This window comes from Caulobacter sp. 05T431, from assembly GCF_056665975.1.
This window is the reverse complement of the sequence record NZ_JBFTKU010000014.1, coordinates 1-115,343: the sequence shown is the minus strand read 5'-3', so window position 1 is coordinate 115,343 and position 115,343 is coordinate 1. Positions and strand designations below refer to the sequence as shown.

General features: G+C 69.7%; 103 protein-coding genes, 1 tRNA gene and 1 riboswitch (1 of these 105 running past the window's edge). Of the genes, 55 read left to right on the top strand and 49 right to left on the bottom strand.

Features of this window, described 5'->3' with window-relative positions; all coding sequences use genetic code 11:
• From AC1U89_RS14430 to AC1U89_RS14420, 3 genes are all read left to right on the top strand, one after another.
• Nucleotides 1–441, top strand: the 3' portion of a protein-coding gene (locus AC1U89_RS14430; RefSeq protein ID WP_479900382.1) for a DUF1579 domain-containing protein. The gene continues 51 nt to the left of window position 1, outside the view; 441 of the gene's 492 nt are visible here — the last part of the coding sequence; the start codon falls outside the window, past its left edge; its stop codon occupies nt 439–441.
• On the top strand, nt 438–1,151 hold the full coding sequence (locus AC1U89_RS14425) for an NIPSNAP family protein (protein WP_479900381.1): 714 nt from the start codon (nt 438–440) through the stop codon (nt 1,149–1,151). Before AC1U89_RS14430 ends, AC1U89_RS14425 begins: the two co-directional genes overlap by 4 nt.
• An 85-nt stretch (nt 1,152–1,236) precedes the next feature.
• Nucleotides 1,237–1,638 carry an SRPBCC family protein gene (locus AC1U89_RS14420; protein WP_479900380.1) on the top strand — a complete coding sequence of 134 codons (402 nt, stop codon included), beginning with the start codon at nt 1,237–1,239 and terminating at the stop codon, nt 1,636–1,638.
• Here AC1U89_RS14420 and AC1U89_RS14415 read toward each other — a convergent pair.
• The 3 genes from AC1U89_RS14415 to AC1U89_RS14405 all read right to left on the bottom strand — a co-directional run bounded on the left by AC1U89_RS14415 (nt 1,635) and on the right by AC1U89_RS14405 (nt 4,274).
• Entirely contained in the window at nt 1,635–2,150 is a 516-nt protein-coding gene (locus AC1U89_RS14415; RefSeq protein WP_479900379.1) for a CcdC protein domain-containing protein, read from the bottom strand. The genes AC1U89_RS14420 and AC1U89_RS14415 overlap by 4 nt on opposite strands.
• A 57-nt stretch (nt 2,151–2,207) precedes the next feature.
• Nucleotides 2,208–2,852, bottom strand: a complete 645-nt coding sequence (locus tag AC1U89_RS14410; protein WP_479900378.1) for a DsbA family oxidoreductase — start codon at nt 2,850–2,852, stop codon at nt 2,208–2,210.
• A 96-nt stretch (nt 2,853–2,948) separates the two neighbouring features.
• Nucleotides 2,949–4,274 (bottom strand): diguanylate cyclase domain-containing protein, encoded by a 1,326-nt coding sequence (locus AC1U89_RS14405; protein WP_029917257.1) that lies wholly within the window; start codon nt 4,272–4,274, stop codon nt 2,949–2,951.
• A gap of 209 nt (nt 4,275–4,483) precedes the next feature.
• Here AC1U89_RS14405 and AC1U89_RS14400 point away from each other — a divergent pair, with 209 nt between their 5' ends.
• Both AC1U89_RS14400 and AC1U89_RS14395 read left to right on the top strand, forming a co-directional pair.
• A complete protein-coding gene (locus tag AC1U89_RS14400; RefSeq protein WP_479900377.1) occupies nt 4,484–5,620 on the top strand; it encodes a CaiB/BaiF CoA transferase family protein in 1,137 nt (378 codons plus the stop codon).
• Nucleotides 5,621–5,846: 226 nt separating this feature from the next.
• Entirely contained in the window at nt 5,847–6,797 is a 951-nt protein-coding gene (locus AC1U89_RS14395) for a YihY/virulence factor BrkB family protein (protein WP_479900376.1), read from the top strand.
• Here AC1U89_RS14395 and AC1U89_RS14390 read toward each other — a convergent pair.
• The 4 genes from AC1U89_RS14390 to AC1U89_RS14375 form a co-directional block, all read right to left on the bottom strand.
• Nucleotides 6,769–7,014, bottom strand: coding sequence for a sulfurtransferase TusA family protein (locus AC1U89_RS14390; RefSeq protein ID WP_479900375.1), 246 nt, complete (start codon nt 7,012–7,014; stop codon nt 6,769–6,771). The two genes, AC1U89_RS14395 and AC1U89_RS14390, sit on opposite strands and share 29 nt — an antisense overlap.
• Nucleotides 7,007–7,744: a pseudouridine synthase gene (locus tag AC1U89_RS14385; RefSeq protein ID WP_479900374.1), complete on the bottom strand. Its 738-nt coding sequence runs from the start codon at nt 7,742–7,744 to the stop codon at nt 7,007–7,009. Before AC1U89_RS14385 ends, AC1U89_RS14390 begins: the two co-directional genes overlap by 8 nt.
• Nucleotides 7,741–8,658 (bottom strand): class I SAM-dependent methyltransferase, encoded by a 918-nt coding sequence (locus AC1U89_RS14380; RefSeq protein WP_479900373.1) that lies wholly within the window; start codon nt 8,656–8,658, stop codon nt 7,741–7,743. The genes AC1U89_RS14385 and AC1U89_RS14380 overlap by 4 nt, the downstream gene beginning before the upstream one ends.
• 34 nt (nt 8,659–8,692) lie before the next feature.
• A tRNA-Ser gene (locus AC1U89_RS14375) sits at nt 8,693–8,782 on the bottom strand.
• Nucleotides 8,783–8,924: 142 nt separating this feature from the next.
• Between AC1U89_RS14375 and AC1U89_RS14370 the strand changes: the two genes are divergently transcribed.
• Genes AC1U89_RS14370 through AC1U89_RS14340 form a run of 7 tightly spaced genes read left to right on the top strand, consistent with a single transcriptional unit; the run spans nt 8,925 to nt 16,648 of the window.
• A complete protein-coding gene (locus tag AC1U89_RS14370; protein WP_479900372.1) occupies nt 8,925–9,929 on the top strand; it encodes a septal ring lytic transglycosylase RlpA family protein in 1,005 nt (334 codons plus the stop codon).
• A 54-nt stretch (nt 9,930–9,983) separates the two neighbouring features.
• On the top strand, nt 9,984–10,610 hold the full coding sequence (gene tmk / locus AC1U89_RS14365) for a dTMP kinase (RefSeq protein ID WP_479900371.1): 627 nt from the start codon (nt 9,984–9,986) through the stop codon (nt 10,608–10,610).
• A 3-nt stretch (nt 10,611–10,613) separates the two neighbouring features.
• Complete coding sequence (locus AC1U89_RS14360) at nt 10,614–11,618, top strand: DNA polymerase III subunit delta' (RefSeq protein ID WP_479900370.1); 1,005 nt, start codon at nt 10,614–10,616, stop codon at nt 11,616–11,618.
• Nucleotides 11,619–11,622: 4 nt separating this feature from the next.
• Nucleotides 11,623–12,402 (top strand): TatD family hydrolase, encoded by a 780-nt coding sequence (locus tag AC1U89_RS14355; protein WP_479900369.1) that lies wholly within the window; start codon nt 11,623–11,625, stop codon nt 12,400–12,402.
• Nucleotides 12,399–13,214: an MBL fold metallo-hydrolase gene (locus AC1U89_RS14350; protein ID WP_479900368.1), complete on the top strand. Its 816-nt coding sequence runs from the start codon at nt 12,399–12,401 to the stop codon at nt 13,212–13,214. The genes AC1U89_RS14355 and AC1U89_RS14350 overlap by 4 nt, the downstream gene beginning before the upstream one ends.
• Before the next feature lie 34 nt (nt 13,215–13,248).
• Nucleotides 13,249–15,933: a DUF4118 domain-containing protein gene (locus AC1U89_RS14345; RefSeq protein ID WP_479900367.1), complete on the top strand. Its 2,685-nt coding sequence runs from the start codon at nt 13,249–13,251 to the stop codon at nt 15,931–15,933.
• A 7-nt stretch (nt 15,934–15,940) separates the two neighbouring features.
• Entirely contained in the window at nt 15,941–16,648 is a 708-nt protein-coding gene (locus AC1U89_RS14340) for a response regulator (protein ID WP_479900366.1), read from the top strand.
• Nucleotides 16,649–16,701: 53 nt separating this feature from the next.
• Here AC1U89_RS14340 and AC1U89_RS14335 read toward each other — a convergent pair whose 3' ends face one another.
• From AC1U89_RS14335 to AC1U89_RS14305, 7 genes are all read right to left on the bottom strand, one after another.
• Nucleotides 16,702–16,872, bottom strand: coding sequence for a hypothetical protein (locus tag AC1U89_RS14335; RefSeq protein ID WP_479900365.1), 171 nt, complete (start codon nt 16,870–16,872; stop codon nt 16,702–16,704).
• A 23-nt stretch (nt 16,873–16,895) separates the two neighbouring features.
• Nucleotides 16,896–17,078, bottom strand: a complete 183-nt coding sequence (locus AC1U89_RS14330; RefSeq protein WP_479900364.1) for a coiled-coil domain-containing protein — start codon at nt 17,076–17,078, stop codon at nt 16,896–16,898.
• Entirely contained in the window at nt 17,075–17,326 is a 252-nt protein-coding gene (locus tag AC1U89_RS14325) for a hypothetical protein (RefSeq protein ID WP_479900363.1), read from the bottom strand. The genes AC1U89_RS14330 and AC1U89_RS14325 overlap by 4 nt, the downstream gene beginning before the upstream one ends.
• 114 nt (nt 17,327–17,440) lie before the next feature.
• Nucleotides 17,441–18,724: an alginate lyase family protein gene (locus AC1U89_RS14320; RefSeq protein ID WP_479900362.1), complete on the bottom strand. Its 1,284-nt coding sequence runs from the start codon at nt 18,722–18,724 to the stop codon at nt 17,441–17,443.
• Between the two features lie 117 nt (nt 18,725–18,841).
• A complete protein-coding gene (locus AC1U89_RS14315) occupies nt 18,842–20,317 on the bottom strand; it encodes an efflux transporter outer membrane subunit (RefSeq protein ID WP_479900361.1) in 1,476 nt (491 codons plus the stop codon).
• Nucleotides 20,301–21,839, bottom strand: coding sequence for a DHA2 family efflux MFS transporter permease subunit (locus AC1U89_RS14310; RefSeq protein ID WP_479900360.1), 1,539 nt, complete (start codon nt 21,837–21,839; stop codon nt 20,301–20,303). Before AC1U89_RS14310 ends, AC1U89_RS14315 begins: the two co-directional genes overlap by 17 nt.
• On the bottom strand, nt 21,836–22,933 hold the full coding sequence (locus AC1U89_RS14305; protein ID WP_479900359.1) for an HlyD family secretion protein: 1,098 nt from the start codon (nt 22,931–22,933) through the stop codon (nt 21,836–21,838). The genes AC1U89_RS14310 and AC1U89_RS14305 overlap by 4 nt, the downstream gene beginning before the upstream one ends.
• A 145-nt stretch (nt 22,934–23,078) precedes the next feature.
• Between AC1U89_RS14305 and AC1U89_RS14300 the strand changes: the two genes are divergently transcribed.
• On the top strand, nt 23,079–24,047 hold the full coding sequence (locus AC1U89_RS14300; protein WP_479900358.1) for a LysR family transcriptional regulator: 969 nt from the start codon (nt 23,079–23,081) through the stop codon (nt 24,045–24,047).
• 495 nt (nt 24,048–24,542) lie between these two features.
• Complete coding sequence (locus tag AC1U89_RS14295; RefSeq protein ID WP_156035885.1) at nt 24,543–24,785, top strand: hypothetical protein; 243 nt, start codon at nt 24,543–24,545, stop codon at nt 24,783–24,785.
• Between the two features lie 238 nt (nt 24,786–25,023).
• Here AC1U89_RS14295 and AC1U89_RS14290 read toward each other — a convergent pair whose 3' ends face one another.
• Nucleotides 25,024–26,082, bottom strand: coding sequence for a PAS domain-containing sensor histidine kinase (locus tag AC1U89_RS14290; RefSeq protein ID WP_479900357.1), 1,059 nt, complete (start codon nt 26,080–26,082; stop codon nt 25,024–25,026).
• A gap of 24 nt (nt 26,083–26,106) precedes the next feature.
• Nucleotides 26,107–26,775, bottom strand: a complete 669-nt coding sequence (locus AC1U89_RS14285; protein ID WP_165187097.1) for a response regulator — start codon at nt 26,773–26,775, stop codon at nt 26,107–26,109.
• 512 nt (nt 26,776–27,287) lie between these two features.
• Between AC1U89_RS14285 and AC1U89_RS14280 the strand changes: the two genes are divergently transcribed.
• On the top strand, nt 27,288–28,397 hold the full coding sequence (locus AC1U89_RS14280; RefSeq protein ID WP_479900356.1) for a BamA/TamA family outer membrane protein: 1,110 nt from the start codon (nt 27,288–27,290) through the stop codon (nt 28,395–28,397).
• 91 nt (nt 28,398–28,488) lie between these two features.
• On the top strand, nt 28,489–28,914 hold the full coding sequence (locus tag AC1U89_RS14275; RefSeq protein ID WP_479900355.1) for an EF-hand domain-containing protein: 426 nt from the start codon (nt 28,489–28,491) through the stop codon (nt 28,912–28,914).
• Between the two features lie 66 nt (nt 28,915–28,980).
• On the opposite strand, the gene AC1U89_RS14270 is transcribed toward AC1U89_RS14275, so the two are convergent.
• Both AC1U89_RS14270 and AC1U89_RS14265 read right to left on the bottom strand, forming a co-directional pair.
• Nucleotides 28,981–29,910, bottom strand: a complete 930-nt coding sequence (locus AC1U89_RS14270) for an HAD family hydrolase (RefSeq protein ID WP_479900354.1) — start codon at nt 29,908–29,910, stop codon at nt 28,981–28,983.
• A 17-nt stretch (nt 29,911–29,927) separates the two neighbouring features.
• Nucleotides 29,928–30,902, bottom strand: coding sequence for a formylglycine-generating enzyme family protein (locus tag AC1U89_RS14265; RefSeq protein WP_479900353.1), 975 nt, complete (start codon nt 30,900–30,902; stop codon nt 29,928–29,930).
• Between the two features lie 271 nt (nt 30,903–31,173).
• On the opposite strand from AC1U89_RS14265, the gene AC1U89_RS14260 reads away from it, so the two are divergent.
• The 7 genes from AC1U89_RS14260 (at nt 31,174) to AC1U89_RS14230 (ending at nt 36,977) form a co-directional block, all read left to right on the top strand.
• Complete coding sequence (locus AC1U89_RS14260; protein ID WP_479900352.1) at nt 31,174–31,320, top strand: hypothetical protein; 147 nt, start codon at nt 31,174–31,176, stop codon at nt 31,318–31,320.
• Entirely contained in the window at nt 31,317–31,958 is a 642-nt protein-coding gene (locus tag AC1U89_RS14255; protein ID WP_479900351.1) for a hypothetical protein, read from the top strand. The genes AC1U89_RS14260 and AC1U89_RS14255 overlap by 4 nt, the downstream gene beginning before the upstream one ends.
• A gap of 26 nt (nt 31,959–31,984) precedes the next feature.
• The gene (locus AC1U89_RS14250) at nt 31,985–32,986 is read left to right on the top strand and encodes an HAD family hydrolase (protein WP_479900350.1); all 1,002 of its coding nucleotides are present in this window, start codon (nt 31,985–31,987) and stop codon (nt 32,984–32,986) included.
• A gap of 137 nt (nt 32,987–33,123) precedes the next feature.
• Nucleotides 33,124–34,662 (top strand): arylsulfatase, encoded by a 1,539-nt coding sequence (locus AC1U89_RS14245; RefSeq protein WP_479900349.1) that lies wholly within the window; start codon nt 33,124–33,126, stop codon nt 34,660–34,662.
• Nucleotides 34,663–34,886: 224 nt separating this feature from the next.
• Entirely contained in the window at nt 34,887–35,477 is a 591-nt protein-coding gene (locus tag AC1U89_RS14240; RefSeq protein WP_479900348.1) for a DUF4136 domain-containing protein, read from the top strand.
• Between the two features lie 95 nt (nt 35,478–35,572).
• A complete protein-coding gene (locus AC1U89_RS14235; protein WP_479900347.1) occupies nt 35,573–36,277 on the top strand; it encodes a sigma-70 family RNA polymerase sigma factor in 705 nt (234 codons plus the stop codon).
• 82 nt (nt 36,278–36,359) lie between these two features.
• Nucleotides 36,360–36,977, top strand: a complete 618-nt coding sequence (locus tag AC1U89_RS14230; protein ID WP_479900346.1) for a flavin reductase family protein — start codon at nt 36,360–36,362, stop codon at nt 36,975–36,977.
• Nucleotides 36,978–36,985: 8 nt separating this feature from the next.
• Here AC1U89_RS14230 and AC1U89_RS14225 read toward each other — a convergent pair whose 3' ends face one another.
• From AC1U89_RS14225 to AC1U89_RS14195, 7 genes are all read right to left on the bottom strand, one after another.
• The gene (locus AC1U89_RS14225; protein ID WP_479900345.1) at nt 36,986–37,558 is read right to left on the bottom strand and encodes a hypothetical protein; all 573 of its coding nucleotides are present in this window, start codon (nt 37,556–37,558) and stop codon (nt 36,986–36,988) included.
• An 11-nt stretch (nt 37,559–37,569) separates the two neighbouring features.
• Nucleotides 37,570–38,349 (bottom strand): DUF2092 domain-containing protein, encoded by a 780-nt coding sequence (locus AC1U89_RS14220; RefSeq protein ID WP_479900344.1) that lies wholly within the window; start codon nt 38,347–38,349, stop codon nt 37,570–37,572.
• 133 nt (nt 38,350–38,482) lie between these two features.
• Nucleotides 38,483–39,634, bottom strand: a complete 1,152-nt coding sequence (locus AC1U89_RS14215) for a DSD1 family PLP-dependent enzyme (RefSeq protein ID WP_479900343.1) — start codon at nt 39,632–39,634, stop codon at nt 38,483–38,485.
• Nucleotides 39,635–39,647: 13 nt separating this feature from the next.
• On the bottom strand, nt 39,648–40,922 hold the full coding sequence (locus AC1U89_RS14210; RefSeq protein ID WP_479900342.1) for a D-arabinono-1,4-lactone oxidase: 1,275 nt from the start codon (nt 40,920–40,922) through the stop codon (nt 39,648–39,650).
• 55 nt (nt 40,923–40,977) lie between these two features.
• A complete protein-coding gene (locus AC1U89_RS14205) occupies nt 40,978–41,679 on the bottom strand; it encodes a TetR/AcrR family transcriptional regulator (protein WP_479900341.1) in 702 nt (233 codons plus the stop codon).
• Between the two features lie 69 nt (nt 41,680–41,748).
• A complete protein-coding gene (locus AC1U89_RS14200; RefSeq protein WP_479900340.1) occupies nt 41,749–42,936 on the bottom strand; it encodes an MFS transporter in 1,188 nt (395 codons plus the stop codon).
• Nucleotides 42,933–45,209 carry a TonB-dependent receptor gene (locus AC1U89_RS14195; RefSeq protein ID WP_479900339.1) on the bottom strand — a complete coding sequence of 759 codons (2,277 nt, stop codon included), beginning with the start codon at nt 45,207–45,209 and terminating at the stop codon, nt 42,933–42,935. Before AC1U89_RS14195 ends, AC1U89_RS14200 begins: the two co-directional genes overlap by 4 nt.
• 219 nt (nt 45,210–45,428) lie before the next feature.
• Between AC1U89_RS14195 and AC1U89_RS14190 the strand changes: the two genes are divergently transcribed.
• From AC1U89_RS14190 to AC1U89_RS14165, 6 genes are all read left to right on the top strand, one after another.
• Entirely contained in the window at nt 45,429–45,569 is a 141-nt protein-coding gene (locus AC1U89_RS14190) for a hypothetical protein (protein WP_479900338.1), read from the top strand.
• A 927-nt stretch (nt 45,570–46,496) separates the two neighbouring features.
• Nucleotides 46,497–49,199, top strand: a complete 2,703-nt coding sequence (locus tag AC1U89_RS14185; RefSeq protein WP_479900337.1) for a TonB-dependent receptor — start codon at nt 46,497–46,499, stop codon at nt 49,197–49,199.
• An 81-nt stretch (nt 49,200–49,280) separates the two neighbouring features.
• Nucleotides 49,281–50,174 (top strand): metallophosphoesterase, encoded by an 894-nt coding sequence (locus AC1U89_RS14180; protein ID WP_479900336.1) that lies wholly within the window; start codon nt 49,281–49,283, stop codon nt 50,172–50,174.
• A gap of 77 nt (nt 50,175–50,251) precedes the next feature.
• Nucleotides 50,252–53,230 (top strand): TonB-dependent receptor, encoded by a 2,979-nt coding sequence (locus AC1U89_RS14175; RefSeq protein ID WP_479900335.1) that lies wholly within the window; start codon nt 50,252–50,254, stop codon nt 53,228–53,230.
• A gap of 75 nt (nt 53,231–53,305) precedes the next feature.
• Nucleotides 53,306–53,827, top strand: coding sequence for a sigma-70 family RNA polymerase sigma factor (locus AC1U89_RS14170; RefSeq protein WP_479900334.1), 522 nt, complete (start codon nt 53,306–53,308; stop codon nt 53,825–53,827).
• The gene (locus AC1U89_RS14165) at nt 53,817–54,821 is read left to right on the top strand and encodes a FecR family protein (RefSeq protein ID WP_479900333.1); all 1,005 of its coding nucleotides are present in this window, start codon (nt 53,817–53,819) and stop codon (nt 54,819–54,821) included. The genes AC1U89_RS14170 and AC1U89_RS14165 overlap by 11 nt, the downstream gene beginning before the upstream one ends.
• A gap of 53 nt (nt 54,822–54,874) precedes the next feature.
• On the opposite strand, the gene AC1U89_RS14160 is transcribed toward AC1U89_RS14165, so the two are convergent.
• The 6 genes from AC1U89_RS14160 to AC1U89_RS14135 form a co-directional block, all read right to left on the bottom strand.
• Nucleotides 54,875–55,546, bottom strand: a complete 672-nt coding sequence (locus tag AC1U89_RS14160) for a peroxiredoxin-like family protein (protein WP_479900332.1) — start codon at nt 55,544–55,546, stop codon at nt 54,875–54,877.
• Nucleotides 55,543–55,947 carry a 4Fe-4S dicluster domain-containing protein gene (locus tag AC1U89_RS14155; protein WP_479900331.1) on the bottom strand — a complete coding sequence of 135 codons (405 nt, stop codon included), beginning with the start codon at nt 55,945–55,947 and terminating at the stop codon, nt 55,543–55,545. Before AC1U89_RS14155 ends, AC1U89_RS14160 begins: the two co-directional genes overlap by 4 nt.
• Entirely contained in the window at nt 55,947–57,515 is a 1,569-nt protein-coding gene (locus AC1U89_RS14150) for an FAD-dependent oxidoreductase (protein WP_479900330.1), read from the bottom strand. The genes AC1U89_RS14155 and AC1U89_RS14150 overlap by 1 nt, the downstream gene beginning before the upstream one ends.
• Nucleotides 57,512–58,462 carry an ABC transporter substrate-binding protein gene (locus AC1U89_RS14145; RefSeq protein WP_479900329.1) on the bottom strand — a complete coding sequence of 317 codons (951 nt, stop codon included), beginning with the start codon at nt 58,460–58,462 and terminating at the stop codon, nt 57,512–57,514. Before AC1U89_RS14145 ends, AC1U89_RS14150 begins: the two co-directional genes overlap by 4 nt.
• An 11-nt stretch (nt 58,463–58,473) precedes the next feature.
• Nucleotides 58,474–61,149 carry a TonB-dependent receptor plug domain-containing protein gene (locus AC1U89_RS14140; RefSeq protein WP_479900328.1) on the bottom strand — a complete coding sequence of 892 codons (2,676 nt, stop codon included), beginning with the start codon at nt 61,147–61,149 and terminating at the stop codon, nt 58,474–58,476.
• A gap of 99 nt (nt 61,150–61,248) precedes the next feature.
• Nucleotides 61,249–62,094, bottom strand: a complete 846-nt coding sequence (locus AC1U89_RS14135) for a TauD/TfdA dioxygenase family protein (RefSeq protein ID WP_479900327.1) — start codon at nt 62,092–62,094, stop codon at nt 61,249–61,251.
• Between the two features lie 262 nt (nt 62,095–62,356).
• Here AC1U89_RS14135 and AC1U89_RS14130 point away from each other — a divergent pair, with 262 nt between their 5' ends.
• Entirely contained in the window at nt 62,357–63,694 is a 1,338-nt protein-coding gene (locus tag AC1U89_RS14130; RefSeq protein ID WP_479900326.1) for an LLM class flavin-dependent oxidoreductase, read from the top strand.
• A gap of 14 nt (nt 63,695–63,708) precedes the next feature.
• Here AC1U89_RS14130 and AC1U89_RS14125 read toward each other — a convergent pair whose 3' ends face one another.
• The gene (locus AC1U89_RS14125) at nt 63,709–64,542 is read right to left on the bottom strand and encodes a LysR substrate-binding domain-containing protein (protein ID WP_479900325.1); all 834 of its coding nucleotides are present in this window, start codon (nt 64,540–64,542) and stop codon (nt 63,709–63,711) included.
• Nucleotides 64,543–64,670: 128 nt separating this feature from the next.
• Here AC1U89_RS14125 and AC1U89_RS14120 point away from each other — a divergent pair, with 128 nt between their 5' ends.
• The 7 genes from AC1U89_RS14120 (at nt 64,671) to AC1U89_RS14090 (ending at nt 70,926) form a co-directional block, all read left to right on the top strand.
• Nucleotides 64,671–65,480: an ABC transporter permease gene (locus tag AC1U89_RS14120; RefSeq protein ID WP_479900324.1), complete on the top strand. Its 810-nt coding sequence runs from the start codon at nt 64,671–64,673 to the stop codon at nt 65,478–65,480.
• Complete coding sequence (locus AC1U89_RS14115) at nt 65,477–66,280, top strand: ABC transporter ATP-binding protein (RefSeq protein WP_479900323.1); 804 nt, start codon at nt 65,477–65,479, stop codon at nt 66,278–66,280. Before AC1U89_RS14120 ends, AC1U89_RS14115 begins: the two co-directional genes overlap by 4 nt.
• Nucleotides 66,281–66,284: 4 nt before the next feature.
• On the top strand, nt 66,285–66,908 hold the full coding sequence (locus AC1U89_RS14110; RefSeq protein WP_479900322.1) for a cysteine dioxygenase family protein: 624 nt from the start codon (nt 66,285–66,287) through the stop codon (nt 66,906–66,908).
• On the top strand, nt 66,905–68,482 hold the full coding sequence (locus AC1U89_RS14105; RefSeq protein WP_479900321.1) for a rhodanese-like domain-containing protein: 1,578 nt from the start codon (nt 66,905–66,907) through the stop codon (nt 68,480–68,482). Before AC1U89_RS14110 ends, AC1U89_RS14105 begins: the two co-directional genes overlap by 4 nt.
• A 10-nt stretch (nt 68,483–68,492) precedes the next feature.
• The gene (locus AC1U89_RS14100) at nt 68,493–69,134 is read left to right on the top strand and encodes a glutathione S-transferase family protein (RefSeq protein ID WP_479900320.1); all 642 of its coding nucleotides are present in this window, start codon (nt 68,493–68,495) and stop codon (nt 69,132–69,134) included.
• Nucleotides 69,135–69,227: 93 nt separating this feature from the next.
• Complete coding sequence (locus tag AC1U89_RS14095; protein WP_479900319.1) at nt 69,228–70,322, top strand: LLM class flavin-dependent oxidoreductase; 1,095 nt, start codon at nt 69,228–69,230, stop codon at nt 70,320–70,322.
• A 4-nt stretch (nt 70,323–70,326) separates the two neighbouring features.
• Entirely contained in the window at nt 70,327–70,926 is a 600-nt protein-coding gene (locus tag AC1U89_RS14090) for a flavin reductase family protein (RefSeq protein WP_479900318.1), read from the top strand.
• A gap of 9 nt (nt 70,927–70,935) precedes the next feature.
• Here AC1U89_RS14090 and AC1U89_RS14085 read toward each other — a convergent pair whose 3' ends face one another.
• The 8 genes from AC1U89_RS14085 to AC1U89_RS14050 all read right to left on the bottom strand — a co-directional run bounded on the left by AC1U89_RS14085 (nt 70,936) and on the right by AC1U89_RS14050 (nt 81,896).
• Nucleotides 70,936–71,631, bottom strand: a complete 696-nt coding sequence (locus AC1U89_RS14085; protein ID WP_479900317.1) for a TetR/AcrR family transcriptional regulator — start codon at nt 71,629–71,631, stop codon at nt 70,936–70,938.
• A 137-nt stretch (nt 71,632–71,768) separates the two neighbouring features.
• Nucleotides 71,769–73,403, bottom strand: coding sequence for a carboxylesterase/lipase family protein (locus AC1U89_RS14080; RefSeq protein ID WP_479900316.1), 1,635 nt, complete (start codon nt 73,401–73,403; stop codon nt 71,769–71,771).
• Between the two features lie 76 nt (nt 73,404–73,479).
• Nucleotides 73,480–75,756, bottom strand: coding sequence for a TonB-dependent receptor (locus tag AC1U89_RS14075; protein WP_479900315.1), 2,277 nt, complete (start codon nt 75,754–75,756; stop codon nt 73,480–73,482).
• 225 nt (nt 75,757–75,981) lie between these two features.
• Nucleotides 75,982–76,767, bottom strand: coding sequence for a polysaccharide deacetylase family protein (locus AC1U89_RS14070; RefSeq protein ID WP_479900314.1), 786 nt, complete (start codon nt 76,765–76,767; stop codon nt 75,982–75,984).
• A gap of 9 nt (nt 76,768–76,776) precedes the next feature.
• Nucleotides 76,777–77,613 (bottom strand): glycosyltransferase family 2 protein, encoded by an 837-nt coding sequence (locus AC1U89_RS14065; protein ID WP_479900313.1) that lies wholly within the window; start codon nt 77,611–77,613, stop codon nt 76,777–76,779.
• 134 nt (nt 77,614–77,747) lie between these two features.
• Nucleotides 77,748–80,132 (bottom strand): TonB-dependent receptor, encoded by a 2,385-nt coding sequence (locus AC1U89_RS14060; RefSeq protein ID WP_479900312.1) that lies wholly within the window; start codon nt 80,130–80,132, stop codon nt 77,748–77,750.
• A 173-nt stretch (nt 80,133–80,305) separates the two neighbouring features.
• On the bottom strand, nt 80,306–81,301 hold the full coding sequence (locus AC1U89_RS14055) for a FecR family protein (RefSeq protein ID WP_479900311.1): 996 nt from the start codon (nt 81,299–81,301) through the stop codon (nt 80,306–80,308).
• 97 nt (nt 81,302–81,398) lie between these two features.
• Nucleotides 81,399–81,896, bottom strand: a complete 498-nt coding sequence (locus AC1U89_RS14050) for an RNA polymerase sigma factor (protein ID WP_479900310.1) — start codon at nt 81,894–81,896, stop codon at nt 81,399–81,401.
• A 202-nt stretch (nt 81,897–82,098) separates the two neighbouring features.
• Between AC1U89_RS14050 and AC1U89_RS14045 the strand changes: the two genes are divergently transcribed.
• Nucleotides 82,099–82,566, top strand: a complete 468-nt coding sequence (locus AC1U89_RS14045) for a hypothetical protein (RefSeq protein ID WP_479900309.1) — start codon at nt 82,099–82,101, stop codon at nt 82,564–82,566.
• Here the strand turns inward: AC1U89_RS14045 and AC1U89_RS14040 are convergent.
• Both AC1U89_RS14040 and AC1U89_RS14035 read right to left on the bottom strand, forming a co-directional pair.
• Entirely contained in the window at nt 82,560–83,048 is a 489-nt protein-coding gene (locus AC1U89_RS14040; RefSeq protein ID WP_479900308.1) for a molybdopterin-binding protein, read from the bottom strand. The genes AC1U89_RS14045 and AC1U89_RS14040 overlap by 7 nt on opposite strands.
• A gap of 9 nt (nt 83,049–83,057) precedes the next feature.
• Nucleotides 83,058–83,843 (bottom strand): TOBE domain-containing protein, encoded by a 786-nt coding sequence (locus AC1U89_RS14035; protein WP_479900307.1) that lies wholly within the window; start codon nt 83,841–83,843, stop codon nt 83,058–83,060.
• A gap of 141 nt (nt 83,844–83,984) precedes the next feature.
• On the opposite strand from AC1U89_RS14035, the gene modB reads away from it, so the two are divergent.
• Nucleotides 83,985–84,656 (top strand): molybdate ABC transporter permease subunit, encoded by a 672-nt coding sequence (modB, locus tag AC1U89_RS14030; RefSeq protein ID WP_479900306.1) that lies wholly within the window; start codon nt 83,985–83,987, stop codon nt 84,654–84,656.
• A 65-nt stretch (nt 84,657–84,721) separates the two neighbouring features.
• On the opposite strand, the gene AC1U89_RS14025 is transcribed toward modB, so the two are convergent.
• On the bottom strand, nt 84,722–85,609 hold the full coding sequence (locus AC1U89_RS14025; protein ID WP_337684764.1) for a TauD/TfdA dioxygenase family protein: 888 nt from the start codon (nt 85,607–85,609) through the stop codon (nt 84,722–84,724).
• Between the two features lie 90 nt (nt 85,610–85,699).
• Entirely contained in the window at nt 85,700–86,215 is a 516-nt protein-coding gene (gene cobU, locus AC1U89_RS14020) for a bifunctional adenosylcobinamide kinase/adenosylcobinamide-phosphate guanylyltransferase (protein WP_479900305.1), read from the bottom strand.
• Nucleotides 86,216–86,264: 49 nt separating this feature from the next.
• Nucleotides 86,265–86,464: riboswitch (cobalamin riboswitch) on the top strand.
• A gap of 108 nt (nt 86,465–86,572) precedes the next feature.
• Between cobU and AC1U89_RS14015 the strand changes: the two genes are divergently transcribed.
• Genes AC1U89_RS14015 through AC1U89_RS13970 form a run of 10 tightly spaced genes read left to right on the top strand, consistent with a single transcriptional unit; the run spans nt 86,573 to nt 96,050 of the window.
• Complete coding sequence (locus tag AC1U89_RS14015; protein ID WP_479900304.1) at nt 86,573–88,501, top strand: TonB-dependent receptor plug domain-containing protein; 1,929 nt, start codon at nt 86,573–86,575, stop codon at nt 88,499–88,501.
• A gap of 2 nt (nt 88,502–88,503) precedes the next feature.
• Complete coding sequence (gene cobD / locus AC1U89_RS14010) at nt 88,504–89,487, top strand: threonine-phosphate decarboxylase CobD (protein WP_479900303.1); 984 nt, start codon at nt 88,504–88,506, stop codon at nt 89,485–89,487.
• Entirely contained in the window at nt 89,487–90,107 is a 621-nt protein-coding gene (cobO, locus tag AC1U89_RS14005) for a cob(I)yrinic acid a,c-diamide adenosyltransferase (RefSeq protein WP_479900302.1), read from the top strand. The genes cobD and cobO overlap by 1 nt, the downstream gene beginning before the upstream one ends.
• Nucleotides 90,104–90,958, top strand: coding sequence for an ABC transporter substrate-binding protein (locus AC1U89_RS14000; protein WP_479900301.1), 855 nt, complete (start codon nt 90,104–90,106; stop codon nt 90,956–90,958). The genes cobO and AC1U89_RS14000 overlap by 4 nt, the downstream gene beginning before the upstream one ends.
• The gene (locus AC1U89_RS13995; RefSeq protein ID WP_479900300.1) at nt 90,955–91,935 is read left to right on the top strand and encodes a FecCD family ABC transporter permease; all 981 of its coding nucleotides are present in this window, start codon (nt 90,955–90,957) and stop codon (nt 91,933–91,935) included. Before AC1U89_RS14000 ends, AC1U89_RS13995 begins: the two co-directional genes overlap by 4 nt.
• Entirely contained in the window at nt 91,932–92,741 is an 810-nt protein-coding gene (locus AC1U89_RS13990; RefSeq protein WP_479900299.1) for an ABC transporter ATP-binding protein, read from the top strand. Before AC1U89_RS13995 ends, AC1U89_RS13990 begins: the two co-directional genes overlap by 4 nt.
• Nucleotides 92,734–93,678: an adenosylcobinamide-phosphate synthase CbiB gene (gene cbiB, locus AC1U89_RS13985; protein WP_479900298.1), complete on the top strand. Its 945-nt coding sequence runs from the start codon at nt 92,734–92,736 to the stop codon at nt 93,676–93,678. Before AC1U89_RS13990 ends, cbiB begins: the two co-directional genes overlap by 8 nt.
• A gap of 28 nt (nt 93,679–93,706) precedes the next feature.
• The gene (gene cobT, locus AC1U89_RS13980) at nt 93,707–94,768 is read left to right on the top strand and encodes a nicotinate-nucleotide--dimethylbenzimidazole phosphoribosyltransferase (protein WP_479900297.1); all 1,062 of its coding nucleotides are present in this window, start codon (nt 93,707–93,709) and stop codon (nt 94,766–94,768) included.
• A gap of 17 nt (nt 94,769–94,785) precedes the next feature.
• The gene (gene cobS / locus AC1U89_RS13975) at nt 94,786–95,544 is read left to right on the top strand and encodes an adenosylcobinamide-GDP ribazoletransferase (RefSeq protein ID WP_479900296.1); all 759 of its coding nucleotides are present in this window, start codon (nt 94,786–94,788) and stop codon (nt 95,542–95,544) included.
• The gene (locus AC1U89_RS13970) at nt 95,541–96,050 is read left to right on the top strand and encodes a tyrosine phosphatase family protein (protein ID WP_479900295.1); all 510 of its coding nucleotides are present in this window, start codon (nt 95,541–95,543) and stop codon (nt 96,048–96,050) included. Before cobS ends, AC1U89_RS13970 begins: the two co-directional genes overlap by 4 nt.
• A gap of 63 nt (nt 96,051–96,113) precedes the next feature.
• Here AC1U89_RS13970 and AC1U89_RS13965 read toward each other — a convergent pair whose 3' ends face one another.
• Nucleotides 96,114–98,474, bottom strand: coding sequence for a glucan 1,4-alpha-glucosidase (locus AC1U89_RS13965; RefSeq protein WP_479900294.1), 2,361 nt, complete (start codon nt 98,472–98,474; stop codon nt 96,114–96,116).
• Between the two features lie 40 nt (nt 98,475–98,514).
• On the bottom strand, nt 98,515–100,068 hold the full coding sequence (locus AC1U89_RS13960) for an MFS transporter (RefSeq protein ID WP_479900293.1): 1,554 nt from the start codon (nt 100,066–100,068) through the stop codon (nt 98,515–98,517).
• 299 nt (nt 100,069–100,367) lie between these two features.
• Here AC1U89_RS13960 and AC1U89_RS13955 point away from each other — a divergent pair, with 299 nt between their 5' ends.
• Both AC1U89_RS13955 and AC1U89_RS13950 read left to right on the top strand, forming a co-directional pair.
• A complete protein-coding gene (locus AC1U89_RS13955) occupies nt 100,368–101,426 on the top strand; it encodes a LacI family DNA-binding transcriptional regulator (protein WP_479900422.1) in 1,059 nt (352 codons plus the stop codon).
• Between the two features lie 141 nt (nt 101,427–101,567).
• Nucleotides 101,568–104,096, top strand: a complete 2,529-nt coding sequence (locus AC1U89_RS13950; protein WP_479900292.1) for a hypothetical protein — start codon at nt 101,568–101,570, stop codon at nt 104,094–104,096.
• Between the two features lie 3 nt (nt 104,097–104,099).
• On the opposite strand, the gene AC1U89_RS13945 is transcribed toward AC1U89_RS13950, so the two are convergent.
• Both AC1U89_RS13945 and AC1U89_RS13940 read right to left on the bottom strand, forming a co-directional pair.
• Nucleotides 104,100–105,725 (bottom strand): alpha-glucosidase, encoded by a 1,626-nt coding sequence (locus tag AC1U89_RS13945; RefSeq protein WP_479900291.1) that lies wholly within the window; start codon nt 105,723–105,725, stop codon nt 104,100–104,102.
• Nucleotides 105,722–105,895 (bottom strand): hypothetical protein, encoded by a 174-nt coding sequence (locus tag AC1U89_RS13940; RefSeq protein WP_479900290.1) that lies wholly within the window; start codon nt 105,893–105,895, stop codon nt 105,722–105,724. The genes AC1U89_RS13945 and AC1U89_RS13940 overlap by 4 nt, the downstream gene beginning before the upstream one ends.
• A gap of 301 nt (nt 105,896–106,196) precedes the next feature.
• Between AC1U89_RS13940 and AC1U89_RS13935 the strand changes: the two genes are divergently transcribed.
• The 4 genes from AC1U89_RS13935 to AC1U89_RS13920 all read left to right on the top strand — a co-directional run bounded on the left by AC1U89_RS13935 (nt 106,197) and on the right by AC1U89_RS13920 (nt 113,827).
• On the top strand, nt 106,197–108,959 hold the full coding sequence (locus tag AC1U89_RS13935) for a TonB-dependent receptor (protein WP_479900289.1): 2,763 nt from the start codon (nt 106,197–106,199) through the stop codon (nt 108,957–108,959).
• Nucleotides 108,960–109,074: 115 nt separating this feature from the next.
• Entirely contained in the window at nt 109,075–110,574 is a 1,500-nt protein-coding gene (locus tag AC1U89_RS13930) for a tryptophan halogenase family protein (protein WP_479900288.1), read from the top strand.
• A gap of 37 nt (nt 110,575–110,611) precedes the next feature.
• Nucleotides 110,612–111,817: a winged helix-turn-helix domain-containing protein gene (locus tag AC1U89_RS13925; RefSeq protein WP_479900287.1), complete on the top strand. Its 1,206-nt coding sequence runs from the start codon at nt 110,612–110,614 to the stop codon at nt 111,815–111,817.
• A gap of 108 nt (nt 111,818–111,925) precedes the next feature.
• Nucleotides 111,926–113,827: a DEAD/DEAH box helicase gene (locus AC1U89_RS13920; protein WP_479900286.1), complete on the top strand. Its 1,902-nt coding sequence runs from the start codon at nt 111,926–111,928 to the stop codon at nt 113,825–113,827.
• Between the two features lie 64 nt (nt 113,828–113,891).
• On the opposite strand, the gene AC1U89_RS13915 is transcribed toward AC1U89_RS13920, so the two are convergent.
• Entirely contained in the window at nt 113,892–115,046 is a 1,155-nt protein-coding gene (locus tag AC1U89_RS13915; protein WP_479900285.1) for a glycosyltransferase family 61 protein, read from the bottom strand.
• Nucleotides 115,047–115,343 lie beyond the last annotated feature (297 nt).

Here is a 115,343-nt window from a genome sequence, read left to right as displayed (position 1 = left end):
CACGGCCGCTGGCGCGTGGCCCACCGCAAGCTGAAACAGCGGCATGTCGGGTCCCAGGACTGGGACCGGTTCGGCGCCACGGCGACCTGCGAACCGCGCCTGGGCGGGCTGGTCAATGTCGAGGAGATCGCCATGCCCGAGCGCGGCGTCTCGGGCGTCTCCCTGCGCAGCTTCGACCTGGCGACCGGCCTGTGGTCGATCTGGTGGATCAGCAGCCTGGAGGGACGCCTGCGGCCGCCGGTGACCGGAGGCTTCCAGGACGGCGTCGGCGTGTTCGAGGGCGAGGACGACGATGACGGCCGCCTGGTCCGCGCCCGCTACGTCTGGTCCGACATCACCCCGCGTTCGGCCCGCTGGACCCGGAGCTTCTCGCTGGACGACGGCGCGACTTGGGAAGCCAACTGGGTGATGGACTTCACGCGGGCGGAGGACGCGGCGTGAGCGTGCTCCAGACCGTGGTCGAACTACGCCAATACCGGATGAAGCCCGGGCGGCGCGACGACCTGATCGACCTGTTCGAGCGCGCGTTCATCGAGAGCCAGGAGGCTTGCGGCATGAGCCTGCTGGGCCAGTTCCGCGACCTGGACGCGCCCGGCCATTTCGTCTGGATGCGCGGGTTCGAGGGCATGACGGCCCGCAAGGCGGCGCTGGAGGGCTTCTACGGCGGTCCGGTCTGGCAAGCTCATCGCGAGGCCGCCAACGCCACCCTGGCCGACAATGACGACGTCCTGCTGCTGACGCCGCCCGTGGCGGCCGCGCGTCTGGCCCTGCCGCCGCGCCGGCCGGCCGGGACCGATCTGAGACCAGCGTCCCTGGTCGCCGTGACGATCCAGGCCCTCGATGGCCCGCCCGGGCCCGACTTCGCCGCGCGGTTCGAGGGCGAGGTCCGGCCGGCCCTGGAGGCCGCCGGCGCGTCGGTCGCGGGCTGGATGGTCACCGAGGCCGCCGAGAACAGCTTCCCGCGCCTGCCGGTGCGCGAGGGCGAGACCGTGCTGGTCTGGATCGGGCGCTTCGCGGACCCCGCCGCCTACGCCCAGCACCTGGTCCGGGCCGAGCGCGCCGGGCTGGGCGACGGTTTCGGCGCGGTGTCGCGGCGCGGCGTGATCCAGCGCCTTCGCCTGGCGCCGACCGGTCGCTCGCGGCTCAGATAGGCGAGGAGACGACCGGGTCCGGATCCCGCCAGCCACGCGGGCGCGGATTTGCCAGGGTCGGGGAAACCCTACGAGGAGATTTCCCATGGCCACCGTCACCAAGTCCGTCGATGTCGCGCTGAAGCCCGCCCAGGTCTGGGACGCCGTGCGCGACTGGGGCCACGTCCACCAGCGGCTGTGTCCCGGGGTGCTGACCGGCTGCCAGGTGGAGGAGGGGGCCCGGACCGTCACCTTCGCCGGCGGCCTGGTGGCCCGCGAGCTGATCGTCTCGGTCGACGATGAGACCCGCCGCCTGGTCTGGTCGGTGGTCGGTAGCCAGCTGCTGAGCCACCACAACGGCGCCATGCAGGTGCTGGACGAGGGGGCCGGCAGCCGCATCGTCTGGACCGCCGACCTGTTGCCGCACGACGCGGCCGAGCGGGTGGCGGGCTTCATGGACCTGGGCTGCGCGGCGATGAAGACGACGCTGGAGGGGTCAGGCCGCTAGGCGGCCGCCTTGGCCGCCCGCGCCTCGCGCAACAGGCCCCAGGCCCGCAGGCCCATTTCCACCCGCGACACGGCCAGCAGGCCCACGCCCAGCACGATGAAGCCGTCGGTGATCAGGGCGGCGCTGACGTGCCAGGTCGAGGCCTCGCTCTCGATCAGGGCCCGCAGGGCGAAGCGGACGACGAACAGGCCCAGCAGGAACAGGATCGCCGCCGGCGATGGCTTGATGTTCAGCACATGGGTCTCGGGGTCGATGGCGATGGGCATCAGCTTGCCGCGCCACCAGCCGACCGCCGAACCGATCGCGAAGATCGCCGCCAGCCAGGCCCAGTCCAGGCCGTGGGGCGGGAACTGCAGCAGGACGGCGACCATGGCCGCGAGCAGCAGGGCGGGCATGATCCAGATCAGTTCCAGCTTGAACGGCCGCTCGCKGGTCATGCCGCGGAACCGCAAGGCGAAGACCACGGCGATAACGGCGACGGTGATCGCCATCTGGATGCTGGACTGGTTCATAGGACGCCCCCGAAAAAGACCGCTGACAACACGGTTCCCGCCGGGGAGATTGTCGAGCTAGGCCGTTTGTTCAAGGGCCTTGTCGATCGCCTCGGCGATATTCTCGGGGCTCTCGGCGCCGACCACCGCCAGCTTGCCGCCGAAGATCACGAACGGCACGCCGGTGATCCCGCCCTGGACGGCCATGGCGTGCTCGCGGGCGATCACGTCCTTGTCGGCGCCTTCGGACAGCAGCTTCAGGATCACCACCGGGTCCATGCCCGCGGCCTCGCCGATCTCGGCCAGCACCACGGGGTCGCCGATGTCGCGGCCTTGGGTGAAATAGGCGGCGAACAGGGCCTCGACCACCGCGTCCTGCCTGCCCGCGCCGTGCGCCCAGCGGATCAGCCGGTGGGCGGCGCTGGTGTTGGGCGACAGGGCGATGGCGTCGAAGTCGAAGACGATGCCTTCCTCGGCCCCGGCCTCGACCAGGGCGGTGTGCACGGCCTTCAGCTTCAGGGCGTCCTTGAACTTGCCGGCCATATAGGCTTTGCGGTCAACGCCTTCCTCGGGAAGGCTCGGGTCCAGCTGATAGGGCCGCCAGACGACCAGCGGCTCGACGTCCGGACGCAGGGCCAGGGCCGACTTCACGCGACGCCAGCCCAGATAGCACCAGGGGCAGACGACGTCGGCGACGAGGTCGATCAGCAGCGGCTGGCCCATGGCGGTCTCCTGGCCAAAGCGTTTTCGAGCGAAGTGGACACCGGTTCGCGTGAAGAAAACGCGGAAAAACAAAAAGACCTAGAGTGCGAACGCGCTCTAGGCGGAGTGGCGCTGCAACGCCTGGGCGGCGGCGCGTTCCAGGGCGTGGACCGCGCTCTCGCCGGCCTCGATCTGGGCCACGCCGATGTCGAATTCGCAGACGAAGGGCGGGCGGTCGTCGCCGGCGTCGAAGGCCGTGCAGCCGATCACCGCGGCGATCCGCTCGGCGGCGGCGCGGCCGGCGGCGGCGTTGGTGGCCGGCAGGGCCAGGGCGAAGACCTCGGGCGCCAGACGGGCGGCGGTGTCCTCGACGCGGACCAGACGACCGACCATCGAGCCGATCTGCGGGATGGCGCGGTCCAGCCAGCCGTTCTTGCGGGCCCAGACGGTGTCGGGCTTGTCGGCCACCCGCAGCACGCAGATCGACAGCGGCCGGGCCCGCTCGCGGGCGGCGGTCGCCAGGCGCACCAGGTGGGCGGCGAACAGGTCGCGGGTGAACAGGCCCGTGGCGGCGTCCATCAGGCCCGAGCTGCGGGCCTTCTCCAGCGCGCCGCGGATGGCTTCGCCGCGACGATAGTTGCGGGCCAGCTCGATCACCCGCTTGGCGGTCTCGATCTCGGCCGTCTCCGGCGAGGCGACGTCGGACACCCCGCGATGGAAGGCGTCCGACATGGTCACATAGCTCTCGGCCTTCAGATACAGCAGGGCCGGGATGTGGAAGAGGCGGGTGTTGCGCCGCATGCCCGCCGCGATCGACAGGGCTTCCTGCTGATTGTCGCCGGCCCACAGCACCACCGCGTCGAAGGCGCGCTCGTGCAGATAGTCGAAGGCCGTATAGGCCGTGAAGGCGCCGACCACGTCGGCCCCGCTGCGGGTCAGGGCGTTGGACAGGGCCAGGAACTGCGGGGCGGGCTCGCCGATCGCCAGGATGCGGAAGGGCTCGGCCTGGGGCTCGGGCAGGTCCAGCCGCCGGCCGCGATCGCCGAAGGTGGCCAGGCGGAGCTCGAACTCCTCCTCGGCGATGGCGGTGCGGACCAGGCTCTCCAGACGCAGCACGGCCTGGCTGGGATGCAGGGGCGGCGACAGGGTCAGGTCGAAGGCTTGGTGGTTGGCCTCGGTCCCCGGCTCGCCGATGGCGATGACCGGCAGGCGGCGCGGCGCCACCGCCGCCTTCAGGCGGCGCGACAGGGAGTGGGCGTCGGGACCGGCGCTCTCCAGGTCGACGATCACGGCCTCGATGTTCAGGTCGCCCAGGGCGGCGAGGGCGGCGTAGGGACCACGCGCGGTGATGGTCCGCCAGCCGAGCTTGTCGAGCCCTTCGGACAGCGGCCCCGCGCGAGCATCGTCGCGCGCCACGATCAGGATTCGGGCGTTCACCGCCAACTCAAGCCTCCGCCCCGGATACCGGTATCGCTCGACGACGCGGCGTCCTCGAGATTCGACGCTGCAACATAGCAGAGGCCGCACGGCCTCATAGGTCCGCAACGCCGCAGGCCTGTGAACGGATAAACGCTCTTGCCTGACCGAAGGGCAGGGTCGTTCTAGTGACCGAAGAGACGAAGCGCCGCGAGAGTCGGCCGGGAGGATGAGTCATGGCCCAGGGCCCCCAAGGACCTTTGTCTGGCCTCAAGGTGCTGGAATTCGCCGGGATCGGTCCCGGGCCGTTCTGCGGCATGCTGCTGTCGGACCTGGGGGCCGACGTCGTGCGCATCGACCGCAAGGGCTCGGGCCGCAGCTCGCCCGCCGACGTCACGGCCCGGGGCCGCCGCTCGGTGGCGCTGGACCTGAAGTCGCCGGCCGCGGTCGAGACCTGCCTGAAGCTGATGGAAGGCGCCGACGGGATCATCGAGGGCTTCCGGCCGGGCGTGATGGAACGCCTGGGCCTGGGTCCGGACATCGCCCTGGCCCGCAATCCGAAGCTGGTCTACGGCCGCATGACCGGCTGGGGTCAGACGGGCCCCTACGCCAAGGCGGCCGGCCACGACATGAACTACATCGCCATCACGGGCGCCCTGGCGGCGATCGGCACGCAGGACAAGCCGGTCCCGCCGCTGAACCTGGTGGGCGACTTCGGGGGCGGGGCGCTCTACCTGGCGTTCGGCCTGCTGGCCGGGGTGATCCACGCCCGCTCGACGGGGCAGGGCCAGGTGATCGACTGCGCGATGAGCGACGGCGCGGCCTCGCTGATGGCCATGTTCTACGGCTTCAAGGCCGGCGGGATGTGGGGGGATGGAAGGCGGACCAATCTGTTGGACGGCGGGGCGCACTTCTACGACACCTACCAGTGCAGCTGCGGCCGCTGGATCTCGATCGGCTCGATCGAACCGCAGTTCTACCTGCTGCTGCTTGAAAAGACGGGGATCACCGACCCGCAGTTCCAGCACCAGATGAGCCGCGAGGAGTGGCCGCAACTCCGCGAGAAGCTGGCGGCGGTGATCGCCACCAAGACCCGCGACGACTGGTGCGCCCTGATGGACGCCACCGACGTCTGCTTCGCCCCGGTCCTGACCATGGACGAGGCCCCGGCCCATCCCCACAACGCCGCCCGCCAGACCTTCGTCGAGGTGGCCGGGGTCACCCAGCCGGCGCCGGCCCCGCGCTTCTCGGCCACGCCGGGCGCGATCCAGGGTCCGCCGCCGAAGATCGGCGCCGACAACGACGCGGCCCTCGGCGACTGGGGCTTCTCGGCCGAGGCCATCGCCGCCTTGAAAGAGCAGGGCGCGCTTTAGGAGACCTTCCCTGACGACGCCATTCAGGTGCGGTTCAGCCGGAGGGGTCTAGACCTGATCCTGCAACCGGCCGTCGCGCCACCCGTCCCTCGATGCGGCGTTCGGTTCAGGTTCGTCCTGCGGAGGCCCGCCGCTTTCCCTGAAGCGGCGGGTCTTTGTCGTTGGATCCCATGTTTTTTCGGCGGCGAGCTTGCGTCAAAGCGGCGCCGAGGCCAGTTTCCGCCGCATGAAATCCCCCCAGGACCGCCTTCGCTTTCGGGACCTCGACCTAGATCCGATCCATTGGGTGACCGAAACCCTCCGCGTCCTGGGCCTGGCCCTGCAGCGCCTGTGGGGCCGCGACGTCATGCTGTACGTCGGCGGCGTCTCGTTCTTCATCCTGCTGGCGGTCTTCCCCGGCCTGGCGATCCTGATCGGCCTGTTCAGCCTGCTGCTGACCCCGGAGCAGGCCGCCTACCAGGCCGACAAGCTGTCGTTGCTGATGCCGTCGGGCGCCCGGCCCATTTTCCAGAGCGAGCTGGCCCGCCTGGCCCACGCGCCGGAGAAAGCCATCTCCGCCCAGAGCGCCGTGGTGCTGATCATCGGCCTCTACGCCGCCCATCGCGGGTTCAAGGCCCTGCTGGCCGGCCTGTCCTTCATCCATGACGAAGAGGACCAGCGCGGCTTCTTCGGCTTCAACTTCATGGCCCTGGTGGTGCTGGTCGCCGCCTTCGGCCTGCTGTTCGTGATGTCGGGCGTGTTCCTGACCTTCCGCCTGCTGGCCAGCACCCTGAACCTGCGCCCCCTGGCCGGCGCCTCGTGGATCCAGAGCGAGTGGACCTGGGCGAGCCTGGGCCTGCTGGTCGGCATGACCCTGATCTACCGCTACGCCATGTCGCGCGAGCCGGTCGGCTGGCGCGCTTCGTCCACCGGCGGCTTCGCCGCGGCGGTGATGTGCGTGTTCATGTCATGGGCTAGCGCCTTCTATGTCGAGCAGGTGGCCCATCTGGGCGCGACCTACGGCTCGATCTCGGCGGTGATCATCTTCCTGATCTGGTTGTCCTGGAGCGTCAACGCCGTGTTCTTCGGCGGCGCCCTGGCCACCGAGATGGAGATCGCGCTGGACGAGCGGCCCCGGGCCCTGCTCGAAGGCCCCAAGCCCATCCAGCTCAAGGCGCCTTCGCCACCAGAAAACTGATCGCGCCGTCCGGGGCGTCGACGACTTCCAGCACCGTGGCCCCGGCGCTCGCCGCGAAGTGCGGCACGTCGATGCGAGCCAGAGGATCGTCGGCCAGCAGGCGGACCAGACCGCCGGGCGGCGCTTCCTCCAGCGCCCGGCGCAGGCGCAGGGTCGGCACGGGGCAGCGGTGGCCGCGGGCGTCCATCAGGCGCTCTTCAGGCTTGGCTTCAGGCATCGAAGACCTCCTCGGCCTGGGCCGCCGTCAGGATCCGGTGCTGGCCCGGCTCCAGGTCGTCGGGCAGAGCGATGCCGCCGATCCGCTCGCGATGCAGACCGACCACGTGGTTGCCCACCGCGGCGAACATCCGCCGCACCTGGTGATAGCGGCCCTCGGTGATGGTCAGCCGCGCCTCGCGCTCGCCCAGCACCTCCAAAGTCGCGGGCAGCAACGGCTTCTCCTCGCCCTCCAGCATCAGGGTCCCGTCGGCGAAGATCGCGCCCTCGGTTCCGGTCAGCGGCCGGTCCAGCATGGCGTGATAAACCTTGGGCACGTGGCGCTTGGGCGAGATCACCCGGTGCAGGAAGTCGCCGTCGTCGGTGATCAGGATCAGGCCCGACGTGTCCTTGTCCAGCCGCCCGACGCTTGACAGGGCCGGGTCGCGGATCTGCCAGCGCTTGGGCAGCAGGTCGTAGATGCGCTCGCCGTCCTCACGGTGCGAGCAGACCACGCCCAGCGGCTTGTGCATGATCAGCACCAGAGGCGCCGGCGGATCAACGGGCGCGCCGCGAATCTTCAGATGGTTCGGCAGGTCGGCGGTGACGGCGATCTTCTGGCCGGCGTCCTTTATGGCCACCCCGTCCAGCACGACCTTGCCGGCCGACACCAGGGCCTGGACGTCGCRCCGGCTGCCGTAGCCGAGATTGGCCAGCAGGCGGTCCAGACGCGCCATCAGCGCTTTTGTCACTTGCGGGCCTCGTAGACCTTGAAGCCGCCGGCGTCGGCTGCAGGACGGACGCTCTTGAAGTGCTCGTTCAGCACCGCCTCGTAGGGCAGGTGGCGATTGGCGACGATCCACAGCACGCCGCCCTTGCGCAGCATGCCCGCCGCCGAGGCGATGAAGGCCTGGCCCAGGCTCTTGTCTTCATTGCCGGTCTCGTGGAACGGCGGATTGGTGACCACGAAGTCCAGACCCGTGGCCAACTCGCCGCCGCGCCGGGCGTCGGCCTGGACGACCTCGACGCGCGGGTCGTCGACGTTGCGCTTGGCCGCCTCGACCGCCCGGCGGTCCAGGTCGATCAGGGTCAGCTTGGTCACTTTCGGCGAGGTCAGGACGGCGTGGGCCAGCACGCCGATGCCGCAGCCCAGGTCGACGCCGGCCCCGGCCAGCGGCGGCAGGGCCTTCAGCAGCAGGGACGAGCCCGGGTCCAGGCGATCCCAGCTGAACACGCCGGGCTGGGTCCACAGGCCGTCGCCGTCCAGCCGGCGCGGCGCGCCCTCGGCGATGGCGGCGTCCAGGCCGACGGGCGCGGCGGGCTTGAGGGCGACGCAGATCCGCTGGTGGCGCTTGGCGCTCTCGCCGACCACGCAGCCGAACGCCACCAGTTCCTTGTTCATGCGCAACCCGCCGCGATCCTTGGGGGCGAGGGCGGTCAGCCGGCCTTCGACCTTCAACGCCCGCAGGGCCTGGGCCAGGACATAGCGCCGCTCGGCGACGCCGGCGGGGGCCTGGATCACGATCTCGTCCAGCGAACCTTCGGCCAGGTCGGCCAGATCGGTCGAGCCGACGACCAGCGGCGAAACCTGCACGGCGCCGCCGGGGACATCGACGATGTCGAAGGACGGGGAACCGTAGACGGCTGCGCGGACGGTGTCGGACATGAACTGGGTCCCAGGGCGGGTATTTGGGGAGATGTGGCGGGCAGGGTGGGATTCGAACCCACGGTGGACTTTCACCCACGGCGGTTTTCAAGACCGCTGCCTTAAACCACTCGGCCACCTGCCCGGAGCAGGGGCCTATATCAGCGGTCGCGCGCCGGCTCTAGTCCGTTTGCGGTTCGTTTGGTCGCACCTTTAGTTAACCAGACCTCAAGCCTCCTGAACGACCCTGCTTTCTGGTATACAACCTTCAGGAGGGCGGCTGGGTCATGGGAGGCGAGGCGCGAGGCGACTTCCGTCTGCTGCGTGGCGTGGCCGTGGCCGCCTTGGGCTGCGCGGGCCTGGCCGCCTGCGCCACGCCGCTGCCGACCCGCCTGCCGCAGACCGCATCCACCGCCAGACCCTATTCCGGACCGCCGCCGCCCGGCTCGACAAACGGCCTGCGCGGCACCGAGAAGCCGTATCAGATCAAGGGGATCTGGTATTATCCCAAGGCCGACCCGGGCTATGACGAGAAGGGCATCGGCTCGTGGTACGGCGAGCAGTTCCACAATCGCCGCACGGCCAACGGCGAGATCTTCGACATGGACCTGCCGTCGGCGGCCCACAAGACGCTGCCGCTGCCCAGCATCGTCGAGGTCACCAACCTGGACAACGGCCGCAAGATGCAGGTGCGGGTCAACGATCGCGGCCCGTTCGTCGACGGCCGGATCATCGACCTGTCCAAGGCCGCCGCCGAGCAACTGGGCTACGGCCGGGCGGGGATCGCCCATGTCCGGGTCCGCTACATCGGTCCCGCCGGCAAGACGCCCTTCGACCAGCGCCGCATGATCGCCTCGGCCGCGCCGCCGCCGCCGGAACCGCGCTACACTCCGCCGGCGACGCCCCGCGTCTACACGACGGGCCTGCCGCCGGCCCAGCCGGCCTGGGACGCCCCGCCGCCGCCCAAGGCCGCCGATCCGGACTTCGTCCCCTACGCCCCGCCGACGCCCGCGCCGGTCGTCCCGGCCGAGCCCGCGCCGGTCCTGGCCGACGCCGGCGTGGAAAGCGCCTATCGCGTCCAGGCCGGTTCGTACGCCAGCCGCGCCAACGCCGAACGCGCCGCCGCCCAGCTGAGCGGGACCGGCGAGGCCTCGGTCGAGTCGGTGGAACGCGCCCAGGGCACGCTCTATCGCGTCGTCGTCAAGGCCGGCCCGGACGAGGCCGAGGCCTTCGGCGTGCGCGATCGCGTGGCTTCGATGGGCTTTTCCGACGCCACGGTGCTGCGGCCCTAAGCGCAGCCTAGATCCCCTCTGGACAAGAGGTGCGTTACGGCCGATTTGAAGCCCGTGACGCGTGGAACCTTCATCAGTTTCGAGGGCGGCGAGGGGGCTGGAAAGTCCACCCAGATCCGCCGCTTGGCCGAACGCCTGAAGGCGGACGGCGCCGACGTGGTGCTGACCCGCGAGCCGGGCGGCAGCCCCGGCGCCGAGCAGATCCGCGACCTGATCCTGAACGGCGACGTCGACCGCTGGTCGCCGGTCACCGAGACCCTGCTGATGTACGCCTCGCGGCGCGACCACATCGAGCGGGTGATCCGGCCCGCCCTGGAACGCGGAGCCGTCGTGCTGTGCGATCGCTTCGCCGACAGCACCCGCGCCTATCAAGGGGCCGGCGGCGAGGCGCCGATCGGCCTGATCAAGGCGCTGGAGGAACATGTCCTGGGCGGCACCGTCCCGGACCTGACCCTGATCTTCGACATCCCAGCCGAGACGGGCCTCGAGCGCGCCCTGGCGCGAGGCGGCGAAGCCCGCTTCGAGTCCAAGGGCCTGGCCTTCCACAAGCGCCTGGGCGAGGCCTTCCTGGAGATCGCCCGCCGCGAACCCGAACGCTGCGTGGTGATCGAGGCCGACGACGAGATCGATGCGGTCTGGGCCGACGTCTGGGCCGCGGTCTCCACGCGGCTGGGCCTCTAGACCGTGGACGCGCCTCCGCATCCCCGCGACGTGTTCGCCATCGACGGCGTCGAGGCCGCCGAGCTGGCCTTCCTGGACGCCCTGGACCGCGGCCGGCTGCACCACGCCTGGCTGCTGACCGGTCCCGAAGGCGTGGGCAAGGCGACCCTGGCCTACCGCATGGCTCGCCGGCTGCTGGGCGCGCGGCCCGATCCGGCCTTCGGCGCCCTGGGCTCGGCGCCCACGGACGTCGTCAGTCGCCAGGTCGCCGCGCGCTCGCACCCGGACCTCATGGTGCTTGAGCGGGAGACCGACGACGGCAAGGCCCGCAAGTCGATCCCGGTGGACGAGGCCCGCCTGCTGCCGGCCTTCTTCGCCAACTCGCCCGCCGTCTCGCCCTATCGGGTGGCGATCATCGACGCGGCCGACGACCTGAACGTCAACGCCGCCAACGCCGTACTGAAGACTCTTGAGGAACCGCCGCCGCGCGGGGTTATCCTGCTGATCAGCCATTCGCCGGGCCGGCTGCTGCCGACCATCCGGTCGCGCTGCCGTCGGCTGGTGGTGCCCGCGCCGCACCTGAACCTGGCCGCGTCCATGGTCCAGCAGCGGGCCGGCGTCTCGGCCCACGACGCCGACCGCCTGTCCCGGATGGCCAAGGGCGCGCCGGGCCGGGCGCTGCAACTGGCCGCCGCCGGGGCCATCGAGGCCGACGACGCGGCCGGCGAGATTCTGCGCAAGCTGCCCGACCTGGACGAAGGCGCGCTGCTGGCCATGGCCGACACTTTCCGGGGCGCCGAGGGGGTCCAGCGCTTCGAGCTGCTCTTCGACCGGCTGGGCGACCAGATCCACGCCATGGCCACGGGCATGGCCGGCGAGCGCACCCCGGCCGGCCTGGACCGCTGGGTGGCGGCCTGGGAGAAGATCGTCCGCGCGCCGGGCGAGGCCGAGGCGGTGAACCTGGACCGCGCCGACGTGTTCTGGACCGCGATCATGGACTTGCGCGCCGCCGCCCGGGCGGCCATGTGACCGCATGCTCATCGACAGCCACGTAAACCTGCACGCCCATCAGTACGACGAGGACCGCCAGGCGGTGATCGACCGCGCCCGCGAGGCCGGGATCGAACTGATGGTCACCATCTGCGACAAGATTCCGTCGTTCGAATCCGTCCATGCCATCGCCATGGCCCATGACGACATCTGGTGCACGGTCGGGGCCCACCCGCACGAGGCCAAGGACCATGTCGACCTGACCACCGAGCGTCTGGTCGAGCTGGCCGGCCGCCCGAAGGTGATCGGCATCGGCGAGACCGGCCTGGACTTCCACTACGACCTCAGCCCGCGCGACGTGCAGGCGCAGGTGTTCCGCGCCCACGTGGCGGCGGCCCGCCAGACCGGCCTGCMGCTGGTGGTCCACACCCGCGAGGCCGACGAGGTGATGGGCGCGATCCTCGAGGAGGAGCACGCCAGGGGGCCGTTCAAGATCCTGATGCACTGCTACACCAGCGGCGCCGAGCTGGCGAAGCGGGCGGCGGCGCTGGGGGCCTGGTTCTCGGTCTCCGGCATCGCCACCTTCAAGCAGGCTCAGGACGTGCGCGACATCATCGCCGACATGCCGGCCGACAGGATCATCCTGGAGACCGACTGTCCGTATCTGGCCCCCGTGCCGATGCGMGGTCGCCGCAACGAGCCGGCCTATCTGCCCCATGTTCTGGACAAGCTGGCCGAGATCCGGGGCTGGACCCGGGCCGATGCGGAACAGCGCACCGAGGACGCCTTCTTCGCCCTGTTCGACCGGATCCCGCGCAAATGACCGGAAAGCTGGAGTTCACGATCCTGGGCTCCGGCTCGTCGGGCGGCGTGCCGCGCGCCGACGGCAACTGGGGCGATTGCGACCCGGCCGAACCGAAGAACCTGCGCACCCGCTGCTCGATGCTGGTGCGACGCCCCCGGACCGAAATGCGCGATGACCCCGCCCAGGAGACCACCGTGGTGGTCGACACCGCCCCGGACTTCCGGCTGCAGGCGGTGAGGGCGGGGGTCAAGCGGGTGGACGCCTGCCTGTTCACCCACGACCACGCCGACCAGGCCCACGGCATCGACGACCTGCGCCCGTTCTTCCTGAACGCCCGCAAGCGGGTGCCGACCTATATGGACGCCTCGACGACGGCCAACCTGGGGCGGCGCTTCGACTACATCTTCAAGAGCCAGGGCGGCTATCCGGCCATCTGCGACGCCCACCTGATCGCGCCGCACGGCCAGGCCTGGGAGATCGACGGCCCCAGCGGCGCGATCCCGGTCACCACCTTCGACGTCGACCACGGCGAGGTCCGCGCGGTCGGCTATCGGTTCGGGAACGTCGCCTACACCCCCGACGCCATCGGCTTTCCCGAGGAGAGCTGGCCGGCCCTGAGCGGCCTCGACGTCTGGGTGGTGGACGCCCTTCGCTGGACGCCGCACCCGACGCACGCCCATGTGGGTCTGGCGCTGGAATGGATCGCCCGCGCCAAGCCGCGTCGCGCCATCCTGACCAACCTGCACATCGACCTGGATTTCAACGCCTTGGCGGCGAAACTTCCGCCGGGCGTCGAACCCGCCTATGACGGCATGCGCTTCGAAGCCTGATCGCCTAGACTGTCCTCCTCCCCGGAGACCCGCCTTGCCCGCCGACGCTTCCGAAACAAGCCGACCCGATCCGGAGGCGCTGCTGGCGGCCGCCAACCGGGCAGGCCGGGGACGGCTGAAGGTGTTCCTGGGCATGGCCCCGGGCGTAGGCAAGACCTACGAGATGCTGCGCGCCGCCCGACGCCGCAAGGCCGACGGCCAGGACGTGCTGATCGGCCTGGTCGAGACCCACGGCCGCCGCGAGACCGAAAGCCTGCTGCGCGGCATGGAGGTGCTGCCCCGCAAGCCGATCGATCATCGCGACCACGTGATGATGGAGTTCGATCTCGACACGGCCCTGGCCCGCAGGCCAGCCCTGCTGCTGGTCGACGAGTTCGCCCATTCGAACGCCCCGGGATCGCGCCATCCCAAGCGCTGGCAGGATGTCGAGGAGCTGTTGGCCGCCGGCATCGACGTCTGGACGACCCTGAACGTCCAGCATCTGGAAAGCCTGGTCGACGTCGTCCAGCGCATCACCGGGGTGCGCCAGCGCGAAACGGTGCCCGACAGCGTCCTGTCGCGGGCCGACGCCATCGAGGTGATCGACATCACCCCCGATGAGCTGCGCGAGCGCCTGGGCGAGGGCAAGGTCTATGTGCCCGAGACCGCGCGCCTGGCCTCGGAGAACTTCTTCAAGGTCGAGAACCTGACGGCCCTGCGCGAGCTGGCCCTGCGGCGCGCGGCCCAGACCGTGGACGACCAGCTGGTCGCCGCCATGCGCGAGAAGGGCGTCGAGGGCCCCTGGGCGGCGGGCGAGCGCATCCTGGTGCTGGTCGGCGGCGACGCCATGGCYAGCAGCCTGGTGCGGGCCGGGCGGCGACTGTCGGACATGATGATGGACGCGCCATGGACGGTGACCCACGTCGAGCGCCTGGACCATCCGGTCACCGGTCCGGCGGCGACCGAACGGCTGCGCGATGCGCTGAAGCTGGCCGAGCAGCTGGGCGGCTCGACCGTGGTGCTCAGCGGGTCCGACATCGTCGCCACGGTGATGGCCTACGCCCGGCGCAACAACGTCACCCAGATCGTCATCGGCAAGTCGGCCGACAGCCGCTGGCGCGAACTCCTGGGCCGGTCCCTGGCCGCGGCCCTGCTGCGCGAGGCGCGGGGCGCGGCGATCCACGTCGTCACCGAAGCCACGCACGAGCCGGTCGTCGAACCGCCCAAGCGCCGACCGGCGGCGGGCTGGACCGCCTATCTGCTGGCCGCCGGCTGCGTGGTCGTCGCGACGGCGGTGGCCTGGGGCCTGGACGTCGTCTTCGACCGCGTGGACCTGGGGATGATCTTCCTGGCGGCCGTGCTGGCGGCGGGCGTGCTGCGCGGCCTGCGGCCGGCCCTGGCCGCCGCGACCGTGGCCTTCTTCGTCTACAACTACATGTTCCTGGAGCCGCGCCATTCGTTCGCCATCGGCGCGCCGACCGACTTCCTGACGCTGATCGTGTTCTGGGCCGTGGCCCTGGCGGCGGGCGGACTGGCCGGGCGGGTGCGGGACCAGGGCCGCGACGCCCAGCGGCGGGCCTCGGCGGTCTCGGCCCTGCTGGCGGCCAGCCGGACCTTCTCCGCTGCGGCCGGACGCGAAGCCGCCGCCAAGGCCCTGGCCGAGCAGACCGCGGCGGCGGTGGGCGCCAAGGCCGTGGTGCTGCTGCCGACCGGCGGCGAGCTGCAGACCGCCGCCGGGGCCCCGACGCTGGACGAGCTGGACGCCGCGCCCATGGCCGCCRCCCGCTGGGCCTGGGAGAAGGGCGAGGCGGCCGGCTTCGGCACCGGCACCCTGCCTCAGACCCGCTGGACCTTCTGGCCGCTGGAAGGCGTGCGCTCGCGGGCCGGCGTGGCGGGGATCGAGGCGGGGGCCATGGCCCCCGGCTCGGAGGACGAGCGCCTTCTGCTGGCGCTGCTGGAGCAGGGCGCGGTGGCCCTGGAGCGGGCCGAACTGGCGACCGAGGCGGTCGAGACCGAGACCCTGCGCCGCGCCGACCGTTTCCGCTCGGCTCTGCTGAACTCCATCAGCCACGACCTGCGCACGCCGTTGTCGACCGTGCTGGGCGCCTCCACCACCTTGCTGGACTTCGGCAAGGGCATGACCACGGCCGTACGCGACGACCTGCTGCTGAGCATCCGCGAGGAGGCCGAGCGGCTGAACCGCTATGTCGGCAACCTGCTGGACATGACCCGTCTGGAGGGCGGAGCCCTGCGGCTGCGCACCGACTGGACCGACGTGCGCGACGTGTTGGGCGCCGCCGCCGACCGCGTCTCGCGCCGGCTGGAGACCCGGACGCTGACCCGCGACTTCCCCGTCGAGCTCAGCCTGGTGCGGGCGGACTCAAGCCTGCTGGAACAGGCCGTGGTCAACATCTTGGAGAACGCCATCGCCTACAGCCCGCCGGCCACGCGGATCGAGATGGCCGCCTACGAGGATCGCGCCAACGTGGTGATCAGCATCGAGGACGAGGGAAGGGGCATCCCCACCGCCGAGCTGGAGCAGGTGTTCGAGAAGTTCCGCCGCATGGAGGAGCCCACCGACCGCAGCCAGGGCGMGGGCCTGGGCCTGTCGATCTCCAAGGGTTTCATCGACGCCATGGGCGGGCGCATCGCCGCCGCCAGCCCCATCCACGACGGCCGGGGCACGCGCATCCTGATCAGCCTGCCCAAGGCCGTCGCGACTCCACATCATCTGCTATGACGGTCCCATGAGCCCTCCGAACCATGCGGGAATGCGCCAGCGCATCCTGATCATCGACGACGAGCCGCAAATCCACCGCTTCCTCGGCCCGGCCATGGACGCGGCGGGCTACGAGCCCCTGCGCGCCGACAGCGGCCAGGAAGGCCTGCGCGGCATCGCCCTGTGGTCGCCGGATGCCGTGGTGCTGGACCTGGGCCTGCCCGACATGGACGGCAAGGAGGTGCTGGAGAAGGCCCGGGCCTTCTACGACGGCCCGATCGTCATCCTCTCGGCCCGCGACCGTGAGCCCGAGAAGATCCAGGCCCTGGACCTGGGCGCCAACGACTATGTGGAAAAGCCGTTCGGGGTCGGGGAGTTGCTGGCGCGTCTTCGCGTGGCCCTGCGCCAGCGCGGCGCGGCCCAGGGTCCGATCGCGCCGATCCGGGCCGGAGCGGTCGAGATCGACCTGGAAAAGCACCTGGTGACCCGCGACGGGGCCGTGGTGAAGGTCTCGCCGCGCGAATACGACGTCCTGGCCCGCCTAGCCCAGGCGCGCGGCAAGGTGCTGACCCACAAGGATCTGCTGACCGCCGTGTGGGGTCCCGCTCACGCCCAGGACACCCAGTACCTGCGGGTGTTCGTCGGCCAGCTGCGGCAGAAGCTCGAGACCGATCCCTCGACGCCGAAGATGATCCTGACCGAACCCGGCATCGGCTATCGGTTCATCGGGGACTAGAGGCCACATGAAGCGCGGCGGTGATAACGCCGGAAATTCAGAGACCTACAGCCTCAATCGGACTCATCATGACCGGCCAGGGCGGCGGCGCCGTCCTGGGTGATCACCCAGCCGCCGCCGGTGCGCTCCGCCAGGCCCAGATCGGTCAGGACCCGGGCGTCGGCGATGTTGATCCAGTCGACCGCTTCACCCGCCTTCTTGCGGGCCAGGTTCTTCAACGCCACGAGTTGACCCGGTGAAAGCGTCATCACCGGCCGCCCGCCAGCGGATCGGGCGAGGTCATCGCCCGTCGGCCATGCATCCGCTCGAGCTCCTGCTGCATGCGCAGGACCTGGCCGCCCAGGCTGGTGACATCATCCTGCAGTTGGGCGTTGCGGCGCTTGAGATAGTCGTTCTCCCGGCGCAGGGCCTGGGCTTCCTCGTCGGTCATTGGTCGGCTCCCGCCGCGTCCCGCACGGGAACCGCCCGGATCACGGCCCGCAGCAGCGCGACGCGATAGGCGGAAATTCCCGCGGCCTTGAGCTCCAGGCGCGCGCCCTCGGCGATCCGCCCCTGATKGCGATTGCCCAGGAACATGGTCTCGGCGCGGATTTCCTGCGCCGTGATCCGATGGATGCCGAGAAGCTCGAGCAGGGCGGTCCAACGCGTCGTCTCGCGCGTGTCCGGGTGGTCGGACATGAAGTCCTTTCAGGCCGGCGATCCCGCATGGCGCGGGGCGATCACGGGCGCCGCCCACTATAGCGCGCCCGTCTCCCAATAGCTCCGGTGCTTTTTGGCTCGTCCCTGGAAGCCTCAGGGTTTCGGCGCGGCCACCAGGCGGCTGAGACTGGCCGGATAGCGCTGGGCCAGCGCTTGCGCCTTCTCGGCCAATACCTTGTCGTCATAGGCTTCCGAGGCGGCGGCGAACAGCGGCAGGGCCTCGGATGAGGCGTCCTCGGGCTTCAGCTCCGGATAGGGGAAGCTGGCCTCCCGGCCGACATAGGGCGCCAGGAAATCGAACGCCGCGCGCAGGCCGCGGCCATCGGCGGTCTGGTAGCGCCAGAGATCCAGGTCCACGCACCGCCCGAACTGCGCCGTGCCGACCAGGGCTTCCAGGGCGAAATAGCTGTAGTGCAGGGCGCGGGTGCGGGTCAGCTCCAGCGGCAGCGAGCCATTCGGCGCGATCTGGGTCGCGATCCGCCGCGCGCCGGCCTCGGCCACCACCTGGCGGGCCACCTCGTCCTGGCGGGCGAACAGCGAGAATCCGGCCAACTGGTAGTCGAACCAGATGCCGTGGTTGTTGGCGGCCGCCTGCTCCTCGCGCCCGTTCGGATCGGTGCGCATCCAGGTCGTGTAATCGGCGAACCAGCGCTCCAGGCCCTTCTGGTCGGCGTCCGACAGCGCCTTGGACGGCGCCAGCAGCCCGACGCCCTCGATCACCCGCAGCAGGCGATAGGTGTCCAGCACGCCCTCGGCCCGGCCCGTGGTGCGGCCCGGCACGCCCTGGGCGTACTTGGTGTTGGGGTTCATCCGGGTGGCCGGATCCAGGAACCAGACGCGCAGCAGCTGGGCGGCCTTGGTCGCGTAGCGGGCGTCGTCAGTGAACCAGTAGGCCAGCGACAGGGCCTCGACCGAGGCGCTCATGGCGTCCAGGTCGGTGACGTCGAATTCGTTCGTGGACCGCTCGGGATTGAACTCGCCGTCGCGGCGGATATAGGGCTCGCCGTTCGGCTTGGTGGGATCGGGCCACCAATAGGGGCCCATCGAGATGTAGTCGTGCTTGTCGCCGCTGGGCGGGGTGCGGGTCTTGTCGACGACGGTATAGGTCGGGCCGGCCAGGGCCGCGTCGGCGCGCTTGATCACCGCGGCATAGGCGGGCGCGATCGCCGGATCGGTCCGGTGCGCCTTGGCATATCGCAGGGCCTGCGGGCTCCAGCGGAACAGGCGGCGGCCGCCGAACGCGGCGGCGGTCCCGTCATCGCCCTTGCAGACGCCGGCCGGCGCGGAGGGGACCACGGGCTCGGCGGCCGAGGCCTGGACGGCGACGCCCAGCGACAACAGGGCCGCAAGGCCGACGACAGCCGTTTTCGCGCGCATTCACCGATCTCCCGACGCCTCGACGCACTCTGGAGTCGGCGTCGCTTCGAGCCGCACCATAGCGGGCTGGACCGCGCGCACAAGCAATTGGCCTGACCAAATATGGATTTTGGTCAGTTAGGTCGCCGCGCTCCGCCAGTCAGCGCCGGACGCCGCGAACAGGCGCACCGCGTCGGCCAGGCGTTGCCCCTGGGCGCGCACCTTCGAGGCCTGGATTTCGTGGACCCGGCGCTGGGCGTCGATCACCTCCAGCAGCGTGCCGCCGCCCTTGTCGTAGGCGACGCGGGCCAGGCGCAGGCTTTCGCCGGCCTGGGCTTCGGAGCGGCCGTAGGCGGCGATGGCGGCGTCGTCGGCGTTCAGGGCCGACAGGGCGTCGGCGACCTGGGCGAAGGCGGTCAGCACCGTCTGCTGGTAGCGAGCCGACGAGGCCACGGCCGCTTCGCGCGCCTGCTGCCGGCGGGCCTTCAGGGCGCCGCCGTTGAAGATCGGCGCGGTCAGCCCTCCGCCGACGCTCCAGGCGGTGGCGTCGTAGAAGAAGAAATCCGACGGGTTCAGCGAACCCTGGGTCAGCGACGCGGTCAGCTTGACGTTCGGATAGAGGTCGGCCGTCGCCACCCCGATATCGGCGGTGGCGGCGTGCAGATCGGCCTCGGCGGCCAGGATGTCGGGGCGCTTGCGGACCAGGGCCGAGGGCAGGGCGACCGGTACGGGCGCGGCCAGGTTCAGCTCGGCCAGGGAGAAGTCCGGCGCGGTCCAGTCGGCGGGCGCGTGGCCGACCAGCACGGCCAGGGCGTGGCGGGCGGCGGCCAGCTGTCCTTGCAGCGGCGGCAGCAGGGCGCGGTCCTGCTCCAGCTGGCTCTGGGCCGAGACCCGCGCCGTGGCGGTCGAGCCGCCCAGGATGTTGGCGCGGTGGACCAGGTCGATATTGGCCTGGTCGGCGGCGATCATCTGGTTCACCGCCTCGATCTGGGCGTTCAGGGTGGCGATGGTCAGGGCCTGCAGGGCGACATTGGCCGTCAGGGCCAGATAGGCGGCGTCGCTGCGTCGGGCCTGGGCTTCGGCCCGGGCCGCCGCGCCTTCGATGCGGCGCCTGTTCCCGCCGAACAGGTCGAGGTCGTAGCCGACGGCGCCGCCCACCGAATAGAGGTTGAAGGTCGGGTTCTCCAGCTTGACGTCGCCGAAGCTGGTGAAGCCGAAGGCCTGGAGGTTGGCGCGCTCGCGGTTCACCCCGGCCGTGGCGTCGACCTGCGGACCGGCCGCGCCGCGCGCCTGGGCCAGGGCGGATTGGGATTGCCGCAGCGTGGCGTCGGCCTCGGCCAAGGTGGGGCTGTCGGCCAGGGCCTGGCGGATCGTGGCGTCGAGGGCGGGCGAGCCGAAGGCCGTCCACCAGGGGCCGGCGACGGGCGCGGCGTCGAGACGGGCCTCGGCCGGGGCGGCCTCGCCCGGCGCGGCGTAGCCCGAGGCCCCAGCCGCGTCGGGGCGGGCGAAGTCCGGACCGACGGTCGTGCAGGCCCCGACCAGAACGGCCAGGCTGACGGAGGCGGCGAGGGCGGCGAGGCGCCCCGATCTCGAAGGCTTAGTGTTCGGCGACATGGACGGTCTCTTCCCCCGGCGTCTTCTTCTTCGGGGTTCGCATCAGGAGGATCATGGGAGCGCAGAGGATGGTGATGCCCAGCATCAGCTGGAAATCATCGATGTAGGACAGCATCGAGGCCTGCTTGGTAATCTGGCCGTTGAACCGGGCCATGCCCTCGATCGTGGCGAAGACCTGCGGCGCATAGGCCTGGAACAGCGGATTGTCGGGCCCCGCGTGCGTGATCAGCACCGCGTGGTGGGTCTCGATGCCGCTGACGAAGCGGGCCTGCATGATCGAGATGCCGGCCGCGGAGCCGATGTTGCGGATCAGGGTGAACAGGCCCGCGCCCTCGGCCCGGTGCTGCGGCTTGACCGTGGCGAAGGCGATGGTGCTGAGCGGCACGAAGATCAGGCCGGTCCCGACGCCCGAGAGGAACCCGGAGACGATGATCAGGTGGGTGTCCATGCTCAGGCTGAACTGGGTCATCATCCACAGCGACACGGCGCTGACAGACAGGCCGATCAGCAGGATCAGCTTGATGCTCATCCGCCCGATCAGCTGGCCGACGGCGAACATGGCCAGGAACGAGCCGATGCCGCGCGGCATGCTGACCAGGCCCGTGAAGGCCACCGGATAGCCCAGCAGGTTCTGCATCATCGGCGGCAGCAGGGCCAGGACGCTGTACAGCAGGATGCCGATGAAGAAGCCGAACACGCAGCAGGTGACGAAGTTGGTGTCGGCCAGCAGGGCGCGGTCGACGAACGGCTTCTTCGCCGTCGCCAGCTGCACGCCGAAGATCCACAGCGAGATGATCCCGACGATCAGATAGACCCAGATCTCGCTGGACCCGAACCAGTCCTGGCTGGGGCCGCGGTCCAGCATCATCTGGAACCCGCCGATCGCCAGGGCCAGGCTGGCGAAGCCCAGCACGTCGAACCGGCGCTTCTCGGCGCCCTTCTTCTCGGACAGGAACAGGAAGACGCCGGCGAAGGCCAGGATGCCGATCGGCAGGTTGATGAAGAACACCCAGCGCCAGTTCAGATTGTCGGTCAGCCAGCCGCCCAGGGCCGGGCCCAGGATCGGCCCTAGCACCGCCCCGGCGCCCCAGATGGCCATGGCCGAGCCGTGTTTCTCGGGCGGGTTGATGTCCAGCAGCACGGCTTGCGACAGAGGGATCAGGGCCGCGCCGAACAGGCCCTGCAGCAGGCGGAACAGCACGATCTCGACCAGGCTGCCGGCGATCCCGCACAGCATCGACGCCGCCGTGAACCCGGCGATCGACACCAGGAACACCATCTTGCGCCCGATGCGATCGGCCAAGAAGCCGGTCAGCGGGGTCATGATCGTGGCGGCGACGATGTAGGAGGTCAGCACCCAGGTGATCTGTTCGGCCGAGGCCGAGACGCTGCCCTGGATATGCGGCAGGGCGACGTTGGCGATCGTCGTGTCCAGCGAGTTCATGATCGTCGCCAGCATGACGGCGATCGTGATCGGGACCCGGTTGGCCGCGTCGCCCTTGCCGTTGCCGGCGCCGGTCATTTCGAGCCGTCGCCCTTGCCGGAACCCTGGGCCGAGCGGACGTCGACCTTGGCCTTGGCGCTCAGGCCCGCGCTGAGCTGCGGGACGTTCTCGTCGAGGGCCAGGCGCACGGGCAGGCGCTGGACGACCTTGACCCAGTTGCCGGTGGCGTTCTCGGGCGGCAGCAGGGCGAAGCTGGAGCCGGTGCCCGGACTGAAGCTGACGACGTGGGCCTTCAGCACGCGGTCGTAGGCGTCGATCTTGATCGTCGCCGGCTGGCCGATGCGCATGTGGGCCAACTGGTCTTCCTTGAAGTTGGCCTCGATCCACGGCCGGCCCGAGACCAGCCAGAACAGGGTCTGGGAGGCGGCGACGCGGTTGCCGACCTGAAGTTGCTCGACCTTGGTCACCACGCCGTCGGCGGGGGCGACGATGGTCGTGTAGGACAGGTCCAGCCGGGCGCGGTCGAGGGCGGCCTGGGCCTGCATGACCTTGGGCTGGCGATCGGTCGCGACGTCGACGCGGCCGCCGATGTCGGCCAGGGCCGAGGCGATCTGCTGGCGGACCACCGCGACCTGGCGGCGGGCTTGTTCGGCGGCGTGGGCGGCCTCGTCGGCCTGGGCCTTGGTGGCGACGCCGGCGGCGGCCAGGTCGCGCTGACGGACCGCCTCGCGCTCGGTGTAGGCGACCGTCTCCTGGGCGGCGGCCAGGTCGGCGTTGCGCTGGTCGTAGACGGCCCGCGACCCTTGCGTCTCGAAGCGCGCGGCGGCCAGGGCGGCCTCCGCCTGGGCGACCGCGACCTGGAAGTCGGACGGATCGAGACGGAACAGGACCTGGCCCTTCCTGACCGCCTGGTTCTCGCCGACCTCGATCTCGACCACCCGTCCCGCCACGCTGGGGCTGATGGCGGCGCGCGCCGCCTGGACATAGGCGTCGTCGGTGGTCTCGAACTTGCCGCCGGTCAGGACGAAGAACCCGACAACGCCGAGGATCACCACGGGAACGCCGATCATCAGCGGCCAGCGCAGTTTCTGGCCCAGGGTCCGCTCCTGGCGCTTCCGGGCCGCGTCTTCCTCGACCTCGGCGATCGCCTGATAGCCTTCCGCGTCGCTCACGCAATACTCCACGCCCAAGCGGCCGGCGCGCGCGCCAGCCGCAAATCTCTTACGGTTTAAGGGGAAGGGCCGGGGAGGGCCTTACCTTGACCAGGAGATAGGACTCCCAAGGTCATGAGCAAAATGATATTCCGTCACGGATATCATGAATGACACGCATTTCAGGACCCTAGACCTCAACCTTCTGCGGGTGTTCGACGCCTTGCTGGAGGAGGAGAGCGCCACGCGAGCTGGCTCAAAGCTGGGCCTGACCCAGTCGGCGATCAGCCACGCCCTGGGCCGCCTGCGCCTGTCGCTGGGCGACGAGCTGTTCGTGCGGGGCCCCTCCGGTCTGCAGGCGACGCCCCGCGCCGTCGAGATGGGCGGACCGGTCCGCGCGGCCCTGAAGCTGCTGGAGGCCGCCGTCACGGCTTCGCGCTTCGATCCCGCCGTCGATCAACGCACTTTCCACATCAGCGCCAGCGCCTATCTGTGCTCGGTGCTGCTGCCGGGCGTGGTCCGGCGCGTGCAGCGCCAGGCGCCCGGCGTGAAGCTGCGCATCCGCGGGATCGAAGGCCCCCTGGCCGAGGACCTCGACCACGGCCGGCTGGACATGGTKATCGGCGGCTTCGAGCATGTCGCGCCGCGCTTCCTCCACAAGCCGCTGTTCACCGAGACCGGCGTCTGGGTGATCCGCGTCGACCATCCCGTGGCCCTGGCGGCCGGCGCGAACGGGATCTCGCCGCAGGCCCTGGCGGAGGTTCCCTATCTGGTCGTCTCCGGCGGTCAGGAGAACGAGGAGATGCGGCGGGGATCGCGGCGCGAACTGGGCCTGAGGCGCATCACCAGTTGGAGCGACGACTACGCCTTGCCGTCGACGCGCGGGCTGAAGGGGCCCGTGACCGTGCCGGACGCGTCCTCGGCCCTGGTGATGGTCAGCCAGACCGACATGGCGGCTTTGCTGCCCAGACGCTTGGCCACCCTGGCCGCCGATCGCGGCGCCGTCGTCCTTGTGGAGCCCAGTCGCCACCCCGAACCGGCCCAGTTCGGCGCGGTGATCCGGGGCGGCGAGAGCGAAACCGGCCCGGTCGCCTGGCTCATGCGCCTTGCGACCGAGGCCGCCGCCGAGCTCTGAGGACCGCCGCCCGGCCGCGCGCCCCCGTGGCGCAATCCCCACAGTTTGGCGAAAACCCTAATCCCCTATCACTTAGTAGGTCGTTTTCCGGGTGTCGAAGCGGGGTTCGCCTGATTTCAGATCGCTCGGGACGCCCTGATAAGGGTGGACGGTCCTGAAGAAACATCCCACGCATTACGCTATGTGTTTGTCGCGCGGTCCCCGCGTGGCGAGGATGGCATCGCGAGCGTCGCGCGCCATTCGCTCGAGGCCGGGAGAATTTCACGACGGGTCGGCTGGCCGCTTCGCCTTTCCAGCCGCTCCGCCGCACTAATTGGCACTTGGAACGACCGAAATAACGTTTCGCCCGTTCTACTCTGATGTCGTCCTGGGATTCGCCTACGGGGAGTCGGTCGTGGCGCAGCTTGATCTCCATGGTTACCGTCGATCCATCGCCAAGACCCGACCGCGTTCCATCCGTATCCGTTGGCGCCCTGCCTCCTCAGCGACATGCCGATGACAAATCTTGAGATCCGAGTCGCCGCGCTGCAGTTCCTCAGCCTCCGCCTTTGCGCGGCGCTTTCGCTCGAGCAGCTCGAAGAAATCCGACAGTCGACCCTGGACGGGGTGAGGGCGTCGGATGTCGAGTCGATGCAGATGCAGTCGGAGTTCCTGAAGCTGCTCGACGACGCCATCGACCGCGCCCGTCAGAAGCAGGCCGCCACCACCGCGATCAAGAGCTCGGTCCACCTAGCCTGAGCGGTTCCTACGCTCATAAGGGTTTTCGCGCCTCTTCCTAGGGTTTGACCTGATGGCGCTCGCGCCGGCGCGGCGGCAATCTGGACCTGCTCGCGCGTCAAGGCGTCACCCCCGATTTCCCTTGGCAAGCTCCGGTTCGCTCATCCCCCAAGAGCGCGGCCGTGGTTGCGGGTCGAGAGCCGGCCCACATGTCCCGACGCATGTGTCGGGCCGGCTCTCCCACGCCCCCTTTGTCAGATCAGTCCTCGCCCTCGGGCAGGAGCGGCACCCAGGCTTCCAGCGCCAGGCCCGGTTCGGCGTTGCGCAGCGTCAGGTGGCCCTTGAGGAACTCGAGGCGCAGCCGCATCCCTTCGAGCCCGACGCCGGACGCGCTGTCGCGCCGGGGCGGCAGGCCGGAGCCGAAATCGCGCACCGCCAGCAGCACCATCTCGCCGGCGATCCTCAGCCGGACCAGCGCCTGCTGGCTGCCGGAATGGCTGTGGACGTTGGCCAGGGCCTCCTGCACCACACGGTACAGCGCGATCTCCGTGGCGTGGGACAGCCGCGGGAAGTCGTCCGGGATGTCGATCGTCACCGCCACGTCGGCGCGCCGCGAGAACCCGGTCGCGAACTGCCGGATCGCCGCCGCCAGCCCCAGGTGCTCCAGCGCCGGCGGATGGAGCAGGTAGGCGAAGCTGCGGATTTCGTCCAAGGCGTTGGACAGCAGCCCCGACACCTCATCGCGGACCGAGTTCGTGCCGGCCGGATCCCTGGCGTCCAGGCGCCGCAGCATCAGCTTGGCGCCGGCCAGATGCTGAGCGGTGCTGTCGTGCAGCTCGCGCGCGATGCGCCGCCGTTCGGCGTCTTCGGCGAGCAGCAGGCGCGCCGTGGCTTCCCGCAAACCCATCTCGGCCCGCCGCTGGATCGAGATGTCCTCGTGGGCCACGATCAGGAAGGGCTGCTCCGGACGCCCGACCCGCACCGCCGACAGCTTCACCCAGCGCGGCCCGGCGTCCAGCGGCATGACGTATTCGTGCCGGAAGGGGCCGTCCCCTCCCGCCAGCAACGCGCGGAGGCCGGCCGCCACCGCGTCACCGCCCGGCGTGCCCAGCCGATCGCAGAAGCCGAGATAGTTGCAGCCTATGCAGTGGTCGACGACCTTGACCTCGTTGAGGACCAGGAACTGAACCCAGGCGTCGTTGACCGCCAGGATCTCGCCGGTTCGGTCAACGACCGCGACGTTCGCCGTGAACGCGTCCAGGGCGGACTCGAAGAACGCCGGGTCGAACCCGCCGGCCATGCGCTTGCCCGTGTGCATTCAGCGGAGCCTCGGGATGGATCGCTAGGCCTCGATCAACTTGTTGCGGATCGCGTAGCGCACGATGTCCGCCAGCGAATGGGCGCCCAGCTTTCGCATGATGTTGCCGCGGTGGCTCTCGACGGTCTTGACGCTGATGTCGAGCATCGAGGCGATGACCTTGTTGCTGCGGGACTCGGCGAGCAGCTGGACGATCAGCAGTTCGCGCGTCGTCAGGGTCTCCGACCCTTCGATGACTTCGCCCAGGCCGTGCCCGCCGGGCGAGAGATAGCCGCGCAGCACGGCGTCGGTGATCCCGGGGCAGAAGTAGGGTTTGTGGTTCAGCAGCGAGGCCACGGCGGCGATGATGTTGTCGGTCGAGGCCGACTTGAGCACGAAACCCCGCGCGCCGGCGCTGAACACCTCGCGCACCAGCTGCTCGCTGTCGTGCATGGTGAAGATCAGCAGCTCGGTGTGGGTCTTCAGCTTGCGCACGTCGCGGGCGACGATGACCCCGCTGAGGTCGGGCATGCTGATGTCCAGGATCATGACGTCCGGAACCAGCTCCTTGGCCAGGCGCACGGCGTCGCGTCCGTTGGAGGCCTCTCCGCAGATGGTCCAGCCGGGTTGCGACTCCAACGCCTCGCGCAGCCCGGCCCGGACGATCGAGTGATCGTCGGCAAGCAGGATGGTTGGTGCGCTAGGCAAGGGCATCTTCGATTCCCGCTCCGCTAGTAATTCGCATTATAATTGTCTGCTTTTGGACGAAATGCTCGCTGAATTTTCCGCGAGAGGTTGCAAAACGCCCCATCCCCAACCGTTCTGGTCGCACATGGAATTGCGGTGAAAAGATTGGGGAAATAAGGGTTCGCCAACGCGATCGGCCCGATCAACGCCCTGCTGAACGCTGGGGGTTTTCCGCCGCGAACCTCGGCGAAACATCCATTCCCCCCGACAACAAGCGCCGTCCCGGTGAAGGCCGTGGCGACTCCAGTCATTTTGACAGCTCTTCCCTCTACCCGGGAAGCACGGTTGCAGCGCTCGGTCACTAGAATCTACCCGGTAAAACCCTTAGTCGCCCTCCCTAAATCCCCCGATGGTTTGGCGCTTGGGGCAATCCATCCGGCAAATACTGGGGCTTCCACAAGGGGGCCTAGGACTTCACCTGATTGTTCGGCTCTGACCAGCGCCCAAAGTTGACGGAATAGTGTTGAAGGCGGTCCGTCATGCGAAGCCTGCTCCTTTGCGGAATTCTGATCGCTTCGCCGGCTATCTCATGGGCGCAGGACATCGAGACCTCCGCCACCAGCCTGCAAACGCCGGCCGAACAGGTCGGAAGCATGAAGCCCAGCTTCGTGGTCATGCCGATCCCCATGTCGAATCCCGCCATCGGCAGCGGGCTGGGGGTGGTGGGACTGGCGCTCTACAAGCCGGGCGGCTCCGCGCGCCCATGGACCAGCGGCGTCGGCGGTCTCTACACCGACAGCAAGAGTTGGGCGGTGGCCGCCTTCCAGAAGGCCTATCTGGGCGGCGACAAGTATCGAGTCACCGCGGGGGCCGGAACCGGGGTGTTCAACGTCGACTATTTCGGTATCGGCTCGGACGCCGGTTCCGACGGGCGATCGATCGAACTGGAACAGAAGACCAGCGGCGCGATCCTCGAAGGGCTCATGCATGTGAAGCAGCACGTCCACGCGGGCTTGCGCTTCCGCTACATCAAGATGGACTCGACGTTCAAAACGACGAGCCTCCTGCCGCAGTTCGAGCTGCCCGACATCGAACTGCAGAGCACGGTCTCGCAGCTGGGCCCCGCCGTCGAATACGACACCCGCGACAGCGAGTACTACCCACGGTCCGGGACCTACGCCAGCGGCCAGTGGCTGGTGTCGTCCGACGCCCTCGGCAGCGACTTCGACTATTCGCGCCTCACCGCGGCGGTGAACGGCTATCACGACGTCAATGACAAGACCGTCGTGGCCTGGCGCGGATCGGTGTGCCGGTCCACCGACGGCGGCCCGTTCTACGATCTGTGCAACTACGGCCAGAGCAACGACCTGCGCGGCTACACCGCCGGCCAGTATCGGGACCACGCCATGTTCGCGGTCCAGGCCGAGGTCCGGCGCAAGATCTACGGGCGCTTCGGCGCGGTGGCCTTCGCCGGGGTCGGCGAAGTGGCGCCCGAGTTCGCCAAGTTCAACACCAAGGACCTGCTGCCGGCGGCCGGGATCGGCGTCCGCTTCGAGGCGTCCACTAAGTACCACCTCAACATGAGCGTCGACTACGCCGTCGGGGACGGCACGTCGGCCCTCTACTTCTATGTCGGCGAGGCCTTCTGATGGCCGGCGCGCGTCCCGACGCGACGACCCCGCCACGCCACCATCCGCTTTCCCCGGGGCCGAGGCCCCATTCCCCCTGGAGGCTTGTATGATGCGTAGACTGGTTCTCATCACCGCCGTGGCGCTGCTCTCGGCGTCCGCCGCGAACGCCCAGCAACTGCTCGCCGACGCCAACAAGGACGGCAAGGTGACGCAGAAGGAATATCAGGACAGCCGTCGCAACTTCCTGATGCGGGCCGACAAGGACAAGGACGGCAAGCTCAGCAACGCCGAATGGACCAAGGGCGCGGAGCTGGTGAAGGCGCAGGTTCGCGACGAAGGCGTCGACGGCTGGCCGAAGATCGGCAAGGCCGGGCTGTTCGGCACCCTCGACACCAACAAGGACGGCTTCGTCACCCCGGCGGAGATCGACGCCTACTACGGCCCGAGGTTCGCCACGTTCGACACCAACCACGACGGTTTCGTCACCCGGTCGGAAGCCAATGCGGCCGAAAAGGCGGCCCGCAAGGGCGGCTGATCACAGCCGGAACGGCGCATCACGGCCCGTCGACTCCCGTCGACGGGCCGTTGTTTCGTCCAGCGCCTAGAGGGTCTTGTCGCGGAACAGACGCGCCCAGTCATCCTTCATGCTGACGACCGTCCAGCCGCGCTCGATCGCCGTGCTCAGGGCCACGTCCAGTTTCCCGACATGGGTGTCCTTGTCGTAGGCGTATTCGCGCTCGGCGTCGTCGTGATGCAGCAGCATCGGCAGCCGCCGCCCCGGACCCGAGGCGGTGTATTCCAGCATCGCCAGGTCGCCGTCGGAATTGCCGAACGCCAGGATCGGCCGTCGGCCGATGTGCAGGGCGATATTGACCGGCTTCTCCGCGTATTCGTTGAACGACTGGAGCTCGGGCAGCTTGCGGATTTCGCCGCGACGGCCGTTCAGGCGGAACTCCGTCTTGCCGCTGGAGCCGATCACCCGCTCGCGCGGCACGCCGTAGGTCTGCTCGCTGAACATCCTGACGACGTCGATCCCGCCGGCGGTGACGATGAAGTTGCGGAAGTCGTTGGCCGCCAGATAGGCCAGAAGTTCGCGCATCGGCTGATAGGCGAGGGCGGGGTAGGGCCGGTCGAAACGGGGGTGCCGGGCCTCGGTCAGCCAGGTCGCCACCTCCAGCGCGAACGACTCCTCGGTGGCGTGGGCGTGCAGGTGCAGCAGGAGTTCGACCACCGCCTGCTTTCCGCACGCGGCGAGCGCCGGCATGTCCTGGTTGACGAACGCCTGGAAGACCGGCTTGGCGGCAAGCTCGGGATGCGACGCCGCCATGGTCTTGGCGCGGTCCAGGGCGAACATGCCCTGGGCGTAGAGCGGATGCTCGACCCACAGCGTGCCGTCGTTGTCGAACACGGCGATACGGTCCGCGGGCGCTACGTAGTCGCGGCCGCCGGGTCGGGTGACCCGCGCCACGAAGTCCAGGATCTTCCGCCTCGGCGAGGTGTCGGACCAACTCGGTAAAGGGACTTTGGTCATGGTCGCCTCCGAGCGGCTCAGGCGCGGGATCTGACGATGCAGCGGAACCCCACATGCGACGCCGAGGTGTCGATCGGCTGCGCGTGCCGCGCCGCCGGCCGATAGCGCTTGCAGTAACTCGGCGCGCACAGGTGCGAACCGCCTTTCAGGACCTTCCGGGGGATCGGAAGCCCCCCGGCCTCGCGACTGCCCTCCTCGGATCCGCCTCTCGGGTTCTTGGCCGCGCAGCAACGGGGCGCGCCGCCTTGCACGTCGGGCGTCGACCACCAGTCCGCCGTCCATTCCCAGGTGTTGCCGATCATGTCGTAGAGGCCATGGTCGTTGGGCGGATAGGCGCCGACCGGCGAGGTCCTGGCCCAGCCGTCGTCCAGGGTGTTCTGGTGCGGGAACACGCCTTGCCAGGTGTTGGCCATGTGCCGGCCGTCCTGCAGGAAGGTGTCGCCCCAGGCGTATTCGGCGCCGTCCAGCCCTCCGCGCGCCGCCAGCTCCCATTCCGCCTCGGTCGGGATCTCGAGCCCCGCCCACGCGGCGTAAGCCATGATGTCGACCCAGGCGACATGCACCACCGGATGGTCGCCCAGCCCCTGGAGGTCGCTCGCCGGACCGTACGGGTGGCGCCAATCGGCGCCCTGCACGAAGGCCCACCACTGCAGGTGATGTCGAAGATCGACCGCGCCGCGCGGCGGGGTGAACACCATCGAGGAGGCCACCAGCAGCGCCGGATCGGCGCCGGGATAGTCCTTCGGATCGGGCGGCAGCTCGGCGAAGGTGACATAGCCCGTGTCGTTCACGAACTGGGCGAACTGCCGGTTGGTGACCGGATGGGGGTCGATCCAGAACCCGTCGACGGCGACCCGGCGGGCCGGCCGCTCCTCCGGATAGTGATCGTCGGACCCCATGGTGAACACGCCGCCGGGAATCCAGACCATCGCTTCGCGCAGGGGCCTGCGCCAGACCTTGGGGGAGGGAGCGGTACCGTCGAGATGCGTCATCCTGCTCCCCTTCGGCCCCAGCGGCCGTCGACGTCGAAGGCGGGCGCGCAAGTCCGCATGGCCCACCCTCGCCGCGAGATTTTAAAAGTGATCATGGGCGGGGACGCTGATCGATCAGGCGATCCCCCGGGGCTCGAAGGGAAGATTCCCTACCGATCCGACCATCCGTGCTGGTTTCACCCCGAGCGCCTCGGCGCTTCGCCGGATAGCGCGGGCGCGGCAAAGGCCCTTTGCTAACGCCCCTCGAAGCCAGTCACCCCCGAGGTCGTGCATGGAGCTGCAGCTGCGGGAATGCGCCGGCTCCGCGAAGCCGGCCGCCGCGTTCCGTTCAAGGCTCCGCATCGCGGTCCGCATGGTGGAAACCCTGGTTCGGGCCGCCGTCGACCCGGCGTCGGAAGAGGCGAGGGCGCCGGCATGAGCGAACGGTTCGACCGCGCTTGGTTCGTCGAGGTCTCGGCCGCCGTGGTGATCTCGCTGGCCGCCGCCATGACCTCCTGGGTCGGCTTCCAGGCGGCACTGTGGGACGGCGAGCAGGCGTCCCATTACGCTCAGGCCGGGGCCGCGCGCGCCCAGGCCACCGCCGCGGTCACCGCGGGCGGACAGTTGCAGACGGCGGACCTGTTGATGTTCCAGGGCTGGCTCAACGCCGCCGCCCAGGACGAACCCGCCCTCCAGGCCTTCTATCGGCAGCGCTTCCGGCCCGAGTTCGCCACCGCCTTCGAGGCCTGGACCAAGACCGGTCCCCTGACGGACCCGGCCGCGCCGGCGTCTCCGTTCGTCATGCCCGAATACCGCTCGGCCCGCCTGGACCAGGCCCAGCGGCTGCAGAAGCAGGCCGACGACCTGTTCGCCCAGGGACAGAGGGACAACGACATCGGCGACCGCTTCGTGCGCGCCACCGTGCTGCTGGCCGTAGCGCTGTTCTTCGGCGGCATCGGCCAGACGTTCAAGTCGATCACGATCAAGGGCGTCCTTGTGGCGCTGGCGTTCGTGGTCTGCCTGGTCAGCGGCCTGCTGGTCGCCAACCTGCCCATCCTTCAGCTGAAGTTCTTCTAGTCAGGACCACCGGTCCGGGAGGCGTCATGTTCCTTTCCACGCGCAGAACCATCCTCGCCGGACTCGCCGCCTCGTGGGCGCTGATCGCCACGCCGAGCCCGGCGGCGCCCGCCGATCCGCTGCCCTCGTGGAACGCCGGGCCCGCCAAGACCGCGATCACCGGCTACGTCGCGCGGGTCACCCGCCAGGGCCCCGACTTCGTGCCGCCGGACGAGCGGATCGCCGTGTTCGACAACGATGGCACGCTGTGGGCCGAACAGCCGATCTATTTCCAGTTCGCCTTTGCCCTGGAGCGGATCGGCGACATGGTCGCCAAGGATCCATCGCTGCGGCAGAAGCCGGCCATCGCCGCGATCGCCGGTCGCGACCAGGCGGCGATCGCCAAGCTGAGCGAGAAGGACCTGTTCGAGGCGGTGCTCGCCACCCAGGCCGGCCTGACGACGGAAGAATACCAGGCCGTGGCCAAGGCCTGGCTGGACCAGGCCCGCCATCCCCGGTTCAAGACGCCCTACACGGCGCTGACCTACCAGCCGCAGCTGGAGCTGCTGGCCTATCTTCGCGGCGCGGGCTTCAAGACCTACATCGTCTCGGGCGGCGAGGTCCGCTTCATGCGGACCTTCGCGGAAGCGTCGTACGGCATACCGCCCGAACAGGTGATCGGCACGACGCCGACCACCAAGTTCGAACTGCGGGACGGGAAGGGGGTCCTGGTCGCCCAGCCCGCGCTGGGCAGCCTGGACGACGGCCCAGGCAAGCCCGCCAACATCGACCTGCACATCGGCCGCCAGCCGCTGGTGGCGGTCGGCAATTCCGACGGCGACCTGCAGATGCTGCAGTACTCGGCCTCCAGCACGCGTCCCAACCTGCAGATCCTGGTCCATCACGACGACGCCGTCCGCGAATACGCCTACGACCGGCAGTCGAAGATCGGCAGGCTGGACAAGGCCCTGGACGAGGCCGCCGCCCGCGGCTGGACGGTCGTCAGCATGAAGAACGACTGGAAGACGGTGTTCCCGGCCAAGCCCTGACCGCTCCATGAAATGCGGCCGCGCGACTAGGGTGAACCCCGCGCGCGGGCCGGGGGTCCCGTCGATACTCCTCGCTCGGGCGGCGTGATGAGGTTCCGCCGCTCCGTGTCATGGGGCGCGACCGCAGGATGACCATCATGCCCAAAGGAAAACCCAATATCCTCGTCATCTGGGGCGACGATATCGGCATCAGCAACCTGAGCTGCTACTCGCACGGCCTGATGGGTTATCAGACCCCGAACATCGACCGCATCGCCAAGGAAGGCATGATGTTCACCGACAGCTACGGCGAGCAGTCCTGCACCGCCGGGCGGTCGTCGTTCATCACCGGCCAGAGCGTCCTGCGGACGGGCCTGTCGAAGGTCGGCGCGCCGGCGTCGCCGATCGGCATGAACGACAAGCTGGTGACCATCGCGGCGCTGCTCAAGGAGCAGGGCTACGCCACCGGCCAGTTCGGCAAGAACCACCTGGGCGACCTGAACCACATGCTGCCCACCAACCATGGGTTCGACGAGTTCTTCGGCAACCTCTACCACCTMAACGCCGAGGAAGAGMCGGAGATGTACGACTACTATCCGGACGCCGACTTCCCGAACTTCAAGAAGAAGAACGGCCCGCGCGGCGTCATCCATTCCTGGGCCACCGACGTCGACGACCCCACTACCCACGAGCGCTGGGGCAAGGTCGGCAAGCAGAAGATCGAGGAAACCGGCCCGCTGACGAAGGAACGGATGGAGACCTGCGACGACGAGTTCGTCGAGAAGGCCACCGCCTTCATCAAAAAGCAGCAGGCGGACGACAAGCCGTTCTTCGTCTGGCTGAACACGACGCACATGCACATGTTCACGCACACGAAGAAGTCCAGCCTGGGCCAGGCCGGCCGCTGGCAGTCGCCCTATCACGACACCATGATCGACCACGACAAGAACGTCGGCCAGATGCTGGACCTGCTGGACGAGCTGGGCCTGGCCGAGGACACCATCGTGGTCTACTCGACCGACAACGGCCCCCACCGCAACAGCTGGCCGGACGGCGGCATGACGCCCTTCCGCAGTGAAAAGGACACCAACTGGGAAGGCGGCTTCCGCATTCCCGAACTGATCCGCTGGCCGGGCAAGATCAAGGCCGGCGCGATCTCCAACGAGATCGTCCAGCACCACGACTGGCTGCCGACCTTCCTGGCGGCGGCCGGCGAGCCGGACATCGTCGAGAAGGTCAAGAAGGGCGTCACCGCCTGCGGCCGGCAGTACAAGAACCACATCGACGGGGTGAACCTGCTGCCCTACCTGACCGGCGAGGTCGACAAGAGCCCGCGCAACCTGTTCGTCTACATCAGCGACGACGGCGACATCCTGGCCATCCGGTACGACAACTGGAAGGCCGTGTTCATGGAGCAGCGCCTGAAGGGCACGATGGGCATCTGGGCCGAGCCCTTCACGCCGCTGCGGCTGCCCAAGCTGTTCAACCTGCGGACCGACCCCTACGAGTTCGCCGACATCACCTCGAACAGCTACTACGAATGGTTCCTCTACCACGCCTACATCATCTACGGCGCGTGGGCGGTCGCGGATCAGTTCGCGGCGACCTTCAAGGATTTCCCGCCGGTGCAGAAGCCCAACACCTTCACCATCGGGGACGCGGTCGCCAAGCTGGCCGAGGCGCAAGGCGGCGGCTGATCGGCCTGACACCCTTAATTTTCCAAGGGCCGGCGGAGAAATCCGCCGGCCTTTCCGTTGCCGCGAAGCCACGCTCCGCTCAACTCAAGGGATTACCCCCTACGGCCAGGGTTTCACCTGATTGAGGCGGCTACGCGCCGGGCTGAAAGTTCGAACGGCGCCGCGCGAAACCCAAGACGGGACGCCGCAGTCGAGCAGGAGTCCGTACGATGTCCTCCAGGTTCTTGACCAAAGCCCTCCTCGCCGCGGCGGTCGCCGCGTGCCTGCCTCTGGCGGCCTGCGAAAGCCCTGGAGGAAAGGTCTCGGTCCTCACCGGCACGACGCCGCTGTCCGGCTCGACCTACGCCTGGGCGCCCGTCCAGACCGGAAGCGGCGACCCGCGCGTCGACAACGACATCATGCGCGAACGCATCCGCACGGCGATCGACACCAACCTGGCCGCCAAGGGCTATCGCCAGGTCGATGCGGCCCAGGCCAAGCTGCTGGTCTCCTACCATGTCGGCCTCAAGAACGGGACCGACTACTCGGCCACCAGCATGGGCGGCGGCCCCGGCATGGCCTGTGGCGTCCGCGGCTGCATCGGCGGCTACGGCTGGGGCATGTACGGCGCGCCGATGGACGTCGACGTCCGCGCCATCAACTACACCGAGGGCGCCGTGATGCTGGACCTGACCGACACCGCCAGCGGCAAGCTGGCCTGGCGCGCCATCTCGCAGAAGCGGGTCGACGAGAAGGACGCCACCCAGGACGGGCTGAACGCCATCGTCGCCGACATGATCAAGACCCTGCCGCCCGGCGCGCCGCCGGCCGGCTGACCCACGGACATCGACCTTGGCCTCATCCCCGCGATCTTCTTCCCGACGCTCGGCCCCCTGAAGCTGATCCCGCCATCTGATTTCCGGAGTTCCATATGACGGACCGCAGCCCGACCGAGAAACTGCTCGAGACCTCCGCCCGCTGGCGCGGCTCGAAGGCCGAGGTCGCCGCCGAACCCCGCAGCTTCGCGGCGCCCGCCGGTCGGCCGCCGCCGCTCGACGAGGACKACTTCAAGCGGCAGGTGGTGGAGAGCATCCCGATCCTGCGCTCGTTCGCCCGCGGCCTGTGCGGCGACATGGCCAGGGGCGACGACCTGGCCCAGGACGCTCTGCTGAAGGCCTGGCAGCACCGGGCCCAGTTCACGCCCGGCACCAACTTCAAGGGCTGGATCCTGAAGATCGCGCGGAACCACTTCTACTCGCAGCGCCGGCGCGTCTGGCGGGAGACGCCCCTGGACGTGGCGATGAGCGCCCAGATCCCGGCGGCCGGGACCGACCAGGTCCAGTCCCTGATGCTCAACGACCTTCGCAACGCCCTCAACGCCCTGAGCGACGAGCAGCGTGAAGCGACGATCCTGGTGGGAGCGGGCGGCTTCTCCCATCGGCAGGCGGCCGAGATGTGCGACGTTCCCGAAGGCACGATGAAGAGCCGGGTCTGTCGGGCGAGGGCCAAGCTGGCGGCCATGCTGGAGCGCGGGGAGGTGACCCATGACGCCGAACCCGCCTGGCTGGCGGCCCAACTGATCATGGCCGAGCTGTCGAGCCTCTCCGAGGCGCGGGTCGACCAGAACCACGTCTGAGCGGAAAACCGTCGCCGAGCAGTGACGACTGGCGGCTTGCGACGCGTCCTCCTAAGAGGGGCGTCGGCAAGACGAGGCGTCCATGACCGCGATCCATTCCTACGACCCCAAGACCGGCCATGGCCTGAAGCACGACCCGCTGAACGCCATCGTCGCGCCGCGCCCCATCGGCTGGATCTCGACGGTCAGCGCCGCCGGGGTCCGCAACCTGGCGCCGTACAGCTTCTTCAACGCCTTCAACTACCGTCCGCCGATCATCGGGTTCTCCAGCACGGGCTGGAAGGACTCGGTGCGCAACATCGAGGAGACCGGGCAGTTCGTGTGGAACCTGGCCACACGTCCCCTGGCCCAGGCGGTGAACGCCACCTCGGCGATGGTCGCCCACGAGGTCGATGAGTTCGAGCTGGCCGGCCTGACGGCGGCGCCGTCGCAGCGGGTCGTCGCGCCGCGCGTCGTCGAAAGCCCCGTGGCGTTCGAATGCCGCCTGACGCAGATGATCCGCCTGACCGACGCCGAAGGGGCTCCGGTCGACGCCTGGCTGACCCTGGGCGAGGTGGTGATGGTCCATATCGACCAGGCGCTGCTGGTCGACGGCGTCTACGACACCGTGGCCGCCGAACCGATCCTGCGAGCCGGCGGACCGGCCGACTATTTCGGGATCGACGCGGCGGGGAAATTCCAGATGTACAGGCCGACCTAGCGGCCCTGTCAGCCCGGCGCGTTGACCACCACGTACTCGACGTTCGTGCCCGAGTAGCGCGGCGCGTACCAGGTGCTGCCGCATTGCGAATAGCTGATCCCGTTGACCACCACGGTCGAGCAGCTGGGCGGAACGCTGTAGACCACCGAGCCGACGACGGCGGCCGTCACGGCGGCGGTCGCGCCGATGGCCACGCCGGTGGCGATCGGATGGTAGTCCCAACCGTCGCGGTAGCCGTGATTGTCGACGTTCACGTTGACGTTCCGGTTGATGTTGGTGTTCCGGTTGACGTTGCGATTGGCGTTGACGTTGTGATTGACGTTCGAGCTGGCGTTGGCGCGCACGTTCCGGCCTCCGCCGCCGCCACCGCCGCCGGCCGGCCTTGAGGCGCCCGCCGGACGCGCGCCCGCATGCCCCCCGCCGCCACCGCCGCGCCGCTGGCAATCGGCGGTCGAGGCCGATTTGGGCAGCAGGCTCTGCCCCGCCAGGACATCCGCGGCGAACGCGGGAACAGGCGCGACCAGGCCCTGGACGGCGACCGCGGCGGTCAGCGCGACGGCGTATTGCTGGATCTTGTTCATGGTCTCGACCCTCACTTCGTCGCGCCCGACGCCGAAAGGTCGGCGACGGTGATGCGATGGGCGTTGGCGGGCGGGTTGAAGGTGTAGGCCGCCTGGGCCGGCGCCTTGTCGTCCCAGGTCATAACGGCGGTGTATTGCGGCTGGGCCGGATCCTGGGTGGTGGTGATCACCATCTTGCAGGGGAGGGCGGGCCCGTCGCTGCGGATCCACACCTGCCAGTCGGCCGCCGCCTGGCGGAAGGCGTAGTGCTCGCAGGCCACGCCGCCAACCTTCTCGGGACCGACGTCGAAGCCCGACTGGATGCGGGCCGTCAGGGCCGGATCGACGCCCAGCTGGAACAGGTCGGCCAGCGGGACCTCGACGCCGTACTTGTCGCTGATCGTGGCCACCGTGGCGGCGATGGTCGGCGGCGCCGGCACCGAGGCGTAGTAGCCGACCTTGGGCGCGAACAGCGTGACCGACTTGCCGTCGTAGTAGATCTCGCGCTCCTTGTGGTCGAAATCCATGTGGATCTTGAAGCCGCTGGGCCGCAGGGCCTCGATCTTCAGGTCGCCGCCGTACTGTAGCTTCTGGCCGCTATCGAGCACCTGTTCGGTGGTCACGTCGGCCGTGAGGGTGAAGGCGTTCAAGGCGCGCAGGGCCTCGCCCATCTTGTTCAGGGCGGCCAGGGCGTCGGGATCGGGCTTGGTGGCCGCCGCCGCCGGCTTGGTCTGAGCCTGGGCGACCGCGCCCAGCCCCAGGGCCAGCGGCGCCGCCACCGCCCCGACCAGCAACTTTCGAAACACGCTCATGGGTCTTTGCCTCCGGCCGGGTCCATTGGAGAACCGGCAGGATGGGCGCGACGCCCCGAGGGTGGATATCGAGGGATTGCCCTAGGCGGGCTCCTCCAAAATCCTCATTTCCTCGCGACGATCCGGGGAGGCGCTAACGGGAGCGCCCCCGCGCCGAGACGGGCCACAGCGCCACCAGGGTGTCGCCCTCGACCACGTGGTAGGTGTCGTAGAGGTTCACGGTCGGGTCGCAGTGCGGCGCGCCCAGGATCACGCGTTCGGCCAGGCCCGGCGGGGTCTCACCCGGCGGCGGCAGGATCGCCCCGTGCTCGTCGCCCATGAAGAAATACCGCGAACCGTCCGGCGCGCCGCCGACCACCTTGGGCGGCTCGGCGTCGGTCGACAGGGCCTTGAAGCCGGCGTCGATCGTGACCATGCCCGGGGTGTTGGCGCTGACCACCCGCGCGTCGATCAGCAGCGACGGCTCGTAGGGGCTTTCGTCCGCCCCCTCGCCGGCGATGTCGCAGACCAGGTACTGGCCGTCCATGAACACGTACGAACCCACCTGGAACTCGGTGAAGATCCCCAGTTCCGCGTCGATCCGGTGTGAGCCGGTGCCCGAACCGGACACGATCGGCGGCGCGCCGCCGGCGGCGGTCAGGGCTTCGATCACCGAGCGGATATAGGCGCCGCGATCCTCGAGATTGGCCTTGCGGTCGGCGAAGTTCTCGATGTGCTGCTGCATGCCGCAATAGCACTGCAGCCCGGCATAGATCAGGCCCGGCTCGGCCTGGATCGCCTGGAACAGGGCCACGGCGGCCTCGGGCGAGCCGACGCCGGTGCGGTGGATGCCGGGATCCAGATCGATCACCACCTTCAGCGGCTTGCCCGCGGCGGCCGCCGCCTGGCCCAGGGCCGCGACGTTGGCCGCGTTGTCGACCACCGCCATCAGGTCGGTGGTCCGGCCGTTCAGCGCGATCAGGCGGGCGACGGCGGGCGCGGAGACCACCGGCGAGGTGATCAACAGGCCGGTCGACACTCCGCCGTCGGCCAGGACCTCGGCCTCGCCGATCTTGGCGCAGCACAGGCCCACCGCGCCGGCGGCGATCTGCAGCTTGGCGATGTCGACGCTCTTGTGGGTCTTGGCGTGGGGCCGCAGCTTGACGCCCTTGCCCGCCGCGAACTGCGCCATGCGCAGGATGTTGCGCTCTAGGGCCGGCTTGTCGATCACCAGCACCGGGGTGTTGAGCTCGCGGCGCGAGCCGGGGGCCCCGATCAGGCCGGCGTGCAGGTCTTGGTCGGTCATGTGGCGGTCTCCGCTAGAGGCCGAAAAGTTGAGTCAGGTGAGTATTGGCGAACTTGCCGGTCGGGTCCCAGGTCTTGCAGGCGCTCACGAAGTCGCCGGCGCGCGGGTACAGCCGATGCACGTCGGCGGTCGTCAGGGTGTGCCGCTTGGCCCAGTGCGGACGGCCCGCGCCGTCGCGCAGCACCGCTTCCATCTCCGTGAACAACGGCCGCCAGGGCATCCTGGCGTACTGGTGGAACGAGATCGAGGCGCCGGGGCCGGCGTTGAACGGGCTCATCCAGATGTCGTCGCCCGCCGCCAGCCGGAACTCGAACGGGAAGGTGACGGGCAGCCGGCGCTTACGGATGTGGGCCATGGCCGCCTTCAGGGTCGGCAGGCCGGCGGCGCGCGGCAGTTCGTACTCCATCTCCTCGAAGCGGATGTTCCGCTCGGACGGGAAGATCTCATAGGCCGGGCCGGCGCGACGGCTGGGCTTGCCCATCATCCGCATCATCAGGCGCTGCAGCGACGGCGTCAGGAACGGGACGGCCGCGCAGATGTCGCAGATCGTCTTGAAGGTGGCTTCGCTGTCCTCGCCGACCTCCCGGGCCGGGCGCCCGGGTTCGCGCGACTCCACGGGGTGCAGGGTCTTGAAGATCACGTCGTCCGAATAGGGGAAGACGAAGAACTCCATGTGGCGCGTGGCGGCGGCCAGTTCGTCCAGCCGTTCGGCCACCTCCGCCAGCGGCCGGCGTTCGACCCGTTCCTCCAGGTGATAGGCGGGGATGACGTTGATCCGGATCTCTACGGCGACGCCMAGCAGGCCCAGGGACAGGCGCTGGGCCTGGTAGAGTTCGGGGTTCAGGTCGGGCCCGCACTCGACGATCCGGCCGTCAGCGGTCATCAGCCGAAAGCCGCAGGCCTGGGTCGACAGGCTGCCCAGCTCCGCGCCCGTGCCGTGGGTGCCGGTCGAGACGGCGCCCGCCAGGGACTGGGGATTGATGTCCCCCTGATTGATCAGCGACAGCCCCTCGGCCCACAGGGCCGCGGTCAGCTTCTTGAGGCTCCAGCCCGCCGGCGCCCAGACGGTCTTGCGGTCCGCCGCGATCTCGACCGCGCCCTCATAGTCGGACAGGTTCAGCAGCAGGTCGCCGGTCTCGCACAGCGGCATGAACGAATGGCCGGCGCCCACCACGCGGACCTTGCCCGCCTGGCCGACCAGCGCGGCCAGCTCGCCGGCCGTGCGCGGCCTGGCGATCAGGCGAGGGGAGGCCGCCACGCTGCCCGACCAGTTGTTCCACCCCGTCATCCGCATCTCCCCGTTCGCGATAGGAATGGCCGCGATGCAGTGATGATAGTAAAAACTATCGTTCTTGCAAGCCACCGCTCCAGGGCACCAGGGAGGGGTCGCCGAAGGTGTCGAAATAGCGCTCGAACAGCAGGCAGACCTCGCGGCTGAGCGCCAGGGCGTCCTGGTCCGGCTCCTCCACGGCCATCTCGGTGGCCGAATAGGTCAGCTCGACCATCATCCGCATCGCCAGCCGCACCCGGGCCTCCGGCGCGCCCGGATAGCGGCTCTTGAGGATCTCGGCGAACTGGCCGGCCACCATGTCGCGCGAAGCGAAGCGCAGCTGCTGCAGCATGGGCACGGCGCGCAGAGCCCGGCCGATCGCCGCGCCGCCGGGGAACCGGCGCGTCATCTCGATCATCTCGGTCAGCATCGCGACGTTCTTCTCGATGCGCTCGGCCGCCGTGTCGCCTTCAAGTCCGCCGGTCTCGATCCATTCGAAGACCTTGTCGTCCTGGGCCTTCATCAGCCGGTCGCCCAGCTCCTTGAGGATCGCGTACTTGTTCGGGAAGTAGCGGTAGAGGGCGGGGGGCGTCAGGCCGGCCCGCTTGCAGATGGCGTTGGTGGTCAACTGCTCGAAGCCGATCTCGCCCAGCATCTCGCCGGCGGTGGCCAGGACGACCTCGTAGGTGTCCTGCCCGCGCGCCTGGGTGGGCTGCAGCTTGGCGTCCAGCGCGATGTCGGGGCCGGCGGTCTTCTTGGCCGTCGCCTTCGGCATGGCGGTTTCTCCGTTCCAGTTGCCCTGGACTAGAACGCTTCGAGGAAAAAGGCCAATCCGCGCGAACCCTTAGCGTGATCGCGTCAGGTGCAGGAAGGCGACGATCACCAGGGTGACCAGGGCCAGCCCCACGCCCAGCCAGACCGCCGGCCGCACGTCGGCGCCGCTGACCATGAACGAGGCCAGCAACGGCCCCGCGCCGCATCCCAGCAGGCTGGCTCCAGGGCCGAGCAAGGCCGCCCGACGACTGGGATCCGCCTCGATGGCCAAGGGCGTAAGATAGGGCGAGGCAAACAGCCAGACGAAGCCGAACACCGTGGCGGCCGCCAGGAACACCGGGGCCGACGGCAGGCTGACCATCACCAGCAGGGCGACGGCGGCCAGCACCACCGCCGCCGCCAGCGACCAGAACCACGACAACCGGCCGGCCAGGGCCGTCGCCGTCGCGCCGCCCGCGACCTGGGCCGCCAGGGAGATGGCGAAGGCCGCGCTGGCGACGCTGGGCGGATGCCCGGCCTGGCGCGACAGGGGCTCGGCGTAGATCCACACCGCCAGGATGAAGGCCTGGAAGCAGAAGACCGCCGCCAGGGCGATCCAGCCCCGCGCGCTGGGCAGCCCCTTGGGATTGTCGTCGGTCTCGACCAGGGGCGCGTAGAGGCCTGGGATCGCCAGACCGGCGAGGGCGGCGGAGACGGTGAGGGCGGCCAGCACCACGAAGCCGCCGTCCGGGCCGAAGGAACCCATCACGAAAGCCCCGATCGCGGCCACGACGCCCAACTGCAGCAGGGTCTGGATCGTCAGGTACAGTCCGGCCCAACGCTCGGGACGCGGCGAGCGGACGATCATGCCGGTGATCAGCCAGATCATCGCGCCGGCCGGCAGCCCCGCGACGGCGCGGACCAGGATCAGCAGGTCGCCCGAGACGCGGGTCGTGGCCAGGTCCAGCGCCGCCAGCAGCAGACCGCACGTCACGGCCGCCAGCCGCAGCCGGCTCCGACCGAACATCGGGCCGACCACCGCCGCGCCGATCCCCATCGCCACCAGCTCGGCCATGCCGGCCAGGCCCAGCTGGTTGGCCGTCAACCGGCCGGCCGCCTCCAACCCGCCCAGGAGCAGGGGGCCGACACCCGGGAACAGCACCCCGACCAGGCCGATCCAGAACACCGACAAGCGCTGGATCAGGCTAGGCGGCTGGCCGATCCAGACGCCCGTCACGGCCGGCGGCGCGTCGCCGGCCTGGACCTCGGCCGCGCTCAATAGCGAGCCCGGAAATAGACGCCGTAGGTGCGCGGCGGACCCATGCTGAACACGTCGAAGCCGAAGGCCGCGATCTGGGTGATGTCCGAGATGTTGGTGGTGTCCGCCAGGTTCTTGCCCCACACGCCCAGTTCATACCGCCCGTCGGCGAAGGCACAGCCGACCTGGCCGTTGACGAAGGCCCGGGCCTTGTCGCTGAGCCGCTCGGTGTTGGCCGTGTCGTAATAGACCCTGCTGCGGTAGGTGAAGTCCACCTGGGTGATCAGGTCGCCGGCGCCCAGCGGATGTTCGTAGCGCGCCGCGCCGTTCAGGCTGACCTTCGGCGCCGAGGGCAGGGTGTTGCCCGAATAGTCGGCCGGGGGCAGGGACGGGTCCTCGAACGACAGGAAGTCCTTGTACTCGGCGCTCAGCAGCGACGCGCCCAGGGTCAGGCTCAGACCCGTGATCGGCCTGGCCTCGATCTCGGCCTCGCCGCCATAGACCCGCGCCTTGGAGGCGTTGGTGAACAGCTGGACGGGCAGGCCGTCGCGCTGGACCTGGGTGTAAACCTGCAGGTCCTTGTAGTCGTAATAGAAGGCCGAGACGTTGACCCGCAGGCGGCGGTCGAGGAACTCGCTCTTGGCCCCGATCTCGTAGGCGTCGACCGTCTCGTCCTTGTAGGGCCCCAGATCGCGGGGATCCGTCGTCTGGCCGCTGAAGAACCCGCCGCTCTTGGTCCCGCGGTTGTAGGTCGCGTAGACATTGGCGTCGTCGCTCAGGGCGTAGCGCAGGCCCAGCCGACCCGAGATCGAGCTGAAGGTCTTCTGGTTGTCGTATTCGAACAGGGTCAGCAGGCCGTAGTCGACGTCGCTGACATAGTGGAAGGTCTTCTTGTCCTGCGACCAGCGCAGGCCGCCAGTCAGGGTCAGTTTCGAGGTCAGGTCGTAGTCCACCTGGCCGAAGGCGGCGTAGCTGGTGGTCTTCTGGTGCAGGGGCCAGCCGAAAACGCCGACGCTGTTGGCCGGGTCCATGCCGGTCGGGTTGTTGACCGGGTCCGGGACGCGCAGGACCTCCAGGACGTTGTAGTGGCTGTTGTTGTCGAGGTTGTCGCGCGCCGCGTAGAGGCCGGCGACCCAGCGCAGGCCGGTCGCGCCGTTCGACTGCAGGCGGAACTCCTGGCTGGTGGTGTCCTGCTTGGCGATGTAGCGGGCGTCGAAGATCGAGATCGGGTTGGCGTCGGTCTCTTCGTAGTCGTCGCGCTTGGCCTGCTGGTAGCCGGTGATCGAGAACAGGGTCACGCCGCCGAAGTCGTAGCTGATCGCGCTGGTCGCACCGAACAGCTTGACGATGTCCTTGCCCTCGAAGCGGTAATCGCCCTCGTACTTGTTGTCGCTGGTGTTGGCGTAGCCGGCGACGTTCGTGCACTGGCCGGACGTGTAATAGGCCGGCTTGCAGAAGATGTAGCCGTAGGTCGGATCGGGATCGGCCGTGCTGGCCGCCTCGGCCGTCTGGGCCACCAGCGAGCGGTTGTAGGTCAGGATCGAGCCGCCGCTGGATTTGCTGTAGCTGGCCGAGACATCGACCGTCAGCTTGTCGTCGGGCTTCCACTGCAGGGCGCCGCGCACGGCCTTGCGGTCGGCGTCGTTGCCCTTGTTGCCGGTCAGGCGGTTCAGCGTATAGCCGTCGCTCTTGTCGTAGAGGCCGGCGATCCGGAAGGCCAGGGTGTCGGCGATCGGCCCGCCAAAGCCGCCCTGGACGTTGAGGGAATTGAACCGGCCGTAGTCGACGGCCAGGTCGCCTTCAGGCGTGCTGCTCGGTTTCTTGGTGGTGACGTTGATCGCGCCGCCGGTGGTGTTGCGGCCGTAGAGCGTGCCCTGGGGTCCACGCAGCACCTCGACCTGCTGCAGGTCGTAGAAACCGGCCATCTGGGCGAGGGGGGAGGCGACATAGACCCCGTCGACATAGACCCCCACGGCGCTGGCCGTGGCCGGATTGAAGTCGTTGACCCCGACGCCGCGGATGAAGATGCGGGGATTGGCGGCGTTGTCGTCGGTCTTGATCTGCAGGCCCGGCGAAAGGCCCGACAGCGCCAGCACGTCGCCCACGCGCTGGTCCTTGAGCTGGTCGGCGGTGAGGGCGGTCACCGACACCGGCACGTCCTGGAGGTTTTCCGATCGTTTCTGGGCGGTGACGACGATCTCGTCGAGAGCGGTCGCCTCCTGGGCGTGGACGTGACCCGCCGCCGCCATCATCGCCATCCCGGCGACCCCCGCGAGCACCTGAAGCTTCCGCATTCCATACCCCCGTCACTGTTTTTATGAGGGTTACAGTAGCTAAAGCTATCATTATGGCAAGCGACGTTCGCGGAGCGTCGTTCGACCGTCGACTACGCCCCGAACCAAGGCAGTTTTCAGCCCCATGGCGCTCGAAATTCGGGCGTCGCGTCTCAGGATTCCCCCCGATTGGCCCGCGGCGCGAAAAGCGTAGTCTGTGGAGCGCTGAGGGAGCACGTCATGCACACATCGCACTTCTGGCAAAGCGCAGGACTCATCGCCATCATCTTCGGCGCGGCCGTCCTGTCCGCCATGATCGGATCGCGGGCCCATGCGGCGGAACCTTGCGGCCTGGCGGCGAGCCTGACGCAGACGTTCTGACGTTTCCGGACGGTTCGAGACGATCCGGCCCGTAGCGTGCGGGCCAGCCGTTCGCCGTCAGCCCAACCGGCTGCAGCCGCTGTGGCGCGCGGACGCCCGCGTCATGGACGTGGCGATCCAAATCCGCGCCAGGATTGGGATAGCTATTATTTCCGATAATATTACTTAGACGATATACATTGCCACGAACGGGCCCGCCACCGTCAGGACGTCCGTTTCTTCTGTCCTGGGCGTTTTCGCAGCCCTGTGAGCGCTGATCGGGCCGATACCAGCGACACGCTGCTGTATGTGAGCGCCGGCGAGGCTCGACTGTCTGGAGGCTTCGGGCGGGCGATCGAGCCGGCGGCATGGACGGTCGTCGCCGTTGCATCGCCATCGGTCTGATCGCCAGGACCGCGGTCACGTCTGACGCGACAAACGCCTGAACCGCGCGGCCAAGGCCTCCGCCGTCCGAGCTCTCAGATCTTTCGTCTGACGTCGCCTTGCTGCTGTACGCCCCGAAACACCGATCCGCATCGCTCAGCGATCTTCCACAAGTTATCCACAGGCCTCCAGGGGCCGGCGCCGGCATCGTCGACGTTCTCGGCCAGCGCGCCGGCGGAGCAACGGCGAGCGCCAGCGCCGAGAAGGGCGGGTCCCCTCCCCTTGAATCCGACGTCACGGCCACAGACGAACCGGTTCAGGCTCTTTGGCGCGCGGCAACATCAAGGAAAATATTCCTACACCTTCGTTGCCGCACAAGCCAATCAGGTCGATTGTAGGAAATAATTCCTACCGCCTTCTCGACGAGCATTCGGTCGAGGCCCGGCGACCGCGCCTGTCAAAAACACTTCACACAAAACCCGGTCCCCGAACGTCCAGCTCCAAACTCTCCCTCCCGACGGCGCTTCGGGATGGTCCCCGACGGCGACCGATCGGGGATAGACCATGCGCACCAAATCCAACTGGATGACCACCACCATGCTGGCGACCGGCCTGCTGGCCGTCGCGGCCGGCCAGGCCATGGCCGCCGACGCGGCGCCGGCCCAGCCCGGCGCCGACGAGGTCGAGACGATCATCGTCACCGGCTTCCGCGGCAGCCTGGCCCACGCGCGCGACCTCAAGCGCGACGCGGTCGGCGCGACCGACGTCATCGTGTCGGAAGACATCGCCGCCTTCCCCGACCTGAACCTGGCGGAATCGCTGCAGCGCATTCCCGGCGTGACCATCTCGCGCGACTCCGGCGAGGGCCGGCAGATCACCCTGCGCGGCCTGGGTCCCGACTTCACCCGCACCCAGCTGAACGGCATGGAAGTGCTGGGCAACACCGCCTCGGGCATGGACAACCGCGGCGGCGTCAGCCGCACCCGCAGCTTCGACTACAGCCTGTTCGCCTCGGAACTGTTCAACCGCGTCACCGTCCAGAAGTCGTCGTCGGCCGAACAGGACGAAGGCGGCATCGGCGGCACGGTGTTCCTGACCACCGCCAAGCCGTTCGACTATCCGGGCTTCAAGGCCGTGCTGTCAGCCAAGGCCCAGCAGAACAGCAACGCCGACGACAAGGTCACGCCGCGCGTGGTCGGCCTGATCTCCAACCGCTGGGGCGATTTCGGGGCCCTGGCCTCGGTGGCCTACGGCGTCAATGACTCCAACGAGTTCGGCTATCGCAGCTTCAACTGGGGTCCGATCCGCGCCAATCCGGGCAACATCGGCCCGGGCGTCAGCGCCGCCGACGCGGCCAAGCTGACAGCCGCCACCCCGACCATCTACGCCCCCCAGGCCGACACCTATTCCACCTGGTACGACCGCCGCAAACGCCTGGGCGCCACCCTGTCGCTGCAGTACGAGCCCGGCGACAAGCTGAAGCTGGGTTTCGACGCCCTGTACAGCCAGCTCGAGAACAGCCGCCAGAACTTCGCCCTGGCCACCTCGGGCATCAACAGCCTGACGGGCAACATCACGGGCACCCAGGTGATGCAGAGCGCCGTGATCCAGGGCAACACCCTGATCGCGTCCAGCTATACGGGCGTGGACCTGCGCAGCGAGTTCAACCGCGAGGAGGACAAGACCAAGTTCTACCAGACCGCGCTGAACGGCTCGTACCAGGCCACCGACAAGCTGCTGCTCAAGGGCCTCGTGGGCTACTCGAAGTCGGACTACAGCCTGCCGGTGTTCGACAAGGTGTTCCTGGAATCCAAGAACCACGCGTTCAGCTTCGACKACCGTCCCGAGATGCCAGTCAACACCTATGACGCCGGCCTGACCGATCCCAGCAAGTGGGACCTGATGCGGATGGACACCCAGGAGAACCGCATCTCCTCGGAATACACCAACGCCCAGTTCGACGCCGTGTTCGCCGCCAACGAGACCTCCAGCTTCAAGGGCGGGGTCGAGTACAAGAAGTTCGTCAACAGCGGCGCCCAGTGGAGCGACAAGGAGTTCAAGAACGTCCCGGCCAACACCGTCATCCCCAACACCCTGAAGATGACAGTCCCGTTCAAGAGCCTGGGCAGCTACATCGTCGGCGACGTCGACCCCGTCTACGCGCTGATCGGCCAGGTCCGCGACCTCCAGGCCCTGGGCGCCAAGTTCGCCACCCCCGGCACGAACTACACCGTCACCGAGGAGACCCAGGCGRCCTACCTCCAGTACGACCTGAACACCACGATCCTGGGCAAGGGCGTGCGAGCCAACGCCGGCCTGCGCTACTACTCCACCGACCTGACGTCGGAAGGCATGCTGAACACCGGGACCAGCCTCCAGCCGGTGTCGATCAAGCACAAGTACGACGGCGTGCTGCCGGCCCTGAACGTCGCCGTCGACATCAATGAGGGCATGGTGGCCCGCTTCAGCGCCAACCGCGACATCAGCCGCCCGGCCCTGGGCGACCTGGCCGCCGCCGGCTCCCTGACCACCGCCCCGTTCGGCGGCACGATCAGCACCGGCAACCCGAATCTGACGCCCTTCACCTCGGACTCGATGGAAGGCTCGCTGGAGTTCTATGACGGCCGCGTCGGGTTCTTCTCGGTCGGCGTCTTTTACAAGAAGCTGAAGTCGTTCATCACCAGCCAGACCAGCGTGATGCCCTACTCCCAGACCGGCTATCCGCTGTCGTTCCTGCTGCCCGGCCAGGACGGCTCGATCATGTACAATGTCAGCCATCCGGTGAACGGTCCGGGCGCCGACATCCAAGGCCTGGAGATCGCCTTCCAGCGCGACTTCGACTTCCTGCCCGCGCCCTTCAACCACCTGGGCGTGGTGGCCAACGGCACCTACGCCGACGGCTCCTCGCCGGTGCTGATCAGCGGTAACTGGGTCACCCTGCCCTTGATCAACCTGTCGAAGTACAGCGCCAACGCCACGATCTACTACGAGACCGACACCTGGGGCATGCGCCTCTCCAGCGCCTACCGCGACAAGTACCTGACCGGCGCGGGCGGCAACGGCAACATCGGCGACGGCGTGAAGGCGACGAACAACATCGACTTCTCGGCCCACTACAACGTCCTGCCGAAGCTGAAGCTGACCCTGGAGGGCATCAACCTCTCCAACCAGCACGTCATCCAATACACCGACGTGACGGCCCAGCGGACCACGGTGAACGTCAGCAGCGGCCGCACCATCCTGATCGGCGCGACCTACGAGTTCTAGGTCCGTCGACGAGGACCCGTCCGGCGCGTCGCCCCCTGCGCGCCGGACGGGATTTTACGCATCCCGACATCGGAGGCCGCCATGGCCCGAACGTTTCTCGACCGCCGCGCCTTCGTGGCGTCGGCCCTGGCCCTGTCGGCGCCCCCTGCCCTCGCCGGCTCCGGACCACTGCGTGTCGGCGCCATCGCCGACTGTCAGTATGCGGATGAGGACGACAACGGCGCGCGGATGTATCGCCGCTCGCCGGCCAAGCTGCGGGCCGCCGTCGACCATTTCAACATCCTGGACCTGGACCACGTGGTCCACCTGGGCGACTTCATCGACAAGGGCTGGTCCAGCTTCGACGCCCAGCAGCCGGCGATCGACGCCCTGCGCCATCCCTGGCGGTTCGTGCTGGGCAACCACGACTTCGCTGTCGACGACGGCAAGAAGGCGCTGGTCGCCGCCCGACTGGGCATGCCGGCCCGCTACTACAGCTTCGAGACCCGCGGCTGGGTGTTCCTGGCCCTCGACGGCAACGACCTCAGCGAATACGGCTGGCCGGCCGGAAGCCCGGAACTGGCGCTGAGCCGGCGCCTGCACCGCGAGCGCTTCCCCGGCGCGCCCGACTGGGACGGCGGGATCGGCGCCGCCCAGTTGCAGTGGATCGACGCGACCCTGGCCGACGCCGGGCGGCGCGGCCTGAAGGCGGCGCTGTACTGCCATTTCCCGATCTTCCCGGCCAATCCGCACAATCTGTGGAACGCGGCCGAGGTCACCGACCTGGTGGTCCGCCGGCACGCCGCCAAGGTCTGGATCAACKGCCACAACCACGACGGCAACTACGGCGAGACGGGCGGCCTGCACTGCGTGAACCTGAAGGGCATGCTCGACACCGAGGAGACCGCCTATGCGGTGCTCGACTTCGGATCCGACCACCTGGAATTGACCGGTTTCGGGCGCCAGACCAACCTGCGGCTGAAGCTTCGCCGTTAAGGGCCGAGCTTCAAATAAGTGACATGCGATCCGGCTAGGAGACGCGCTGGGCGTAACGTGACGGTCGACTGCGAAACATGGGGTGGCGAAAGGCGGCTCTGCTCACCCGGCCGTCGCTTCCGGCGCTCGCGACCCTCTTCCTTCTGTCGGGGCTGACGCCGGCCCACGCCCAGGCCGAGATCCGGCCCGCCCCGCGCCGGTTCGACATCAGCCAGGGCGACCTCGCCGACGCCCTCCGCATCTTTTCCCAACAGGCCGACGCGCCCGTGATGACCTTCGTCGACATCCGCGGCAAACGCGGACGGCGGGTCTTCGGCGTCCTGCGGCCCGAGAACGCCCTGGCGTTGCTGATCAGCGGCGAGGGCCTGCGGATGAGGCCCGTGGCCGGCGGCTACGTGCTGGGCCGGGCCGACCCATGGGACGTCGCCCCTCCCCCGCCCGCTTCGACCGAGGCCCCAGACGCCGCCCCGATCGAGGTCGAGCAGGTGATCGTCACAGGCTTTCGGGGCAGCCTGGCGCAGGCCCGCGATCTCAAGCGCCAGGCCCTGGGCGCCCAGGACGTCATCCTCGCCGAGGACATCGCCGCCTTCCCCGACCTGAACCTGGCGGAGTCCCTGCAGCGAATTCCGGGCGTGACCATCTCACGCGACACCGGCGAGGGCCGCCAGATCGCCCTGCGCGGCCTGGGCCCCGATTTCACCCGCACCCAGTTGAACGGCATGGAGGTCTCGGCCTCGACGGCCTCGGGCTTCGACAACCGCGGCTCGGTCAGCCGCACCCGCGCCTTCGACTACAGCATCTTCGCCTCCGAGCTGTTCAACCAGGTGACCGTGCGCAAGGCCTATGCGGTCGACGAGGACGAGGGCGGCGTGGCCGGCACGGTCGAGCTGCGCACCGCCAAGCCGTTCGACTATTCGGGCTTCAAGGCCGCTCTGACGGTCAAGGCCCTGGCCAACAGCGTCACCGACGGGGTCACGCCGCGCCTGGCCGGGCTGATCTCCGACCGCTGGGGCGACGTGGGCCTGCTGGTCTCGGCCGCCTACAGCGAGAGCGACGTCAACGAGTACGGCTATCGCAACTGGGGCTGGACCCCGATCAATGTCGCGGCCGCCAATATCGGCCCCGGCGTCTCGGCGGCCGACCGCGACCGGCTGATCAACGCCAAGGGCGACGCCCGGGTCCGCGCGCCCCAGGCCCAGACCTATTCCAGCTGGTTCGACCACCGCGCGCGCCTGGGCGTCACCGCCGCCCTGCAATATCGGCCCAGCGCCGACACCAGTCTCGACATCGACCTGCTCTATGGCCGGCTGAGCAACGATCGAGACGAGTTCTCCCTGGCCTCGGCCGGCAAGAACGGCCTGACCGGCGACATCCTGGGCACGCAACGCCTGAACAGCGTGACGATCCGCGGCGACGACATGATCCAGGCCGCCTATGACGGCGTCGACCTGCGCACCGAGCACAAGCACTCGACCGACACCACGGTCTTCACCCAGGTCGCGGTCAACGGCCGAACCCGGCTCACCGAGGCCCTCGAGGTCGCCGGCATGGTCGGCCATTCGCGCTCGGACTTCGAAGGCCCGGTGTTCGACAAGGTCTTCCTACAGGCCAGCAACAAGGCCTTCTCGTTCGACCTACGCGGGCCGGGCCGCAACGGCGTCAACACCTACGGCTTCGACCCGACCGATCCGGACGCCTGGAGCCTGATGCGGGCCGACACGCGCGAGGACGAGATCGTCAACGACTTCACGACCGGCAAGCTGGACCTGCTCTACACGGCCGGCCCCCGATCCGTCTGGAAGGCCGGCGTCCAGTACAAGCTGTTCCGCAACGACGGCTATCAGCGTCGCAACCGGGTCGATTACGACGGGACGCCCGTCCTGCCGGCGAGCATGAAGTTCGTCTCCGACCAGCGCTCGCTGATCCCTTACATCGTCGGCGACGTCGACGCGGTCTACGCCCTGCTGGGTCAGAAACGCGACCTGTCCCAGGCCGACGACCAGCCGGGGTCCGACTATTCGCTGACCGAGAAGACCGCCGCGGCCTATGTCCAGTACCAGTTCGACGGCCAGCTGGCCGGACGGCGCCTGCGGGCGGACGCGGGCCTGCGCTACTACAATACGCGCCTGACCTCGGCCGGGATGGTCAGCAACGGCGTGACCCTGGCCCCCGCCGTGATCGCCCACCGCTACAACGGCCTGCTGCCGGCCGTGAACCTGGCCTGGGATGTCAGCGACGACATCGTCCTGCGCCTGGGCGCCAATCGCGACATCAGCCGGCCCAGCCTGGCCGACCTGCGCGCCGCCGCCAGCGTCGACGCCGCGCCGTTCGGCGGCACGATCACGGTCGGCAATCCCGACCTGCGCCCGTTCATGGCCAACTCGGTCGAGGCGTCGCTGGAACTCTACCAGGGCCGCGTCGGCGCCTTCGCGCTCAGCGTCTTCCACAAGACCATGGAGTCGTTCATCACCATGGAGACGGCCACGGCCCCCTACGGTTCGACGGGCTATCCGCTGCAGTTCCTCAATCCGGGCCAGACCGGGTCGATCATCTACAACGTCAACCAGCCGGTGAACGGCGACGGGGCCACGATCTCGGGCGTCGAGCTGGCGGCGCAGCGCGATTTCGACTTCCTGCCGGCCCCGTTCGACAAGCTGGGCTTCACCGGCAACATCACCTACGCCCACGGCCGCTCCGACGTGATCATCGACGGCAAGCCGGTGTCGCTGGACCTGATGCAGCTGTCGCCCTGGACCTGGAACGCCACGCTCTATTACGAGACCGGCCGCTGGGGCGCGCGGGTGTCCAGCGCCTATCGCGACGGTTATCTGGACGGGGCCGGCGGCAACGGCAACATCGGTTCGGGCTTCCACGCCATGAACAACATCGACGCCGCCGCCCACTTCAACGCCGGGCGCGGCCTGAAGCTGGTGATCGAGGGGCTGAACCTCACCGACCAGGCCATCGACCAGTACGCCGACATCGCCGCCGATCGCCTGCTGGCCCGCACCCGCAGCGGCCGCACCGTCACCGTGGGCGTCGCCTATGAATTTTGACGCGCCCCTGTCCCCGATCGCCCTCCCCGCGCCTCTACCCTCCTGCGAGGCGGCGCACGGCCGGGTGGAAACGCGATGATCGACCTCCTGGCGGAGTTGAGACCCCATGAACGCAAGCTGCTCGGCTATATCGCCCGTCGCCACGGCGACCCCTCGCGGGCGGAGGACATCCTCCAGCAGACCCTGCTGATGGTGATCGAACAGAGCCGCAAGCAGGCCATCGTCCAGCCGCTGGCCTACGCCTATCGCGTGGCCGATTCCCTGATCTACGCCCAGGCCCGCCGAGATCGTCGCGAGGAATGGCTGGGCGAGGTCGACTACGGCTGCGAGCTGCCCCTGGCCGACGAGGTGCTGGAGCACAAGCAGCGGGTGGCGGTCTTCGAGGCGGCCCTGCGCCGCCTGTCGCCGATCCGCCGCGAGGTGTTCGTCCGCCGCCACATGGACGGTCAGTCGCGTCGGAAGATCGCCGACGACCTCGACCTGAACCTGGAAACCGTGAAGAAGCATCTCGTCCGCGCCATGGCCGAACTGGCCGGGGTGATGGACGCCGCGACCGGCGACGCCGCCGACTGGAAGGGGGCGACCCGTGAGCGCTAACGACAACGACCTGAGCGTGATGGAAGAGGCCGCCGACTGGATCGACCGGCTGGACGAGCTGTCGGAGGCCGAACGCCACGAGTTGGCCGCATGGCTGAACGCCTCGCCCGACCACGCCGCGGCGTTCAGCGCGCTGCGCCACACCCTGCGCGACACCGCCCTGCTGGAGGCGATCGACCGCCTTCGCGCCGAGCCGATGGAGACGCCCGCCCCGCCTATCCGCCGCCAGGTCGCCCTCGGCGGCTGGTCGCGCGCCGGCCTGATCGCCGCCGGCCTGCTGGTGCTGGTGGGCGGCGGTGTGCTGACGTCGCGCCTGCTCGCCGAGCGGGCCGAGCCGACGATCGAGCTGGCCACCGCGGTGGGCGTGCGGGCCGACCATATGCTCAGCGACGCCTCGACCATCCGCCTCAACGCCGACAGCCACGCCAGCGTCACCTACAGCCGATCCGCCCGCGACATCTATCTGCGCCAAGGCGACGCCGTGTTCGAGGTCGCCAAGAACCGCCACCGCCCGTTCAACGTCATGGCCGGCGACGCCACGGTGACGGCGGTGGGCACGGTGTTCGAGGTCGACAAGGTCGACAGCGCCGTCGAGGTCCGGGTGTTCGAGGGCGTGGTCCGCGTGTCCCAGGGCGACGCCCCGCCCCGCACGCTGCGCCAGGGCGAATGGCTGTTGCTGGCCGCCGACCACACCGCCAGTCGCGGGCGCCTGGCGGCCGACAGCTATGACGCCTGGCGCGGCGACTGGCTCGAGGCCGACAACATGCCGCTGAAATACGTGGTGGCCCGGCTCAATCGCTACAGCCCGCAGGCGCTGGCCTTGCGCGATCCCCGCCTGGGCGAGCTCAAGGTGACGGGCCGGTTCAAGCTGGATCGCCCCGCCGAAGCCGTGGCGATGATCTCGGCCCTTCTGGACCTGAAGGTCGAGGACGCCGGCGCACGGATCTATCTCGGCCMGTCCGCCGCGCCCGCGCGATCGGGTCGTCCCATCTGAAGGCGCGTCCGGAGTGGTCCATGACCGCCCCGGACGCAGATCAGAGGTCAGGATTACGCGGGAACCGCGGCCAGGGCCCGCACCGCGGCGATCACCGGCTCGGCCTCGGTCCGGACCAGCCAGTCAGGGCTGACGTCGGCGAACTTCACCCGCTGGTCGCGGCCGATCACCACCACCGTGGGCTGGGGCAGTTCCCAGGTGCCGGTCCCCGTCGTCTCGCCGATCGAACCGCCCCGCGCGCGCTGCGCGGCCTGACTGGCCTCGTCGGCGGTATAAAGGATCCCGAACCGACGCCCGAGCGCATTGTCGGTGTCCGAGGCCACCTTGAACGACAGGTCGTGGCGGGTGCGGATCTCGCCCAGGCGCTCCGGAACTTGCGGGCTGACGGCCACCAGCGGCACGTCCAGGGCCTTCAGCGTCGGCTGCAGCGCGCGCTCGTAATAGGGCAAGGCGATGTTGCAGGCCGGGCAGCCGGCGAAGCGGAAGAACACCAGCACCGCCGGTCCCTTGGCGGTCAGGCCCTTCAGGGTCAGTTCGCCGCCCTCGACGTCCTGGAGGACGAAGGGCTCGACCACGTCGCCGACCTTGATCCAGGCGTCGGGATCAGCCTCGGCGACCAGGGTCGCGCGCTGGTCGACATTGATCTTCAGGGCGGCCGAATCCCAGCTCCGGACGCGCTCGGCGTGCAGGTCGGCCAGCAGCTTGGCCAGGCTTTCTTGGCTCATCGGGTCGTCTCCTCGGCTTGAGCGGATTTCTCTTGGGCGGACTTCTGGGCGGCGATCTGGATCGCCTGCAGGCGGGCGCGCTCGAAGATCGAGCCCATGCGCCAGTGCTGGTTGCTGTGGGTCGCCGCGTGCTCGCCCCAGCCGGAGTCGCGGCGGAACGCGCCCAGCTGGCCCGAGGCCAGGGCCTGCTCGGCGGTGATCCCGGCCGGCGCCTCGCAGTCGGGCCAGACGAACAGGGCGTCGGACGCGCAATGCAGCTCGCACAGCAGGCAGGTCTGGCAGTCGGCCTGGCGGGCGATCCTGGCCTTGCCGTCGGGGCCCAACTCCAGCACGTCGCTGGGGCAGGCGTCGACGCAGGTTCCGCAGCCGGTGCAGCGTTCGTCGATGACGACCTCGATCATCAGGCCACCTCCGCCTGGGCGGCAACCGGCTCGAACGCGGTCCACACGGTGTTCAAGCCGCCGGTGCGTTGCCGCGCGGCGAAGCGGGGGTCCAGGCCGGTCGCGTCCTCGCGTCGGTGCATGCCGCGGCTCTCGCGCCGGGCCAGGGCCGAGGCCTTGCTCCAGCGGCCGGCGGCGACCAGGGCGGCGGCCTCACGGCTCCGCAAGGACGCCCTGCCCTCGCCCCGCGCATGGTCGGCCAGGTCGGTCCAGACGTCGTCGAGTCTCCGGATCGATCCGGCCAGGGTCGCGCCGCGTCGGAAGATGTTGCGACCGTAGTCGTTGAGCTCATCCCGCACGGTCTGGACGACGGTCTTCAGGTCGACGGGACGCTCGGCGCGGGCAGGCCGTAGGCCGGCGCGGCCCGTGGCCACCACCAGAGCGTCGGCCCGAACCCCCTGCCCCAGCGCCAGCCGCGCGGCGCCCGCCCCCGCCCACTGGCCCGACGACAAGGCCCAGGACGAATTGACCGCCCCGCCGCCCGAGATCGCGCCCGTGACCAGCTCGCGGCTGGCCGCGTCGCCCGCCGCGAACAGACCGGGGACCTGGGTCTGGCAGGCCTGGTCCGTCACCCGCAGGCCGCCGATCCCGCGCACCGTGCCCTCGGCGTGCAGGGTGACCTCGAAGCGGTCGTGGTAGGCGTCGATCCCCTTGCGGTCGAACGGCAGGACGAAGTTGGGCTGCACCTGCGGCATCACCCGGCGGATGTCCTCCGGCACGCGGTCCAGCCGGCAGAACAGCGGGCCGGCCATCAGGGCCCGCGCCAGATGGGGCGTGACGTCCGGTCCGTTGGGGATGTCGAGTTCGCGGTCGTCGGCGTCGAACCAGCGCGCGAAGCTGTAGGCCATCGACCGGGCCATGTTCGTGCCGGCCATGGCCGGGGTGTAGTAGTTGGTGAACTCCATGCCCGACAGGTCGGCCCCGGCCTCGACGCCCATCAGCAGGCCGTCGCCGGTGTTGGTCGCCGAACCCAGAAGGCGCGAGGCGAAGGCGCAGCCGCCCGTGGCCAGCACCACGGCGCCAGCGCGGATCGTCCACGGCCGTTCGCCCCGCAGGGCCAAGCCCGACGCCCCGGCGATCGACCCGTCGCCGTGGCGCAGCAGCTCCAGGGCCGGATGGTGATCGAGGATGCGCACGCCCTGGGCCAGCGCCAGGTTGCGCATCGCCCGCATGTATTCCGGTCCGCGCAGACCGCGATAGAACGGCCGGCCCTCGTCGTCGATCGAGAAGTCGTAATAGCCGCGCAAGGTCGGCAGGCTGGTCCAGGTCAGGTCCAGGATGCGCCGCATCCAGTCCGGGTCGCCCAGGCCCAGGGAGCGCTTAAGCCGGTCGGCGACGGCGGCCTCGCGCGCTTCCGGCGGGACCCACCAGTGGCCGGGACCGGCCGTGGCGGTGACGCCGCTGGTCCCGCAATGGCCCTTGTCGGCCAGKACGACCTCGGCGCCCTCCCGCGCGGCGGCGATGGCGGCCCAGGTCCCGGCCAGGCCGCCGCCGATCACCAGCACGTCGGTCGATCCCGTCTGGCTCATGGCGCGACGGCGGCGTTGAACGAGCGATCGAAGGCGCCGGCCGGATCGCGCGTCGAGGTCACCGCCCCGGCCGCCCGGAAGCGGTCGAGCACCGCCGTCGCCTCGGCCACCGCGCTGTCGTCGATCGCCGTCGGCGCGATGCGGTATTGGCGGACGGTGTAGAGCGCCACATCCGGCTGCAGGCCCGTCTCCTTGGACAGGGCCGCGGCGTATTCCTGGGGATGCTCGCCCGCCCAGCGCCGCGCCTTGGCCAGGCGGCGCAGGAAGTCCTCGACCTGCGGCCGCTTGCCGGCGATCGCCGCCTCGCTGGCCGCCTCGAAGCCGTAGCCGCTGAGCCGCCCGTCGCCGTCGGCCAGGATCACGGCGTCGTCGTGCAGCTTGGCCAGGGCGACGTACGATCCCCAGGTCACCCAGCCGTCGATGGCGCCGCTGGTGAAGGCCGCTTTGGCGTCGCCGGGGCTGAGGAACACGATCTGGACGTCGGTGGGCTTCAGCCCCGCCTCTTCCAGCAATTTGAGCAGCAGGTAGTGGCCGATCGAGCCGCGCCCGGTGGCGATCTTCTTGCCGCGCAGGTCGGCCACGCCGTGGAACGGCGCGCCCTTGCGAACCAGCAGGGCCGTCGACGAGCCGCCGCTCTTGCCCGCCTGCACGGCCTTGATCTTGGAGCCGCCGGCATAGGCGAACAGGAACGGCGCGTCGCCCGCCTCGCCCAGGTCGACCGCCCCGGCCCCCACCGCCTCGAGCAGCGGCTGGGCGGCGGCGAATTCGCTCCACTCGATCTTGTAGGGAACGCCCTCCAGCGCGCCGGAGGCGATCAGGATCGCCTTGGTCCCGCCCCTCTGGCTGCCGACCTTGAGGGGCGCCTGGCCGTCCCCTCCTCCCTGGGCTCCGCATCCGGCCAGCAGGGCGGCGGCGGTCAAGACGGCGATGAGGCTGCGTCGTTGCATGGCGCCCTCCCTCAGAAGCGTTGGGTCAGGCGGGCGTAGTAGTAGCCGCCGGTGATGCCGAAGGGCGAGAAGATGCCGAACTGGTTCAGGCCCGTGTCCGCGTTGACGATGCCGATCTTGTCGGGATGCTCGTCGAACAGGTTGTTGGCCCCGATCGCGATGTTCGTCGTCGGACGCACGTCCCAGCCGATGTCGAGGTCGACCACCCATTTGGGACTGAAGGTGCGGTCCAGATTGGCCGACGTCCCGGCCTCGGTATATTCGCCGTACCGCGTGGTGCGCAGGCTGGCCGTGACGGTGTCGCGATCCCAGACCGCGCCGAGGATCAGCTTCTTGCGCGGCGTGCCCACGGTCAGGTCGGCGATCTTCTGGCGGTCGAACAGCACCAGGTTCGGATTGACCGCCTTGAGCACCGCCGGCGTGTCGATCTGCTTGGTGATCTTGGTCTTGTTGAAGGCGTAGGCGGCGTTGAGGTTCAGCCGCCCCGCCTCGCCCAGGTCGAAGGCGTACTCGGCGACCAGGTCCACCCCCGTCGTCCGGGTCGAGACGGCGTTGGTGTAGTAGGTCGCCGCCAGGCCCTGCGGGAAGCGAGTCAGCAGCGGCGCCAGGGCCGGCTGCGAGGCCAGCTGGGCGGCGGTGAGGTCCAGGTTGCTGGTGTCGACGATGCGGTCGTCGATGTCGATCTGGTAGGCGTCCAGGGTGACCCGCAGGCGGCTGGTGGGCTCGGCCGTGATCCCGACGCTGTAGTTGGTCGAAGTCTCGGGCTTCAGCGGCGTGGCGCCCAGGGCCTGGGCCTCGCTGGAGTCCGCGCGCAGCACCTTGGTCGGGAAGGTCAGGTACTCGCCAGGCATGCAGGGCACGCCGCGGAAGACGTTGTTGGGCGCGGCGGCGCAGAGGTTGCCGCTGATCGTCGAACTGGCGAACACCTCCTGGGCCAGGGACGGGGCGCGGAAGCCGTTGCTGATCGTGCCGCGCAGCGCGTAGCCCGGCAGGAATTCCCAGCGCGTGGTCAGCTTGCCGCTGGTGGTGTCGCCGACATCGCCGGTGTAGCGCTCGTGACGACCGGCCGCGCCGACGTACCAGTTTTCGGTCAGGTTGGTCCCGACGTCGACATAGGCCGCGTAGACGTTGCGGCTGGCCGAGCCGGAGTCCTCCGGCGCGGTGCCGGCGTAGGACGCCAGTCCGGGATTGGGCCGCAGCCCGGCGAAGGGCTGGCCGGCCGGGATCACGTAGTCGCCGACGATGTAGGACGCCTCGTCGCCCGGATAGATCTTGAAGTGCTCGTAACGCTGCTCCAGCCCCCACGACACCTGGACCGGATGCGGCAGCACGCCCTCGAACTCGCGGGTGACGTCGAAATTGGTGGTCCACTGCTGGAACTGGTGGGTCGACAGGTGGAAGTAGGTCGGGCTGGCGGGACCCAKGGTGGCGTTGAGGGTGTTCTGGCCGTCCAGCTGGGCGTGGTCCTGGGCGAAGGTGGTCGACAGGTCCCAGTCCCAGCCCTTGGCCTGGCCGCGCGCGCCCAGGGTGGTCTGGAAGTCGAGCTCGAAGATCCGCCGCAGGGCGTTGAAGCCGTTCGGATAGACCTCCGGCAGCGAGTTGCGGTTCTGGGGTCGTCCCGCCGTCACCCCAGCCACCGGCGCCAGGTTGGGCAGGAAGCTGCCGGTGTTCTTCTTGGACGAGCGGTGGCTGAGCGTGCCCGTCGAATAGAGCGTCAGGTCCTTCCAGGGCATTTCGGCGTTGTAGGAAGCCGCCAGGATGTCCTCCTCGCCGGGGCCGTAGCCGCCGCCCCAGTAGTAGCGATCGGCCGTGGCGTCGCGCGGGTCCGGGGTGACGGTGGTGACGCCGCCGACGGTGGTGACCGTGGGCTGGTAGATGTACTGGGCCCGCGACGGGACCGCGCGCGAGGCGGCCTCGTTGTTCTTCCAGTCCAGGGCCAGCTGGACGAAGCCGCCCGCGTCGCCCAGCGGCAGGCCGTAGTTCAGCGTGACGCTGCGGGTGTCGCCGTCGCCCAGATAGTTCTGGCCGCCCTGGTAGCTGAACGACCCGCCCTCCACGTCCTTCTTCAGGATGATGTTGACCACCCCGGCGATGGCGTCCGAGCCGTACTGGGCCGAGGCGCCGTCGCGCAGCACCTCGATGCGCTCGATGGCCGAGGCCGGGATCAGGTCCAGGTCGACCGGCGCGCCGCCGCGTCCCACCCGGGCCAGGTTGTTGATCAGGGCCGTGCCGTGCCGCCGCTTGCCGTTGACCAGGAACAGGGCCTGGTCGCCGTTCAGGCCGCGCATGGTGATGGCCCGCACCGTCCACGAGGTGCCGCCGCCGTTGATGCCCGGCAGGTTGAACGACGGGATCAGGGTGTTGAGCACCTCCTTGAGGCCCACCTTGCCGGTGGCCGTCAGCTGCTCGCTGGAGATCACGTCGACCGGCGCCGGGCTGTCGGCCACGGTGCGGCGCTCACCGCGGACGCCAGTGACGATCACGCCTTCCAGGGCGACGGCGCCGTCGACATCGGCGGCGGTCGCGGCGGGAACCGCGTCGACGGCCGGGACGGCCGCCGGCAGGTCGGCGGCCCGGGCCGGACCGGCGAGCGTGGCGATCGTCAGGATCGAGGCGCAGGCCAGCAGGCCGGTCCGGAGCGTCCAGTCAAAGGCAGGTCGGGCCAACGCCCGCGTCGAATAAGGCAAGAGTCTATCCCCCGCGCGGCGCCGGTGGCGTCCGCGTCGTGTTGTTGGTCTTGAAGGTGGAAGGCGCGCCGCCGGTCCCCGGCGCGCCGCGAGCTCAGGTCAGGTCGAGCGGCGCTCCCGGTACGGGATGTCGTCCGAACCGATCAGCACGCGCTCCATCACGCGCGGGAAGTCGCCATAGTCGCGGACCGCGTAGTGCAGACCCGCGCGGTTGTCCCACAGGGCCACCGAATTGGGCCGCCAGCGGAAGCGGGCGTGGTGTTCGGGCTTCTTGACCTGGTCATACAGCCGGGCCAGCAACGCCCGGCTCTCCTCCGGCGCCAGGTCGACGAACCGGGGCTTGAGGCTGAAATTGATCCAGAAGATGTCCTCGCCGGTCTCCGGATGGGTGCGGATAGCGGGATGGGCGACCAGCGGATAGCGCTCGCCCGACCGGTTCAGGGCGTCCTGGTAGTCGTGGATCACGTAGAGGTCGTCCACCGCCGCCTTCAGGTCGTCGGGCAGGCCGCGATAGATCGCGCCGCCGTCGGCCCAGATGGTGTCGCCGCCGACCTCCGGGATGTGCACGGCCTTCAGCACCGCGCCGAACGATGGATTGATCCGCCAGCTGGTGTCGGTGTGCCAGTGGTTCTCGCGGATGTCGTATTCCTTGAGCGCCTCGGCCGAGATCGGCTGGACGGCCCGGTGGGTCGCCACCCCGCCGACGGGGTGGGCGTAGACCTCGCCGAAGTTGGCCGCGAAGGCCAGTTGCTGGTCGCGCGTGATGTCCTGGTCGCGGAAGAACAGCACCTTGCGCTCCAGCAGCAGGGCCTTGAGCGCGTCGCGCTGAGACCGGTCGAGCGGCTGGCGCAGGTCCAGGCCGCTGACTTCGGAGCCGATGGTCGGGCTCAGGTGGACCGTGCTCAATCCCGTCGTTTCGCGAATGCCGGTGATGGTGGCGCTCATGGCCTCTCCTCGCCTGATGACTGCGACACGCGGCGATCAGCGCCGCGACCGTCGGCAACATGCGCAATTCAAGCAAGCATATCGAAACAGTATTCCTTCATTCCATTTCAGATATTCATATATCCAACGCCAAAATACGATCCTTTTCGCATAGCAATACGTGCATATTCGAGATCATAATAAGCTATATTGATCGAACTCCATTGCTCGTACCGTTGCACGGTGACAGTCATGCCGGCGAAATCTTCTTTCGGAGGCCGCCATGACCCAGCGTAGACAATTGAAGCTCGGCCACATGATCGAGGGCGCGGGGCGGACCTGGACCGACTGGCGCCATCCGAACGCCCAGCCGGGCGCCAGCACCGACTTCAAGTATTACAGCCGCGCCGCCAGGCTGGCCGAACAGGGCAAGTTCGACTTCCTGTTCATCGCCGACAGCCTGTCGATCAACGCCAAGTCCAGCCCGCACTACCTGAACCGCTTCGAGCCGATCACCATCCTGTCGGCCCTGGCGGCGGTGACCGAGCACATCGGCCTGGTGGCAACGCTCAGCGTCACCTATTCCGAGCCCTTCAACGTGGCGCGGCAGTTCGCCTCGCTGGACCACATCAGCGGCGGCCGCGCCGGCTGGAACGTGGTCACCTCCTGGCTGGAAGGCTCGGCCGAGAACTTCGGCAAGGCCGAGCACCTGGCCCACGACACCCGCTACCGCCTGGCGGCCGAATATCTGGATGTCGTCCAGGGCCTGTGGGACAGCTGGGAAGACGACGCCCTGGTGCACGACAAGGCCAGCGGCGTGTTCTTCGATCCCGACAAGCTGAACACCCTGGGCCACAAGGGCGAGTTCCTGTCGGTGAAGGGCCCGCTGAACATCGCCCGCTCGGCCCAGGGCCAGCCGGTGATCTTCCAGGCCGGCGCGTCCGAGGACGGTCGCAACCTGGCCGCCAAGCGCGCCGACGCGATCTTCGTCGGCCACGGCGGCGTCGAGGAGGCCCGGACCTACTACGCCGACGTCAAGGCCCGCGCCGCCGGCTTCGGCCGCAACCCGGACGACCTGTTCATCCTGCCCGCCGCCGCCCCGATCATCGGCTCGACCGAAGCCGAGGCCGAGGCGCGCTGGAAGGAACGCGCCGAACTGGTGTCGATCGAGTCCGCCCTGGCCATGCTGGGCCGCGGCTTCAACGACCACGACTTCACCGCCTACGACCTGGACGCCCGCTTCCCCGACGTGTTCAGCCGCGGCGTCAACAGCTCGCAGTCGGCGACCCTGAAGATCGCCAAGGCGGTCGAGGAGGAGAACCTGACCCTGCGCGAGGTGGCCCTGCGGTTCGCCACGCCGCGCGGCGACCTGGTGGGCACGCCCGAGCAGATCGCCGACAAGTTCCAGCTGTGGCTCGACACCCGCGCTTCGGACGGTTTCGTGATCGGCGAGTCCCTGCCCGGCCAGTTCCAGCTGCTGGTCGAGGAAGTCGTCCCCCTGTTGCAGAAGCGCGGGATCTTCCGCGAGGACTACGAAGGCTCGACGTTCCGCCAGAGCCTGGGGCTGGAGGTTCCGGCCAACCGCTTCACCACCCAGAAGGCCAGCCGAGCGGTCGCGTGAAACGGCCGCTCCCCTCACAGCTCCAGGGCCGCCTGATGGATCAGCTCGGAGAGCTTGGCGATCGAGGGGTGCGGGGCCGAGCCGACCCGGCGGACATAGGCGACCTGGGGCACGGCCGGCAGGCCCGCCTCGATCGGCGCCGCCTGGGGGCGGAACAACGCGGTGCGGCAAGTGACGGCCAAGCCGGCGTCCACCGCCGCCCGCAAGGCCGAAAGGCTGGGCGTCTCCAGCGCCACGCGGAACGGCCGTCCCTCGCGCTGCAGGGCGGCCAGGGCGGCGTCGCGGAACCGGCAGGGCGGCGCCAGGATGGCCAGGGGCAGGACCTCGGCCTCGACCAGGTCCGGATTGCCGTGCCAGACCATCGGCGCCACGCGGGCCGCGTGCGGATCGTCCGCCGCGCCCATGCACAGCACCACGTCCAGCCGGTCGCCGGCCAGCAGGTCCAAGAGCTCGGGCGAGCCGGCCACCCGCACCTCCAGCTGGACCTCGGGATTGAGCTGGCTGAACCGGGCCAACACGCCCGACAGCAGGGTCTCGGCGAAGTCCTGGACCAGGCCCACCCGCACCGGGCCGACCAGGGCGTCGCCGGTCAGGGCCACGACCGCCCGGTCGTTGAGCGCCAGGATCTCGCGCGCCAGGGTCAACAAGGTCCGGCCGGCCGGCGTCAGGGTCAGGCGGCGCCCGTCGCGGTGGAACAGCGGCGTCAGCACCGTCTCCTCCAGCCGCTTCATCTGCAGGCTGAGCGCCGACTGGGTGACGAACACCCGCTCGGTGGCCTTAAGCATCGATCCGGAGTCGACGATGGCCACGAAGCTTCGCAGCAGTTCGGTGGGCAGGTTGGTCGCCATTCGGATCGCCTGTGAGAAAGTCTGATATGCCCCTAAGGATAAGCCTATTGATCCAGTAGGGATTAAACGCCCTTCTCTGTGAAGCATCGGCGCTCACGCCGCAACGGGTCTCGGAACGACGCATCCTCATGTCTTTGGCGGTCACCCTTAGAAATTCTCAACCTCTGGCGTGGCGCTGGCCCCGCCTTTCCCGGGCGCGCTGGCTGTCGCCGGCGGCGCTGCTCCTGCTGTGGGAAGCCGGCTCGCGGGCCGGACTGATCCCCGCCCGGGTGCTGGCGGCCCCGTCGGCCGTGGCCGAGACGTTCTGGACGCTGATCGCCTCGGGCGAGCTGCCGGCCAATCTGGCGGTGTCGCTCGGCCGGGCCGGCGCGGGTCTGGGCCTGGCGCTGGTCGTGGCGGTGACCCTGGGCCTGATCTCGGGCCTGTCGCGCTGGGGCGAGACGCTGGTCGACCCGCTGATGCAGATCAAGCGCACCCTGCCCGTCGTGGCCCTGACCCCGCTGTTCATCGTCTGGTTCGGCATCGGCGAGGTCCCGAAGGTGGCCTTGATCGCCACCGCCGCCGTGTTCCCGCTGTACCTGAACCTGTTCGCTGGCATCCGCGGGGTGGACGTGCGGCTGGTCGAGGCGGCGCGGAGCTTCGGCCTGTCCGGCCGCGACCTGATCGCCAACGTGATCCTGCCGGGCGCCCTGCCCTCGTTCTTCGTGGGCCTGCGCTACGCCCTGAGCATCAGCGTGATCATGCTGGTCATCGCCGAGCAGATCAACGCGCAGGCGGGCCTGGGCCACCTGATCAACAACGCCCGCGACTTCATGCGCACCGACATCATCGTCGTCTGCCTGCTCGTCTACGCCCTGCTCGGCCTCGCCGCCGACGCCCTCGTCCGCACGCTGGAGCGCAAGGCGCTGGCGTGGCGCCCCAATCTCGTGGAGCAATGACCATGGCCCAGCCCCGCATCCGCCCGCTCGTGACCGCCGCCCGCGAGACGCCGACCGTCCGCCTCAAGGGCTTCACCCGCCGGTTCGGCGACAACGTGGTCATCGACGGCCTGGACCTGACGATCGCCCCCGGCGAGTTCGTCGCCCTGCTGGGCGCCAGCGGCTCGGGCAAGACCACCCTGCTGCGCACCCTGGCCGGGCTCGACTCCGCCGGCGGCCAGGACGTGACCACCCCGGACGCGCGGGCCGTGGTGTTCCAGGACGCCCGCCTGCTGCCCTGGCGACGGGTCTGGCAGAACGTCGCCCTGGGCCTGAAATCCGCGGACGTCCGCGCCCGCGCCGAGGCGGCGCTGAAGGAGGTCGGCCTGGGCCATCGCCTCGACGCCTGGCCCGCCACCCTGTCCGGCGGCGAGGCCCAGCGCACGGCCCTGGCCCGCGCCCTCGTCCGCGAACCGGCCCTGCTGCTGCTGGACGAGCCGTTCGCGGCCCTGGACGCCCTGACCCGCCTGAAGATGCACGACCTGGTGCTGTCGCTGTGGCGCGAGCACAAGCCCGCTGTGCTGCTGGTCACCCACGACGTCGACGAGGCCATCGCCCTGGCCGACCGCGTGCTGGTGCTGGACAAGGGCAAGATCGCCGTCGAGGAGCGGATCGCGCTGGAGCGTCCCCGCCAGCCCGACGCCCGCTTCCACGCCATCCGCCGCCGCCTGCTCGCCCGCCTGGGCGTGGATGCGCCCGCGCCCCAGCCGGCGTCCAACGCGGCCCTGGTGGCCTTCCCGACCGGCGAGGTCGTGCTCTGATCCGATGAGTACGCTTCGTTCCCCTCCCAAGCTCCACAGGCTGGCCGAGTTCGTCGGCGACGTGGGAAGCCTTCTCGATCGCACGCGCGACGAGGACGTGATCCTCGCGGACGGCGCTCGGCTGCTGGCGGGGCTGATCGCCCGGGACGACTGGCTGCCGGACGCCTACGCCCAGCCGGACCCGACCCGCTACCAGCAGTACCTGCTGCATTGCGACAGCCGCGAGCGGTTCAGCGTCGTCAGCTTCGTCTGGGGACCGGGCCAGGCGACCCCGGTCCACGACCACACCGTCTGGGGCCTGGTCGGAGTGCTGCGCGGCGCGGAGCTGTCGCAGCGTTTCGCCCGGCGCGGCGACGCCTTCGCGGCCATCGGTCCCGTCCACCGTCTGGAACGYGGCGAGGTCGAGGCGGTCTCGCCGACCGTCGGCGACGTGCACCAGGTGACCAACGCCTTCGACGACCGCGTCTCGATCAGCATCCACGTCTACGGCGACAATATCGGCGCGGTGAAGCGCTCGACCTATGACGCCGCCGGCCGGCCCAAGCCCTTCGTGTCCGGCTACGCCAACACCACCCTGCCCAACCTCTGGGACCGCTCCAGACCCGTCCTGGCCGAGATCGACGCATGACCCTGCTTACCGTCACCCCGCGCGAGGTCCGTCAGGACTGGATCGCCCGTCGCGAGATCGCCCTGCTGGACCTGCGCGAGGAAGACCCGTTCGCCCGCGCCCACCCGCTGTTCGCCTCGCAACTGCCGCTGAGCCGGCTGGAGCTGGAAATCCTGGACCGCGTCCCGCGCAAGGACGCCAAGATCGTGCTGTACGACGACGGCGAAGGCCTGGTCTCGCCGGCCGGCAAGCGCCTGGCGGCCCTCGGCTACACCCAGATCCGCGCGCTGGCTGGTGGGCTGCAGGGCTGGAAGGACGCCGGCTACGAGCTGTTCGAGGACGTCAATTCCTACAGCAAGGCGTTCGGCGAGCTGGTCGAGGCGCGGCGGCACACCCCGTCCCTGCCCGCCCAGGAGGTCCAGGCCCGGATCGACGCCAAGGCCGACCAGGTGATCCTCGACGCCCGCCGGTTCGAGGAATACGCGGTGATGAGCATCCCGGGCGGGATCAGCACCCCGGGCGCTGAGCTGGTGCTGCGGGCCCGCGAGATCGCGCCCGATCCGGCCACCACCATCATCGTCAACTGCGCCGGCCGCACCCGCAGCCTGATCGGCGCCCAGTCGCTGCTGAACGCCGGCGTCCCCAACCCGGTCTTCGCCCTGCGCAACGGCACGATCGGCTGGACCCTGGCCCAGCAGACCCTGGAGCACGGTCAAGGCCGGCGCTTCCCGGCGGTCTCGGACCAAGGCCTGGAAGACGCCCGCGCCAAGGCCCGCGACGTGGCCTATCGCGCCGGGGTCCGGCGGATCGACGCCGAGGGGCTGGTCGACCTCGCCCAGGACCGCAAGCGCACCCTCTACCGCTTCGACGTCCGCACGCCCGAGGAATACGCCGMYGGCCACCTGCCSGGCTTCSSCWSSGCGCCSGGCGGCCAGCTGGTGCAGGAGACCGACGTCTTCGCCCCCGTGCGCGGCGGCCGCATCGTGCTGGCCGACGACCTGGGGCCGCGCGCCGACATGAGCGCCTCGTGGCTGGCCCAGCTGGGCTGGGAGGTCTACGTGCTGGACGGCGGATTCGACGGCGAGCTGGAGACCGGCGCCTGGCGACCGGCCGCGCCGTCGATCCCGACCGTCGAGACGATCAGCCCCGAGGACTTGGCCGTGGCGCTGGGTGACGGCGCGGTGGTGGTGCTGGACCTGGCGCCCAGCCCCGTCCATCGCAAGGGCCACGTCCCCGGCGCCTGGTTCGCGATCCGCGCCCGCCTGGCCGAGGCCTTCGAGCGCATCCCAGAGGGCCTGCCGATCGTGCTGACCTCGCCCGACGGCCGACTGGCCCGGCTGGCGGCGGCCGAGGTCGAGGAAATCTCGGACCATCCGGTCCGGGTGCTCGACGGCGGCACCGAAGCCTGGACCAAGACCGGTCGCCGGCTGGACACCGGCCTGGTCCGCGCCGCCTCCGATCCTGAGGACGTCTACAAGCGTCCCTACGAAGGCACCGACAACGCCGCCGAGGCCATGCAGGCCTATCTGGACTGGGAGTTCGGCCTGGTCGACCAGCTGGCGCGCGACGGCTCGCACGGCTTCTTCGTGATCTGAGACGGCCCGCATGTCCTTGAAACTCTATTTCGCCCCCGGTTCATCGGCCTTCGCGCCGCTGATCGCCCTGGAGGAACTGGGCGTCGCCTACGACGTCCATCCCATCGATCTGGCGGCCGGCGAACAGCGCCAGCCGGCCTATCTGAAGGTCAATCCGCGCGGCCGGGTGCCGACCCTGGCGGTCGACGGCGAGCCGGTCACCGAGGTGCTGGCCATCCTGACCTACCTGGCCCACGCCTATCCGCACAGCGCCCTGCTGCCGCTGGCCGATCCCCTGAAGCTGGCCCACGCCTACGAGGTGATGAGCTGGTTCGCCAGCACGGTGCACGTGGCCTTCTCGCAGATCGCGCGGCCCGAGCGCTTCGCCGACGACGACACCGTCAAGGCCGCCCTGGCCACGCCCGGCGAGGCGCGCTTCCACCGCACCCTGACCGACATCGAGCGCCTGGCCCAAGGCCCCGGCCCCTGGCTGCTGGGCGAGGACTTCAGCGCCGTCGACGCCTACGCCCTGGTGATCTGGCGCTGGGCCGAACGCCGCCGGATCGACACCTCGGCCTATCMGGCCTGGAGCGCCAAGGCCGCCCGCGCCCTGGCTCGCCCGTCCGTCCGCCGGGCCCTGCGCAAGGAAGCCGCGCCCAAGGTGCCGGCCTGATGAAATCTCCTGATCAAACCCTTGAGAAAACCTCGTTTTCCCAATCGATCCTCATCTTCGAAAATCGCCCCTAACCTAGATCGGAGCGCCTCCATGCCCGTCGAGTTCATCGGCTATATCGGCACCCAGCATCAGTCCGAGATCCACCCGGCCCAGGGCCCCGTGATCGATCGGACCTATGTCGAGCGCGTCGCCCGCGCGCATGAGGACGGCGGCTTCGACCGCGCCCTGGTCGCCTTCGGCTCGACCTCGCCCGAAAGCCAGCTGGTGGTGGCCCACGCCGCCTCGGTGACCCAGCGCCTGGGCTTCATGATCGCCCACCGTCCCGGCTTCACCGCCCCGACCGTCGCCGCCCGTCAGCTGGCGACGCTGGACCAGTTCTCGGGCGGCCGCGTGGCCGTGCACATCATCACCGGCGGCTCGGACGACGAGCTGGCCAAGGACGGCGATCATCTGACCAAGGACGAACGCTACGCCCGCACCAGTGAATACCTGGACATCGTCCGCCAGGAATGGACCAGCGAAAAGCCGTTCGACTACAAGGGCGACTACTACAACGTCGTCCAGGCGTTCGGCGGGGTGAAGCCGCTGCAGAAGCCGCAGATACCGGTCTATTTCGGCGGTTCGTCCGAGGCGGCCATCCCGGTGGCCGGCAAGCACGCCGACATCTTCGCCCTGTGGGGCGAGACCCAGGCCCAGGTGGCCGAAACCATCGCCCGGGTCCGCCACGCCGCCGCCAAGCACGGCCGGCAGGTGAAGTTCTCGCTGTCCCTGCGGCCGGTGATCGCCGAGACCGAAGAGGCGGCCTGGGCCAAGGCCGACGCCATCGTCGCCCAGACCAAGGCCCTGCGGGAAAAGGCCGGCCTGCCCACCACGGGCCACACGCCACCCAACGCGGGTTCGCAACGGCTGCTGGACGCCGCCAAACAGGGCACGCGGCTGGACAAGCGCCTGTGGACCGGCGTCGCGGCCGTCACCGGCGCGGCGGGCAACTCCACCGGCCTGGTCGGTACGCCGCAACAGGTGGCCGAGGCGCTGCTCGACTACTACGACCTGGGCGTCTCGACCTTCCTGATCCGCGGCTTCGATCCGCTGGACGACGCGGTCGCTTACGGCCGTGACCTGATCCCGCTGGTCCGCGATCTGGTCGCCCAGCGCGACGCCAACCCGACGGCCGCGGCGGGCTAGGACAATGGCCTACGACGCCGATCCGCGCTGGCTGGGCGACGCTTCCTGGCCGAACGCCACGCCGTTCGCCGACGCCTCGTCCGGCGCCGAACCGCCCTACGATCTCCACGCCTCGCCGGTCGATCCGCCGATCGCGCCGGGGGCCTTCAAGGAGGCCCTGGCCCGGCTGGCCAGCGGCGTGGCGATCATCTCCTGCTGGGACGGCGCCACGCCCAGGGGCCTGCTGGTCAGCTCGATCACGGGCCTGTCGGTCGATCCGCCGCGCTTCCTGTTCTGCGTCCGCAAGGAAGCGTCCAGCCACGACGTCCTGGTCCGGGCGGAACGGTGCGGCGTGGCGATCCTGGCCGAACATGACGAGGCCGAGGCCCTGCGCTTCTCGAGCTCCAGCCTGAGCCACGAGCGCTTCTCGCCCGAAGCCTGGCGGCTGACGGACGAGGCGCCGCCGACCTACCGGGGCGGCCTGTCGACCACCACCTGCACCATCGATCAGCGGATCGACACCGGTACGCACACCGTGTTCATCGCCACGGCCGCGGCGGTGACGCTAGCCCCCGGCCAGCCACTGGTGGCCCACGACCGGGCCTTCCAGCGCCTGGCGATCTAGACGGGGACCTCAGCCCCCGGCCTTGGCGGCGCTCTTCCCGCAAACCTGGAGGAAGCCGGCCGCCATGAACGAGGCCATGCGTTCCTTGACGGCCATGAAGTCGTCGGACCGGCACACCCCGCCAGACAGCTTGTCGATGCGGCCCGTGCGGGCCAGGGTCAACATCAGGGCCCCGGTGACGAAGTGATAGCCCCAGAAGATATCGGCCTCGCTGCAGCCCGGCAGCGCCTTCCGCAGGATGGCGATCAGGCGCAGGACGACGGGATCGAAATGCTCGTCCATCAGCGCCGCGCCCCATTCGGGGGTGTTGGCGACCAGGGCGCCCAGGGCGGCGTAGTTCTTCCAGCCCTCCCCGCCCTCAGTATAGAGGTCCAGGTCCGTGTCCAGGAAGGCGCGCAGAGCCCCCTCCACCGTGGGCTTGTCGCCCGCCTCGGCGTCGTAGGCGTCCAGCGCCTTCATGCGCCGCTCGTTGGTGATCACCGCCCGACGGGCGAAGACCGCGTCGAACAGCTTCTGCTTGTCCTCGAAATAGTAGTTCAGCAGCGTGTGGTGGACGCCCACCCGCTTGGCCACGTCCTTCAGCGTCACGCCGTAGAGCCCGTGCTTGGAGAACAGATATTCGGCCGCGTCGAGGATCTGCTCCATCGTCTCGGCGCGCTGCTCCGCCTTGGTGGAGCGCCGCCGGGGTTTTACGTCTTCGGACAATAGACTTCTTTCCGTCTCAAGCTTGGGAAACCGGATGGGACCGGACTCATCAGTCCCCTAATTTGAATCTCGACCTCATCTTGGCGAACTTGCCGGTGGACGCCAGAGGCATGTGCGGTCGGCGGACGATCCCGTGGTCAGCATCGGGGGTCCGCCGGCGGCAAGGGCGGCGAAAGGATCCCCACGTTCCAGTTCCACGGGACGCCGCCCTTGGCCCGGCGGCGGCAGACGACCTGCTCGTTCAGTTCGTACATGCCGGACATCAGGTGCTCGCCGGGCTTCGGGCCATCGGCGAAGGCCATGTAGGCGCGGTCGGCGCCGTAGGGACGCCAAGTCGGCCGCCCCTGGGCGCTGGGGACGCCGTCGCGGGCGAAGGCGGTCCAGTAGCCGACCATCGCGTCCGACAGGCCCGTCTCCTCCGGCGTGGCCGGGATCCTGGGCCAGGCCGGGGCCGTCCGGTCGGTCGTGCCGAAGACGTAGGGGATCTCGCTCGCGTGGAAGCCGTGCAGGCCGGCCGCCTCGGCGGCGGGGTAGCCGTGGTCGAACAGGTAGAGGAAGCCGGCCTGCCCCACGGCCGTCTGCTTGGCGACCAGGCGCTCGGCCGTCCAGCCATAGAGCGCGTCGCGCGGCGTCGCCAGCACGCTCTCGGCCAGGTCGGCGGAGGGATAGAGCTTCAGATAAGCCTCGGCCAGGTCGCCATAGCGCTTGCGGATTTCCGCCTCGTAGGTCGCCGCGTCGGCCGGGACCGGCGGCGCCAGGACCCGCAGCGAACGGATCTCGCCGCTGTTGAAGCCGGCCAGGATCGGCACGCGGGCCTGTTCGCCCAGGTCGAACACGTCGACCAGCTGGCGGGGCAGCACGCGGCCGTCGATCGTGCCGAACGGCGCGTAGCCGGCCTTGGCGGCCGCATCGGTCAGTTCGCCGGGGCTCATCGCCCGCAAGGCGGCCAGGTCCTTGGCGCCCAGCTTGTAGGCCACGTAGGTCCCGACGGTCTCGGCCGGATAGTCGCCGAACGCGCTGGCCCGCAACTGCGGGGTCGAGATCATGTAGGCGCTCTGGGTGATCGCCTTGTGGAACAGCCCTCGGGCCTGGGGCGCGGCCATCAGGTACATGACGCTGAGCCCGCCGGCGGACTCGCCGGCGATGGTGACGTTCGACGGGTCGCCCCCGAACGCCGCGATATTGGCCTTCACCCAGCGCAGGGCGGCGATCTGGTCCAGCAGGCCGTAGTTGCCCGACACGCCCTCGCGGGATTCCTTACTCAGCTCGGGATGGGCCAGATAGCCCAGTACGCCGAGCCGGTAGTTGATCGACACCACCACCACGCCCCGCTCGGCCAGCCTGGCGCCGTCATAGATCGGCTCGCTGCTCGCGCCCGTGGTCAAGGCTCCGCCGTGAATCCACACCAGCACCGGGGCCTTGTCCGCCTTGGCCGGCGCCCAGACGTTCAGCGTMAGGCAGTCCTCGCTCATCGGCCCCACGTCGCTGGTGTAGACGCCGGCGGGACCCTTGGGCTGGTAGCAGGCCGGGCCGAATTTCGTGGCGTCGCGCACGCCCTTCCAGGCGGACGCCTCGGCCGGCGGACGCCATCGCCGCCAGCCGGTGGGCGGCGCCGCATAGGGCAGCCCCTTGTAGACGTTCAGGTCGCCGGCCGCCGCGCCCTGGACGGCGCCGGCCGACGTCTGGACCACCGGTCCGGACGACTGGGCCGACACCGGGGTCGCCGCCAAGAGCGCGACGGCCAGGGCCAGGCCCCGGGGAAGCAACGACATCGGAAGTCTCTCCTCCTGGCGCCCGCCCCGACCGCGTCGAACGCGCGGTCGGGGCGGTGCGACGATCTTCGCCGGCCTAGAAGTCGTAGCCCAGGCGCACGCCCACCGTCCGCGGCCGCAGCGTGGCGTAGCGGCTGGCCAGGAACGCCTCGGGGTGGACATAGGTGATCGAGTGGTTGTCGAAGAGGTTCTCGACATAGGCCCCGACCGTCAGGCGATCCATGGCCACCGCGAAGTTGGCGTTGACGTTCTCGTAGGCGTCGGTGAAGCCGTAGGTCGGGCTGACCACGCCCGGCTGGCCCGGCACGTTGGGGAACGAGCCCGGATAGTTCCCGACGTGCTGGAACACCACCGAGGCGTTGGCCCGGGCCTTGGGCGACAGGTCGAAGCCGTAGTTCACGTAGAGCGAGCCCTGGAAGTGCGGCGCGGCCAGGCGGGCGTCGTCCACGGCGCCCGAGATGGCCGCCTCGGCCGGGGTCAGCTTGGTGACCTTTGCGTCGTTGAACGAGCCGTTCAGCCCCACGGTCAGGCCCGTCGCCGGGGCGACCACGACCTCGAACTCGATCCCCTTGCTGATCGCCCCGCCGATATTGGTGGCGAACTGCACCGAGTCCGAGACGCGGTTGGCCTGGACCTGGATGTTGCTCCAGTCGATCAGATAGGCCGCGAGGTTGGCGCTGAGCGTGCCGTCGAACCAGCGGCCCTTCAGCCCCACCTCGTAGTTGGTCAGGTCGTCGGAGTCGGCGCCGTAGGGGATGATCAAGTCGTTGGGGTTGACCACGCTGGGCCGGCCGGCGAAGGCGTTGACCACCGGAGTGCGGAAGCCCGTCGAGACCGTCGCGTAGGTCGTCATGTTGGACGACGGCTTGTACGACAGGCTGAGCTTGTAGGACGGCTTGGTGGCCTTGGCCTTCACGCCCGCCGCGGCCGGGATCGGCACCATGGCCAGTGGTCCCGAGATGCCGAAGATCGCATAGGTCAGATAGGCGCTGTTGTAGCCGCCCTCGGTGAAGCCCTGGGCGTCGGTGCCGCCGTAGCGCATGCCGGTGGTCAGCCAGAGCTTGTCGTTGATGTGATAGGTCAGCTCGCCGAAGCCAGCCAGTTCGTGCGAATTGATGTGGGTGTACTGGCGCTGATAGTACTCGTCCGGCAGGCCGGTGATGCCGTGGGACGCCAGGTACTGCGGCGAGGACCGGTAGAAGTAGTCCACGTCCAGGCGGCGATCGAGATAGAAGCCGCCGACCACCCAGTCGAACTTGCCGCCGGGATCGGACGCCAGGCGCGCCTCCTCGACGAAGGTGCTCTGGTAGCCGTTGGCGTCCAGGCCGAAGGCGATGCCGGAGGCGCCGAAGGTGCCGGCCAGGTCGACCCAGAACTTCTGGTCGAACATCGAATAGGTCGACGAGCTGGTCAGGTGCGCCCCGTCGAACTGGTAGTCGACCGTGGCGTTGTAGCTGGTCAGCTTGCCCACGAAGAGGTCGGGCCGGTCGGAGATGCGCTTGTTGCGTCCCAGCGACGGGATGATCAGCGAGGAGTCCTTGGGATTGCTCTTCTCGTAGGAGGCCAGGAGCTTGACCGACAGGCGGTCGGTCGGCTTCCACAGCAGGGTCGCGCGCCCGCCGCCGTCGACCAGGGTGTTGGAGTTGTGGATCCCGGTCCCGAGGTTGTCGACATAGCCTTCCTCGTGCCGGTAGAAGCCGACCACACGCAGGGCCAGCTCGTCCTTGACGATCGGCAGGTTGACCATGCCGTTGTAGCGCTGGCGGAAGGAATCCGACCCGGTCAGGCCGAAGTCGACCAGGGCCGAGGCGTCGTATTCGTCCAGGTCGKGGCTCTTGGTCAGGATGCGCAGCGCGCCCGACAGCGAGCCGGACCCGAACAGCGTGCCCTGCGGGCCGCGCAGGAACTCGACCCGCTCCAGGTCGTAGAGGTTGGGATCCAGCACCGTGGTGTTGCCGATCGTCGAGATCGGCAGTTCGTCGATATAGATCGCGACCGTGCTCTGCAGGTTGGCGCCATAGCCGTTGGTGGCGACGCCCCGGGCGGTGAAGTTGTTGAAGTTGGCGGTGGGCTTGTTGAGCACGACGCCGGGCGTTTCGCGCGCCAGGCCCTCGTAGCCGACGATGCCCTTGGCCGTCAGGTCCTTCTGCGAGAAGGCGGTGACGCTGAGCGGCACGTCCTGCAGCTTCTCATTGCGGCGGGTCGCGGTGACCACGACCTCGTTGAGCTGAGTGCTGTCGGATGAGCCGGCGGCCTTGTCCTGGGCCGCAGGAGACGCGGTCTGGGCCTGGGCGGCCACGGACGTCGACACCAGCGCGGCGGCGCACGCCGTCGCGAGAAGAACTACCTTCATGCGCTTATCTCCCCGTGCGCCGATCGTGAATGCCGACGCTTATGTCAGCGAGGCTGCACCCGAGGTCGCCCGCTGTCAACACTCACTATCATGAGCGTGAATATTCCTGTTCGCATGAAGATTTCATGCCCGGACGGGATAAGAACCTCCGTCAAACCCTTGATATTTATGGATTTCCCCAGTGCGCGCGACGCGCGGGCGGATCGACGGCCGGAGCGCCCTGCCCTAGCCGGCCTTGAGCGCGGCCTGGACGCCGGCGACGCTMGCGCCGGGCCTGGCCCGGCGGAGGACCGCGCGGGCGACCGGTCTGGCGACCGGCAGGAAGGCCTCGAGGAAGCGCCAGGCGCCCTCGTCATGATCGAGGTGATGGGTCAGCAGGCCCACCGGCTCGTCCCACGCCCCCGCCGCGCGGCGCTCGACCAGCAACCGGCGGGTCCGCATCAGGAAGCGCACCGCGCCCCGGAACCGCGGCGCCGGCTTCCAGCGCATGACGTCCAGGTGGGCGTCGAGGCGATCGGGCTCGGCGGGACCGCGCATCTCGCCGTAGCAGGACAGGCCGAGGCCCCGCAGGGCCAAGGCCTGCTTCAGGGTCGGATGGGCGTTGTTCCACGGCGGCACGAACAGGCTGGGCCTGACGCCGGCGCGGCGGAAGACGTCGACCGCCGTGGCCAGGTCGGAGACCACGTCGGCCAGGCGATCCAGGTCGTTGACCTCGCCCGAAGGCCAGCCCGGCGGCGCCCGGTTCTCATGTCGGAAGCCGTGAACGGCCAGCTCCGCGTCGGGGATCGCGCGGCAGGCCTTGGCCAGGGCCGCGATGTCGCCGTCCGGCACGGCCGCCAGGGTGATCGGCGCCTCGAAGCGCACCGACAGGGCCAGCAGGCGGTCGAGCGCCGGCGTGGGCCGACGCGCGTCGTCGTCGCGCCACCAGAACACCGGCGCATGGCCGCGGGCCTTCCATCGGGCCAGCTCCGGCCCGATCAGGATCGCGATCAGAAGACGATGCAACGACACGATCAGGGCCTAGGCCGAATGACCCAGCCGGGTATCCTCGACGGTCAGGCCGATCACCGCGCCGCCCCCGGAATGCACGGTCTGGACGCCGTTCAACGCCCGGATCTCGCGCGCCTTCAGGTTCGAGAGCAACGGATAGAGGCCGGCCATGATGGCGATCAGGAAACCCATGTCGCCCTCCTTGTAACCCTTGCGCGACACGTAGCACTTGTAGAACCGGCGCACGCCCCGGAACAGGTCGTCCCACAGGCTCTTGATCTTGCCGCTGTCGGCCAGGTCCTGGCCGCGCAGGGCGGTATAGCGGTTCAGGCGCTGGACCATGTCGGCGATGTCGTCGTCGACCTTGTGCAGGATGGCGTTGTGCAGCCGGCCGCCGTAGACGCCCGTGAAGATCGTGCCGGGATGGACCCGCTCGCTCTTCCAGCTCTTCACGCCCCTGCGGAACAGACGGGCCACCGACGACGCGCCGAAGGAGCCGCCCCAGCCGTGGCGCACCAGTTGAGCGCCCACATAGTTGTCCACGGGCACCTGGTGCCAGTCAGCGGTCGAACGAGCGACGGTCTCGCGGATTTCGCGGGCCAGGGCCGGCGTCACCGCCTCGTCGGCGTCCAGCTCGAGAATCCAGTCGCCGCGACAGGCCGCGACGCCGGCCTCCTTGCGCAGCCCCTCGACGGGGAAGATGCCCGAAACGACCCGCGCGCCCATCTTGCGGGCGATGGCTTCACTGCGGTCCGTGCAGCGATCGGCGACCACGACGATCTCGTCGCAGAACGCCAGGCGCTCCAGACATTCGGCCAGCCGCGCCTCCTCGTTGTGGACGCAGACAAGTCCTGACAGGACAGACATAGAATTTCCCCGACCTGGGGGCGCCTTCCGAATCTGCCCCCGTCAGAGAAGAGACGTCGCCAAGCTCAGGGAACCTCAGAACTTTTTCCGCGTTCGCGCGAGACGGACCGGCCGGAGCCCCTGGCCGGACACGCCTAGAAGTCCCGCGAAACCAGCAGGCTCCAGGTACGGGGCCGCAGCGGCGTGACCTGGCGCACCTGGCCGAAGCTGAACGGATTGCCGTAGGCGAAGGTGTCGCTGGAGGCGTTCGCGGGGTTGGTGACCGCCAGGGTCCAGCGCCAGTCCCGGACCGCCAGCTCGGCCGAAAGGCGGCCGGTGACATAGCCGCCCATCGACGGGGAAAGCCGGCGATCGAAGGTCAGGCGCGACTGGCCCACATATTCGACCTCGGTGGTCAGCACCAGACGCCGGCTGGCGGTCAGGTCCTTCTGATAGCGCATCATGGCGCCGGCCGAGACGTCCGGCACGCCGGGAAGCTCGCTCTGGGCCGCCGAGGCGAAGTTGGGGTCCACCTTGCTCAGGCGGGGACGGTTGAACAGGGCGTTGAGCTCCAGGGTCAGGCCCTGGGTCGCCAGCATGGTCGCCTCGACCTCCAGGCCGGTGTTGCGTCCGTCGCCGACATTGGCCGTGTAGGACAGGCCCGAGCTCAGGTACTGGTCGGTCTGGATGTCGGTCCAGACATCATGGAACAGCGCCGTGCGCAGGATCATGCGCCCGTCCCAGGGCCGGACGCTGGCGCCGATCTCGTAGTTGCGCAGATGGTCGGGCTTGAACGAGCCGCGCAGGGCCGACGGCGCGACCAGGCCGCCCGAGTTGAAGCCGCCCGAGCGATAGCCTTCCGAGGTCAGCAGATAGACCAGCCCGCCGCCGGCCCAGGTGCGCTGGAGCGAGAATTTCGGCGAGATGCCCGTGAAACGCGCCTTGCGGTCCATGTCGCGCGACTGCCCCGGCGACGGGGCCTCGACCATCGAGGTGGTGTGGACCTCGCTGCGGAACGCCCGTCCGCCCAGGCTGGCGGTCCAGCCGCCGCCCAGGTCGTAGGCGGTCTCGCCATAGAGCGCCAGTTCGCGCCGCCGATCGCGACGGGCCTCCAGATAGATCAGGCGCGACGGATTGTAGGCGGTGCGGGCCCGCAGTTCGCCGTCGTTGTCCTCGAGGCTGGCCAGGCCGTACAGCCCGACCAGCCAGCGGAAGCGGTCGCCGTCGGGCGACGACAGCACGGCGTCCTCCACCAGCATCCGCACCTTGCTGGCCTCGTCGAACAGGCCGACATCGACCGAGGCCGCGCCGGCGCCGTTCAGGGCCGCCGTGGCGTCGAACCGGCTGGCGAACCGGTGGCGGACATAGCCCGTCGACGATACGAACCGTCCCCAGTCGCCCGCGCCCGTGATCGTCAGCGCGCCTTGCTGCAGGACGTTATCGTGGGTCTCGCGCACCTGGTTGGCGCGCTTCTGGCCGCCCAGCCCGGGGGTGGTGTACTGGCTGTCCGTCGCGTGCAGGTCCTGGCGGGCGCCGGAGAGCGTGATCGACCAGTCCGGATCGATCGCCACCGAAACGGCCGCCCGGCCGCCGATCCGCGTGGTGCGGTCGACGTTCGAGAGGCGCAGGTTGACGTCGTCGACATAGCCGCCATCCACGTCGCTGTAGGCCACCAGACGGACCGCCGCGCGGTCGGTGGCGACCGGCAGGTTGAGGACGCCTTCCAGGCGGCTGCTGGGCGAGCCGGATTCCGTGGCCGCCGCGCCGGCCAGGACCGATCCCGACCATTCGTTCAGCACCGGCTTGGTGGAGACGATCCGGTAGACCCCGCTCAGCGATCCGCCGCCGTAGAGCGCGCCCTGGGGGCCGCGCAGGATCTCCACCCGATCGACGTCGATCAGGCGCAGGTCCGGATCGGGCGCGTTGTAGGTCAGGGGGATGTTGTCGAGATAGGTGCCGACGGTCTGCTGGGTGCGGCCCGTGAAGGTGCCGTCCGACAGGCCGCGCAGCATGATCTTGTTGCGGGCCGCGCCGAGGTTGGTGGTGATGAAGCCCGCGGCCTGCTGGGAGATGCTGGTCGTGTCGATCGCGCCGGTGTCGCTCAGCCGTTCGGCGCTGATCACGCTGACGCCGCCCGCCGCGGCCCCCAGGCGCGTCGGGCGCTTGGTGGCGGTGACGATCACGCCGTCGAGGGCGGCGACGGCCACCGGCGCCGTCGGGGCGGCGGCGACCGGCGGCTTGGCGCGCGCCGCCGTCGGGGCGGGATGGATCACCACCGTGGCGTTGGGGAGAATCTCGAACCGGCAGGGCGCGTCGGCCGTCACCGCCTCCAGCGCCTGGCGCAGGGTCAGGGTCCCGACCACGGGGCCGCTGCGTCCCGGACAGGACGACGCGCCCCCGAGCGTGACCCGCGCCTGCAGGCCCAGGTCGATCAGCGCCTCGGACCGGGGCTTGGCGGGGATCTTGAAGGCGAAGCGGGCCGGCGCGGCCTGCGCCGCTCCAGCCGGGACCAGGCCGGCCAGGACCAGGCTCGACGCCATCGACAGGAGGAGGAAGCGGGGAAGGCGGCCGACGGCGAACGCGCCGGAACGCTCCGGTTCGTCAGATCGAAATCGAAGCTGGGATTCCGTTTCCGAAATCATCGGGCTCCAGCTCTATCCCCCTAGAGCTCAAGCTTCGCGCTTCGAACGATTCCAGGCCCTTCAGCAAGGCTCTAGCGCGCCCGGATCACGATAGCGTCTTCGGTCGTCGTCGTTTTGACGGGAAGCAGGTGTGACAGTCTATCGACCATCGCATCCTGTTCGTCGACGATCAACACGCCGGAAAGTCGCATATTGGCGACCCTGGCGTCGCCCAGCTTCACCGGACGCGGGAAAAGCCGGTTCATGTCCCCGGCGATCTGGGAAAGCGGCTGGTCGCGATAGATCAGCCGACCCTGGCGCCAGCCCGCGACCTCCTCGACGGCCACGGCCTGGAGTTTGGCGTCCGCCGCCTGGCCCTCGCGGTGCGAGAGCCCCTGCCCTGGCCTGAGCCGGAACGGCGTGGCGCCGGCGGCCAGGTTGGGGCGCACCTCGACCAGGCCGCGCTGGACGTTGACCGCCACCTGCCCGTCGCGACGCCGGACGTCGAACTGGGTGCCCACCACCCGCACCTGGGTGTCGCCCGCCGCGATCAGGAACGGTCGCGAGGAATCCTTGGCCACGTCGAAGAACACCTGGCCGTCGTCCATCTTGATCCGGCGCGCGTGGCGCTCGAACCGCACGGTCACGCGCGAGGCGGCGTTCATGTCGATGCGCGAGCCATCCTCCAAGGCGATCGCCCTGCGCTCGCCGACGCCGGTCACATAGGTAGTTTCGTGTCCGCCGATCAGGCCCTTGCTGGGCACGAGGACCGCGCCGGCCACGAAGGCGGCCGCGATCGCGGCGCCGGCCGACCACATCCAGACCCGCCGCGCCGGTCGCAGCGGGACCACATTGGCCGCCAGGGGCGCGGCGACGGGCGCGGTTTCCGCAAAGCGCGTGTCGAGGTCCAGCCCCCGATCGAAGGCCAGGGCGTCGTCATAGGCCTGGGCGTGGGTCGGCGAGGCGGTCAGCCAGGCGTCGAACTCCAGCCAGTCGCCCTCGGTGACGGTCTCGCCCTGCAGGCGGACCAGCCACGCGATCGCGGCCTCGGACGTCTCGGCGTCGATGTCTGTTTGGGCGCGCGTCATTTCGCTCCGTCCCGACGCCACGTTGCGTCCTCGCAAGGATAAGACGTCACCAAGTCGGCGGAACCTCCAAAACCCGTTCCAGAAACAATAGTCGCCCTCATGACAGCTTGGCCATCAGCGCCTTCAGGGCGGCGCTTACATGCTTTTCGACCGAACTGCGACTGACCCCCATGGCGGCCGCGGTCTCAGCGTGACTGAGACCGTCCAGCTTGTGAAGCTTGAAGGCGCGCGCCACCTGCGGCGGCAGGGTGTCGATCGCTGCCATCATCAGCCGCAGGCGCTGGCGGCCGGCCACGACCTCCTCGGCCGACGGGACGTCGGCCACCTGCTGGTCGCCCAGCATGGCGCCTTGCAGGCTGCGCCATCCGCCGTCGCGCGCGCTGGCGCGGGTCTGGCTGCGCAGCCGGTCGAGCATCAGGTTGTTGGCCATGCGGAACAGCAGGGCCGAGCCGTCGCCCTCGACCTCCACCTCGCCCAGGGCCTGCACCTTCAGGAACAGGTCCTGGATCAGGTCCTCGGCTTCGCTGACCGAGCGCAGCCTGGCGGCGAAAACGCGCACCAGATTGGCCCGCTTCTCGCCGTACAACCGGGCCATCGGCGTGATCGTCGAAGGTGGGGCGGGCAGCTCGGGCTCCAAAGACTCAGTGCGGCGAAAGGGTTGCGGCGAGTCCTTAACCTAGGCCGCTGACGCCCGCCGGTCCAGCGCACCGAACACCCTCTTGTTGCGATTGACTCGCAACAAGATTGGCGACTAGATGATGCGAATTATTCGCAACAAGCGCCGAGCGGAGGCCGCCATGACCGCCAGTTCCACACCCCTCCGCTGGACCACCGGTCCGACGGTCGGCGAGAAGCTGCTCCTGGGCGCGATGCGGCACTGGGCGGTGCTGAGGTCGGCGGGCGAATCCCCCGCCCGCCTGGTCGCCCAGGCCCTGGCGTTCCGGGCGTCGAACCGGACCGGCGGACTGTTCGTCGCCTGGATGCAGTCGGTCGAGGCCAGCCTGCGCCGGCCGATCCAGGTGGAGTGCCCGGCCTGCGGCGGCATTTCCACGGACGAGCAGCGGCTGATGGTCTCGTGCGGCCTGGCGGGAACCGCGACGGCGGCGGGCGAGACGCTGCTCGAGCCGCTGCTGATCGATTCCCAGCCGACCATGGTGCTGGCGCGCGCCCTGAACGCCGCCCTGCGGGTCGACGGCTATCCCCTGCCCGTCCGGCTACGCGACGAGCCCGCCGAGCCCGCTCCCGAGCCGCCGACCTTTCACTGAGGCTTGGCGGCGGCCAACCGCAGCACCTCGATCTCGTTCACCATGCGCGCCGACCGCGCGGGCCGCAGGTCGCCCTCGGCCACCAGCTTGAAGGCGCCGTCCTTGCCGCTCAGCGGCGCGCCGTCCGCCTTGTCGGCCAGGATGACGCGGTTGGCGCGGGTGCCCGGGTCCAGCTCGGCCAGGCCGAACGCCACCTGGTAGCCGTCGGACGCCTTGACCAGCACCACGTCGGCCATCTCCGGCCCGTGGATGGCCTTGCCGGTCGGGGTCCCGACCTTGGCCACCACGTCGATCAGCAGCGGCCCCTCGTAGACGTGCTTCTCGCCGTGGGCGTCGAAGGCGACGCTGACGCGCGGCAGGGCGGCGATGTCCGCCGCGCTGAGGCTGGCCGCCTCGCCCGAGGGCCCCTTCAGGGTCACGGATTGAGCGAAGGCCCCGGTGGCCAGGCCGGCGAAGCAGAGGGCGAGAGCGAGGGTTTTCACGAAGCGATCCTATTCGACGGCGAGGATGACGTTGGAGGGGGCGACGGCCGCCACGGCGCGCTCGCCCATGCCGGGCGCCGCCAAGACGGGCACGGTCGCGACCAGGGTCTTGCCCCCGGACAGGCTCAGGCTGATCTCGCTGACCTCGCGCCCGTCCTCGCGGTCCACCACGGTCCCGACCAGGCGGTTGGCGGTCTCTTCCAGCGGGCCGTCGTCGGCCAGGACGACGAAGCTGGACTTGATCAGGGCGATGGCCGGCTTGCCGAGCGCCAGGCCCAGCTCCTCGCGACTGTGGCGGGTGATGATCGACGCGATCTCGAGGCCGCCGCCCAGGTCGAGCGTGACCTTCGCGGTCACCTCGCCGTCCTCGATCGCGACGACGGTTCCGCGCAGGGCGTTGCGGGCGCTGGTGCGCAGACCCAGGCTCCAGAACAGGTCGCCCAAGTCGGCGTCCGGGGCGGCCAGACCTGCTTCCAGGCGCGACAGGGCCGCGCCGATCTCGCGCTCCACCTCGCGGAACGCCCGGATCACGGCCTGGCCGCGCGGCGTGACGACCGCCGCCCCGCCGGCCTTGCCGCCGGCGTTGGCGATCACCAGGGGCGCGTCGAACAGGTTGTTCAGGGCCTGCACCCCGTCCCAGGCGCCCTTGTAGCTTAGGCCCAGTTGCCGGGCGGCGGCGCTTATCGATCCCAGGCCCTCGATGGCCTCGATCAGGGCGACGCGCTCCTGGCCCACCCGCGCCAGCCCGCCGCGGCGCAGGATCAGCGAAGCGCTCAGATCGCCGTCGTTGGACATCGGAACCTCATGCGCGCCGTCCTGACCTGGGCCGTGACCTAGGCGCGAAACCTCGTTATGTAAATCGACTACATAACCCAAGGTCCGGTCACCCCGAAACCATGCCGCCCCTGCCGCCGATCAAGATCGAGACCCGCTGACATGCTCGAGATCGCATGGCTGACGGCCAAGCTGGCGGGGATCACCACCGTCCTGCTGCTGGTCCTGTCCACGCCCCTGGCCTGGTGGCTGGCCCGGGGGCGGTCGCGCTGGCGGACGCCGATCGGGGCGCTGGTGGCCCTGCCGATCGTCCTGCCCCCGACCGCCCTGGGCTTCTACCTGCTGATCGCCCTCGGCCCGCAAAGCCCGCTGATCGCCCTGCTGCACCCGTTCGGGGTGCGCACCCTGGCCTTCACCTTCCAGGGCCTGGTGATCGGATCGCTGATCTATTCGCTGCCGTTCGCCGTCCAGCCGCTGCGCAACGCCTTCATCGCCGTGGGCGACGAACCGCTGGAGGCGGCCGCCACCCTGGGCGCCTCGCCCTGGAACGCCTTCCTGAGGGTGGCCCTGCCCCTGGCCCTGCCCGGCTACGCCGTGGCCGCCCTGCTGGTCTTCGCCCACACGATCGGCGAGTTCGGCGTGGTGATGATGCTGGGCGGCGGCATCCCGGGCCAGACAGAGGTGCTGTCGATCGAGATCTACCGCCTGGTCGAGGCCCTGGAATGGGACAAGGCCCACCAGCTGGCCGGCGCCCTGCTGGCCTTCGCCTTCCTGGTGATGCTCAGCCTGTTGCTGATGGAACGCCGGGTCGAGGGGCGTGCGTCGAAGGCCTGATACTCACAGAGTTATCCACAAGCCCTTGGCGCGAAAAGCTATTCCACGGCCAAGCTCAGATCGCGTCAGAACGGGACGTCGCCCTGGATCGTCACCCGCTCGACGATGCGCTCCTGCGGCCAGTAGTCGAGGATGGCGTAGTGCTGGGTGGCGCGGTTGTCCCAGAAGACGATGGCGTTGGGCGTCCAGCGGAAGCGGACCTGGTATTCGGGAGTCTTCACCCGCTCCAGCAGTTCGGCCAGCAGTTGGGCGGCTTCGTCCTCGGGCAGGCCCAGGATCCGCGTCGTGAAGACCTTGTTGACGAACAGGTGCTTCTCGCCGGTCTCGGGATGGGTGCGGACCACGGGGTGGGCCTGCACCGGATGGGCGGCGCGCAGCTCCTGCCGCTTGGCCTCGTCCACCCGGTAGCCGTAGCTCTGCAGGATGTCGTGCTCGGCCTTCAGGTCGGCGATGCGGTCCTTCAGCTTGTCGGGCAGGTCGCGATAGATGGCGGCGGTGTCGGCGAACAGGGTGTCGCCGCCCAGCGGCGGCATGTGCCGCATGCGCAGCACTCCGCCCATCGACGGCGCGGGGCGGAAGGTGACGTCGGTGTGCCACTTGTTGGCGGCGCGGACGATCGGCACGATCTCCTCGCGCAGCTTCATGCCGTCGGCGGCCTCGATGTGCAGGATTTCGGGGAAGCCGGGCACGTGGGCGGTGACAGGATGCCCCTCCAAATCCCCGAAATAGCGGCCGAAACGGACATGATCCTCATGGCTGATGTCCTGGTCGCGGAAGAACACCACCTTGTGCCGCAGCAGCGCCGTGCGGATGGCCGCCACGCTCTCCGGCGTCAGCGGCTGGCGCAGGTCGACGCCTGAGATCTCGGCCCCGAGCACCGTACCGGCGGGCGTCACGGTGAGACCGGCGTAGTCAGGCGTTTCCGAAGCGGTGATCGGGGTAAAGGCGTTCATGGCGTCCTCCCGGAGCGCCGCCCATCCGCGTGAGCGACGGTTGTTATCCACACCCTAGACGTGGAATTCCGGCGCTCAATCGAGTTTTTCTCATTTCAGCCGCAGGGTGAGGCCGGCCACGACCAGGGTCACGGCCTCGGCGGCCTGGGCCAGGGCCTGGTGCAGCCGCCCGGCCTCGTCGCGGAACCGCCGGGCCAGGGCGTTGTCGGGCACGATGCCGAACCCGACCTCGTTGGACACCAGCCACAGCGCCCCTTCGAACCGCCCGACCACCGCGACCAGTTCGGCCGCCGCCTTCGCCAAATCGCGGTCGTCCAGCATCAGGTTCGACAGCCACAGGGTCAGACAGTCGACCACCACCACGTCGCCGGCGACCAGGCCGTCCAGCGCGGCGGCGAGGTCCATTGGCGCCTCGACCRTGGTCCAGGCCGATCCCCGATCCTCGCGGTGCCGCGCGATGCGCTCGGCCATCTCCGAATCGAAGGCCTGGGCCGTGGCCACCATCACCAGCCGGCCGCCCGTTTCCGCCGCCCTGGCCTCGGCCGCGCCTTGCGCGAAGGCGCTTTTACCGGATCGGGCTCCGCCCAGGACGAGGGTGAACGACAAGACGCGCTCCAGATTGCCAGTCAGATTGACCGTGTGCGGCGCAACATATAGTGCAGCTCTCGCGACAGGTTCCTCGAAAGAGGATGAAAAGGGAACTCGGGTGCGAAACCCGGGCTGCCCCCGCAACTGTAAGCGGCGAGCCCGCGTGTCACATGCCACTGGCCCTTCTTTTCGGAGAAAGGCTGGGAAGGCGACACGCACCGGCAATGACCCGTGAGCCAGGAGACCTGCCCGTCGCGGTCGTCCTTCGTCCGGCCGGGGTGCGCCGAACGATGGGGTTCTTCCCCCGTGGCGACATCGTCTGGCCGGCCCGAATCCTCGGGCTTGCCTTCGTTGCTGCGCACGGAGGACCTGAACATGCGCTCGATTTCCGTCCTGGCCCTGGTGGCCGCCCTTCCCGCCCTCGCTGCGCCGGGCTTCGCCCTGGCCGCCGAAACCTTGGACGACGCCAACGCCGTCGACCAGGTGGTCGTCACCGCCGGCCGCGCCGCCGACAAGCTGTCGGAGACCCCGGTCAGCACGACCGTTATCACCGCCGAGATCCTGCGCCAGCGCCAGGCCGTGGTGGTGTCCGACCTGCTGTCGCGCACGCCCGGCGTCACCGTCACCCGCAACGGCGGCGTGGGCGGCTCGACCCAGGTGCGCATCCGCGGCGCCGAGACCGACCAGACCGCCGTGCTGATCGACGGCGTCAAGCTGAACGACCCCTCGTCGACGGGCGGCGGCTACAACTTCGCCACCCTGCTGGCCGGCGACGTCGACCGCATCGAGGTGCTGCGCGGTCCCCAGTCCACCCTGTGGGGCAGCCAGGCCATCGGCGGCGTGGTCAGCATGATCACCAAGACCCCGGACGGTCCGCTGTCAGGCGACGCCACGGTCGAGGGCGGCTCGCGCGCCACGGCCTACGCCCGCGTCGGCGTCGGGGCCGGCGGCGACTGGGGCGGCTGGCGACTGGCGGCGGGGTCCTACACCACCGCCGGCGTCTCCAACTTCGACGAGGCCATGGGCGGCAAGGAGAAGGACGGCTACCACAACACCGCCGTCAGCGGCCGCCTGGACCTGAAGGTCGCCGAATGGGCGACGGTGGACGCCCGGCTGTCCTACGCCGCCGGCCGCAACGAGTTCGACGGCTTCCCCGCCCCGGCCTTCGCTTTCGCCGACACCGCGGAGTACGGCAAGACCAAGGAACTGGTCAGCTATCTGGGCACGCGCCTGACCAGCTTCGACGGCGCCCTGGAGAGCCGGATCGGCTACTCGTACACCCAGACCGATCGCGACAACTACAACCCCGACCAGGCCGTCACCACCAAGACCTTCGACGCCCGGGGCACCGACAACAGCCTGGAATACCAGGGCACCTGGACGATCAATCCGGTCTGGCGCGCGGTGTTCGGCGCCGAGACCGAGCGCACCTGGTTCCGCACCGCCGCGCCGTCCGACTTCGACCCGAACCCCACGGCCGACCGCCACGCCACCGGAATGGACAGCGTCTATGGCCAGTTGCAGGCCAAGCCCGTCGCGGGCCTGACCCTGACCGGCGGCGTCCGCTACGACGACCACGACACCTTCGGCAGCGCCACCACCTTCCAGGCCGGCGCCACCTGGACCCCGAACGACGGCGCCACGATCTTCCGCGCCAACTACGGCGAAGGCTTCAAGGCCCCGTCGCTGTACCAGCTGTACAGCGACTACGGGAACACGGCCCTGAAGCCTGAAGAGGCCAAGAGCTGGGACATCGGCGTCGAGCACAGCGTCCTGGACGGCCGCCTGCGCGGTTCGGTCACCTATTTCAACCGGGACACCACCAACCAGATCGACTTCCTGTCGAACAACATCCCGCCCAACTTCGGCGGCTACGCCAACACCGCCAAGACCCAGGCCGACGGCGTCGAGGTGGAGGGCAGCTTCGAGGTGAATTCACTGCTGACCCTGTCGGCCAACTACACCAACATGGACGCGGTCAATAAGTCGGCGGGCGCCAACTACGGCAAGGACCTGGTGCGCCGGGCCGGCGAGACCGCCAACGCCGACGCCGAGCTGAGCCTGCCGAACGGCCTGACCGCCGGGGTGACGATGCAGTATGTCGGCCACAGCTTCGACAACGCCGCCAACACCCGGCGGCTGAAGAGCTACGTGCTGACCGACGTGCGGGTCTCCTACCCGATCAACGACACGTTCGAGCTGTACGGCCGGGTCGAGAACCTGTTCGACCAGCAGTACGAGACCCTCTACCGCTACGGGACCCTGGGTCGCGGCGCCTTCGCCGGCGTGCGGGCGAGGTTCTAACCATGGCGACGCCGGCGGCCCTGCTCGGCCACGGCGGACGCCTCGGCGCGGCGCGGACGGCCTGGCCGGACGCGCCGACGCCCTGGATCGACCTGTCGACGGGGATCAACCCCCACCCCTATCCGGTCCCGGCGTTCGCGCCGGAGACCTGGTCGCGGCTGCCCGATCCGGAGTCCCTGCGGGCCCTGGAACGGGTCGCGGCGGCGGCGTTCGGGGTCGAGGACCCCGCGCGGGTCGTCGCGGGGGCCGGCAGCGAGGCGTTGATCCGCCTGCTGCCGCACCTGCTCGAAGGGCGGCGGATCGCGATCTCGGCCCGCACCTACGGCGGCCACGCCGAGGCCTGGCGCGCGGCCGGCGCCGAGATCGTCGCCCCCGGCGACCGGTCGGCCGACCTGCGCGTCCTGGTCAATCCGGACAATCCGACCGGCCGCCTCCTGCCGCCCGACCAAGTCCTGGACCTGGCCGACGGAGCACTGCTGGTCGACGAGGCCTTCGTCGATGTCGATCCGTCCGGGTCGGTCGCCTCGCAAGCCGGGACGTCCGGCTTCGAGCGGCTGATGGTCCTGCGCTCGTTCGGAAAGTTCTACGGCCTGGCCGGCGTGCGCCTGGGCTTCCTGATCGCCGAGCCGGCCCTGGCCGCCCGCGTCCGCCAGGCGCTGGGCGACTGGCCCGTGCCGGGGCCGACGATCGCCGCCGGCCTGGCCGCCTATCCCGACACCGCCTGGGCGACCCAGACCCGGCTGCGCCTGATCGAGGACACCGTGCAGCTGGACCGCCTGCTCCGCGCCGCCGGGTTCGAGATCGCCGGCGGCGCGACCCTGTTCCGCCTGGCGCGGGCCGCCGACGCGCCGCGCCGGTTCGAGGCCCTGGCCCGGGCCGGCATCCTCACCCGCCCCTTCCCCTGGGACGAGACGCTGATCCGCTTCGGCCTGCCCGGTCCGAAAGCCGACTGGCTCCGCCTCGCCGACGCCCTGGAGACCCTCTGATGAGCGACGACCTGAACGCCCAAGACCGCAACGCCAAGCACGCCGAGGCGATGAAGGCCCTCAAGGCCGAGCGCGACGCGATGATGGAGACCAAGACCCTCGCGAAGGGACTGCTGCTGGTCCACACCGGCGACGGCAAGGGCAAGTCCTCGGCCGGCTTCGGCATGGTGGCGCGCAACCTGGGCTGGGGCCTCAAGGTCGGCGTCGTCCAGTACATCAAGGGCAAGTGGAAGACCGGCGAGCGCCTGTTCTTCAGCAAGTTCCCCGACCAGGTCCGCTACGAGGTGATGGGCGAAGGCTTCACCTGGGACACCCAGGACCGCGAGCGCGACGTCGCCGCCGCCCAGGCCGCCTGGCTGGTGTCGCAGGAGATGATCGCCGACCCCAAGCTGGACTTCGTGCTGCTGGACGAGATCAACATCGCGCTGCGCTACGACTATCTCGACATCGACGAGGTGGTGGCGGTGCTGAAGGCGCGGCCCGACGACAAGCACGTGTGCCTGACCGGCCGCAACGCCAAGCCCCAGTTGCTGGAGATCGCCGACCTGGTCACCGAGATGACCCTGGTCAAGCATCCGTTCGAGCAGGGCTTCAAGGCCCAGCGCGGGGTCGAGTTTTGACCGGTCTCACACGACGCGCGGCGGTCGGAACCGGCCTGGCGGCGGGCTTTGCCGGCGGCGTCGCCGGCGCCCGCGCCCTGCCGCGCGTCATCTCGCTCAATCCCTGCCTGGACGCGGTGCTGGTCCACGTGGCCGACCGCGCCCAGATCGTGGCGCTGAGCCACTACGCCCGCGATCCGCAGCAGTCGAGCATCGCGGCGATCGCCCGCACCTATCCGATCACCTATGAGAGCGCCGAGGAGGTGATCGCCCTGCGGCCCGACGTGGTGCTGACAGCCGCCCACTCCTCGCCCGCCACCCGCGCGGCCCTGAAGCGGCTGGGCATCCGCACCGAGCTGTTCAAGGTGCCCAACAGCTGGGTCGAGAACCAGGCCCAGATCCGCCGCATCGCCGAGGCCGCCGGCCATCCCGAGCGCGGCGAGGCGCTGATCGCTCGGGTCGAGGCGGCCATGGCCAAGGCCGCGCCGCCTCCGGGAACCCGCCCGGTCACCGCCCTGGTCTTCCAGCCCAACGGCTTCGCCGCCGGTCACGGCACCCTGGTCGACGAGATGATGCGCCGCGCCGGCTTCGTGAACGTCGCCCAGCGCTACGGCCTGAAGAAATGGGGCAACGTCTCGCTGGAACGGCTGCTGGCCGATCCGCCCGAGGTGCTGCTGGCCGGCCAGGCCGCGCCCAACGCGCCGACCTGGGCCGAACGCATCCTCAACCACCCGGCCCTGGCCAGCATCTCGCCGCGCATGACCCGGGCGGTGTTCCCCGAGCGGCTGCTCTATTGCGGCGGTCCAGGCCTGATGGACACCGCCGCCGCCCTGGCCGCCGCCCGCCGACAAGTCCTGGGAGCCACCGCATGACCAAACGCCTGCTGTTGCTGGGCGGGCTCTGCCTGCTGGTGCTGCTGCTGAGCGGCCTGTCGCTGATGGCCGGCCGCGTCTGGGTGCCGTGGAGCGCCTGGTCGTCGGCCGGCCACGATCCACGCTGGGCGATCATCTTCGAGCTGCGCCTGCCCCGGACCGTCCTGGCGGTCGCGGTCGGCGCCGCCCTGGGCCTCTCCGGCGCGGCCATGCAGGGCTACACCCGCAACCCGCTGGCCGATCCCKGCGTGCTGGGCGTGTCGTCCATGGCGGCCCTCGGGGCGGTGATGACCATGTATCTGAGCCTGGGCCTCTCCACGCCCTGGCTGCTGTTCGTCGCCGCCATGATCGGCGCGATCGTCGGCGTCGCGGTCATGCTGGTGCTGGCGGGCGGGACCAGCGGCGCCATCACCTTCATCCTGGCCGGGGTGATCCTCAACACCGTCGCCAGCGCCGGCGTCGCCCTGGCGCTGAGCCTGGCCCCCAGCCCCTGGGCGGCGCAGGAGATCATCAACTGGCTGCTGGGTTCGCTGGCCGACCGCAGCGCCGACGACGTCTGGCGGGCCCTGCCCTTCATCGCCGTCGGCTCGGGCCTGATGCTGTTCCTGGGCCGGGCGCTGAACGCCCTGACGCTGGGCGAGACCGGCGCCAAGGCCCTGGGCGTGGACCTGAACCTGACGCGCGTGCTGCTGGCCGTCGGTGTGGGCCTGGCGTCCGGCGCCAGCGTGGCGGTGACCGGCATGATCGGCTTCGTCGGCCTGATTGTGCCGCACCTGATGCGGCCGCTGGTTGGCCACCAGCCGGGCGCCCTGCTGGCCCCCAGCGCCTTGGCCGGAGCGGTCCTGGTCCTGGCCGCCGACATCGTGGTGCGGCTGACGCCCTCGGCCGCCGAGGTCCGGCTGGGGGTGGCCATGGCCGCCGTGGGCGGGCCGTTCTTCCTGGCCCTGCTGATCTCGATGCGCCGGAGGCTGGCATGAAGGAGAGCGGCCTGAAGGAGAAGGGCATGAACGACCTCGTCGCCGAAACCCTGACCGTCGCCCTGGGCGGCCAGGCGGTGCTGGCCGGGGTGAGCGCCCGGTTCCGCCCGGGAGAGGTCACGGCCATCGTCGGTCCCAACGGCGCGGGCAAGTCGACCCTTCTGGCGTGCCTGGCCGGACTGCGCCGCCCCGACGCCGGCCGGGTGTCGCTGGGGATCGAGCCGATCCTGGCCCTGGGCCATCGCGACCGCGCCAAACGCATCGGCTTCCTGCCCCAGACGCCCGAGGTGGCCTGGGCGGTGGATGTCGAGACCCTGGTCGGGCTGGGCCGCACCCCGCATAGCGGCGCACGGGGCCTCAGCGACGCCGACCACGCCGCCGTCCAGGCCGCCCTGGTCCGCACCCGCATGACCGGCCTGGCCCATCGCGACGTCCTGACCCTCTCGGGCGGCGAGCGGGCCCGCGCCCTGCTGGCCCGGGTGCTGGCGGGCGAGCCGTCGTGGCTGCTGGCCGACGAGCCGCTGGCCGGCCTCGATCCCGGCCACCAGCTGGACACCGTCSACCTGATGCGCGCCTTCGCCGTCGAGCACGGCCACGGCGTGGTCATGACCCTGCACGACCTGGGCGTGGCCCTTCGCCTGGCCGACCGGGTGCTGGTGCTGACGGACGGCGTCCTGATCGCCGACGCAGCGCCGGCGGCCGCCCTGACGCCGGCAGTGCTGAAGCAGGCCTACGGCGTGGACGCCGCCATCGTGCCCGGCGCGGCCGGTCCCCTGATCGAGCTGATCGGCCGCGCGGATGGATGAGACCACGCCCTGGCCCTGGGTCGCGGCCCTGGCCCTGGGCCTGGAGGCGGTGCTGGGCTATCCGGCCGGCTTGAAGCATCCGGTCGCCTGGCCGGCCGCGCTGATCGAGGGCCTGGAGCGGCGCTGGAACCAGCCGACCGCCTCGGACACGCGACGCCGGGCGCTGGGCGTGGTCCTTGTCCTGCTGCTGGTCCTGGCCGCCGCCGCGCTGGGCGCGGCGGTGCACCTCGCCCTGGGCGCCAGCCTCCCGGCCCTGACCCTGATCGCCCTGGTCGCCACGACGGGCCTGGCCCAGCGCAGCCTGCACGACCACGTCGCCGCCGTCCTGGCGCCGCTGCGGGCCGGCGACCTGCCGGCGGCGCGCGCGGCGGTCGGCCGGATCGTCGGGCGCGACACCGAGGCGCTCGACGACGAGGGCGTGGCGGCGGCCGCCCTGGAGAGCCTCGCGGAAAGCTTCAACGACGGCGTCGTCGCCCCCGCCCTCTGGCTGCTGATCGGCGGCCTGCCGGGCCTGTTCGTCTACAAGAGCGTCAACACCGCCGACAGCCTGGTCGGGCACATGGAGCCGCGGTGGCGCGCGTTCGGCTGGGCCTCGGCGCGGACGGACGACCTGCTGAACCTGGTCCCCGCGCGACTGGCCGGCGCCCTGATCGCCCTGGCCGGCGGCGGCGGCTGGCGGACCATGCTCCGCGACGCCCGCAAGCACGCCTCGCCCAACGCCGGCTGGCCCGAGGCCGCCATGGCCGGCGCGCTACGCGTCCAACTCGGCGGCGAGGCCCGCTATGACGGGCAGATCGTCGCCCGCCCCCTCTTCGGCGACGAGCCGCGCCCGACCGCCGACGACCTTGAACGCGGCCTGAAGCTCTATCGGCGCGCCTGCGCCCTGCTCTGGCTGATCCCGCTGGCGACCGGCCTGATCATCGCCCTCGCCCCATGATCCTCCCTCGGCTATCCAAGATCCTGTCATGACCACGCTTTCCGCCCTCACCGCCGCCATCACCCCGGTCGACGCCGCCCTCGAACCGGCCCTGCGCGCCCTGCTGGACGGCAAGGCCAAGCCGCCCGGATCGCTGGGACGGCTGGAGGACMTGGCCGTGCGCATCGGCCTGATCCAGAACCGGCTGGACCCGCGCATCGCCCGCACCGACCTCTATGTCTTCGCCGGCGACCACGGCCTGACCGCCGAGGGCGTCTCGGCCTATCCGTCCAGCGTCACGGCCGCCATGGTCGGGCTGTTCCTGTCCGGCCGGTCCAGCGTCGGCGCCCTGGCGCGGGCCACGGGCGTCGAGGTCCGGGTGGTGGACGCCGGGGTCGACGCCGACCTGCCCGACCACCCCGAGCTGATCGCCGCCAAGATCCGGCGCGGGACCCGCAACGCCGCCCGCGAACCGGCCCTGACGCCGGACKAGGTGCTGGCCGCCCTCGTCAAGGGCGCCGACATCGCCCGCTCGGCCGCCGCCGCCAACGGTCAAAAGGGGGGCGCCGACGTCATCGCCCTGGGCGAGATGGGCATCGGCAACAGCTCGTCCGCCGCCCTGATCATGCACCGCCTGGCCAATGCGCCGCTCGAGGTCTGCGTCGGCCAGGGCACGGGCCACGACGCCGCCGGCCTGGCGCGCAAGCAGGCCGGCATCGCCCGCGCCGCCTGGCGCTCCGACGCGACCCAGCCGCTGGACGTCCTGGCCCAGTTCGGCGGCTGCGAGATCGCCATGATGGCCGGCGCCGTGCTCGGCGCGGCCTCGATGCGGAGGGTGGTCCTGGTCGACGGCTTCATCAGCACCGCCGCCGCCCTGGCCGCCATCCGCCTGGTCCCCGCGACCCTGGACTATTGCGTGTTCGCCCACGGCTCGGCCGAGCGCGGCCACCCGCTGATGCTGCGCACCCTGGGCGTGCGGCCGCTGCTGGACCTGGATCTGCGGCTGGGCGAAGGCACCGGCGCGGCCCTGGCCGCCCCGCTGCTGGTGGCGGCCGCCAACCTGCTGACCGACGTCGCCGCCCTGGCCGACGTCTTGGCCGCTCCCGATTGATGGGCCGCCCCCGATTGATGCCGCGCCAGCTGAAGCTGTTCTTCTGCGCCCTGCAGTTCCTGACCCGGCTGCCGGCCCCGTCGTTCGCCGACTTCCAGCCGGACTGGATCACCCGCGCCGCCCGCTACTATCCGGTGGTCGGGCTGATCGTCGGCGCGATCAGCGCCGGGGTGCTGCTGGCGGCGGGACAGCTGTGGAGCGGCCTGCTGCCCGCCCTGCTGGCCGTGGCGGCGGGGGTGCTGGTCACCGGCGGCTTCCATGAGGACGGCCTGGCCGACACCGCCGACGGCCTGGGCGGCGGCCAGACCCCGGCCCGCCGGCTGGAGATCATGAAGGACAGCCGGGTCGGGACCTACGGCGTCCTGGCCCTGGGCCTGACCCTGGCCATCAAGGTCGCCGCCCTGGCGACCCTGCCCCTGGCGACCGCCGCCCTGGCTCTGGTCGCCGCCCATGGCGCGGGCCGGGTCGCCGCCGTGGCGGTCATGGTGCTGGGCCGCCATGTCAGCGACCGCGACGACGCCAAGTACAAGCCCGCCCCCGACGGCGTGCGGCCCTACGAGCTGCTCATCGCCGCCCTGCTCGGACTGTGGCCCCTGGCGCTGCTGGGCTGGACGGGCCTGGCGGGCGCGGCCGTCGGCGCCGTCCTGGCGGCTGTCCTGGCCCTGACGGCCCGGCGGCTGATCGGCGGCCACACCGGCGACGTGCTGGGCGGGATAGAACAGGCCTGCGAGCTTGGTGTTATGCTGGGCGTCTCAGCCCTGATGGCGACGCGATGACTCTGTTCGTCTGCCCGCTCAGCCAGGTCGAGACGGCGCGGGCCCTGCATCGCCCCTCGCACCTGGTCAGCCTGTTGTCGCCGACCGGAGAGGCCGTCTGGCCGACGTCGGACCACGGCGGCTCCCACCTTCGCCTGGCCTTCCACGACATCGCCGAGCCGCGCGAAGGCTTCACCGCCCCCGACGCGGACCTGGTCGCGCGGCTGCTGGACTTCGCCGCCGGCTGGGACGCCGCGCGGCCGATGCTGGTGCACTGCTGGGCCGGGGTCAGCCGCTCGACGGCGGCCGCCTTCATCGTCGCCTGCCAGCGCGGACCCGACCGCGCCGAGCGCGACATCGCCCAGGCCCTGCGCGCCGCCGCGCCCTACGCCACGCCCAATCCGCTGATGGTGAGCCTGGCCGACGCGGCGCTGGGCCGAGGCGGCCGGATGTCGGCCGCCGTCGCCGAGATCGGCCGCGGCGCCGACGCCTTCGAGGGCGCGCTGTTCGAGCTGCCCTTAAGGTGAAGCTTCAAAAGTGAAGCTTTCGTCCGCGCCGGATTTCGCAAGCATGGACGAAGCTTAACCGTTCTACCTCGCGTAGCGCGCCGCCACCGGCTCGTAGCGATCCCACACCCGGCCGTCGCTGACCGAGCGCAGCAGCTTGACGTATTCGGCGTGCGACCAGGCCAGGGGCGTGGCCGAGTCCGTGCCCTCGCCGCGCGCGTAGCCGTGCGGATTAGGCCCGATGCCGTCCCACACCTGCTCGGGGATCAGCAGGCCGTCATTGGCGAACAGCTCCATGGCCTTGACGTAGCGGTCGCGGATCTTGCGGATCGCGGCGGCGTCGGGCTTGCCGTTCAGGCTGGCCAGGGCCAGCTCGTAATGACCGCGCTCGCCGGTGAAGATCGGCCAGACCCGGCCGCGCTGGCCGGGGCTCATCTTGCCGCCGACGCCGTAGTTGGCGCCGGTCTGGGCGTCCTCGCCATAGCCGTCGACGTCGTAGCGCCGCCAGCCCGGGAACTCGCCCTCGACGCCCGGGAACGTGAAGTCGTAGCGCACGCGGTAGAGGTCCGCCCGGCTGGTGTCGTCCAACTCCGGCAAGCTGCCGACGATCGCCTTGTCGTCGGCCCGGCGCACGCCGTAGCGGACCAGCTCCAGGAAGCCGCCGTCGACCACCTGATCCTTCGGCGGGGCGATCTGGCCGTTGGCGGCGCCGATCGGGGCGTGGTCGTTGGGGTCCTCGTTCTGGTTCAGGCGGACGTAGTAGGTCCCGTCGCCGAACGGTCCCTTGGTGGTGACCATCCGCGCCTCGACCTTGGCCGAATAGGCGTCGGCCGTGGCGCGGTATCGGGCCGCGCCGGTCGCGTCGCCCGCCAGTTCGGCGATGTCGCCCGCCGTCACCAGGCCGGCGATGGTCGCCGCGGTGGTCGAAGGCGAATAGCCGCCCTGTTCTTCCCAGCGCTCCTGCTGGGTGAACGGCGGCGTGATCGTCTCGTGGTTCCAGCCGATCCCGACCTTGCCGCCGTCGACCAGGAAGTCGGCCGCCGGCTTGATCATCTTGCCGTAGTAGGTCTTGAGGTCGGCCTCGGACAGCCAGCCCAGCTTCCACAGCTTCCAGCCCAGCATGATCGGCATGGCCGTCTGGTCCAGCTGGACGCCGACCCATTCGGTGGTGCCGTCCACCCAGGTCTTCTGCAGGAACCAGCCGCCGACGCCGGTATTGCCCGGGGTGGTCGCCTTGACCTGCACCTGCGGCAGATAGTGGAACGCGGCCAGCGGCGTCTGCTTGTCGCCCAACGCCGCCAGGGCCATGGCGCACTGGTAGAAGTCGCGCGGCCACACGGCCTTGTAGCCCGTCGAGGGCTTGGAGGCGTCGACCGTGTCACCCCACGGATTGGACAGCGAGGCGATCAGGGCGCCGGCATAGGTGCGGTCCTCCTGCACCTTCAGCATCAGAGCGCTGGCCTGGACCAGCTTGCCGCCGTCCTCCGAGGCCTCGCGCAGGCGCGGCAACTCGCTCAGCGAAGCCAGATAGTCCTCCCAGCCCACGCGGTCGCCCTCGCCGTTGTAGCGGGCCAGCACCTCGTCATACCCGGTCTTCAGCGTGGCCGAGGCTGCCTGGTCGGCGGCGGCGGCGTTGGGGCCGAAACCGATGGCGTAGTCCACCGTCACTTCACCGTCCTTGATCTCGGCGACGCGACCCGTGAGCATGATCGCGCCACGGACATTCCCGGTGTCGGCATGGAGGTCGTTCAACTGACCGTCGGCGGCCAGGTCGGTGAGCCCGTCCGTCTTGCCCAGGAAGCCCACGCTGGCCGCGCTGAACGGTTGCGACCCCTTCAGGGCCAGGAACACATCCTTCTCGTTCGCGGTCAGGGCTGTGCTGCTGGCCGTCCCGGCGTCGTCGCCGCCGGTATTGGCCATATGCGGCTCGAGCAGCAGATAGGGCGTGATCGGTCCCTTCAGGGCCCGGAAGGTGACGCGAACGAACAGCGCCTGGCGATCGGGATCGGTGAAGATCCGCTTCTCGATCTCGAACGCGCCGCCCTTGTGCGTCGTGGTGACCTTGTAGGCCGGCGACAAGGGACGTCCCGCCGCATCGACGTGGAGATACTCCGTCTTCGTCGTGGTGTCCGGTCCCTCGATCGCGATCCCGCGCGAGAAGCGCACGGCAAAGCGCAGCTGCTTGATCTGGGCTTCGTGGATCAGGCCGTACATGGTCTCGGTCAGGGTCCCGTCGGCGATCGAGAACCACACCTTCGACACCGCGCCGGTCGGGCCGCCGTCCTTGTAGGCGCCGTCGACATAGGCCTCGTAGGACGCGCCGACGCCGGTCTTGGCGGCGTAGGCCCAGGTGGTCGGGGTCTCGGCGTGGGCGGCCGCGCCCAGGGCGACGGCGCCCAAGACGACGGATGTCGAAGCGGGCGCGAGCATCTTCAGGCAACGCATGGAACTACCTCGTGAAATGACGGCGTCGATGAGACGCGATTCAAGCTTTTGACAGGACTTCGGGGGCCGGCGCGGCGGCCGGCGCGGCCTTTGGCTCGCCGACGTCGCGGACCAGGAACACGCAGGCCGCGGCGGCCAGCATCCCGCCCGCGCCCAGGACCAGGGCCCAGATCGCCTCGCCGCCGAAGAACGTCCTGAGCAGCAGGCCCAGGATGGTMGCGGCCAGCAGCTGCGGGATGACGATGAAGAAATTGAAGATGCCCATGTAGACGCCCATCTTCCGCGCCGGCAGCGCGCCCGACAGGATCGAGTACGGGGCCGACAGGATCGACGACCAGGCGAAGCCGACGCCGATCATCGGAAGCCACAGCAGGCCCGGGTCGCGGATCAGCGGGAACGCCGCCAGGCCCAGGCCGCCCAGGCACAGGCACAGCGCGTGGCTGGCCTTGCGGCCGACTGCGCGGGCGATGATCGGGATCACCAGGGCCGCCAGGGCCGCCACGCCGTTGTAGATGGCGAACAGCACCCCCACCCAGTCGGCGCCGTCGTTATAGGCCCGCGAGGCGGTGTCGGCGGCGTGGTAGTGGAAGGCGGCGACGGCCGGGGTGGTGTAGATCCACATGGCGAACAGGCCGAACCACGAGAAGAACTGGACCACCGCCAGCTGCTTCATGGTGGCGGGCATGCGGAACAGGTCCTCGACCACCTCCGAGAAGCCGTTGGCGGTCCGCCCGCCCTGCCGCAGCAGGCCGGCGACCAGTTGCGCCAGGCCGAACAGGCCGACCATGCCGGCCAGGACGTAGACTTCCTTCTCCAGCCGCGTCGCGAAGATCGCGGCGGCCAGCAGCAGGCCGGCCACGGTCCAGGCCAGGCCGCCGAGCATGTAGGCGCGGACCGTGCGGGTCGGGGCGTCGGCGTCCGTGGCGGCCTTGCGCGCGGGGTCTGACGCCTCGAAGGCGGCCAATTGGTCGGGGCTGTATTCGCGGGTGGTGAACACCGTCCACAGCACCGCCAGCAGCAGGCCCGCCGCGCCGGCGTAGAAGGCGATGTGCACCGACGGCGGCACGCCGCCGTTCTCGGCCACGTTGCTGACCGAGAACCAGTGGGTCAGCATCCACGGCAGGGCCGAGGCCAGGACCGCGCCGACGCCGATGAAGAAGCTCTGCATGGCGTAGCCCGAGGCGCGCTGTTCGTCGGGCAGGTTGTCGCCGACGAAGGCCCGGAACGGCTCCATGGTGATGTTGATCGAGGCGTCCATCACCCACAGGGCGGCGGCGGCGATCCACAAGGCCGGGGCGTTGGGCATGACCACCAGGGCGGCGCTGGTCAGGATCGCGCCCCACAGGAAGTACGGACGGCGACGCCCCAGGCGTCCCCAGGTCTTGTCGCTGAGATAGCCGATGATCGGCTGCACCAGGAGGCCGGTGGCCGGGGCGGCGATCCACAGGATCGCCAGGTGGTTCACCTCGACGCCGAGGCTCTGGAAGATGCGCGAGGTGTTGGCGTTCTGCAGGCCGAAGCCGATCTGGATCCCGAAGAACCCGAAGCACATGTTCCAGATCTGGAAGAAATTCAGCCGAGCCTTGGTCGCCATCGCTCCCCTTCCCCGCCCCGTTGGACCGGAGCTTTGCGCAAATTTTTTCAGCGCTTTGTGAGGCCGCATTTGTGCATGCGCCGCTCCGGCTGGCAACGGGATTCTCCAAATTTTGCGGGCATAACTCGGCAACAATCAACAGAGCCGATGAAGCCTGCTGCTCACGAAGCCCTTGCCTCAAGCGCGCCGCGCGGCAGAAGATTGCATAAATTTTCAAGGCCGCGCGCACGAAGGCGTCGCCGCCCCGTCCATGGCGCTTGAAAATCATGGCCACGGCGCCTTAACAAAGGTCTGAAAAGATTTGCGGCAAAATTTGCAGCGACTTTGAAGACGGGGCGGAAACAGTGACCAAGGGCGCGACGCGGCTTGAAGACCTGGCCAGGCTGGCCGGCGTATCGATCTCCACCGCCTCGCGGGCGCTGAACGACAGCCCGGCCGTCAACACGCGCACCAAGCAGCTGATCTGGAAGCTGGCGCGCGAGATGGACTATCCGTTCCGCCGCTACATGCCCGCCGGCCCGATCGGCGCGGAAGGCACCATCGCCATCGTCGTCCCCCGCCCGCAGGGCCGCGAGGGCCGGCTGTCGGACCCGTTCTTCCTGGAGCTGCTGGCCGGGGTCGGCGAGGCCGCGCGGGAGCGGGGCTGCGACCTGGTGATCAGCCACGTGGCCCCGACCAGTTTCGAGGACCTGTCGGTGGCCATGACCACCAGCCGGGCCGACGGCGTGATCTTCCTGGGCCAGAGCTGGCTGCACACCGCCTTCAACCGCCTGGCCGAGACCGAAGGGCGCTTCGTGGTCTGGGGCGCGCAGCTGCCCGACCAGGCCTATTGCTCGGTGGGCTCGGACAACCCCTTGGGCGCCAAGCGCGCGACGCTGCACCTGGCGCGCCTGGGCCGCAAGCGCATCGTCTTCCTGGGCGACACCGAGGCCCCCGAGGCCATGCAGCGCCATCGCGGCTATCTGGACGCGGTCGAGCAGTTCGGCCTTGGCGTCGATCCGGAGCTGATCGTGCCRGCCCATTTCGAGGTCGAGTCCGCCGAGGCCAGCGTCGACTCCCTGATCCAACGCGGCGTGAAGTTCKACGGGGTGGTCGCCGCCTCGGACCTGATCGCCCTCGGGGCCATCCGCGCCCTGCAGCACGCGGGGATGTCGATCCCCGGCGACGTCTCGGTGATCGGCTATGACGACGTGCCCTTCGCCCGCTATTCGCGCCCGGCGCTCAGCACCATCTCGCAGGACACCGCCAAGGCGGGCCGGCTGATGGTGTCCAAGCTGCTGGACGCCAGCGGCCAGGGCGCCAGCCGCTCGGAGCGGGTGCCCACGGACCTGATCATCCGCGAATCCTGCGGCGGCTGAGCCCTTCACACAGCTAGGCGATTTGCGGGGTCCAGCCTGAGGCGATGACCCTATGGAGCCCCTCCGTTCGCGAGGGAAAATGCCGGCTCACCCGACGATCGCGCCGCCCCGGCCGGTCCGGGAAACTCGAGCGAGGCGGCCGTGAAGACCTTATTGGCGATGGGACTGGCGCTGTCGATGACGGCGCCGGTGGGTCTGGCCGGACTGTCCGGCGGCGCGTGGCCCCTGGACACGGCCTTGGCGGCCGAGCCGGCCGCGACCACCGCCGCCAAGACCATCGACGCCCGCCCCTGGCCCCGGTCCTACCAGGTCGACGGCGTGTCGTTCTCGCTCTATCGCCCCGAGGTCGACTCCTGGGAGGGCGACACCCTGAAGGCCCGGGCCGTCATGGCGGTGAAGACCGCCGAGACCAAGGACGCTTCCGGCAAGGCCGTCGCCCAGCAGGACTACGGCGTCCTCTGGCTGACCGCCCGCACCGAGACCGACAAGGAAGCGCGCGAGGTGGTGCTGGACCGGCTGACCATCGACCGCGCCAGCTTCCCGGCGGCCAAGGACCAGGAGGCGCGCTACCTGGCCCTGGCGCGCAAGGTGGCGCCGACCACCAGCCTGGTGGCCAGCCTGAACCAGTTGGAGGCCTCGCTGGCCCTGACCGAGGCCGGGCGGTCCCCGGAGGTCTCGCAGCCGGTCGACAACGCCCCGCCCGAGATCCTGTTCGCTTTCACCCCGACCCTGCTGGTGCTGATCGACGGCCAGCCGGTGCTCAAGCCCTCGGGCGTCGCCGGCGTCGAACGGGTGATCAACACCCGCGCCGTGCTGTTGAAGAGCCAGAATGCGTTCTACCTGACGCGCGATGGCAAGTGGGCGACGGCGACCGCGCTGGACGGCCCCTGGACCCTCGTCGCCAAGCCGCCGGCGGCCGTGACCCAGGCCGCCGCCAAGCTGGGACCGGCCAAGCCGCCGCCGGCCCAGGCCGACCGGCAGGCCGATCCGGCCGCCACCCAGCCCAAGGCGACGATCCTGGTCCGAACCCACCCCGCCGAACTGATCAGCGTCGAGGGCGATCCCGCCTTCGTGTCGATCCCCGGCACGTCCCTGAAGTTCGTGTCCAACACCCCGGCCGACGTGCTGATCGACGGCGCGGGCGGCTGGTACGTGCTGATCGCCGGGCGCTGGTTCACCGCCCCCTCGTCGAAGGGGCCCTGGCGCTGGGTCGATCCCAAGACCCTGCCCGCCGACTTCGCCAAGATCCCCAGCGACGGTCCCAAGGGCGCGGTCCTGGCCTCGATCCCCGGCACGCCCGAGGCGCGGGAGTCGCTGGTGGCCAACGCCGTCCCGCAGACGGCGACCGTCAACCGCACCGAAGCCCGCTTCGACGCCCTCTATGACGGCGAGCCGAAGTTCAAGCCGATCCAGGGCACGGGGTTGAGCTACGCCATCAACTCCAGCGCCCCGGTGATCAACGCCGGATCTGCCGGCTACTACGCCCTGGAGAACGGCGTCTGGTTCACCGCTTCCGCGCCCCGGGGACCGTGGGCCGCCGCCACCCAGGTGCCGCCCGAAATCTACAAGATCCCCAGCAACTCGCCCCTGCACTACGTGACCTATGTCACGATCTACGGGACCGACGGCGACGAGATCTATGTCGGCTACACGCCCGGCTACTACGGCACGGTCGTCAGCAACGGCGTGGTGGTCTACGGCTCGGGCTATCCCTGCGACAGCTGGGTCGGGACCGAGTGGTACGGCTGTCCCACCCCCTACGGCTACGGCGCGGCGTTCGGCTACGGCGCGGCCATGGGATGGGCGCTGGCCTTCGGCTGGGGCTGGTACGATCCCTGGTACGATCCGTGGTGGGGCCCCTGGTATCCCTACTATCCGGGCTACTATCCGATCGGCGGCGTGGTGGCGGGCAACGTCTACGGCCGCTGGGGCAACAGCGTGGTGGCCGGCACCGGCGCGGCCTGGGCCAATCCCTGGACCGGCAACTACGGCCGGGCCGGGCAAGGCGGCTACTACAACACCCGCACCGGTGGACGGGGCTACGGCTACGCCGGCCGCAACACCAACATCTATACCGGCAACTCGACCGCGGCGGCCGGCGGCGTGCGCTACAATCCCCAGACCGGACGGGTCGTGGCGGGCCAGGGCGGTTCGATCTCGAACATCTATACCGGCGAAGGCGTGGCCGGCGGCTCGCGCACCGTGGTCAACACCGAKACCGGCCGGGTGACCAACCAGGCCGGCGTCGCCGGTCGCGGCCAGGAAGGCGCCGGCGCGATCGGCGGGTTCAACACCCAGGGCCCCGGCGGCGGCGAGGCCAAGGGCGCGGGCTACATCCACTACGATCGCGACACCGGCGACATCTCCAAGGGCGGCGTCGTCGACGTCAACGGCAACGTCTACGCCGGCAAGGACGGCAACGTGTACAAGCACGGCGAGGACGGCTGGGAACAGGTCGGCAAGGACGGCAAGTTCGCGAAGACCGACCGCCCCGACCCGTCGCTGGACCGCGAGCGGGTCAGCCGCGACCGAGGTTTCGAACGCGACCGCGGCGCCAGCTCCGGCTTCGAACGCTCGGCGGCCAGCCGCCCCTCCTTCGACCGGGGAGCCTATGGCGGCGGCTTCGGCGGCCACATGGGCGGAATGCGCGGCGGCGGACGGCGGCGCTAGGGCCTAGGCCTTCCGCGCCACCAGCCCCGCCATCGCCGGCAGCGCGCCCTCCCCGGCTAGGTTGACGCTGTCGACGATCGTCCAGCCGGCCGGCAGGTCCCAGACCACGGCCTCGAAACCCAGGTTGAAGGCGCACAGCACCTGGTCCGCGCCCTCGCCCCGCAGGAAGACCAGCAGCGGCTCGGGCGCCTCGACCAGGGTCATGCCGCCCGTCCGCAGGCCGGGCAGCCGACGGCGCAGGGCGACCACGCGGCGGGTCAGGTTCAGGGTGGAGTCGCCATCGCGCTCCTGGCGGTCGACGGCCAGGTCGATGTGCGACGGATCGATCGGCAGCCAGGGCTCGACCTTGGAGAAGCCCGTATGGGCGGCCACGGCCACCCAGGGCATCGGCGTGCGGGCGCCGTCCCGACCCAGGGTCTCGGGCCAGTTGGCGATCGCCTCGGGGTCCTGCAGCCGGTCGTAGGGCACATCGGCCTGGGGCAGGCCCAGTTCCTCGCCCTGGTAGATGAAGACGTTGCCGCGCAAGCTGACCAGCAGCAGCAGCGACATGTCGGCGAAGGCCTTGGGGTCGCGCCCCCGGGCCCAGCGCGACACCGCGCGCGGCGCGTCGTGGTTCGAGAAGGTCCAGGACGGCCAGCCCTGGCCTTCTTCGCCCGACCACATGGCGGTCCCCTGCCGGATCAGGTCGGCCGCCAGGGTGTCGGCGTAGAGGTAGAGGAAGCCGTAGGCGCTGTGCAGGCGGTCGGGCCCCTGGGTGTACAGCTTCATCTCGCTGTCGGCGCGTTCGCCCCCGACCTCGGCCACCATGAAGCGGCCGCCGTACGACTCGCCCAGCTGGCGCAGCMGGGTCAGGAAGGCCGGGATGTCCTCGTGCGACTGGTTGTGGAAGTGGTGCTGGAAGTCGAACGGACGGGTGCGCTTGCCCTCGCTGCTCAGGATCGGCGGATTGTCGGTCAGGGCCTGGTCGTGCATCGCGAAATTGATCGCGTCGAAGCGGAAGCCGTCGACGCCGCGCTCCAGCCAGAACCGCGCGGCGGCGATCAGGGCGTCCTGCACCTGCGGGCTGTGGACGTTGAGGTCGGGCTGGGCCGACAGGAAGTTGTGCAGATAGTACTGGCGCCGGCGCGCGTCCCAGGTCCAGGACGGGCCGCCGAACACCGACTGCCAGTTGCTGGGCGGCGAACCGTCCGGCTTGGCGTCGGCCCAGACGTACCAGTCGGCCTTGGGATTGGTGCGGTCCTGGCGGCTGGCCTTGAACCACGGATGCTCGTCGGAGGTGTGCGAGAACACCTGGTCGATGATCACCTTCAGGCCCAGGGCGTGGGCCTTCTCGATCAAGCGGTCGAAGTCGGCCAGGGTCCCGAAGATCGGGTCGACGTCCTCGTAGTCCGAGACGTCGTACCCGAAGTCCTTCATCGGCGAGGTGAAGAACGGCGACAGCCAGACGGCGTCCACGCCCAGCGAGGCCACGTGCTCCAGGTGGGCGGTGACGCCCGGCAGGTCGCCCACCCCGTCGCCGTTCGAGTCGGCGAAGCTGCGCGGATAGATCTGGTAGATCACCGCGCCGCGCCACCAGTCGCGATCCAGGGCCAGGTCGACGGACGGCTTTGAAAGGGTCTCGACCGTCACTGGCCAACCTCCGGAACGCAAATCGTGTGAGCGGGCGCATCGACGAATCCGCCGCGATCATTGGTCGCGTCGTCGCCGAGCAGGCGGTCGGGCAAGACGAAATCGGCCCGCGCGAATCCGGCGGCCATGACCTCGGGAGCGGCGAACGCGGCGTCCGCCGATCGACTCATCCCTGCCCCCGAAATGCCCACGCCCCTCGCCCTTCCCGCTTATCGAAGACCGGTCGATAGAACGCCGATCCATTGTTTGCAATCTTTTGCAGAAACCTCGCAAACCTGTCAATCGACCTTATCATCCCGTCAAACACGCGAATTTCCCGACTTTCGGCGGTTCATATGGGCCGAAAAGCCACAGATGACATTTTGTCCATTTTTCCAGTTGCAATCCGTTGCGTTTATTTGCAGTAATTTTCACAACGAAGCTTGGATCACCGCGGCGCAACCGCGGGAGCCGATTGGGAGGGAGCCTCAAATGACGACCAATTCGATGCCGCGCCGAGCGCGGCTGATGAGCGGAGCGGCCACGGGCCTGGCCCTGCTCCTGACCACCGCCGGCGTCGCCCACGCTCAGGACGCGGCCGCGCCCAGCACCGACACCGTCGAGGAAATCACCGTCACCGGCATCCGCGCCGGCATCCAGAACTCAATCGCCCTGAAGAAGTCCTCCAGCTCGATCGTCGAGGCCGTGTCGGCCGAGGACATCGGCAAGCTGCCCGACACCTCGATCGCCGAATCCCTGGCCCGCCTGCCCGGCCTGACCGCCCAGCGCCTGGACGGCCGCGCGCAGTCGATCTCGATCCGCGGCCTGGGCCCCGACTACAACACCGTGCTGCTGAACGGCCGCGAGCAGGTCTCGACCGGCGACAACCGCGGCGTCGAGTTCGACCAGTATCCGTCGGAAATCCTCAGCGGCGTGCTGGTCTACAAGACCCCCGACGCCGCCCTGATCGGCCAGGGCCTGGCCGGCACCGCCGACCTGCAGACCATCCGTCCGCTGAAGTACGGCAAGAAGGTCCTGTCGGCCAACGCCCGCTACGAGTTCAACGGCGAGAAGAAGCTGAACCCGGACGCCAAGGACACCGGCCATCGCCTCAGCGCCACCTGGGTCGACCAGTTCCTGGACGACACCCTGGGCGTCGCCGTCGCCGTGTCGGACATCTCGACCCCGACCCAGAGCCGCCGCTTCAATGCGTGGGGCTATCCCAACGTCTCGACCGGCGGACCGCTGGTGATCGGCGGCGCCAAGCCGTACGTGCAGTCCAACAACCTCAAGCGCACCGGCGTCATCGGCGTGCTGGAATACGCCCCGACCGACAAGCTGCGCAGCTCGCTGGACCTCTACTATTCGAAGTTCCGCGAGAAGCAGATCCTGCGCGGCATCGAGCTGCCGTTGTTCTGGAGCTCGGCCACCCTGCAGCCCGGCTACACCGTCCAGGACGGCCTGGTCACCCAGGGCACCTATACCGGCGTGAAGGGGGTCATGCGCAACGACCTCAACACCCGCCACACCGAGCTGAAGTCGGCCGGCTGGRACATCGCCTACGACACCGACAACGGCTGGACCCTGGCCGCCGATCTCAGCTACTCGGCCGCCGACCGCACCGACGTGATCTTCGAGTCCTATTCGGGCACCGGCCCGTCCGGCGTCGGCGCGACCGACACCCTGGGCTTCCACACCACCCCGGGCGCCGGCACGACCTTCAGCTCGATCCTAGACTACACCGACTCCAACCTGTTCGTGCTGACCGATCCCCAGGGCTGGGGCGCGGGCGCGGCCGGCGGGGCCCTGACCCAGGCGGGCTTCTACAACACGCCCGCGATCAAGGACGAGCTGGACGCGATCCGCCTGATGGCCAAGCGCGACCTGGAGTGGGGCCCGATCAACAAGGTCGAGTTCGGCTACAACGCCAGCCGCCGCGAGAAGTCCAAGGAAGTGCACGAGAGCTTCCTGACCTTCGGCGGCCGCATCGCCGACGGCGCGCCGACCAGCCGCGCGATCCCCAAGCAAGCCCTGATCGGCACCGTCAGCCTGGACCTGATCGGCATCAAGGCCATGCTGGCCTACGATCCGATGTACCTGCTCAAGAACAACTACTACACGCTGATCGCCGACCAGAACCCGGCCGTCCAGACGCGGAACTGGTCGGTCGAGGAGAAGGTCCAGATCGGCTACGTCAAGTTCGGCATCGACAGCACGGTCGGCGGGGTCCCGGTCACCGGCAACACCGGCCTGCAGGTGGTCTATACCGACCAGTTCTCGAAGGGCACGCGGATCAACCCCGCCGACACCGCCCATCCGACCAGCAACGACGGCGGCGACACCTACACCTACGTCCTGCCCAGCCTGAACCTGACCTTCGACCTCAGCAACGAGACGTTCCTGCGCTTCGGCGCGGCCCGCACCCTGGCCCGCGCCCGGATGGACGAGATGCGCGCCAGCCAGTCGTTCAACACGAACTTCTCGAACCTGACCTCGACGGATCCGTCCAACGCCTTCTTCAGCACCGAGGGCGGCAACCCGCTGCTGCGGCCCTACATCGCCGACGGCGTGGACCTGTCGCTGGAGAAATACTTCGGCCGCTCGGCCTACATCTCGGCCGCCGCCTACTACAAGAAGCTGTCGAACTTCGTGAACTCCAACTCCTCGCATCCCGAGGACTTCTCGGCCTTCGCGGCGCTGCTGCCGCCGGCGGTGCGGTCGCAGCTGGGCACGACCCAGGGCGTGGCCAAGGGGCCGGAGAACGGCAAGGGCGGCTACATCCGCGGGATCGAGCTGTCGGCCACGGTCACGGGCGACATCTTCTTTGAACCCCTGCGCGACTTCGGCCTGATCATCAGCGGCTCGTACACCGACAGCGAGGTCAAGCTCGAGGACAACTCCGCCCCGGTCGACATGCCCGGCCTGTCGAAGAAGGTGGTCAACACCACGTTCTACTACGAGCACAACGGCTTCAACGCCCGGATCAGCAATCGCTATCGCAGCAAGTTCCTGGGCGAAGTGGCCGGCCTCAGCGCCGCGCGGATCTACCGGACCGTCGACACCGAGTCCGTGCTCGACGCCCAGATCGGCTACGAGTTCCGCGAGGGTCCGCTCGACGGCCTGTCCCTGCTGCTGCAGGCCAACAACATCACCGACGAGCCGTTCAAGACCTACGAGAACAACGATCCCCGGCGGACCGTCGACTACCAGAAGTATGGCACCACCTACATGGTCGGCCTTTCGTACCGGTTCTAACGACATCTCCCCTGCTACTCCCCGCCGGCGCCTGCACGCCGGCGGGGATTTTCTTTTGGGGAAAGAGGCATAGGGACTCGTCCGAAGAGGCGTGCCCGGAGAAGGGAAACCAGGGATGGGCGGCGACAGGATCAAGTCCGTGGTCGTGGTCGGCGGCGGCACCGCCGGCTGGATGAGCGCGGCCGTGCTGGCCCGGGCCCTGGGCGACGGCGTCCGCATCCGCCTGGTGGAATCCGAGGAGATCGGCACCGTCGGGGTCGGCGAGGCCACCATCCCCCAGATCCGCAACATCAACGCCTTCCTGGGCCTGGACGAGAACGCCTTCCTCGCGGCCACCCAGGGCACGATCAAGCTGGGCATCGAATTCGTCGGCTGGCGCGCCCCCGGCCACGCCTACATCCACGCCTTCGGCGAGATCGGCCGCCCGCTGGGCGCCGTCCCCTTCCACCACTACTGGCTGGCGGGACGGGCGGAGGGCGATGAGCATTCGCTCTGGGACTACTCGCTGAACGCCCGGGCGGCCTTCGCCGGTCGCTTCGACCGGGCGGTGCGCCGGCCCGGCGGCGTGGCCGAGCCGCTGACCTACGCCTTCCAGTTCGACGCCATCCTCTACGCCCGCCACCTGCGCGCCCACGCCGAGCGCCTGGGCGTGATCCGCACCGAGGGCAAGATCGTCGACACGACCCTGCGCGAACCCGACGGCTTCGTGGCCTCGGTGACGCTGGAGAGCGGCGAGGTCGTCGAGGGCGACTTCTTCATCGACTGCTCGGGCTTCCGCGGCCTGCTGATCGAGCAGGCCCTCAGGACCGGCTACGAGGACTGGTCGGACCTGCTGCCCTGCGACCGCGCGATCGCCGTGCCCACGGCCAATGCCGGTCCGCCGCGTCCCTACACCCAGGCCATCGCTCGCCCCGCCGGCTGGCAGTGGCGCATCCCGCTGCAGCACCGCACGGGCAACGGCCACGTGTTCTGCAGCCGCTTCGTCAGCGAGGACGAGGCCGTCGCCCAACTGATGGCCAATCTCGAGGGCGAGCCCCTGGCCGAGCCCCGGACGCTGAAGTTCCTGACCGGCCGCCGCAAACGGTTCTGGAACAGGAACGTCCTGGCCCTGGGCCTGGCCAGCGGCTTCATGGAACCACTGGAGTCCACCAGCATCCACCTGGTCCAGTCCGGCCTGTCGCGCCTGCTGGCCCTGTTCCCGGACAAGGGCTTCGCCCCGCGCGACATCGACGAATACAACCGCCAGACCGACCTGGAATACGAGCGCATCCGCGATTTCCTGGTGCTGCACTACTGGGCCAACCAGCGCCCCGAGCCGTTCTGGCGGGCCTGCCGCGAGGCGACCGCCCCCGCCGAGCTGACCCGCAAGGTCGAGCTCTTCCGCACCCACGGCCGGCTGTTCCGCGAGCCCGACGACCTGTTCCTGGAGGCCAGCTGGCTGCAGGTGCTGATCGGCCAGGGCATGGTTCCGGAAGCCTGGCACCCCATGGCCGGTCAGCTCACCGACGACCAGCTGCGGGACTTCCTGGCCGACCTGCGCAAGATCACCGCCGACGGCGCAGCCGCCCTGCCCGCCCATGGTGACTTCCTTCGTCAGCAGTGCGCGGCCCGGTAGCTTGTCACCGGCCGCAAGGCCATGCTCACTCCGGGACATGGTCGAGACCCTGTCCCACAAGCAAGCCCGCCGCATCGTCCTGGCCGCCCAGKGGTTCGCCGACAAGCGCCCCGCCGCCCCGACCCGACGCCACCTGATCGCGACGATCGAGCGCCTGGCCCTGCTGCAGATCGACAGCGTCAACGTCGTCTCGCGCTCGCACTACCTGCCGCTGTTCTCGCGCCTGGGCGCCTATCCGCGCCCGCTGCTGGAGGACCTGGCCTGGGGCCGCAAGCCGAAGCTGTTCGAATACTGGGGCCACGAGGCGTCGCTGATGCCGCTGGACCTGCAGCCCCTGCTGCGCTGGCGCATGGAGGACGCCCGCAACGGCGTCGGGGTCTGGAGCAATGTCGCTAAGTTCCTGGCCGGCCATCGCCCGTTCATCGACAAGGCCCTGGCGGCGATCCACGAGCGCGGCCCGCTGTCGGCCGGCGAGCTGGGCCTGGGCGAGCGCGGCCAGGCCGGCTGGTGGGGCTGGAGCGAGGCTAAGCGGGCGACCGAATGCCTGTTCTGGGCCGGCGAGCTGACCACCGCCACCCGGCGCGGGACCTTCGAGCGGGTCTACGGCCTGCCCGAGGAGGTCCTGCCCAAGGCGATCTGGTCGGCCCCGACGCCGTCCCGCGCCGAGGCGCACCGCGTCCTGCTGCGCCGGGCCGCCCGCGCCATGGGCGTGGCCACCGAGCGCGACCTGCGCGACTATTTCCGCATGGGCCTGGCCGACGCCCGGCGCGGCGTGGCCGAACTGGTCGAGGCCGGCGACCTGGTCCCGGTCGAGGTCCGGGGCTGGGACCAGCCGGCCTACCTCGCGCCCGACGCCAAGCGGCCGCGCAGCGTCAAGGCCAACGCCCTGCTCTCGCCGTTCGACAACCTGATCTGGTTCCGCGAACGGGCCGAGCGCCTGTTCGACGTCCGCATCCGGCTGGAGATCTACACCCCGGCCCACAAGCGCACCCATGGCTACTACGTGCTGCCGTTCCTGCAGGGCGAGGCGATCACGGCCAGGGTCGACCTGAAGGCCGACCGCAAGGCGGGCCTGCTGCGGGTGCTGTCGGCCCATCGCGAACCGGCGGCGAACGCCGCGACCGCCGCCCTCCTGGCGACCGAGCTGCGGCTCATGGCCACGTGGCTGGGCCTTGCCGGCGTGGCGGTTGCGCCCAGCGGCGACCTGAGCCCGGCCCTGGCGGCGGAAACCGCCGGACATTGACTTTGGCTGGCCAAAGCCTATTTATCCCCAGCTTCGGAGCAGGCTTGGCGAATCCGCGCCACCCGTTCGCCCAAACACGGGTGGCTCCGGACTTCAGACCAGCGTGAAATGACAGAATTTTCCGAACTCGGGCTCTCGCCCACGACCCTCCAAGCGGTCGCCGACACCGGCTATACCACCGCCACCCCGATCCAGGCCCAGGCGATCCCGGTCGCCCTGGCCGGACAGGACGTCCTGGGCATCGCCCAGACGGGCACCGGCAAGACCGCCGCCTTCACCCTGCCCATGGTCGACAAGCTGGCCTCGGGCCGCGCCAAGGCCCGCATGCCGCGCGCCCTGGTCATCGCCCCGACCCGCGAACTGGCCGACCAGGTCGCCGCCAGCTTCGAGAAGTACGCCAAGGGCACCAAGCTCTCATGGGCGCTGCTGATCGGCGGCGTGTCGTTCGGCGACCAGGAGAAGAAGCTGGACCGCGGCGTCGACGTGCTGATCGCCACGCCGGGCCGCCTGCTCGACCACTTCGAGCGCGGCAAGCTGCTGATGACCGGCGTCCAGATCATGGTCGTCGACGAAGCCGACCGCATGCTGGACATGGGCTTCATCCCCGACATCGAGCGCATCTTCAAGCTGACGCCGCCCAAGAAGCAGACCCTGTTCTTCTCGGCGACCATGCCGCCGGAAATCACCCGGCTGACCAAGCAGTTCCTGAAGGATCCGGTGCGGATCGAGGTCGCCAAGCCGGCCACGACCAACGCCAACATCACCCAGCTGCTGGTCAAGGTCCCCTCCTCCGATCCGAAGGCCAAGCGCCTGGCGCTGCGCGCCCTGATCGAGAAGGCCCAGATCGAGACCGGCATCGTGTTCTGCAATCGCAAGACCGAAGTCGACATCGTCGCCAAGTCGCTGAAGAGCCACGGCTTCGACGCCGCCGCCATCCACGGCGACCTGGATCAGAGCCAGCGCATGAAGACCCTGGCGGCCTTCCGCGACGGCTCGCTGAAGATCCTGGTGGCCTCCGACGTCGCCGCGCGCGGCCTGGACATCCCGGCCGTCAGCCACGTCTTCAACTACGACGTCCCGCACCACGCCGACGACTACGTGCACCGCRTCGGCCGCACGGGCCGCGCCGGCCGCACCGGCATCACCTACATGCTGGTCACCCCGGCCGACGACAAGGGCTTCGACAAGGTGGTCAAGCTGATCGGCTCGACCCCGGCCGAGGAGAAGCTGGACCTTGACTATTCCAACGCCGTGACCGTGCGCCGCGAAGGCGACAGCAAGCGCGGCGGCGGCCGGGATCGCGACCGCTCGCGCGGCGGCGAGCGTGGCCGCGACCGCGATCGCAACCGCGCCCCGACCGTGCCGTCGGACGTCGCCGTCGCCAACCTGGAAGCCGCCATCGCCGGCGAGCCGATCCCCTCGGCCCCGGGCGAAGCCCTGACCAAGCGTCCGTCGCGCAGCCGCAAGCCGCGCGGCGAGCAGGCCGCCGTCGAGACCGTGGAAGCCGAAGTCCCGGCGGCCGCCKAGGCCGCTCCGGCCGAGAAGGCTCCCGCCGAGCGTGCCCCCACCGAGCGTGGTCGTCGCGATCGTGGCGGCTCGTCGCGTGATCGGGGTCGCCAGCCGCGCGCCGAACAGGACGCCGTCGCCGAGCAGTCCGCCGTCGAGGCCGTCGCCGCTCCCGCCTCTGAGCGCGCCCCGCGTCCGGAACGCACCGAAGGCGACCGCCCGGCCCGCCGCGAGCGCGGCCGTGATCGCGATCGCCGTCCCGAGCGTGGCGAACAGCCCCGCGCCGAGGCCGCCCAGGCCGCCGAGCGCGCGCCTCGTCCCGAACGCGCCGAAGCCGAGCGCCCCTCGCGCGCCAACGCCCCGATGCCGGTGCGCGGCGTCCAGCCGGTCCGCGGCCGCGAGGACGACGACGACCGCCGCGTGGTGGGCTTCGGCAACGACGTCCCCGCCTTCCTGATGCGCGCCCCGCCGCGCCTGGCCCCGGTCAGCGACAGCGAAGACTAGGCTCGACGGAAGACCAGAATCGAAAGGGACGCACGAAGCTCGTGCGTCCCTTTTCTTTTTGGCGTCAGAGCGCCGCGTCGACGAAGGCCAGGAAATCGTCCAGCGGGACCTCGTAGCCGAAGCGGAAGCCGCGGCGAAGGCGATGGCGCCACGCCACCGCGCCGGGATCGACGGGCGAGGCGCAGACATAGCCGCGCCATTGCGCGCCCGCCTGGCGGCTGGCCGCCCACACCCACTGGCTGGTGAAGTTCTGCGGCTGGATCTCGACGATCCTGGCCCCGGCCGGCGCGAACAGGGCGTTGGTCATGGCCGCGCCGGTCGGCCCGACGATGATCCCCGCCTCCTGCGCCATCCGGACCTGCTCGGCCGCGTCCAGGCGTTCAGGGCGGACGATCTCGAAGCCCCGCGCCCGCAACGCCGCCTCCAGCGCCGCCTCGTTGACCATCACCCGCATCGAATGGCCCCGGCGCGAGAAGTAGAGCCTGCGGCCGCTGGTCCGGGGCTTCGGCGCCGCCGCCAGGATCCGCGCCCGGGTGCGCGTCAGCAGATCGCCGGGACCGTGCAGATAGTGGTCCATGCTGGTGGCGTGGACGACGGCGCCGAGCCGCACGACCTGGTCCTTCAGCTCCCGGACAGGCTTGCCCACGGCCATGGCGATCAGGTCGCGCTGCCAGGCGCCCAGGGGCGGCGCGATCGGCGGATAGGCCTCCAGCAAGCCCTGCTCGTCGAGCGCCACCAGGGACGTCAGGCAGTCCAGCACGAAGTGCCCGTAGTTGAAGGTCCCGCCCCAGGCCATGAACACCGCCGCGCGGTCCAGCCTCGGGACCGCGTCGGGCGGCGTCAGGCGGGTGACGCCGTCTTCGACCGTCGMGCCGGGCAGGCCCGAAAGGTCCGGCCAGCGCTCCATAGCCTCGCGCGCCGAGGCCCTCAGCGTCGTCCCGTCGGCCAGGACCATGGCGCCGAAGCCGGGCAGGTTCAGCACGTCGCCGGTCAGGCACAGGGAAACGGGTCGCGCGGGCGGCGGACGATGCTCGAACGGCCAGGCCGTCAGCGCCGCCCCGCCCAGGGCGAACGCCTCGGTCGTCGCACCATCCAGCGCGGGCAGCTCCAGCCTCACCGCGTCGCCGGGACCGGCCGTCTCCCGCGCGAAGCGCTCGGCGTCCACCGCCGGCAGCAGGCTGGCCTCATCGACGATCCGGAGCGGCAGAGGTTGGCCCATACCGGCCTTCGATCACGGGAATCGACGCAAGGCAATGCGGGGCGATGGGCCTCGCCAGAGCTCCGTGCTCGGCGGATAGAGACTGAAGTTCAGCGATTTCAGGACCTTGAACTTTTTCGACCGAACTTATCCTCACCCTTCCAGACGCCCGTATCCTGATCTCACCTGAAAGCATGGGAAGGGCGTCGGCCGGCGACCGAACGGCTTTCAGGGGTGGACGAGCGGGAAGGCTTAGTCCGTCGTGTCCCACAAGGACGCCCTGGGTTGGAGTTGGAGCAGGTTCGCCTCAGTCGCGAC

Excerpts from the sequence above, each read along its gene's own strand:
- AC1U89_RS14420 (WP_479900380.1), top strand. The coding sequence starts at position 1,237 with ATGGCCACCGTCACCAAGTCCGTCGATGTCGCGCTGAAGCCCGCCCAG.
- AC1U89_RS14410 (WP_479900378.1), bottom strand. The coding sequence starts at position 2,852 with ATGGGCCAGCCGCTGCTGATCGACCTCGTCGCCGACGTCGTCTGCCCC.
- AC1U89_RS14400 (WP_479900377.1), top strand. The coding sequence starts at position 4,484 with ATGGCCCAGGGCCCCCAAGGACCTTTGTCTGGCCTCAAGGTGCTGGAA.
- AC1U89_RS14395 (WP_479900376.1), top strand. The coding sequence starts at position 5,847 with ATGAAATCCCCCCAGGACCGCCTTCGCTTTCGGGACCTCGACCTAGAT.
- AC1U89_RS14390 (WP_479900375.1), bottom strand. The coding sequence starts at position 7,014 with ATGCCTGAAGCCAAGCCTGAAGAGCGCCTGATGGACGCCCGCGGCCAC.
- AC1U89_RS14380 (WP_479900373.1), bottom strand. The coding sequence starts at position 8,658 with ATGTCCGACACCGTCCGCGCAGCCGTCTACGGTTCCCCGTCCTTCGAC.
- AC1U89_RS14370 (WP_479900372.1), top strand. The coding sequence starts at position 8,925 with ATGGGAGGCGAGGCGCGAGGCGACTTCCGTCTGCTGCGTGGCGTGGCC.
- AC1U89_RS14350 (WP_479900368.1), top strand. The coding sequence starts at position 12,399 with ATGACCGGAAAGCTGGAGTTCACGATCCTGGGCTCCGGCTCGTCGGGC.
- AC1U89_RS14340 (WP_479900366.1), top strand. The coding sequence starts at position 15,941 with ATGAGCCCTCCGAACCATGCGGGAATGCGCCAGCGCATCCTGATCATC.
- AC1U89_RS14330 (WP_479900364.1), bottom strand. The coding sequence starts at position 17,078 with ATGACCGACGAGGAAGCCCAGGCCCTGCGCCGGGAGAACGACTATCTC.
- AC1U89_RS14320 (WP_479900362.1), bottom strand. The coding sequence starts at position 18,724 with ATGCGCGCGAAAACGGCTGTCGTCGGCCTTGCGGCCCTGTTGTCGCTG.
- AC1U89_RS14315 (WP_479900361.1), bottom strand. The coding sequence starts at position 20,317 with ATGTCGCCGAACACTAAGCCTTCGAGATCGGGGCGCCTCGCCGCCCTC.
- AC1U89_RS14310 (WP_479900360.1), bottom strand. The coding sequence starts at position 21,839 with ATGACCGGCGCCGGCAACGGCAAGGGCGACGCGGCCAACCGGGTCCCG.
- AC1U89_RS14295 (WP_156035885.1), top strand. The coding sequence starts at position 24,543 with ATGACAAATCTTGAGATCCGAGTCGCCGCGCTGCAGTTCCTCAGCCTC.
- AC1U89_RS14290 (WP_479900357.1), bottom strand. The coding sequence starts at position 26,082 with ATGCACACGGGCAAGCGCATGGCCGGCGGGTTCGACCCGGCGTTCTTC.
- AC1U89_RS14285 (WP_165187097.1), bottom strand. The coding sequence starts at position 26,775 with ATGCCCTTGCCTAGCGCACCAACCATCCTGCTTGCCGACGATCACTCG.
- AC1U89_RS14280 (WP_479900356.1), top strand. The coding sequence starts at position 27,288 with ATGCGAAGCCTGCTCCTTTGCGGAATTCTGATCGCTTCGCCGGCTATC.
- AC1U89_RS14275 (WP_479900355.1), top strand. The coding sequence starts at position 28,489 with ATGCGTAGACTGGTTCTCATCACCGCCGTGGCGCTGCTCTCGGCGTCC.
- AC1U89_RS14270 (WP_479900354.1), bottom strand. The coding sequence starts at position 29,910 with ATGACCAAAGTCCCTTTACCGAGTTGGTCCGACACCTCGCCGAGGCGG.
- AC1U89_RS14265 (WP_479900353.1), bottom strand. The coding sequence starts at position 30,902 with ATGACGCATCTCGACGGTACCGCTCCCTCCCCCAAGGTCTGGCGCAGG.
- AC1U89_RS14260 (WP_479900352.1), top strand. The coding sequence starts at position 31,174 with ATGGAGCTGCAGCTGCGGGAATGCGCCGGCTCCGCGAAGCCGGCCGCC.
- AC1U89_RS14255 (WP_479900351.1), top strand. The coding sequence starts at position 31,317 with ATGAGCGAACGGTTCGACCGCGCTTGGTTCGTCGAGGTCTCGGCCGCC.
- AC1U89_RS14250 (WP_479900350.1), top strand. The coding sequence starts at position 31,985 with ATGTTCCTTTCCACGCGCAGAACCATCCTCGCCGGACTCGCCGCCTCG.
- AC1U89_RS14230 (WP_479900346.1), top strand. The coding sequence starts at position 36,360 with ATGACCGCGATCCATTCCTACGACCCCAAGACCGGCCATGGCCTGAAG.
- AC1U89_RS14225 (WP_479900345.1), bottom strand. The coding sequence starts at position 37,558 with ATGAACAAGATCCAGCAATACGCCGTCGCGCTGACCGCCGCGGTCGCC.
- AC1U89_RS14220 (WP_479900344.1), bottom strand. The coding sequence starts at position 38,349 with ATGAGCGTGTTTCGAAAGTTGCTGGTCGGGGCGGTGGCGGCGCCGCTG.
- AC1U89_RS14215 (WP_479900343.1), bottom strand. The coding sequence starts at position 39,634 with ATGACCGACCAAGACCTGCACGCCGGCCTGATCGGGGCCCCCGGCTCG.
- AC1U89_RS14205 (WP_479900341.1), bottom strand. The coding sequence starts at position 41,679 with ATGCCGAAGGCGACGGCCAAGAAGACCGCCGGCCCCGACATCGCGCTG.
- AC1U89_RS14195 (WP_479900339.1), bottom strand. The coding sequence starts at position 45,209 with ATGCGGAAGCTTCAGGTGCTCGCGGGGGTCGCCGGGATGGCGATGATG.
- AC1U89_RS14190 (WP_479900338.1), top strand. The coding sequence starts at position 45,429 with ATGCACACATCGCACTTCTGGCAAAGCGCAGGACTCATCGCCATCATC.
- AC1U89_RS14175 (WP_479900335.1), top strand. The coding sequence starts at position 50,252 with ATGGGGTGGCGAAAGGCGGCTCTGCTCACCCGGCCGTCGCTTCCGGCG.
- AC1U89_RS14170 (WP_479900334.1), top strand. The coding sequence starts at position 53,306 with ATGATCGACCTCCTGGCGGAGTTGAGACCCCATGAACGCAAGCTGCTC.
- AC1U89_RS14160 (WP_479900332.1), bottom strand. The coding sequence starts at position 55,546 with ATGAGCCAAGAAAGCCTGGCCAAGCTGCTGGCCGACCTGCACGCCGAG.
- AC1U89_RS14155 (WP_479900331.1), bottom strand. The coding sequence starts at position 55,947 with ATGATCGAGGTCGTCATCGACGAACGCTGCACCGGCTGCGGAACCTGC.
- AC1U89_RS14145 (WP_479900329.1), bottom strand. The coding sequence starts at position 58,462 with ATGCAACGACGCAGCCTCATCGCCGTCTTGACCGCCGCCGCCCTGCTG.
- AC1U89_RS14135 (WP_479900327.1), bottom strand. The coding sequence starts at position 62,094 with ATGAGCGCCACCATCACCGGCATTCGCGAAACGACGGGATTGAGCACG.
- AC1U89_RS14130 (WP_479900326.1), top strand. The coding sequence starts at position 62,357 with ATGACCCAGCGTAGACAATTGAAGCTCGGCCACATGATCGAGGGCGCG.
- AC1U89_RS14125 (WP_479900325.1), bottom strand. The coding sequence starts at position 64,542 with ATGGCGACCAACCTGCCCACCGAACTGCTGCGAAGCTTCGTGGCCATC.
- AC1U89_RS14120 (WP_479900324.1), top strand. The coding sequence starts at position 64,671 with ATGTCTTTGGCGGTCACCCTTAGAAATTCTCAACCTCTGGCGTGGCGC.
- AC1U89_RS14115 (WP_479900323.1), top strand. The coding sequence starts at position 65,477 with ATGACCATGGCCCAGCCCCGCATCCGCCCGCTCGTGACCGCCGCCCGC.
- AC1U89_RS14095 (WP_479900319.1), top strand. The coding sequence starts at position 69,228 with ATGCCCGTCGAGTTCATCGGCTATATCGGCACCCAGCATCAGTCCGAG.
- AC1U89_RS14090 (WP_479900318.1), top strand. The coding sequence starts at position 70,327 with ATGGCCTACGACGCCGATCCGCGCTGGCTGGGCGACGCTTCCTGGCCG.
- AC1U89_RS14065 (WP_479900313.1), bottom strand. The coding sequence starts at position 77,613 with ATGTCTGTCCTGTCAGGACTTGTCTGCGTCCACAACGAGGAGGCGCGG.
- AC1U89_RS14060 (WP_479900312.1), bottom strand. The coding sequence starts at position 80,132 with ATGGCGTCGAGCCTGGTCCTGGCCGGCCTGGTCCCGGCTGGAGCGGCG.
- AC1U89_RS14055 (WP_479900311.1), bottom strand. The coding sequence starts at position 81,301 with ATGACGCGCGCCCAAACAGACATCGACGCCGAGACGTCCGAGGCCGCG.
- AC1U89_RS14050 (WP_479900310.1), bottom strand. The coding sequence starts at position 81,896 with ATGGCCCGGTTGTACGGCGAGAAGCGGGCCAATCTGGTGCGCGTTTTC.
- AC1U89_RS14045 (WP_479900309.1), top strand. The coding sequence starts at position 82,099 with ATGACCGCCAGTTCCACACCCCTCCGCTGGACCACCGGTCCGACGGTC.
- AC1U89_RS14035 (WP_479900307.1), bottom strand. The coding sequence starts at position 83,843 with ATGTCCAACGACGGCGATCTGAGCGCTTCGCTGATCCTGCGCCGCGGC.
- modB (WP_479900306.1), top strand. The coding sequence starts at position 83,985 with ATGCTCGAGATCGCATGGCTGACGGCCAAGCTGGCGGGGATCACCACC.
- AC1U89_RS14025 (WP_337684764.1), bottom strand. The coding sequence starts at position 85,609 with ATGAACGCCTTTACCCCGATCACCGCTTCGGAAACGCCTGACTACGCC.
- AC1U89_RS14015 (WP_479900304.1), top strand. The coding sequence starts at position 86,573 with ATGCGCTCGATTTCCGTCCTGGCCCTGGTGGCCGCCCTTCCCGCCCTC.
- cobD (WP_479900303.1), top strand. The coding sequence starts at position 88,504 with ATGGCGACGCCGGCGGCCCTGCTCGGCCACGGCGGACGCCTCGGCGCG.
- cobO (WP_479900302.1), top strand. The coding sequence starts at position 89,487 with ATGAGCGACGACCTGAACGCCCAAGACCGCAACGCCAAGCACGCCGAG.
- cbiB (WP_479900298.1), top strand. The coding sequence starts at position 92,734 with ATGGATGAGACCACGCCCTGGCCCTGGGTCGCGGCCCTGGCCCTGGGC.
- cobS (WP_479900296.1), top strand. The coding sequence starts at position 94,786 with ATGCCGCGCCAGCTGAAGCTGTTCTTCTGCGCCCTGCAGTTCCTGACC.
- AC1U89_RS13970 (WP_479900295.1), top strand. The coding sequence starts at position 95,541 with ATGACTCTGTTCGTCTGCCCGCTCAGCCAGGTCGAGACGGCGCGGGCC.
- AC1U89_RS13965 (WP_479900294.1), bottom strand. The coding sequence starts at position 98,474 with ATGCGTTGCCTGAAGATGCTCGCGCCCGCTTCGACATCCGTCGTCTTG.
- AC1U89_RS13940 (WP_479900290.1), bottom strand. The coding sequence starts at position 105,895 with ATGAGTCGATCGGCGGACGCCGCGTTCGCCGCTCCCGAGGTCATGGCC.
- AC1U89_RS13930 (WP_479900288.1), top strand. The coding sequence starts at position 109,075 with ATGGGCGGCGACAGGATCAAGTCCGTGGTCGTGGTCGGCGGCGGCACC.